The 110,940-nt window shown below is 67.1% G+C and carries 111 protein-coding genes and 1 pseudogene (1 of these 112 only partly in view); 62 read left to right on the forward strand and 50 right to left on the reverse strand.

Annotated features, from left to right (window positions below; translation table 11 throughout):
- Positions 1-16: 16 nt before the first annotated feature.
- The 11 genes from HPA01S_RS09760 to HPA01S_RS09810 form a co-directional block, all read right to left on the reverse strand.
- A complete protein-coding gene (locus HPA01S_RS09760; RefSeq protein WP_066269392.1) occupies positions 17-850 on the reverse strand; it encodes an urease accessory protein UreD in 834 nt (277 codons plus the stop codon).
- Between the two features lie 49 nt (positions 851-899).
- Positions 900-1,376 (reverse strand): nucleoside deaminase, encoded by a 477-nt coding sequence (locus HPA01S_RS09765; RefSeq protein ID WP_066269394.1) that lies wholly within the window; start codon positions 1,374-1,376, stop codon positions 900-902.
- Positions 1,377-1,476: 100 nt separating this feature from the next.
- Positions 1,477-2,241, reverse strand: coding sequence for an ABC transporter permease (locus HPA01S_RS09770; protein WP_066269396.1), 765 nt, complete (start codon positions 2,239-2,241; stop codon positions 1,477-1,479).
- 18 nt (positions 2,242-2,259) lie between these two features.
- Positions 2,260-3,117 carry an ABC transporter ATP-binding protein gene (locus tag HPA01S_RS09775; protein WP_066269397.1) on the reverse strand — a complete coding sequence of 286 codons (858 nt, stop codon included), beginning with the start codon at positions 3,115-3,117 and terminating at the stop codon, positions 2,260-2,262.
- Between the two features lie 72 nt (positions 3,118-3,189).
- Positions 3,190-4,224, reverse strand: coding sequence for an ABC transporter substrate-binding protein (locus HPA01S_RS09780; protein WP_066269401.1), 1,035 nt, complete (start codon positions 4,222-4,224; stop codon positions 3,190-3,192).
- 277 nt (positions 4,225-4,501) lie between these two features.
- On the reverse strand, positions 4,502-5,983 hold the full coding sequence (locus HPA01S_RS09785) for a nucleobase:cation symporter-2 family protein (RefSeq protein ID WP_066269403.1): 1,482 nt from the start codon (positions 5,981-5,983) through the stop codon (positions 4,502-4,504).
- A 230-nt stretch (positions 5,984-6,213) separates the two neighbouring features.
- Positions 6,214-8,502 carry an NADP-dependent malic enzyme gene (locus tag HPA01S_RS09790; protein WP_066269404.1) on the reverse strand — a complete coding sequence of 763 codons (2,289 nt, stop codon included), beginning with the start codon at positions 8,500-8,502 and terminating at the stop codon, positions 6,214-6,216.
- A 104-nt stretch (positions 8,503-8,606) separates the two neighbouring features.
- Positions 8,607-9,857, reverse strand: coding sequence for a M20 family metallopeptidase (locus tag HPA01S_RS09795; protein WP_066269405.1), 1,251 nt, complete (start codon positions 9,855-9,857; stop codon positions 8,607-8,609).
- A 7-nt stretch (positions 9,858-9,864) separates the two neighbouring features.
- Positions 9,865-11,649 carry a 2-oxo-4-hydroxy-4-carboxy-5-ureidoimidazoline decarboxylase gene (gene uraD, locus HPA01S_RS09800; protein WP_066269407.1) on the reverse strand — a complete coding sequence of 595 codons (1,785 nt, stop codon included), beginning with the start codon at positions 11,647-11,649 and terminating at the stop codon, positions 9,865-9,867.
- A gap of 8 nt (positions 11,650-11,657) precedes the next feature.
- On the reverse strand, positions 11,658-12,611 hold the full coding sequence (puuE, locus tag HPA01S_RS09805) for an allantoinase PuuE (protein WP_066269409.1): 954 nt from the start codon (positions 12,609-12,611) through the stop codon (positions 11,658-11,660).
- A 122-nt stretch (positions 12,612-12,733) separates the two neighbouring features.
- Positions 12,734-13,399, reverse strand: a complete 666-nt coding sequence (locus HPA01S_RS09810) for a GntR family transcriptional regulator (protein ID WP_066269411.1) — start codon at positions 13,397-13,399, stop codon at positions 12,734-12,736.
- Between the two features lie 74 nt (positions 13,400-13,473).
- Here HPA01S_RS09810 and uraH point away from each other — a divergent pair, with 74 nt between their 5' ends.
- Complete coding sequence (gene uraH / locus HPA01S_RS09815; RefSeq protein ID WP_066269413.1) at positions 13,474-13,827, forward strand: hydroxyisourate hydrolase; 354 nt, start codon at positions 13,474-13,476, stop codon at positions 13,825-13,827.
- Positions 13,828-13,881: 54 nt separating this feature from the next.
- Here uraH and HPA01S_RS09820 read toward each other — a convergent pair whose 3' ends face one another.
- Complete coding sequence (locus tag HPA01S_RS09820) at positions 13,882-14,439, reverse strand: hypothetical protein (RefSeq protein WP_245638613.1); 558 nt, start codon at positions 14,437-14,439, stop codon at positions 13,882-13,884.
- 176 nt (positions 14,440-14,615) lie between these two features.
- Here HPA01S_RS09820 and xdhC point away from each other — a divergent pair, with 176 nt between their 5' ends.
- The 7 genes from xdhC to HPA01S_RS09860 all read left to right on the forward strand — a co-directional run bounded on the left by xdhC (position 14,616) and on the right by HPA01S_RS09860 (position 20,958).
- Entirely contained in the window at positions 14,616-15,467 is an 852-nt protein-coding gene (gene xdhC / locus HPA01S_RS09830) for a xanthine dehydrogenase accessory protein XdhC (RefSeq protein ID WP_066269419.1), read from the forward strand.
- Between the two features lie 137 nt (positions 15,468-15,604).
- The gene (locus HPA01S_RS09835; RefSeq protein WP_066269421.1) at positions 15,605-16,801 is read left to right on the forward strand and encodes a urate hydroxylase PuuD; all 1,197 of its coding nucleotides are present in this window, start codon (positions 15,605-15,607) and stop codon (positions 16,799-16,801) included.
- 171 nt (positions 16,802-16,972) lie between these two features.
- Entirely contained in the window at positions 16,973-18,079 is a 1,107-nt protein-coding gene (locus tag HPA01S_RS09840; RefSeq protein ID WP_066269423.1) for an S-(hydroxymethyl)glutathione dehydrogenase/class III alcohol dehydrogenase, read from the forward strand.
- Positions 18,079-18,918, forward strand: coding sequence for an S-formylglutathione hydrolase (gene fghA / locus HPA01S_RS09845; protein WP_066269425.1), 840 nt, complete (start codon positions 18,079-18,081; stop codon positions 18,916-18,918). Before HPA01S_RS09840 ends, fghA begins: the two co-directional genes overlap by 1 nt.
- A gap of 11 nt (positions 18,919-18,929) precedes the next feature.
- The gene (locus HPA01S_RS09850; protein ID WP_066269427.1) at positions 18,930-19,589 is read left to right on the forward strand and encodes an HAD family hydrolase; all 660 of its coding nucleotides are present in this window, start codon (positions 18,930-18,932) and stop codon (positions 19,587-19,589) included.
- A gap of 7 nt (positions 19,590-19,596) precedes the next feature.
- A complete protein-coding gene (locus HPA01S_RS09855) occupies positions 19,597-19,977 on the forward strand; it encodes a Rieske (2Fe-2S) protein (RefSeq protein ID WP_066269429.1) in 381 nt (126 codons plus the stop codon).
- 12 nt (positions 19,978-19,989) lie between these two features.
- Positions 19,990-20,958, forward strand: coding sequence for a S49 family peptidase (locus tag HPA01S_RS09860; RefSeq protein ID WP_066269431.1), 969 nt, complete (start codon positions 19,990-19,992; stop codon positions 20,956-20,958).
- 91 nt (positions 20,959-21,049) lie between these two features.
- Here the strand turns inward: HPA01S_RS09860 and galE are convergent, their stop codons facing one another.
- The gene (gene galE / locus HPA01S_RS09865) at positions 21,050-22,081 is read right to left on the reverse strand and encodes a UDP-glucose 4-epimerase GalE (protein WP_066269630.1); all 1,032 of its coding nucleotides are present in this window, start codon (positions 22,079-22,081) and stop codon (positions 21,050-21,052) included.
- Positions 22,082-22,092: 11 nt separating this feature from the next.
- Positions 22,093-23,529 (reverse strand): mannose-1-phosphate guanylyltransferase/mannose-6-phosphate isomerase, encoded by a 1,437-nt coding sequence (locus HPA01S_RS09870; RefSeq protein WP_066269432.1) that lies wholly within the window; start codon positions 23,527-23,529, stop codon positions 22,093-22,095.
- 152 nt (positions 23,530-23,681) lie between these two features.
- On the opposite strand from HPA01S_RS09870, the gene galU reads away from it, so the two are divergent.
- Positions 23,682-24,566 carry a UTP--glucose-1-phosphate uridylyltransferase GalU gene (gene galU, locus HPA01S_RS09875; protein WP_066269632.1) on the forward strand — a complete coding sequence of 295 codons (885 nt, stop codon included), beginning with the start codon at positions 23,682-23,684 and terminating at the stop codon, positions 24,564-24,566.
- Between the two features lie 12 nt (positions 24,567-24,578).
- On the opposite strand, the gene HPA01S_RS09880 is transcribed toward galU, so the two are convergent.
- Both HPA01S_RS09880 and HPA01S_RS09885 read right to left on the reverse strand, forming a co-directional pair.
- Positions 24,579-25,379, reverse strand: a complete 801-nt coding sequence (locus tag HPA01S_RS09880) for an SAM-dependent methyltransferase (protein WP_066269433.1) — start codon at positions 25,377-25,379, stop codon at positions 24,579-24,581.
- Positions 25,376-25,990, reverse strand: coding sequence for a Maf family nucleotide pyrophosphatase (locus HPA01S_RS09885; RefSeq protein ID WP_066269435.1), 615 nt, complete (start codon positions 25,988-25,990; stop codon positions 25,376-25,378). Before HPA01S_RS09885 ends, HPA01S_RS09880 begins: the two co-directional genes overlap by 4 nt.
- A gap of 36 nt (positions 25,991-26,026) precedes the next feature.
- Here HPA01S_RS09885 and HPA01S_RS09890 point away from each other — a divergent pair, with 36 nt between their 5' ends.
- The 22 genes from HPA01S_RS09890 to nagZ all read left to right on the forward strand — a co-directional run bounded on the left by HPA01S_RS09890 (position 26,027) and on the right by nagZ (position 45,796).
- Complete coding sequence (locus tag HPA01S_RS09890; RefSeq protein WP_066269437.1) at positions 26,027-26,593, forward strand: YceD family protein; 567 nt, start codon at positions 26,027-26,029, stop codon at positions 26,591-26,593.
- Positions 26,594-26,759: 166 nt separating this feature from the next.
- Entirely contained in the window at positions 26,760-26,942 is a 183-nt protein-coding gene (gene rpmF / locus HPA01S_RS09895; protein ID WP_005794249.1) for a 50S ribosomal protein L32, read from the forward strand.
- A gap of 137 nt (positions 26,943-27,079) precedes the next feature.
- On the forward strand, positions 27,080-28,141 hold the full coding sequence (plsX, locus tag HPA01S_RS09900) for a phosphate acyltransferase PlsX (RefSeq protein WP_066269439.1): 1,062 nt from the start codon (positions 27,080-27,082) through the stop codon (positions 28,139-28,141).
- Between the two features lie 12 nt (positions 28,142-28,153).
- Positions 28,154-29,131, forward strand: coding sequence for a beta-ketoacyl-ACP synthase III (locus tag HPA01S_RS09905; protein WP_066269440.1), 978 nt, complete (start codon positions 28,154-28,156; stop codon positions 29,129-29,131).
- Positions 29,132-29,180: 49 nt separating this feature from the next.
- The gene (gene fabD, locus HPA01S_RS09910; RefSeq protein WP_066269442.1) at positions 29,181-30,131 is read left to right on the forward strand and encodes an ACP S-malonyltransferase; all 951 of its coding nucleotides are present in this window, start codon (positions 29,181-29,183) and stop codon (positions 30,129-30,131) included.
- A 15-nt stretch (positions 30,132-30,146) separates the two neighbouring features.
- Positions 30,147-30,908: a 3-oxoacyl-ACP reductase FabG gene (fabG, locus tag HPA01S_RS09915; RefSeq protein WP_066269444.1), complete on the forward strand. Its 762-nt coding sequence runs from the start codon at positions 30,147-30,149 to the stop codon at positions 30,906-30,908.
- Positions 30,909-31,029: 121 nt separating this feature from the next.
- Entirely contained in the window at positions 31,030-31,269 is a 240-nt protein-coding gene (gene acpP / locus HPA01S_RS09920; protein ID WP_066269448.1) for an acyl carrier protein, read from the forward strand.
- Between the two features lie 7 nt (positions 31,270-31,276).
- Positions 31,277-32,521: a beta-ketoacyl-ACP synthase II gene (gene fabF, locus HPA01S_RS09925; RefSeq protein WP_066269450.1), complete on the forward strand. Its 1,245-nt coding sequence runs from the start codon at positions 31,277-31,279 to the stop codon at positions 32,519-32,521.
- Between the two features lie 33 nt (positions 32,522-32,554).
- Entirely contained in the window at positions 32,555-33,013 is a 459-nt protein-coding gene (locus HPA01S_RS09930; protein WP_157084958.1) for a hypothetical protein, read from the forward strand.
- A gap of 34 nt (positions 33,014-33,047) precedes the next feature.
- Complete coding sequence (gene rpoE, locus HPA01S_RS09935; protein WP_066269456.1) at positions 33,048-33,689, forward strand: RNA polymerase sigma factor RpoE; 642 nt, start codon at positions 33,048-33,050, stop codon at positions 33,687-33,689.
- 68 nt (positions 33,690-33,757) lie between these two features.
- Positions 33,758-34,483 carry a sigma-E factor negative regulatory protein gene (locus HPA01S_RS09940; protein ID WP_066269459.1) on the forward strand — a complete coding sequence of 242 codons (726 nt, stop codon included), beginning with the start codon at positions 33,758-33,760 and terminating at the stop codon, positions 34,481-34,483.
- Between the two features lie 5 nt (positions 34,484-34,488).
- Positions 34,489-35,565, forward strand: a complete 1,077-nt coding sequence (locus HPA01S_RS09945) for a MucB/RseB C-terminal domain-containing protein (RefSeq protein ID WP_066269461.1) — start codon at positions 34,489-34,491, stop codon at positions 35,563-35,565.
- A gap of 126 nt (positions 35,566-35,691) precedes the next feature.
- Positions 35,692-37,194 carry a DegQ family serine endoprotease gene (locus tag HPA01S_RS09950; protein WP_370670987.1) on the forward strand — a complete coding sequence of 501 codons (1,503 nt, stop codon included), beginning with the start codon at positions 35,692-35,694 and terminating at the stop codon, positions 37,192-37,194.
- A 508-nt stretch (positions 37,195-37,702) separates the two neighbouring features.
- Positions 37,703-39,511 (forward strand): translation elongation factor 4, encoded by a 1,809-nt coding sequence (gene lepA, locus HPA01S_RS09955; RefSeq protein ID WP_066269466.1) that lies wholly within the window; start codon positions 37,703-37,705, stop codon positions 39,509-39,511.
- The gene (lepB, locus tag HPA01S_RS09960; protein WP_066269467.1) at positions 39,511-40,488 is read left to right on the forward strand and encodes a signal peptidase I; all 978 of its coding nucleotides are present in this window, start codon (positions 39,511-39,513) and stop codon (positions 40,486-40,488) included. Before lepA ends, lepB begins: the two co-directional genes overlap by 1 nt.
- Positions 40,489-40,513: 25 nt before the next feature.
- Positions 40,514-40,861: a DUF4845 domain-containing protein gene (locus HPA01S_RS09965; protein ID WP_066269468.1), complete on the forward strand. Its 348-nt coding sequence runs from the start codon at positions 40,514-40,516 to the stop codon at positions 40,859-40,861.
- A gap of 43 nt (positions 40,862-40,904) precedes the next feature.
- A complete protein-coding gene (gene rnc, locus HPA01S_RS09970; RefSeq protein WP_066269471.1) occupies positions 40,905-41,645 on the forward strand; it encodes a ribonuclease III in 741 nt (246 codons plus the stop codon).
- Positions 41,646-41,648: 3 nt separating this feature from the next.
- Positions 41,649-42,665 carry a GTPase Era gene (gene era, locus HPA01S_RS09975; RefSeq protein WP_066269474.1) on the forward strand — a complete coding sequence of 339 codons (1,017 nt, stop codon included), beginning with the start codon at positions 41,649-41,651 and terminating at the stop codon, positions 42,663-42,665.
- A gap of 45 nt (positions 42,666-42,710) precedes the next feature.
- Positions 42,711-43,511 (forward strand): DNA repair protein RecO, encoded by an 801-nt coding sequence (recO, locus tag HPA01S_RS09980; protein ID WP_066269477.1) that lies wholly within the window; start codon positions 42,711-42,713, stop codon positions 43,509-43,511.
- Between the two features lie 16 nt (positions 43,512-43,527).
- Positions 43,528-44,289, forward strand: a complete 762-nt coding sequence (locus HPA01S_RS09985) for a pyridoxine 5'-phosphate synthase (RefSeq protein ID WP_245638614.1) — start codon at positions 43,528-43,530, stop codon at positions 44,287-44,289.
- A complete protein-coding gene (acpS, locus tag HPA01S_RS09990; protein ID WP_066269481.1) occupies positions 44,286-44,678 on the forward strand; it encodes a holo-ACP synthase in 393 nt (130 codons plus the stop codon). The genes HPA01S_RS09985 and acpS overlap by 4 nt, the downstream gene beginning before the upstream one ends.
- A 26-nt stretch (positions 44,679-44,704) precedes the next feature.
- Complete coding sequence (gene nagZ, locus HPA01S_RS09995; protein WP_066269483.1) at positions 44,705-45,796, forward strand: beta-N-acetylhexosaminidase; 1,092 nt, start codon at positions 44,705-44,707, stop codon at positions 45,794-45,796.
- Positions 45,797-45,821: 25 nt separating this feature from the next.
- Here nagZ and HPA01S_RS10000 read toward each other — a convergent pair whose 3' ends face one another.
- From HPA01S_RS10000 to HPA01S_RS10095, 20 genes are all read right to left on the reverse strand, one after another.
- Entirely contained in the window at positions 45,822-46,502 is a 681-nt protein-coding gene (locus HPA01S_RS10000) for an LON peptidase substrate-binding domain-containing protein (protein WP_066269485.1), read from the reverse strand.
- Positions 46,499-47,377 carry an acetyl-CoA carboxylase, carboxyltransferase subunit beta gene (gene accD / locus HPA01S_RS10005; protein WP_066269486.1) on the reverse strand — a complete coding sequence of 293 codons (879 nt, stop codon included), beginning with the start codon at positions 47,375-47,377 and terminating at the stop codon, positions 46,499-46,501. The genes HPA01S_RS10000 and accD overlap by 4 nt, the downstream gene beginning before the upstream one ends.
- A 43-nt stretch (positions 47,378-47,420) precedes the next feature.
- Positions 47,421-48,230, reverse strand: a complete 810-nt coding sequence (gene trpA / locus HPA01S_RS10010; RefSeq protein ID WP_066269487.1) for a tryptophan synthase subunit alpha — start codon at positions 48,228-48,230, stop codon at positions 47,421-47,423.
- Positions 48,227-49,495 (reverse strand): tryptophan synthase subunit beta, encoded by a 1,269-nt coding sequence (gene trpB / locus HPA01S_RS10015; protein ID WP_066269489.1) that lies wholly within the window; start codon positions 49,493-49,495, stop codon positions 48,227-48,229. Before trpB ends, trpA begins: the two co-directional genes overlap by 4 nt.
- A gap of 43 nt (positions 49,496-49,538) precedes the next feature.
- Positions 49,539-50,231: a phosphoribosylanthranilate isomerase gene (locus HPA01S_RS10020; protein WP_066269492.1), complete on the reverse strand. Its 693-nt coding sequence runs from the start codon at positions 50,229-50,231 to the stop codon at positions 49,539-49,541.
- A complete protein-coding gene (truA, locus tag HPA01S_RS10025; RefSeq protein WP_245638615.1) occupies positions 50,228-51,058 on the reverse strand; it encodes a tRNA pseudouridine(38-40) synthase TruA in 831 nt (276 codons plus the stop codon). Before truA ends, HPA01S_RS10020 begins: the two co-directional genes overlap by 4 nt.
- Before the next feature lie 33 nt (positions 51,059-51,091).
- Positions 51,092-53,704 (reverse strand): FimV/HubP family polar landmark protein, encoded by a 2,613-nt coding sequence (locus HPA01S_RS10030; protein WP_066269493.1) that lies wholly within the window; start codon positions 53,702-53,704, stop codon positions 51,092-51,094.
- A 262-nt stretch (positions 53,705-53,966) separates the two neighbouring features.
- On the reverse strand, positions 53,967-55,094 hold the full coding sequence (gene asd / locus HPA01S_RS10035) for an aspartate-semialdehyde dehydrogenase (protein ID WP_066269497.1): 1,128 nt from the start codon (positions 55,092-55,094) through the stop codon (positions 53,967-53,969).
- A gap of 77 nt (positions 55,095-55,171) precedes the next feature.
- Positions 55,172-56,260 (reverse strand): 3-isopropylmalate dehydrogenase, encoded by a 1,089-nt coding sequence (leuB, locus tag HPA01S_RS10040; RefSeq protein WP_066269499.1) that lies wholly within the window; start codon positions 56,258-56,260, stop codon positions 55,172-55,174.
- A gap of 67 nt (positions 56,261-56,327) precedes the next feature.
- Positions 56,328-56,984: a 3-isopropylmalate dehydratase small subunit gene (leuD, locus tag HPA01S_RS10045; protein WP_066269501.1), complete on the reverse strand. Its 657-nt coding sequence runs from the start codon at positions 56,982-56,984 to the stop codon at positions 56,328-56,330.
- A 14-nt stretch (positions 56,985-56,998) separates the two neighbouring features.
- Positions 56,999-57,160: an entericidin EcnAB gene (locus tag HPA01S_RS10050; protein ID WP_066269503.1), complete on the reverse strand. Its 162-nt coding sequence runs from the start codon at positions 57,158-57,160 to the stop codon at positions 56,999-57,001.
- Positions 57,161-57,201: 41 nt separating this feature from the next.
- On the reverse strand, positions 57,202-58,623 hold the full coding sequence (gene leuC, locus HPA01S_RS10055) for a 3-isopropylmalate dehydratase large subunit (RefSeq protein ID WP_066269504.1): 1,422 nt from the start codon (positions 58,621-58,623) through the stop codon (positions 57,202-57,204).
- Between the two features lie 30 nt (positions 58,624-58,653).
- Complete coding sequence (locus HPA01S_RS10060) at positions 58,654-59,580, reverse strand: LysR family transcriptional regulator (protein WP_066269506.1); 927 nt, start codon at positions 59,578-59,580, stop codon at positions 58,654-58,656.
- A gap of 166 nt (positions 59,581-59,746) precedes the next feature.
- On the reverse strand, positions 59,747-61,057 hold the full coding sequence (locus tag HPA01S_RS10065; protein WP_066269510.1) for a citrate synthase: 1,311 nt from the start codon (positions 61,055-61,057) through the stop codon (positions 59,747-59,749).
- An 11-nt stretch (positions 61,058-61,068) separates the two neighbouring features.
- Entirely contained in the window at positions 61,069-61,389 is a 321-nt protein-coding gene (locus HPA01S_RS10070; RefSeq protein ID WP_066269513.1) for an FAD assembly factor SdhE, read from the reverse strand.
- 19 nt (positions 61,390-61,408) lie between these two features.
- Positions 61,409-62,113 (reverse strand): succinate dehydrogenase iron-sulfur subunit, encoded by a 705-nt coding sequence (locus tag HPA01S_RS10075; protein ID WP_066269515.1) that lies wholly within the window; start codon positions 62,111-62,113, stop codon positions 61,409-61,411.
- A gap of 40 nt (positions 62,114-62,153) precedes the next feature.
- On the reverse strand, positions 62,154-63,962 hold the full coding sequence (gene sdhA / locus HPA01S_RS10080) for a succinate dehydrogenase flavoprotein subunit (RefSeq protein ID WP_066269516.1): 1,809 nt from the start codon (positions 63,960-63,962) through the stop codon (positions 62,154-62,156).
- Positions 63,963-63,966: 4 nt separating this feature from the next.
- Positions 63,967-64,332, reverse strand: a complete 366-nt coding sequence (sdhD, locus tag HPA01S_RS10085; protein ID WP_066269517.1) for a succinate dehydrogenase, hydrophobic membrane anchor protein — start codon at positions 64,330-64,332, stop codon at positions 63,967-63,969.
- Between the two features lie 18 nt (positions 64,333-64,350).
- Positions 64,351-64,782, reverse strand: a complete 432-nt coding sequence (sdhC, locus tag HPA01S_RS10090) for a succinate dehydrogenase, cytochrome b556 subunit (RefSeq protein WP_066269519.1) — start codon at positions 64,780-64,782, stop codon at positions 64,351-64,353.
- 156 nt (positions 64,783-64,938) lie between these two features.
- Positions 64,939-65,742 carry a GntR family transcriptional regulator gene (locus tag HPA01S_RS10095; RefSeq protein WP_084360587.1) on the reverse strand — a complete coding sequence of 268 codons (804 nt, stop codon included), beginning with the start codon at positions 65,740-65,742 and terminating at the stop codon, positions 64,939-64,941.
- 215 nt (positions 65,743-65,957) lie between these two features.
- Between HPA01S_RS10095 and HPA01S_RS10100 the strand changes: the two genes are divergently transcribed.
- From HPA01S_RS10100 to acnB, 3 genes and pseudogenes are all read left to right on the forward strand, one after another.
- Entirely contained in the window at positions 65,958-66,944 is a 987-nt protein-coding gene (locus HPA01S_RS10100; protein WP_066269522.1) for a malate dehydrogenase, read from the forward strand.
- A 130-nt stretch (positions 66,945-67,074) separates the two neighbouring features.
- Positions 67,075-68,068 (forward strand): annotated as a pseudogene (locus tag HPA01S_RS10105) (HpcH/HpaI aldolase/citrate lyase family protein).
- 60 nt (positions 68,069-68,128) lie between these two features.
- Entirely contained in the window at positions 68,129-70,729 is a 2,601-nt protein-coding gene (gene acnB / locus HPA01S_RS10110) for a bifunctional aconitate hydratase 2/2-methylisocitrate dehydratase (RefSeq protein ID WP_066269524.1), read from the forward strand.
- Between the two features lie 86 nt (positions 70,730-70,815).
- On the opposite strand, the gene HPA01S_RS10115 is transcribed toward acnB, so the two are convergent.
- Positions 70,816-71,340 carry a rhodanese family protein gene (locus HPA01S_RS10115; RefSeq protein ID WP_066269526.1) on the reverse strand — a complete coding sequence of 175 codons (525 nt, stop codon included), beginning with the start codon at positions 71,338-71,340 and terminating at the stop codon, positions 70,816-70,818.
- 23 nt (positions 71,341-71,363) lie between these two features.
- Positions 71,364-71,672, reverse strand: coding sequence for an ArsR/SmtB family transcription factor (locus HPA01S_RS10120; RefSeq protein ID WP_245638616.1), 309 nt, complete (start codon positions 71,670-71,672; stop codon positions 71,364-71,366).
- A gap of 83 nt (positions 71,673-71,755) precedes the next feature.
- Between HPA01S_RS10120 and HPA01S_RS10125 the strand changes: the two genes are divergently transcribed.
- Entirely contained in the window at positions 71,756-72,625 is an 870-nt protein-coding gene (locus HPA01S_RS10125) for an MBL fold metallo-hydrolase (RefSeq protein WP_066269528.1), read from the forward strand.
- Positions 72,626-72,643: 18 nt separating this feature from the next.
- On the opposite strand, the gene HPA01S_RS10130 is transcribed toward HPA01S_RS10125, so the two are convergent.
- Positions 72,644-73,492 carry an MmyB family transcriptional regulator gene (locus tag HPA01S_RS10130; protein ID WP_066269639.1) on the reverse strand — a complete coding sequence of 283 codons (849 nt, stop codon included), beginning with the start codon at positions 73,490-73,492 and terminating at the stop codon, positions 72,644-72,646.
- A gap of 136 nt (positions 73,493-73,628) precedes the next feature.
- On the opposite strand from HPA01S_RS10130, the gene HPA01S_RS10135 reads away from it, so the two are divergent.
- The 17 genes from HPA01S_RS10135 to HPA01S_RS10210 all read left to right on the forward strand — a co-directional run bounded on the left by HPA01S_RS10135 (position 73,629) and on the right by HPA01S_RS10210 (position 91,840).
- Positions 73,629-74,042, forward strand: coding sequence for a hypothetical protein (locus tag HPA01S_RS10135; RefSeq protein WP_066269530.1), 414 nt, complete (start codon positions 73,629-73,631; stop codon positions 74,040-74,042).
- A 168-nt stretch (positions 74,043-74,210) separates the two neighbouring features.
- The gene (locus HPA01S_RS10140) at positions 74,211-77,174 is read left to right on the forward strand and encodes a monovalent cation/H+ antiporter subunit A (RefSeq protein ID WP_066269532.1); all 2,964 of its coding nucleotides are present in this window, start codon (positions 74,211-74,213) and stop codon (positions 77,172-77,174) included.
- Positions 77,174-77,518 carry a Na+/H+ antiporter subunit C gene (locus HPA01S_RS10145; protein ID WP_066269533.1) on the forward strand — a complete coding sequence of 115 codons (345 nt, stop codon included), beginning with the start codon at positions 77,174-77,176 and terminating at the stop codon, positions 77,516-77,518. Before HPA01S_RS10140 ends, HPA01S_RS10145 begins: the two co-directional genes overlap by 1 nt.
- Before the next feature lie 20 nt (positions 77,519-77,538).
- Entirely contained in the window at positions 77,539-79,239 is a 1,701-nt protein-coding gene (locus tag HPA01S_RS10150) for a monovalent cation/H+ antiporter subunit D (protein ID WP_066269534.1), read from the forward strand.
- On the forward strand, positions 79,236-79,727 hold the full coding sequence (locus tag HPA01S_RS10155) for a Na+/H+ antiporter subunit E (RefSeq protein ID WP_084360588.1): 492 nt from the start codon (positions 79,236-79,238) through the stop codon (positions 79,725-79,727). Before HPA01S_RS10150 ends, HPA01S_RS10155 begins: the two co-directional genes overlap by 4 nt.
- Entirely contained in the window at positions 79,724-80,002 is a 279-nt protein-coding gene (locus HPA01S_RS10160; protein ID WP_066269536.1) for a K+/H+ antiporter subunit F, read from the forward strand. Before HPA01S_RS10155 ends, HPA01S_RS10160 begins: the two co-directional genes overlap by 4 nt.
- A complete protein-coding gene (locus tag HPA01S_RS10165; protein ID WP_084360589.1) occupies positions 79,999-80,430 on the forward strand; it encodes a Na+/H+ antiporter subunit G in 432 nt (143 codons plus the stop codon). Before HPA01S_RS10160 ends, HPA01S_RS10165 begins: the two co-directional genes overlap by 4 nt.
- Before the next feature lie 179 nt (positions 80,431-80,609).
- Positions 80,610-80,768: a DUF3309 family protein gene (locus HPA01S_RS22680; protein ID WP_084360590.1), complete on the forward strand. Its 159-nt coding sequence runs from the start codon at positions 80,610-80,612 to the stop codon at positions 80,766-80,768.
- Positions 80,769-80,937: 169 nt separating this feature from the next.
- Positions 80,938-83,856, forward strand: a complete 2,919-nt coding sequence (locus HPA01S_RS10170) for an aconitate hydratase (RefSeq protein WP_066269538.1) — start codon at positions 80,938-80,940, stop codon at positions 83,854-83,856.
- A gap of 54 nt (positions 83,857-83,910) precedes the next feature.
- Positions 83,911-84,876 (forward strand): S1C family serine protease, encoded by a 966-nt coding sequence (locus HPA01S_RS10175; protein WP_066269539.1) that lies wholly within the window; start codon positions 83,911-83,913, stop codon positions 84,874-84,876.
- Between the two features lie 27 nt (positions 84,877-84,903).
- A complete protein-coding gene (locus HPA01S_RS10180; protein ID WP_066269542.1) occupies positions 84,904-85,905 on the forward strand; it encodes an AAA family ATPase in 1,002 nt (333 codons plus the stop codon).
- Between the two features lie 75 nt (positions 85,906-85,980).
- Positions 85,981-87,045 (forward strand): DUF58 domain-containing protein, encoded by a 1,065-nt coding sequence (locus HPA01S_RS10185; RefSeq protein WP_066269544.1) that lies wholly within the window; start codon positions 85,981-85,983, stop codon positions 87,043-87,045.
- Between the two features lie 150 nt (positions 87,046-87,195).
- A complete protein-coding gene (locus tag HPA01S_RS10190) occupies positions 87,196-88,263 on the forward strand; it encodes a VWA domain-containing protein (RefSeq protein WP_066269546.1) in 1,068 nt (355 codons plus the stop codon).
- 112 nt (positions 88,264-88,375) lie between these two features.
- Entirely contained in the window at positions 88,376-89,587 is a 1,212-nt protein-coding gene (locus HPA01S_RS10195) for an FAD-dependent monooxygenase (RefSeq protein WP_066269643.1), read from the forward strand.
- A gap of 35 nt (positions 89,588-89,622) precedes the next feature.
- Positions 89,623-90,618, forward strand: coding sequence for a Bug family tripartite tricarboxylate transporter substrate binding protein (locus tag HPA01S_RS10200; RefSeq protein WP_066269548.1), 996 nt, complete (start codon positions 89,623-89,625; stop codon positions 90,616-90,618).
- 276 nt (positions 90,619-90,894) lie between these two features.
- Entirely contained in the window at positions 90,895-91,158 is a 264-nt protein-coding gene (locus tag HPA01S_RS10205; RefSeq protein WP_066269552.1) for a hypothetical protein, read from the forward strand.
- 133 nt (positions 91,159-91,291) lie between these two features.
- The gene (locus tag HPA01S_RS10210; protein WP_084360597.1) at positions 91,292-91,840 is read left to right on the forward strand and encodes a GNAT family N-acetyltransferase; all 549 of its coding nucleotides are present in this window, start codon (positions 91,292-91,294) and stop codon (positions 91,838-91,840) included.
- A gap of 19 nt (positions 91,841-91,859) precedes the next feature.
- Here the strand turns inward: HPA01S_RS10210 and HPA01S_RS10215 are convergent, their stop codons facing one another.
- On the reverse strand, positions 91,860-92,489 hold the full coding sequence (locus HPA01S_RS10215; protein ID WP_169801517.1) for an OmpA family protein: 630 nt from the start codon (positions 92,487-92,489) through the stop codon (positions 91,860-91,862).
- A gap of 176 nt (positions 92,490-92,665) precedes the next feature.
- On the opposite strand from HPA01S_RS10215, the gene HPA01S_RS23060 reads away from it, so the two are divergent.
- Positions 92,666-92,833: a hypothetical protein gene (locus tag HPA01S_RS23060; RefSeq protein ID WP_157084959.1), complete on the forward strand. Its 168-nt coding sequence runs from the start codon at positions 92,666-92,668 to the stop codon at positions 92,831-92,833.
- A gap of 34 nt (positions 92,834-92,867) precedes the next feature.
- Positions 92,868-95,033 (forward strand): CHASE2 domain-containing protein, encoded by a 2,166-nt coding sequence (locus HPA01S_RS10220; protein WP_084360592.1) that lies wholly within the window; start codon positions 92,868-92,870, stop codon positions 95,031-95,033.
- A gap of 34 nt (positions 95,034-95,067) precedes the next feature.
- Here the strand turns inward: HPA01S_RS10220 and HPA01S_RS10225 are convergent, their stop codons facing one another.
- The 9 genes from HPA01S_RS10225 to HPA01S_RS10265 form a co-directional block, all read right to left on the reverse strand.
- Positions 95,068-95,574, reverse strand: a complete 507-nt coding sequence (locus HPA01S_RS10225; RefSeq protein WP_066269556.1) for a FecR family protein — start codon at positions 95,572-95,574, stop codon at positions 95,068-95,070.
- Between the two features lie 242 nt (positions 95,575-95,816).
- Complete coding sequence (gene kynA / locus HPA01S_RS10230) at positions 95,817-96,677, reverse strand: tryptophan 2,3-dioxygenase (protein ID WP_066269558.1); 861 nt, start codon at positions 96,675-96,677, stop codon at positions 95,817-95,819.
- A 103-nt stretch (positions 96,678-96,780) separates the two neighbouring features.
- Positions 96,781-98,076 carry a kynureninase gene (gene kynU, locus HPA01S_RS10235; protein ID WP_066269560.1) on the reverse strand — a complete coding sequence of 432 codons (1,296 nt, stop codon included), beginning with the start codon at positions 98,074-98,076 and terminating at the stop codon, positions 96,781-96,783.
- The gene (gene kynB / locus HPA01S_RS10240) at positions 98,073-98,702 is read right to left on the reverse strand and encodes an arylformamidase (protein ID WP_066269561.1); all 630 of its coding nucleotides are present in this window, start codon (positions 98,700-98,702) and stop codon (positions 98,073-98,075) included. The genes kynU and kynB overlap by 4 nt, the downstream gene beginning before the upstream one ends.
- Before the next feature lie 107 nt (positions 98,703-98,809).
- Complete coding sequence (locus HPA01S_RS10245) at positions 98,810-99,127, reverse strand: YkgJ family cysteine cluster protein (RefSeq protein WP_066269563.1); 318 nt, start codon at positions 99,125-99,127, stop codon at positions 98,810-98,812.
- Positions 99,124-100,053, reverse strand: a complete 930-nt coding sequence (locus tag HPA01S_RS10250) for a class I SAM-dependent methyltransferase (RefSeq protein ID WP_066269564.1) — start codon at positions 100,051-100,053, stop codon at positions 99,124-99,126. The genes HPA01S_RS10245 and HPA01S_RS10250 overlap by 4 nt, the downstream gene beginning before the upstream one ends.
- Positions 100,054-100,061: 8 nt before the next feature.
- The gene (locus HPA01S_RS10255) at positions 100,062-100,622 is read right to left on the reverse strand and encodes a hypothetical protein (protein WP_218005338.1); all 561 of its coding nucleotides are present in this window, start codon (positions 100,620-100,622) and stop codon (positions 100,062-100,064) included.
- Positions 100,619-101,542: an ornithine carbamoyltransferase gene (argF, locus tag HPA01S_RS10260; RefSeq protein ID WP_066269566.1), complete on the reverse strand. Its 924-nt coding sequence runs from the start codon at positions 101,540-101,542 to the stop codon at positions 100,619-100,621. The genes HPA01S_RS10255 and argF overlap by 4 nt, the downstream gene beginning before the upstream one ends.
- Before the next feature lie 8 nt (positions 101,543-101,550).
- The gene (locus tag HPA01S_RS10265) at positions 101,551-102,750 is read right to left on the reverse strand and encodes an aspartate aminotransferase family protein (protein ID WP_066269569.1); all 1,200 of its coding nucleotides are present in this window, start codon (positions 102,748-102,750) and stop codon (positions 101,551-101,553) included.
- A 280-nt stretch (positions 102,751-103,030) separates the two neighbouring features.
- On the opposite strand from HPA01S_RS10265, the gene HPA01S_RS10270 reads away from it, so the two are divergent.
- Entirely contained in the window at positions 103,031-103,351 is a 321-nt protein-coding gene (locus HPA01S_RS10270) for a DUF3579 domain-containing protein (RefSeq protein ID WP_066269571.1), read from the forward strand.
- A 142-nt stretch (positions 103,352-103,493) separates the two neighbouring features.
- On the opposite strand, the gene rpsT is transcribed toward HPA01S_RS10270, so the two are convergent.
- Positions 103,494-103,796: a 30S ribosomal protein S20 gene (gene rpsT / locus HPA01S_RS10275; protein ID WP_066269573.1), complete on the reverse strand. Its 303-nt coding sequence runs from the start codon at positions 103,794-103,796 to the stop codon at positions 103,494-103,496.
- A gap of 159 nt (positions 103,797-103,955) precedes the next feature.
- On the opposite strand from rpsT, the gene murJ reads away from it, so the two are divergent.
- From murJ to HPA01S_RS10310, 7 genes are all read left to right on the forward strand, one after another.
- A complete protein-coding gene (gene murJ / locus HPA01S_RS10280; RefSeq protein ID WP_066269575.1) occupies positions 103,956-105,515 on the forward strand; it encodes a murein biosynthesis integral membrane protein MurJ in 1,560 nt (519 codons plus the stop codon).
- Positions 105,516-105,547: 32 nt separating this feature from the next.
- The gene (locus tag HPA01S_RS10285; protein WP_066269580.1) at positions 105,548-106,405 is read left to right on the forward strand and encodes a SirB1 family protein; all 858 of its coding nucleotides are present in this window, start codon (positions 105,548-105,550) and stop codon (positions 106,403-106,405) included.
- A 113-nt stretch (positions 106,406-106,518) separates the two neighbouring features.
- The gene (locus HPA01S_RS10290) at positions 106,519-107,151 is read left to right on the forward strand and encodes a Rossmann-fold NAD(P)-binding domain-containing protein (protein WP_066269582.1); all 633 of its coding nucleotides are present in this window, start codon (positions 106,519-106,521) and stop codon (positions 107,149-107,151) included.
- 112 nt (positions 107,152-107,263) lie between these two features.
- Positions 107,264-108,922 (forward strand): FAD-dependent oxidoreductase, encoded by a 1,659-nt coding sequence (locus HPA01S_RS10295; protein WP_066269584.1) that lies wholly within the window; start codon positions 107,264-107,266, stop codon positions 108,920-108,922.
- Entirely contained in the window at positions 108,919-109,248 is a 330-nt protein-coding gene (locus HPA01S_RS10300) for a 4Fe-4S dicluster domain-containing protein (RefSeq protein WP_066269586.1), read from the forward strand. The genes HPA01S_RS10295 and HPA01S_RS10300 overlap by 4 nt, the downstream gene beginning before the upstream one ends.
- Before the next feature lie 118 nt (positions 109,249-109,366).
- A complete protein-coding gene (locus tag HPA01S_RS10305) occupies positions 109,367-110,422 on the forward strand; it encodes an ABC transporter substrate-binding protein (RefSeq protein WP_066269588.1) in 1,056 nt (351 codons plus the stop codon).
- 21 nt (positions 110,423-110,443) lie between these two features.
- On the forward strand, positions 110,444-110,940 hold the 5' portion of the coding sequence (locus HPA01S_RS10310; RefSeq protein WP_066269590.1) for an ABC transporter permease. 358 nt of this gene lie beyond the right edge of the window; the window shows 497 of its 855 coding nt (coding positions 1-497); it begins with the start codon at positions 110,444-110,446; its stop codon lies beyond the right edge, outside the window.

A 110,940-nucleotide genomic window follows, 5' to 3' on the forward strand; every position in this document is an offset into this window, starting at 1 on the left:
CAGGGGGGAGTGCCCCTCAAACCCTCCAGATGCGCGGCGGCACCGCCGGCAGGCCCCAGGCCTCGGTGCGCAGCCCGGCCCAGACGCGCTGGAACAGCGCCATCAGCGGCTCCACCAGCGGCGCCACTGCGCGCAGCACCAGCATCTGCGGGTTGGGGCAGGTGGCACCGGCCAGCACGCCTTGCAGATCACCGTCGAGCAACGCTCGCACGGTGTCCAACAGGTGTTCGCGCCGCTCGCGCGTGAGCGGTGTGCCGCAGGCCAGCCACAGCGTGCCCAGGCAGCGCTGGCCGGCCAGGCCGAGCGGCGATTCGAGCAGGCGGGTGTCGGCGGCGTCGATGTGTGAGCGCTCCAGCCACAAGCCGGGAATCTCCAGGTGCTGCGTGAGGTGGCCGCGGTCGAATGGCTGGCCGGCGGTGGGCAGGCCGAGCGCGCACACGTCCCAGCCGATCATCTCGGCGCCCTCGGCCAGCGTGGCGCTCAGCGTGTTGAGCGCATGGCAGCCGGGGTAGGCAATGGCTTCCAGTGGCAGCCATTCGAGGCGCGCCCCGGCCTCCAGCGTGAGCGCCACCTGTTGTGTGGTGGGCGGGCCTTCGGAGCGGTAGAAGCGCGTGGCGCCCGGGGTGGACAGCAGGCCGTGTGTGCCGGCGCCGGCGTGCACGCGCACGTCGAGCACGTCACCACCGACAAGCCCACCCGGCGGGTGCACCACCACGTTGTGGCAGATGCCTTGCCCTTCCGGGTACAGGCTCTTCAGGATGCGCAGTGGCCCGGTGTGGACGTGCTGCAGCACGGTGCGTTGGGCGTCGTCGCGGCGGTACCGGAGGTCGAGTTGGGCGTGCCAGGGCATGGGGGAAGTGTAGGTGCCGGCCTGCGCCCCGAGCGCGTTGGGCGGCGGCTCAGCGCGAGGTCCAGAAGCCGCGGTGCGGCGCCAGCATGTCGTCTTCGAGTTCGGCCACCGGGCCGATGACCTCGATGTTTTTCTGCCCGCGTGCCAGCACCTCGCGGCAGGGCAACGACAGGGTGGGGTTCTCTTCGTGGTTGCCGGTGAGCGCGAGCAAGGCCTCTTCGCTGGCGCCGTAGACCACGCGGCCGATGTTCGCCCAGTAGAGCGTGCCGGTGCACATGGCGCAGGGCTCGAAGGTGGTCACCAGGGTGCAGCGTGCGAGGTACTCGCCGGGCCAGTTGTCTGCCGCGTGGCGCGCCAGCGTGGACTCGGCGTGGTTCACCGTGTTGATGTTGCCCTGCTCGGCCAGCACCGTCTCGCCATCGGGCGCCACCAGCAGTGCGCCGAAAGGGTGGCGGCCCATGGCGGCCGCGCGGCGCGCCACGTCGTTGGCGCGGCGCAGGTGGCGTGTCACTTGGTCTGGGTTCATGGCAATGGAGGAGGTGCAGGTGGCTTGGTCCAGAGACACCGAGGAACCGGCTCGGCCGGTCCTCGGGTGTCGGCCCGCTTGCAGGGGGACGCGCAGGGGGTCAGTTCTGACTGCCGCGGTGCGCCCAGCCGGTGGTGTGCTTCTCGACGAAGCTGAACAGTTCGTACATCACCATGGCCATGATGCCGACCACCAGCAGGCCGCTGAAGGCCAGGCCCATCTGCATCGACGAACCGGCCGAGATCAGCAGGTAGCCGATGCCTTCGTTCGCCGCCGTCATTTCAGACACCGTGGTGCCCACGAAGGCGAGCGTGATGGCGACCTTGAGCGAGCCGAAGAAATACGGCATGGAGCGTGGCAGGCCGACCTTGGTCAACACGTCCCAGCGCTTGGCGCCCAGCACGCGCAACACGTCTTCCAGCTCGGGCTCCAGCGTGGCCAGGCCGGTGGCGATGTTCACCATGATGGGGAAGAAGGAGATGAGGAACGCGGTGAGGATGGCGGGGCCGGCACCGATGCCGAACCACACCACCAGGATCGGCACGAAGGCCGCCTTGGGCAGGGCGTTGAAGGCCGTCATGAGCGGGTAGACCGCGGCATAGGCCAGGCGCGAGCTGCCAATGAGGAAGCCCAGCAGCACGCCGACCACGATGGCGATGCCGAAGCCGGCCATGGTCACCCAGTAGGTGCGCCAGGCGTGGCCGAGGATGGTGGTCTTGTGCTCCAGCGTCTGTTCCCAGATGCGCGACGGGCTGGGGAAGATGAACTCCGAGATGCCGAAGGCACGGATGATGAATTCCCACAGCAGAATGATGGCGACCAGCAGGATCAGCGGCGACCAGCGCTCGAGGTGTTTGTTGTTCATGTTGTTGGCTCCGCTGTCTTACTGGTTGATCACCGTGCCGGTCTTGCGCATGGCACCGATGTGGCCGCGCAGCTCGTGCACGATGTCGGAGAACTCCTTGGAGTAGGTCACTTCCAGGTCGCGCGTGCGCGGGATCGGGATCTCGCGCTGCACCACGAAACGGCCCGGGCTTCGGCTCATGCAGTACACCGTGTCGGCCAGGAAGACCGATTCGCGCAGGTCGTGCGTGACCAGGATGACGTTGAAGCGCTGCGCCTCCCAGAGGTCGCGCAAGGTGCACCAGAGTTCTTCGCGCGTGAACGCGTCGAGCGCGCCGAAGGGCTCGTCGAGCAGCAGCATCTTGGGTTCGTGGATCAGCGCGCGGCAGATGCTGGCGCGCTGCTGCATGCCGCCCGAAAGCTCCCACGGAAACTTGTTCTCCATGCCGCCGAGGCCGACGCTGGCCAGCAGCTTCTTCGCCCGTTCTTCGTATTCCTTGCGCCGGTCCTTGAACTGGCTGCGGAAGGGTTCGACGATCTCCAGCGGCAGCAGCACGTTGTCCAGCGTGGTGCGCCAGGGCAGCAGCGAGGGCGCCTGGAAGGCCATGCCCGAAATCTTGAGCGGGCCGGTGACGGGCTGGCCGTCGATGCGGATCTTGCCCATGCTGGGCATCTTCAGGCCCGTGGTGAGCTTCATGAAGGTGGACTTGCCGCAACCCGAGGGGCCGACGATGGCGATGAACTCGCCGCGCTTGACCTTGAGGTTGATGTCTTCCACCGCGAAGATGTTCTGCGCCCGCAGCTCCTCGTTGTAGGCGAGCCAGACCTGGTCAAAGTCGACGAAGGCCTGGTCGCTGGTGTCTCCGGCCGGTGTCGCCGCGCTGGGGGGTGCTTGCATGTTGTCTTCCTGAAAAAAAGGCCAGCCGCCGTGGGGTGGTGGCTGGCCTGGGCCCGAGGCCGGGGTCGGTTCTTACTTCTTGGCGGGCGGCAGCACGTTGAGGTCGGCAGCGCTGGGCAGCATGGAGCCGTTCCAGATGGCGGCGGGGTCGACGCGCGTCTTGGTGCCATAAGCGTCCGAGACTTGCGACGCCATCAGGGACAGGCGCGCCGGGTTGATCTGGCCGAAGCCTTCCTTGCGCGCGTCGGGGCTGGCGACGACCGAGTCGATGGCCAGCACCAGGCGGCGGGTTTCCAGCGGCACGTTGATGATGCCGTCGCGTGCCTTCACCGTGTCGATGGTGGACGCCGGGTTGGCCATCACTTCCTTGGCGCCCTTGGCGAAGGCGGTCAGGAATGCTTTCACGGCGGCCGGGTTCTCCTTGATGAGCTTGGGCGAGGCGATGATGGCGTTGCCGTACAGCTTCACGCCGTGTTCGGCGAAAGGCAGGATCACCACGTCTTCGGTCTTCACTCCACGCGCTTCCAGGTTGAGCAGCGAGGTGAAGGAGAAGCCGGTGATGGCATCGATGTCGCCGCGCACCAGCATGGTTTCGCGCAGCGGTGGGTCCATCGAGGTCCAGGCCACGTTGCCCACGTTGTTGACCTGCTGGAAGATCGGGAAGCCTTTGCGGCCGGCGTCAAACACCGGGGCGCCGAGCTTCTTGCCGGTGAGGTCTGCGGGCTTGGTGATGCCGCTCTTTTTCAGTGCGAGCACGGCGGCAGGGGTGTTGTTGTAGCCCATCATCACCGCCACCGGCTTGTTGGGAGCGTCGGGGTTGTTGGCGTGGAACTCCATCAGCGCGGCCACATCGGCAAAGCCCATGTCGTAGGTGCCCGAAGCCACGCGGGTGACGGTGCCACCCGAGCCGTTGCCGGCGTCGATGGTCACGTCCAGGCCGGCCGCTTTGTAGTAGCCCTTGGCCGCCGATTGCAGGAACAACGCCGCAGGCCCTTCAAAACGCCAGTCGAGCTGGAACTTGATCGGCGTCTGCGCGTAGGCGCTGCTGCCGAAAGCCGCGGCGGCGAGCAAAGCTGCGGTGGTTTTGATGAAGTGGCGCTTGATCATGGATGCTCCTGTGGTGGTCGGAATTGCGGGGATTGGAGGACGCACGGGGTACGCCTGGCGTACACCGTTATCAGCAATAAAGATGCCAGCGGTACGCGTGCAGCTGAGACGGTCGCTCTACGCCTTTTGAGCACAGAATTTGTATACACGTATTCTTGTTCGACAGCGTCAATCCGGCATCAAGGGTAACCCTTAAACGGTGCATGCCCGACCGGCTCATGCACCACCACGGTGATTCTTCGGCGCTCCCCATGTCCCTGCATCGGCCGTGTAGCGCTCAGTGCGCATCGGCATGTTTGGCGGCTTCGATGGCGGCGCTGTTGTCGCCGCGGCTGCCATTGAAATACAGGTTGAGCGCGACGGCGCTGATGGACGCCAGCAGGATGCCGGACTCGATCAACGGGTGGATGGCATGCGGCATCCACTGCTTGAAGTTGGGCGCGACCAGCGGGATCATGCCGAAGCCGATCGACACCGCCACGATGAAGAGGTTGTTGCGGTTGCCCTTGTAGTCCACACCGGCCAGGATGCGGATGCCGGTGGCGGCCACCATGCCGAACATCACCAGCCCGGCACCACCCAGCACGAAGGTGGGCAGCGACTCGACCAGCGCCGCCATCTTGGGCAGCAGGCCGAGCACGATGAGGATCACGCCGCCGGCCACGCACACATAGCGGCTCTTGACGCCGGTGACGCCGACCAGGCCGACGTTCTGCGAGAAGCTGGTGTAGGGGAAGGTGTTGAAGATGCCGCCGATCAAGGTGCCCAGGCCGTCGGTGCGCAGGCCGGCCGTGAGCGCCTTCTGGTCGATCTTGCGGTCGGTCATGTCGCCCAGCGCGAGGAACATGCCGGTGGATTCGATCATGACGACGATCATCACCAGGCTCATGGTGAGGATCAGGATGGGGTCGAAGATCGGCATGGCGATCTCGAACGGCAGCACCAGATCGAACCAGTCTGCGTGGCCGACTTTCTCGAAGGTCATGAGGCCGGTGGCCGCGGCAATGACGGCGCCGACCACGATGCCCAGCAGCACCGAGATGTTGGCGATGAAACCGCGCGCGTATTTGGCGATGAGCAGGATCGCCACCAGCACGATGGCGGCGATGCCGATGTGCGCCGGCTGCGCATAGGCCGGGTTGGGCACGCCGCCCACGATGGCCAGGCCCTTGGGCATGTCGGGCACCAGGCCCTTGGCCGTGGCCTCGTTCACCGTGTGCAGCCAGGCCAGGTGTTCGGGGCTGGGGATGGAGGGGGTGGTGGGGCCGACCGGGTTGCCGAAGATCCAGTTGATGCCCACGCGCATGAGGCTGATGCCGATCACCGCGATGATGGTGCCGGTGACCACCGGCGGGAAGAAGCGCAGCATGCGGCTGACGATGGGCGCGATGAGGATGGAGACCACACCCGCGCCGATGATGGAGCCGAAGATCAGCCCCGCGCCCTGGATGCCGGGGTTGCTGTTGGCCATGGCCACCATGGGCGCGACGGAGGCGAAGGTCACGCCCATCATCACCGGCAGCTTGATGCCGAACCACTGCGTGGCGCCGAGCGCCTGGATCAGCGTGACCAGGCCGCAGCAGAACAGGTCGGCCGAGATGAGCATGGCCACCTGCTCGGGGCTGAGCTTGAGAGCGCGCCCCACGATCAGCGGCACCGCGACCGCGCCGGCGTACATCACCAGCACGTGCTGCAGGCCGAGCGCCGTGAGTTTGCCGGTGGGCAGGACTTCATCTACGGGGTGGACGGAGGTGGACATGGCGGTTCCTTGCGGCGTGGTTTGGCTTCAATGCATGCAAAACTGTATACAGATTATGTGTACTGCAAGATGGGCCCAGCCTAGGGGAAACCCGGCGTCCTGACCGGCGGTTTCACGGTTTCACCGGTGGTGTGTTGGTGGGTTCCTTGGCGAGGCACAGGCCAAAAAAAAGGACGCCGAAGCGTCCTTTTTTTGATAGCCAGAGGCGACCAGCACCCAGCCCTGAGCGCTCAGCCCTTCGACGCCACACTGGCAGCCGCCAGCGCCGTCATGTTGAGCACGCGCCGCACCGTCGCGGCCGGCGTGAGGATGTGCACCGTGCCGGCGCAGCCCATCAGGATCGGGCCGACGGTGACACCGCCGCTGGAGGTGGTCTTCATCACGTTGTAGAGGATGTTGGCCGCGTCCAGGTTGGGGCAGATCAGCAGGTTGGCCGCGCCGCTGAGCGTGCTCTCGGGCAGGTAGACGCTGCGGATCTCGGGTTGCAGCGCGGCGTCGCCGTGCAGCTCGCCGTCGCACTCGATCTCGGGGTGCGCGGCCACGAACAGGTCACGCGCCTGCGCCATCTTGCGCGCCGAGGCGCGTTTGCTGGAGCCGTAGCTGGAATGCGAGAGGAAGGCGACCTTGGGCGGCAGGCCGAAGCGCTGCACTTCCTGCGCCGCCATCCAGGCAATGTCTGCCAGTTCTTCGGCGCTTGGATCTTCGTTGACGTAGGTGTCGGCGATGAAGATCGGGCCACGGTCCGTCATCAGCGCATTGACCGCGGCGTACAGCCCGGCGCCCTGGCGGCGGCCCAGCACATGGTCGATGCGCTCCAGGTGCGTCATGTAGCTGCCCACCAGGCCGCAGATCAGCGCGTCGGCATCACCGAGCGACAGCATGAGCGAGCCGATGATGGTGTTGGAGCGCCGCACGGCGGCCTTGGCCACTTCGGGCGTGGCGCCCTGGCGGCCCATGATCTGGTGGTAGTGCTCCCAGTACTGGCGGAAGCGGGGATCGTCCTCGGGGTTGACGTTCTGCACGTCCTGCCCGAGCTTCATGCGCAGGCCGGCCTTGGCGATGCGGGCCTCGATCACGGCCGGGCGCCCGATCAGGATCGGCATCGCGATCTGGTCGTCGATCGCCAGCTGCGCCGCACGCAGCGCGCGCTCGTCTTCACCGTCGGCATAGGCCACGCGCGCCTTGTTCGTCAGGGCCTTGGCCGCGTTGAACACCGGCTGCATCAGGATGCCGGTCTGGTAGACGTAGCGGCCGAGCTGCTGGCGGTAGGCGTCCATGTCGGTGATGGGGCGCGTGGCCACACCGGAGTCGGCGGCGGCTTGTGCCACGGCCGGGGCGATGCGCAGGATCAGGCGCGAATCAAACGGCTTCGGAATGATGTACTCGGGGCCGAAGCTCAGGTCCTGGCCGGCGTAGGCGTTGGCCACTTCCTCGCTGGTCTCGCTCTTCACCAGGTCGGCGATCTGGCGCACGCAGGCCAGCTTCATCTCTTCGGTGATGCGCGTCGCGCCGCAGTCGAGTGCGCCGCGGAAGATGTACGGGAAACACAGGACGTTGTTGACCTGGTTCGGGTAGTCGCTGCGGCCGGTGGCGATGATGACGTCGGGCCGCACCGCCTTGGCCAGCTCGGGCCGGATCTCGGGTTCGGGGTTGGCCAGCGCGAGCACGATGGGCTTGTCCGCCATGGACTTCATCATGTCGGCGGTGAGCACGCCGGGCGCGGAGCAGCCCAGGAACACGTCTGCACCATTGACCGCATCGGCCAGCGTGCGCTTGTCGGTCTTTTGCGCGTAACGCGCCTTGGACTCGTCGTAACCGCCGGGCCGGCCTTCAAAAATCACGCCCTTGGAGTCGCAGACGAAGATGTTGCCGGGTGCGACGCCCAGGCCGACCATCACGTCCAGGCAGGCGATGGCCGCCGCACCGGCGCCGCTCACCGCCACCTTGACCGTGCCGATGTCCTTGCCCACCAGCTCAAGCCCGTTCAGCAGGGCGGCAGCCGAGATGATGGCGGTGCCGTGCTGGTCGTCGTGGAACACCGGAATGCCCATGCGCTCGCGCAGCTTCTTCTCGATGTAGAAACACTCCGGCGCCTTGATGTCTTCGAGGTTGATGCCGCCCAGCGTGGGTTCGAGCGCGGCAATGATCTCGACCAGCTTGTCCGGATCTTTCTCGTCGAGTTCGATGTCGAACACGTCGATGCCGGCGAACTTCTTGAACAGGCAGCCCTTGCCTTCCATCACCGGCTTGGCGGCCAGCGGGCCGATGTTGCCCAGGCCCAGCACGGCGGTGCCGTTGGTGATCACGCCGACGAGGTTGCCGCGCGAGGTGTACTCGGCCGCGGTGGCCGGGTCGGCTTCGATGGCCAGGCAGGGGTAGGCGACGCCGGGGGAGTAAGCCAGCGACAGGTCGCGCTGGTTGGACAGGGGTTTGGTGGGGGTGACGGCGATCTTGCCGCGCGAGGGCGTGCGGTGGTATTCGAACGCGGCGTCGCGCAAGGCTTGTTCTGCGGGGGTCATGGTGTCGGTCTCCGTAAGGCGTGAAAGCGCGGTCATTGTGTCACGCGAGCGACCCCGCGACGCGACGCTTCCTGCGTTGTTTCAAGGGTGATGCGGGCAGGCCTTCAGGCGGGCTGCAGCAGGTCGAGCAGCGTGCGCGCAATCACCTTGGTGGCGCGCTTGAGGTCGTCGAGTTGCAGGTGCTCGTCGGCGCGCTTGGCGTTCGATTCGCGCACCGTGCGCGGGCCGGCACCGTAGATCACGCCGGGAATGCCGCGCTCCACGTACAGGCGCACGTCGGTGTAGAGCGGCGTGCCGACGGCAGGAATGGCTTCGCCGAACACGGCCTGGCCGTGTTTCTGGATCGCCTGCACCAGCGGCTGGTTGCCGGCCAGGGGCTTCATCGCGCGCGCCAGCAGCATGCGGCGCACTTCCACCTTGAGCTCGCGGCCACCGCGCGGTGGCTGGAAGCTGGCGGCGGCCTGTTCGATGGTGCGGCGCAGGGCGGCCTCGACCTCGGCCGGGTCTTCCTCGGGAATCATGCGGCGGTCCACCTTGAGCACCACCTTGCCGGGGATCACGTTGGTGTTGGTGCCGCCGCTGATCAGGCCGACGTTGAGGTAGGGGTGGGTGATGCCTTCGACGTTCGACGTGACCTTGAGGTAGTCGGCGTTGAGCGCGTAGAGCGCGTTCAGGATGTGGGTGGCGCCCTGCAGCGCGTCGGTGCCGCTGTCGGGAATGGCGGCGTGTGCCATGTCGCCATGCACCGTCACTTCGAGCTGCAGACAGCCGTTGTGCGCCACCACCACCTGGTAGCTGAAACCGGCGGCGATCATCAGGTCGGGCTTGGTCAGGCCCTTCTTCAGCAGCCAGTCGGGGCCGACCTCACCACCGTATTCCTCGTCGTAGGTCACGTGCAGCTCCACGCCGCCCGCGAGCTTGGCGCCCAGCGATTCGAGCGCGCGGATGGCGAAGGTGAAGCTGGCGATGTCGCTCTTGCTCACCGCGGTGGCGCGGCCGTAGATCTTGCCGTCCACCACTTCGCCGCCGTAGGGGTCGTGCGTCCAGCCTTCGCCGGGCGGCACCACGTCGCCGTGGGCGTTGAGCGCAATGGTCTTGCCGCCCGGGCCGTAGGCGCGGCGCAGGATCAGGTTGGTGATGCTCTCCAGGCCGGCGGCCTGCACCTCGTCGGCGGGCACGGCGTGTTTCTCAGCGTCCAGGCCCATGGCGGCCAGCAGCTCGGCGGTGCGCTCGGCGTGCGGCGCGTTGTTGCCCGGTGGCGAGTCGGTGGGCACGCGCACGAGTTCCTGCAGGAAGCGTACTTCCTCGTCGAAGTGGGCGTCGATCCAGCTGTCCAGTTGTTGTTCGGTGCTCATGGTGTTCTCAGTGGGTGTGTTCGGTGGCGAGTTGTTCGAGCAGGTGCGAGAAGGCGTCCACGCACAGCTCCATGTCGTCGCTGGTGGTGGCTTCCAGCGGGTTGTGGCTGATGCCGCTGTTGAGACCGCGCACGAAGAGCATGGCCTGCGGCATCACCTCGTGCAGCTTCATGGCGTCGTGGCCGGCGCCGCTGGGCATGCGGTGCAGCGGCACGCCCAGGGCGTTCACCGCCTGCTCCCAGCGGGCCTGCCAGGCGGGTGCGCTCGGCGCGGCGGCGGCGCGCATGGTTTCCTCCAGCGTCAGGCCGATGCCGCGCCGTTCGCAGATGCTGCGCAGCTGGGCCAGGATGTCGCGCTCCAGCGCGTCGCGCTGCGCATTGCTGGGCGCGCGCAGGTCGAGCGAGAACAGGCAGCGGCCGGGCACCACGTTGATGGAACCGCCCGGCACCTGCAGCATGCCGATGGTGGCCACCGAATCGCCATCGGCGGCCGCGCGTTGTTCGGCATACAGCGCCAGCTCGGCCACGGCGCTGGCGGCGTCGCGCCGGCGGTCCATGGGCGTGGTGCCGGCGTGGCTGGCCATGCCGATGGCTTCGCACTGGTAACGCACGCTGGCGTTGATGGAGGTGACCACCGCCAGCGGCAGGTCCATCTCGTTGAGCACCGGGCCCTGTTCGATGTGCACCTCGACAAAACCGAGGTATTGCGCCGGGTCGCGCTGCAGCGCGGCGATGGCGTCCAGCGTGGCCGGCAGGCCGGCGTGCTGCATGGCTTCGCGCATGCCGATGCCATCGGCGTCACGCTGCTCCAGCCAGGCGGGGTTGAAATGGCCGGTGAGCGCACCCGAACCCAGGAAGGTGGCCTTGTAGCGTTGGCCTTCTTCTTCGGCAAACCCCACCACCTCGAAGGCAAAGGGCAGGCGGCGGCCGGCGGCGTGCAGGCGCTGCACGCAGGCCATGGGCACGAAGATGCCGAGCCGGCCGTCGTACTTGCCGCCGTTGCGCACGGTGTCGTAGTGGCTGCCGGTGAGCAGCGTGGGCGCGTCGGGCGTGTGGCCGAGGTAACGGCCCACCACGTTGCCGACGGCGTCAATCTGCACCGTGTCGAAGCCCACCTCGCGCATGCGCGCGGCGATGTCGGCTGCGCAGGCGCGGTGGGCGTCGGTGAGGTAGGTCACGGTGAGCTGGCCGTGTTCGGCAAAGCCCGGATCGCTGTGGCGCGCCAGGTCTTCGTGCCAGTCCCAGACCGTGTTGCCGGTGGTTGGTTCGAAGCCGAACTTGTCGTTCAGGCGGATCTCGGCGATGCGGTGGATGTTGCGCAGGCACTCGGCGCGCTCGAAGTCCACCGGGTTGTTCAGGCGGCGCTCGAAGGTGGCGATGATCTCGCGCTTGGCCAGCCCGGCACCGCGCGGGCCGCGCACCGCGAGGATGAAGGGGAAGCCGAACTTCGTGTTGTATTGCGCGTTGAGCTGCTGGATGTGCGCGAACTCTTCGGGCGTGCAGTTCGTGAGGCCGGCCTTGGTCTGCTCGTTGGTGGATTCGGCGGTGAGCGACTGGCTCACCATGGCCTTGCCCGCAAGCTCCGGGTGGGCGCGGATCAGCGCCAGCTGCGGCTCCACGCCGGCCTTGGCCAGCACCGACACCATGGCGTGCTTGAGCGCGGCCAGCGAGGCAAATGGCCGCTGTGCCAGCGCCTGTTCGGCGATCCAGGGTGAGTGTTCGTACAGGCCGTCGAGCAGTTGCGTGGCGTCGGCCAGCGGTGCCTGGTTGAGTTGTTCAAGGGTGATGGGCATGGGCGACCTCAGGCAGCGGAAAGGGGATGCGTGTCCCGCCAGTGGCGGGCGATGTCGATGCGCCGCGCCACCCACACGTGTTCGTGGTTCTGCACGTGGTCGAGGAAACGCTGCAGCGCGGTGATGCGGCCAGGGCGGCCGAGCAGCCGGCAGTGCATGCCGATGCTCATCATCTTGGGCCGGTCCAGGCCGTTCGGATCGCCTTCGGCGTAGAGCGCGTCGAAGGTGTCCTTCATGTACTGGAAGAACGGGTCGGCGTGCGAGTAGCCCTGCGGCAGCGCGAAGCGCATGTCGTTGCAGTCCAGCGTGTAGGGCACGATGAGTCGCTGCGCATCGCTGCCGTCGCTCTTGCGCACCTTCATCCAGAAGGGCAGGTCGTCGCCGTAGTAGTCGCTGTCGTATTCGAAGCCGCCGAAGTCGGCCACCAGGCGGCGCGTGTTCGGGCTGTCGCGGCCGGTGTACCAGCCCAGCGGGCGGCTGCCGGTGAGCTGTTCGATCAACTGCATGGCCTGGGCCATGTGGGCGCGCTCGGTGGCTTCGTCGACGTGCTGGTAATGAATCCACTTGAGCCCGTGGCAGGCGATGTCGTATCCCAGTTCCTGGAACGCGGCGGTCACGTCGGGGCTGCGCTGCAGGGCGGTCGCGACACCAAACACGGTGAGCGGCAGGCCCCGCCGCTCGAACTCGCGCAGGATGCGCCAGACGCCGGCGCGCGAGCCGTATTCGTAAATGCCTTCCATGCTGATGTGGCGCGCCGGGTACGCGGCCGGGTTGAACATTTCCGAGAGGAATTGTTCGGACGCGTCGTCGCCATGCAGCACGCTGTTCTCACCGCCTTCTTCGTAGTTCAGCACGAACTGCACGGCGATGCGCGCGCCTTGCGGCCAGCGGGCGTGCGGCACATCGCGGCCATAACCGGCCAGGTCGCGAGGGTAGGGGGCAGTGGAGTCGTAGAGAGACATGGGTTGCTTAGAGACGAGGGGGAGTTATCCAGAGATGCCGCGGAACCGGCTCCGCCGGGCCGCAGGCATGGCCCCCTGAGGGGGGATGCGGCTACACGCAGTGAGCAAGCAACGGGGGAGGGTCATGAAAGGGCCATGGAGATGTCGTTGGTCGGCAGCTTGCGGTCGAAGGTCAGGTTTTCTTCCACGTGCAGCAGGTGCTCGTTCATCAGGCGCACGGCAAGCTCTTCGTCGCGCGCGGCCAGTGCCTTGACGATGTCGGCGTGTTCGTCGTTCGAATGCTCCGCCGCCTGGTTGCTCTGGTACATCAGCGTGATCAGCGCGCAGCGCGAGATGAGTTCGCGCAGCAGCTCGGCCAGCACCTGGTTGCCCATCAGCTCGGCCATGCGCACGTGAAAGTCGCCCAGCAGCTCGGTGCGGCCGGGCACATCGGCATTGCTTACCGCCAGCTTTTCCTGTGCCACGTGCTCGCGCAGGGCCTTGAGCTTGGCGGGCGTCACCGAGCGCACGAAGGCGCGCGTCATTTCCACCTCCAGCATGCGGCGAACGGCAAACACCTGCTGTGCTTCCTGCACCGAGGGCGTGGCCACGAAGGCACCGCGCGCGGGCTCCAGCCGGATCAGCCGGTTCTGCGACAGCTGGAACAGCGCCTGGCGCACGAGGGTGCGCGAAACGCCGAAGTGGTCGGCCAGTTTCTGCTCTGCCAGCTTGGTGCCCGGATGCAGCCGGTGCTCCACGATGGCGCGCGTGAGGGACTCGACGATGTGCAGGGTGCTGGAGGTTTCCATGCGGCCATCATATCCAGAAAATGCAAAAAGTGTATACACTTTCGGTCGACCATCAAACACTGGAAGGACACCCCATGGGCTTGAGCACACACGTTCTGGACACGATGCACGGCTGCCCCGCCGCCGGCATGGTGGTGGAGCTGCACACCACCGAGGGCGAGCAGGCCACGCTCGTCAAACGTTTCACGCTCAATGCAGACGGCCGCAACCCAGACGGCCTGCTGTACGACCACAGCAGCCTCAAGACCGGCACCTACCGCCTGGTGTTCGACGTGAAGGGTTACTTTGCGGCCAAGGGTGTGGCCCTGCCCGAGCCCAACTTCCTCAACCGCGTGGCGCTGGACTTCGGCGTGGCGCACGCCGACCAGCACTACCACGTGCCCCTGCTGGTGAGCCCCTGGAGCTATTCCACCTACCGGGGCAGCTGAGCGCCCATGAAAAAACCCGCCGGGTGGCGGGTTTGAGTCGGGCTTCGGCGGGGGTCAGCGGTCTCGCTGGCCTTCGGTCAGCGTGTCGAGCTGGAACTTGCCGCTCTTGTCCCACAGCCAGACGTCGGTGTAGGTCACGCTGCCCATGCGCACGGGTGCCGGGAACGGGGCTGCGGCGCGTACGGTGCGTTCGATCTCGCGCATCACGTCGGGCACGTGGCTCGGTGCACGCATCCAGTTGATGGTCTGCACGTTGCCTCTGCCATCCACCTGCACCTGCAGCACGCCCACGGCGTGCATCAGCGGCGGCAGGCGGCCTTTGTAGATGCGTTCGCTGTTGCGGTCGTAAATGTGGCGCGCGCCGTCCTTGCGGTAGTCGAGCGGGGAAGCGGCGTTCGAGATGAACTGGGGCGCCGGCAGCACGCTGACCGGTGGTGGTGCGGGTACCGGTGGGGGGGGTGGCGGCGGCGGTGGCGGGGGCGGCGGCAGCGGCGCGGCGCAGGCCGCGAGCAGCGCGGCGGTGCACACGCCCAGCCAGCCCCAGGAGGAGCGGGTCCTGGTGGCGCCGTCCGCCGGAACGGCCGGGCGGGGGGAGGGGGGTATGTCTCTCATGGTGGCAAACCTGTAAATCGGGTCGGATTCTGGCGCTGGTCTTCAAGAAACCATACGACGAGGCGAATGGAGTGTATGGGCGTTTCCCATGGGCCAGGGCCGCAGTAGGGTGGATACTGATGCGCCCGCGCCTCCCATGGCGCGCTCAATCTTTTCTTTTGACCTCGGCGCAACACATGCTCGCAGAGCTTGAATTCTTTTTACAGCGCCTGGCGACAGAGCCCGCGGTTCTTGTGACAGTCGGCGCCACGCGCGGTTCGGTACCGCGCGAAACCGGTGCCTGGATGGCGGTTTTCCCGCCGGCTTCGGCCGACGGCGTGATCGGCACCATCGGCGGTGGCCACCTGGAGTGGGACGCGATGCGCGAGGCGCGCGAAGCGCTCGCGGCACCGGCCGGATCGCCCGCCACCTGGGAACGGTCGGTGACGCTCGGCCCCAGCCTCGGCCAATGCTGCGGCGGCGCGCTGGTGCTGCACTACGAACGCGTGGACGCATCGTTGCGCGGCGCATTGCGCGACCGGCTCACCGCTGGCCACCAGCCGCTGGCCTTGTTCGGCGGCGGTCATGTGGGCCGGGCCATCGTGCAGGCGCTGGCGCCGCTGCCGTTCGACGTCACCTGGATCGACAGCCGCGACGAGGTGTTTCCGAACGACGTGCCGCTGCAGGTGAACGCCGAACACTCGGACCCGGTGCAAGCCGCCGTGCCGCAGTTGCCGCCCAGCGCCAGCGTGCTGGTGATGAGCTTCTCGCACGCGGAAGACCTCGACATCGTCGCCGCCTGCCTGCAACGCCAGCGCGAGCGCGGCGACCTGCGCTTCATCGGCCTGATCGGCAGCGCGACCAAGTGGGCCACCTTCCGCAGCCGCCTGCGCCATCGCGGCTTCAGCGATGCCGAGCTGGCCCGCATCACCTGCCCGATCGGCCTGCCCGGCATCGTGGGCAAGCAGCCGGCGGTGATCGCGGCGGCGGTGGTGGCGCAGTTGTTGCTTGAAACTGCCGCATCGTCACCGAGCCCATCGGGCGCTTGAATGTTTGCAAAAACTGTATACACTTTGCCGACCGGTCGCAGCGGAGCAGGTGTCCCCCACGACACCATCGCGGCCCTCAGACGACTCAGAGCGCCCGCGGTGGTGAGTCGCAAGACCTGACCTTGCCTTGAGGTGCCATGGAAACTTATCTGCTTGACTGGGCCAATCTGCTGTTGCGCTGGCTGCACGTCATCGTCGCGATCGCCTGGATCGGTTCTTCCTTCTATTTCGTCTTTCTCGACAGCAGCCTCACCCCACCCGAGGATGAGCAGCTGAAAAAGGATGGCGTCAGCGGTGAGCTCTGGGCCTTGCATGGCGGCGGCTTCTACCACCCGGTGAAGTTCGCGGTTGCGCCGCCCAAGCTGCCCGACCACCTGCACTGGTTCTACTGGGAGAGTTACTCCACCTGGCTCTCGGGTTTTGCGCTGTTCCTGGTGTCCTACCTCTGGAGCCCGAGCGTCTACCTGATCGATCCCAATGTGTTCCAGTGGTCGCCGGCCGCTGCCATCGGCACCGCGCTGGCCTTCCTGGTGGTGTTCTGGGTCTTGTACGACGCCATCTGCCGCACCCTGGGGCAGACGAAAAACGGCGACGCCAAGGTGGGCGCGCTGGTGCTGGTGCTGGTGTGTGTGGCGGCCTGGTTGGCCACGCAGCTGTTCGCCGGGCGCGCGGCCTTCCTGCTGATGGGCGCGATGATCGCCACCGCGATGAGCGCCAACGTGTTCTTCTGGATCATCCCCGGCCAGCGCACCGTGGTGGCCGACCTCAAGGCCGGACGCCCGGTGGAGCCGATCCACGGCAAGCGCGGCAAGCAGCGCAGCGTGCACAACACCTACTTCACGCTGCCGGTGCTGTTCGCGATGCTGAGCAACCACTACAGCTTCACCTACAGCCACCCGCAGAACTGGCTGATCCTCATCGGCATGATGTTCGCCGGTGCCGCGATCCGGCAGTTCTTCGTGATGCGCCACGGCTACAAGCTCGGCCGCAACAAGCACCCCTGGCCTTACGCCGTGGCTGGTGTGGTGGCGCTGATCGCGCTGATCGTCTGGCTCAAGCCCGCACCGGTGCAGGCCGTGGCGGTGCCCGACACGGTGAGCTACGCACAGCTCAAGCCCATCATCGAGCAGCGCTGCGTGATGTGCCACGGCGAGGCGCTGCAGTCCAAGAACGTGCGCCTGGACACGCCCGATGCGCTCAAGCTGCACGCGCAGGCGGTGTACCAGCAGGCCGTGGTCACCCGCGCCATGCCGATGAACAACGCCACCGGCCTCACAGAAGAAGAGCGCGCCTTGATCGGACAGTGGTTCAAGGGCGGCGCAAAAACCGAGTGAGCGCGCACAGCGCACTGTGGCCCTTCTGACAAGGGGCAGAAACCCGCGGTCTGGCCATGCCGGATGCGCGGGTTTTTTGTTTTGCCAGGGTCTTCAGGTGCGGTGCCAAGTGCGGTGCTTGTTCTGAGGTAATCTCGTGGGCGATTTAGTAACCACCCGAGTAGACACAACATGAAAACACAAGCCGCCGTCGCCTGGAAAGCAGGCCAACCCCTGACCATCGAAACCGTCGACCTGCAAGGCCCGAAGTTCGGTGAAGTGCTGGTCGAGATCAAGGCCACCGGCATCTGCCACACCGACTACTACACGCTCTCCGGCGCCGACCCGGAAGGCATCTTCCCCGCCATCCTGGGCCACGAAGGCGCGGGCATCGTGGTGGATGTGGGCCCCGGCGTGACCACGCTCAAGAAGGGCGACCACGTCATTCCGCTCTACACGCCCGAGTGCCGCCAGTGCAAGTTCTGCCTGAGCCGCAAGACCAACCTGTGCCAGCTGATCCGCGGCACGCAGGGCAAGGGCCTGATGCCCGACGCCACCAGCCGCTTCAGCATCGACGGCAAGCCGGTCTTCCACTACATGGGCACCAGCACCTTCAGCAACTACACCGTGGCGGCTGAGATCTCGCTGGCGAAGATCCGCGAAGACGCGCCGTTCGACAAGGTCTGCTACATCGGCTGCGGCGTGACCACCGGCCTGGGCGCGGTGATCTTCTCGGCCAAGGTGGAAGCGGGCGCCAACGTGGTCGTGTTCGGCCTCGGCGGCATCGGCCTGAACGTGATCCAGGGCGCCAAGATGGTCGGTGCCGACAAGATCATCGGCGTCGATCTGAACCCCGAACGCGAAGCCATGGCACGCAAGTTCGGCATGACGCACTTCATCAACCCGAAGAACGTGGAAAACGTGGTCGACGCCATCGTGCAACTCACCGACGGTGGTGCCGACTACAGCTTCGAGTGCATCGGCAACACCAAGGTGATGCGTGACGCGCTGGAGTGCACGCACAAGGGCTGGGGCCGCAGCATCGTCATCGGCGTGGCCGAAGCCGGCGCCGAGATCAGCACCCGCCCGTTCCAGCTGGTCACCGGCCGCAAGTGGGAAGGCTCGGCCTTCGGCGGCGCACGCGGCCGCACCGACGTGCCCAAGATCGTCGACTGGTACATGGAAGGCAAGATCAACATCGACGACCTGATCACCCACAAGCTCAAGCTGGCCGACATCAACGAAGGCTTTGAACTGATGAAGCGCGGTGAGTCGATCCGCGCGGTCGTGGAGTTCTGATGGCACTGGAGACGCTCAGCGAGCACCGCTGCTTCGGCGGCGTGCAGGGCTTCTACCGCCACGCGTCGAACGAGATCGGCCTGCCGATGAAGTTCGGCGTGTTCGTGCCGCCGCAGGCGGCGCAGGGCCCGGTGCCGGTGCTGTTCTTCCTGGCCGGCCTGACCTGCACCGAAGACACCTTTGCCATCAAGGCCGGCGCCCAGCGGCTGGCGGCCGAACTCGGGCTCATGCTCGTGACGCCCGACACCAGCCCGCGCGACACCGGCATTGACGGTGCCAGCGAGGCCTGGGACTTCGGCCACGGTGCGGGCTTCTATCTGGACGCTACCGAAGCGCCCTGGGCCCGGCACTTCCGCATGGAAAGCTGGGTCACGCAGGAGCTGCGTGCGCTGGTGCTGGCGCAGTTCCCGGCCCGCGCCGACCGTGTTGGCTTGTTCGGCCATTCCATGGGCGGCCACGGCGCGCTCACGCTGGCCCTGCGCCACCCCGGCCTGTACCAGAGCGTGTCGGCGTTTGCGCCGATTGCCGCGCCCACGCAATGCCCCTGGGGTGAGAAGGCGTTCACCGGTTACCTCGGTGCCGACCGCGCGGCCTGGGCCGCGCACGACGCCACCGAGCTGGTGAAGGCCGGCGGCCGCCTGCCACCGTTGCTGATCGACCAGGGCCTGGCGGACAACTTCCTCGCCAACCAGCTGCACCCGCACCTGTTCGAGGCCGCCTGCGAGCAGGCCGGGCAGGCGCTCACGCTGCGCCGGCACGAAGGTTACGACCACGGCTACTACTTCATCCAGAGTTTCATGGAAGACCACCTGCGCCACCACGCGCAGACGCTGGCTTGAAGCGGAGCCCCATGCGAGCACGCCGGTTCGACCTCATTGCCTTTGACTGGGATGGCACCCTGTTCGATTCCACGGCCCTGATCACGCGCTGCATCCAGGCCGCCGTGACCGACGTGGGCGGCCAGCTGCCCACGCGCGAAGCCGCCAGCTACGTGATCGGCATGGGCCTGATGCAGGCGTTGGCGCATGCCGCCCCGGATGTGCCGCCCGAGAAGTATCCGCAGCTAGGTGAACGCTACCGCCACCACTACATCAAACAGCAGCATGAGCTGAGCCTGTTCGACGGGGTGCTGCCCATGCTCGCCGACCTCAAGGCGCGCCAGCATCTGCTGGCCGTGGCCACGGGCAAGAGCCGGCGCGGCCTGGACGAGGCGCTGCAGACGGTGGAGCTGCTGGGCGTGTTCGACAGTTCCCGCACCGCCGACGAAACCGCCGGCAAACCGCACCCGCTCATGCTGCTGGAGTTGATGAGCGAGTTCGGCGTGGCGCCCGAGCGCACATTGATGATCGGTGACACCACGCACGACCTGCAGATGGCCGTCAACGCCGGTTGTGCCAGCGTGGGCGTGAGCTACGGTGCGCATGAGCCGGCCGCGTTCGCGGCATTGAACCCCTTGCACGTGGCGCATTCGGTGCGCGAGCTCCACGACTGGCTCCACACCAACGCCTGAGCGAACCATGACCCCGCCCTCCGACGATCCGGTCTACCCGCTGTGCAACAGCCATGACCTGATCGACGGCGGGCGTGCGGTCTCGTTTGATGTGGTCTACGCCGGCCAGACCTGCCGCGCCTTCGCCATCCGCTACCGCGGCCTGCCGCACGCCTACCTGAACCGCTGCACCCATGTGGCGATGGAGATGGACTGGCAGCCCGACCGCTTCTTCGACGACAGCGGGCGCTGGCTGTTGTGCGCCACCCATGGCGCGGTGTACGAGCCCGACAGCGGCGCCTGCGCGGGCGGGCCGTGCCGCGGCGGGCTGGTGAAAATCGAGTTGGTGGAGCACGACGGGGTGGTGCACTGGCGGTCACAATACCACCTCAAACCCCTTGAATTCTGAGAGCTTTCCACCATGAACGACGACCCCCTGGGCCAGGCCATTCCCGGCAATGCAGACCGTGGCTGGGAACGTGCCACGATCGAAAAGCTGGTCTTTGCGACCATCCGCGAGCAGCAGGCCGCGCGGCGCTGGAAGCTGTTCACCCGGCTGCTGTGGCTGGTGCTCATCGGCGCGGTGGTCTGGTACGTCTACGCCAGCCAGCAGGCCACCTCGGTGAGCACCCCGCACACGGCGGTGGTGGACATCAAGGGCGAGATCGCCAGCGGTGCCGAGGCCAGCGCGGAGAACGTGGTGGCCTCGCTGAAATCGGCGTTTGACGACAGCGGCGCCCAGGCCGTGGTGCTGCTGATCAACTCACCCGGCGGCAGCCCGGTGCAGGCCGGCATCATCAACGACGAGATCACCCGCCTGAAGGCCTTGCACAACAAGAAGGTCTACGCGGTGGTGGAGGAAACCTGCGCATCCGCCGCCTACTACATCGCCGCGGCCGCCGACGACATCTACGTTGACAAGGCCAGCCTGGTCGGCAGCATCGGCGTGCTGATGGACGGCTTCGGTTTCACCGGTCTGATGGAAAAAATCGGCATCGAACGCCGCCTGATGACGGCCGGTGCCAACAAGGCCATGCTGGACCCGTTCAGCCCGCAGGACGAAACACAACGCGCCTACATCCAGGCCATGCTGGGCCAGATCCACACCCAGTTCATCGACGTGGTGAAGAAGGGGCGCGGCGAGCGCCTGAAGTCCGACGACACCACCTTCAGCGGCCTGGTCTGGAACGGCCAGCAGGCGGTGAGCCTGGGCCTGGCCGACGGCCTGGGCAACCTCGACTTCGTGGCGCGCGAAATCGTCAAGGCCGAGGAGATCGTGGACTACACCCAGCGCGAAAACGTCGGCCTGCGCCTGGCCAAGCGTTTTGGCGCTGCGGTGGGTGAGGGCATGTTCATCGCCGCACGATCCGCTGGCGTGAGCTTGAGATAACCCCCCGCGCCGCCTGCGGCGTCACCCCTCAAGGGGGGGCAACACCTGCGGCCTGGCAAAGCCAGTTCCGCGGTGTTTCTGGATTCTTCGCTCAGCCTCTGTAACCGTTCGGGTTGCCGCTCTGCCAGCGCCAGGCATCGGCGCACATTTCGTCCAGCGTGTGCCGGGCCTGCCAGCCGAGCAGGCGTTGCGCCAGGGCCGGGTCGGCCCAGCACTGGGCGACGTCGCCGGGCCGACGCGGCGCGATCTGGTAGGGCACCGGGCGCCCGCTGGCCTTCTCGAAGGCATGCACCACGTCGAGCACGCTGTGGCCCTTGCCGGTGCCCAGGTTCACCGTGAAGCTCTCACCCCCGCCCAGCAAGGTCTTGAGCGCGGCCACGTGGCCTGCTGCCAGGTCTTGCACATGGATGTAGTCGCGCACGCCGGTGCCGTCGGGCGTCGGGTAGTCGTTGCCGTAGACGTTGAGGTGCTCGCGCTGGCCCACCGCCACCTGGGTGACGTAGGGCATCAGGTTGTTGGGGATGCCGGCCGGGTCTTCGCCGATCAGGCCGCTCGGGTGCGCCCCGACCGGGTTGAAGTAACGCAGGGTGCCGACGCGCCAGGCCGGGTTGGCGGCGCACAGGGCGCTCAGCATGTCCTCAATCACCAGCTTGCTGTGGCCGTAGGGGTTGGTGTGGCTGCGCGGAAAGTCTTCGGTGATCGGCACGCTGGCCGGATCTCCATACACCGTGGCGCTGCTGGAGAACACCAGCGTGGGTGGAGTCGACGGGTCTTCTGCGTGCACTGTTTGCATCGCACGCAGCAGGCTGACCGCGCCACCGATGTTGTTGTGGAAGTACTTGAGCGGCAACGCCACGCTTTCGCCCACCGCCTTGTCGCCCGCGAAGTGCACCACGCCCACAGGGCGGTGTCGCCGCAGCAGGTCTTCCACCCAGTGGGTGTCGAGCACGTCACCGCGCTCCAGCGCCATGGTCTGGCCGGTGATGCGCTGCAGGCGCTCCAGCACCACCGGGTGGCTGTTGGCAAAGTTGTCCAGCACCACCGGCTCAAAGCCGGCTTCGATGAGGGCGACAGCGGTGTGGCTGCCGATGTAGCCTGCACCGCCGGTGAGCAGGATCTTCATGGCCGGTGCGCTCACTTCTTGGCGGCGTCTGGCTGGCGCCCGTAGATGTCTTCCAGGCGCACGATGTCGTCTTCACCGAGATAACTGCCCGACTGCACCTCGATCATCTCCAGCGCCATCTTGCCGGGGTTGTGCAGGCGGTGCACTTCGCCGATGGGGATGTAGGTGGACTGGTTCTCGGACAGCAGGTAGACCTCGCTGCCGCGCGTGACCTCGGCCGTGCCCTTGACGACGATCCAATGTTCGGCGCGGTGGTGGTGCTTCTGCAGGCTCAGGGAGGCGCCCGGTTTGACGCCGATGCGTTTGACCTGGAAGCGCTCGCCCATGTCCACGCTGTCGTACCAGCCCCAGGGCCGTGCCACGCGGCGGTGCATCGCTGCCTGCGAGACCTTGTGTTTTGCCAGGTGGGCGACCACGTCCTTGACCTGTTCGGCATGGTCACGCTGCGCCACCAGCAGGGCGTCGGGCGTGTCGATGATCAGCAGGTCTTGCGTGCCCAGCGCCACCACGGTGCGGCCGGGAGCATGGATGTACGTGTTGCGTGCGTTCAGCGTGTGGCCCTGGCCGGTGACCCGGTTGCCATCGCCATCGGCCGTGCTCAGGTCGGCCACCGCGTTCCAGCTACCGACGTCGCTCCACTGGCCCTGGAAGGGCACCACGGCCACGTTGTTGTGCGGCTCCATCACCGCATAGTCGATGCTCTGCGAGCGGCAGGCCAGGAAGGCCGTGGCTTCGGGACGCACGAAGTGGATCTGGCCCACGCTGTCCTGCCGCGGCTGCGCCATCGCGGCCTCGCAGGCTTGCAGGATGTCGGGCGCGTGTTGTTTCAATGCCGCAAGCAGCGCGCTGGCGCGGGTGAGGAAGATGCCGGCGTTCCACAGCACATTGCCTTGCAGCAGCAAGGCCTGCGCCGCGTCGGGTGCCGGCTTCTCGATGAAGCGCGCCACGCTGCGGCTGCTGTCGGCCCGGGCGTCGCCCTGCTGGATGTAGCCGTAGGCGCTGCTCGGAAAACTCGGCACCACACCAAAGGTGACGATGGCACCGGCTTCGGCCGCCGGCACGCCCTGGCGGATGGTGCTGGCAAAGGCCGCCGCATCGGGAATGTGGTGGTCGGACGGGCAGAACAGCAGCAGCGGGTCGGTCTGGCCGTCCGCGCGCGCCAGCAGTGCGGCCAGCGCCATGGCGGCTGCCGTGTTGCGTGCGGCCGGCTCCAGCAACACCTGGCCGGGCACGTTCTCCAGTTCGATCGCGTCGGCCACCAGGAAACGGTGGTCTTCGGACGCCACGCAGATCACCGGGTTGTCGCACCAGGCCAGCCGGTCCAGCGTCAGTTGCAGCAGGCTCTTGTCACCCACCAGCGGCACAAACTGTTTCGGAAAACTCTGACGGCTCAGGGGCCACAGGCGGGTGCCGGAGCCGCCGCACAGGATGACGGGGGTGATGCTCATACGCGTTGGGATTGGGTGGAAGCCGCGGGGCAGGGCGGGTGCCCGCCGTTGACGGTTGCAGTGTAGCCTTTCAACGGGGCGGAGCCGTGCTGACGAAACCGTTGGCGTTTAACATGTCGCCTTCTTTCACGAACGCGCAAGCGAAAGCCAAGATGACGATTCGAAAAGCTGTGTTTCCCGTAGGTGGCCTCGGCACCCGGTTTCTTCCCGCCACCAAGGCCATTCCCAAAGAAATGCTGCCGGTCGTCGACAAACCGTTGATCCAGTACGCGGTGGAAGAGGCCTATGCCGCAGGCATCCGAGAAATGATCTTTGTCACCGGTCGCCACAAGCGCGCGATCGAAGACCACTTCGACACCGCCTACGAACTCGAAATGGAACTGGAAACCGCCGGCAAATCGGCGCTGCTCCAGCTGGTGCACTCCATCAAGCCCGCCGACATGGACTGCGTGTACGTGCGCCAGCCCCGTGCGCTCGGCCTCGGCCACGCCGTGCTGTGCGCCGAGCGCCTGGTGGGCAACGAACCCTTCGCCGTGTTGCTGGCAGACGACCTGATGATGGGCCGCGACCAGGCCAATGGCGGCCCGACCGTGCTGCAGCAGATGGTGCAGGCTTACGAGTCCAGCCCGGGCACGGTGCTCGCGGTGCAGGACGTGCCGCGCGCCGACACGCGCCGTTATGGCGTGGTCGACGTGCACGGTGCGAGTTCCGACCTGGCCGAGGTGTTCGCGATGGTGGAAAAGCCCGCCCCCGACGTGGCGCCTTCCACGCTGGCCGTGGCCGGCCGTTACGTGCTCACGCCGGCGGTGTTCGAGAGCATCCGTCAGCAGCCGCGCGGCGCGGGTGGCGAGATCCAGCTCACCGACGGCATTGCAGCCCTGATCGGCAAGGAAAAAGTGCAGGCTTTCCGTTATGCGGGCCAGCGCTACGACTGCGGCAGCAAGGAAGGTTTCCTGGAAGCCACGATCGACCTTGCCCTGGCCAACGAAGAGCTCAGCGCCTCGGTGCGCGCCCACATCAAACGCCTGGGCGTCTGAGCGGGCTGGGCCTCATCGGCCCAGCAGGAACACGCAGGGTGCCGCCAGCGGCAGGCTGTCCTGCAGCCGGCGCTCACGTTTCCATTCGCCCACCAGTGCACTGCGGCAGACCTGCTGCGGCAGGCTGAGCGCGCCACACACCGCCAGCCGGGTGTGTGGGTGCAGTCCTTGCAGCAGGGCCTGCAGCAGGGCGGTGTTGCGGTAGGGCGTTTCGATCAGGATCTGCGTCTGCCCGGTCTTCAGGGCCACTGCCTCCAGCTCGCGCAGGCGTTTGGCGCGCTCGGTGGCCTCTTGCGGCACATAACCCACAAACGCAAAACTCTGCCCGTTCAGCCCGCTGGCTGCAAGCGCCAGCATGAGGGAAATCGGGCCGGTGAGCGGCACCACCCGCAGCCCCATCGCGTGCGCGGCCCGCACCACCGAGCTGCCCGGGTCGGCAATGGCAGGCATGCCGGCTTCGCTCACCAGGCCGACGTCGTGTCCGGACAGGGCCGGCGCCAGCAGCGCCCGGGCAGGGGCGTCGTTGTCGGCTTGCGGGGCGTGGTCGCCTTTCTTGTGCGCAACGCGCGGCAGCTCGGTGATGGTTTGCGCCTGCAGCGGCGCGGCCAGGCCCGCCACGGCCTCGACCCGCTTGAGGAACGCGCGGGTGCTCTTGGCGTTTTCGGTGACCCAGTGGGTGATGCGGCTGGCCGCCCCCAGCGTTTCGGCCGGCAGCCACTCGCCAGCGGGCGCCGGGCTGTCTTGTGCGATGCCGAAGTCCAGCGGCGTGGGCACCAGGTACAAGGTGCCCAATTTTTCAGAGTGGGCGCTCACAGCAGCTGAACTCCCGCGGCACGAATCATCTGGCAGGTGCGGATCAACGGCAGGCCGATCAGGGCCGTGGGGTCGTCGTTGTCGATGCGCTCCAGCAAGGCGATGCCCAGGCCCTCGCTTTTGGCGCTGCCGGCGCAGTCGTAGGGCTGCTCGGCGCGCAGGTAACGCTCGATCTCGCCGTCGTCCAGATTCCTGAACACCACACGCACCGCGGCGATGTCGCTGCGCTCGAAGCCGCTGGCCTGGCAGACCACGGCCAGGGCGGTGTGGAACACCACGGTCTGACCCCGCATGCGCTGCAGCTGGGCCACCGCACGCTCGTGGGTGCCGGGTTTGCCCAGCGGCTCGCCGTGCAGGTCTGCCACCTGGTCGCTGCCAATCACCACCGCTTCGGGATGGCGCTGCGCCACATCACGCGCCTTGGCCAGTGCCAGCCGAAGCGAGAGCGAGGCAGGGCTTTCGCCCGCTTGCGGGGTCTCGTCCACGTTTGGTGCAATCGCCTCGAAAGGCAGATTCAGGCGCGACAGCAGTTCGCGGCGGTAGCGGGAAGTGGAGCCGAGGATGAGGGCGCGGGATGCCGGGCTGGCGGGCAGGTCGGGAGCGGAGGTCATGGGGCTATTCTCCCTGCATTCTTTTACACTGCCCGGATGAAAAACAGCCCCAAGACCGTCTGGAACCCCGAGCGGCTGGACGCGCGCGCCTTTGCCCAGGCCGCGGCCAGCCTGGAGGCCACGTTGCCCCTGTCGACGTTCAAGCGCCTGCATGCGGAGGCCGCACTCGACGGCGTGGCCAGCACCGAGCCGGTGCAATGGCAGGCGCACGGCGAAATGCGCGACGCCAGTGCCGGCGGCGCACCCGCCGTCTGGCTGCACCTGCAGGCCGATACCCGCGTGCCCCTTACTTGCCAGCGTTGCCTGGGCCCGGTGCAGACGCCGTTGGCGGTGGACCGCTGGTTCCGGTTTGTCGCCGACGAGGCGGCGGCAGAGGCCGAAGACGACGATTGCGAAGAGGATTTGCTGGCGCTGGAGCCGCGTCCCAACCTGCTCGATGTGCTGGAAGACGAGCTGCTGATGGAGTTGCCTCTGGTGCCCATGCACGAGACCTGCCCGGTTCCCGTCAAACTGCACGCGGGGGATGAGGCCGGGGGCGGGGTGGCCGAGGGCGAACCCCAGCGAAAGAACCCATTTGCGGAACTCGCCCGGTTGAAAAAGTGAATTTGATAGGCCCCAAGCTTCGGGCTATAATGCTTGGCTTTGCGCTGGCACCCATTTGCACATTGTTGATATGTGCGCAGGTCAGGCGCACGACCGGTTGAGCGGGGCGGCTTCAGTGCTCCGTTTTTGCCACTCCGTTTGACCCTACCGATTTCAGGAGCCCACCATGGCTGTTCAGCAAAACAAAAAGTCCCCCTCCAAGCGCGGCATGCACCGTTCGCACAACGCCCTGAACGTGCCCGGCATCGCTGTCGAGCCCACCACCGGCGAAACCCACCTGCGTCACCACATCAGCCCGAACGGCTTCTACCGCGGCCGCCAAGTGCTGAAAAACAAGTCTGAAGCCTAAATGACGGGTTGCCTCGGGCCTCGCCGCGGTGTCGCGAACGGGGTCCGATTGGCCGTCGAGGCACAGGCCCGCATGCTGCATGCGGGCTTTTTTCGTTCTTGGGCCGCATTGAGCGCCCCATCCGGGATGTTGTTGTCATGATCACCATCGCTGTCGATTGCATGGGGGGCGATATCGGCCCTGCGGTCACCCTGCCTGCGTGCGCGGCCTTTCTGGCCAGCCATCCGCAGGCGCAGGTGCTGCTGGTCGGCAAGCCCGAGGTCTTCCAGGCCTGGCCCCAGTTGCTCAACAACGTGCGCTGCCAGGTTGTTCCGGCCGCCGAGGTGGTGGCCATGGACGATCCGGTGGAGGTGGCGCTGCGGCGCAAAAAAGACTCGTCCATGCGGGTGGCGATCAACCAGGTGAAGAGTGGTGCGGCGCAGGCCGCCGTGTCGGCTGGCAACACCGGCGCTCTGATGGCGATCGCACGCTATGTGCTGAAAACGCTGGACGGCATTGACCGGCCCGCCATCGCCACCCAGATGCCGAACGCGCGCGGCGGCGCCACCACCGTGCTGGACCTGGGCGCCAATGTCGATTGTTCGGCTGAGCACCTGCTGCAGTTCGCGGTGATGGGGTCTGCGCTGGTGGCGGCTGCCCATGGCGTCAAGGAGCCCAGCGTGGGCTTGCTCAACGTGGGCGAAGAGGTCATCAAGGGCAGCGAAGTCATCAAAAAAGCCGGTATCCTGCTCAGAAGTGCAGCCAACACCGGTGATCTGAACTTTTTTGGCAATATCGAAGGTGACGACATCTTCAAGGGCACGACCGATATCGTGGTCTGTGACGGGTTTGTCGGCAATGTGGCGCTGAAGGCCAGCGAAGGCTTGGCCACGATGATTGGTGGCTTCATTCGGGAAGAGTTTTCAAAGAGCATCTTCCGGAAAATGGCTGCCATCGTGGCTTATCCGGTGCTTAAATCATTTAAAAACCGGGTGGATCACCGTCGTTACAACGGTGCGGCGCTGTTGGGCCTGCAGGGGCTGGTTTTCAAAAGCCATGGCTCGGCAGATGTGTTTGCCTTCGAGCAGGCTCTGTGCCGCGCTTATGATGCGGCCCACAACCATTTGTTGGACAACGTGCGTGAACGCATTGCCAACGCCAAACCGCTGATCTCGCCGGAGTCCCTGCCGAGCGAGCTGACAGGCATCCCGACCCTCTGATTCCCCGACCGCATGACACGCTACGCCCGCATCACCGGCACCGGCAGTTACCTGCCGCCCCAGCGACTGACCAATGCCGACATGGTGGCCATGCTGGCGCCGCGTGGCGTGGAAACCAGCGACGACTGGATCGTTGAGCGCACCGGCATCCGGGCGCGCCACTTTGTGGCCGATGGTGTGCTGGCCAGCGACCTGGCGGTGCAGGCCTGTCAGCAGGCCATGGCCGCCGCGGGTGCTGCCCCGGCTGATATCGACTTGATCATCGTCGCCACGTCCACGCCGGACATGGTGTTTCCCTCGACCGCCTCCATCCTGCAGCACAAGCTGGGCATCACCGGCTGCCCGGTGTTCGATGTGCAGGCGGTGTGCAGCGGCTTCATTTATGCGTTGACCGTGGCCGACGCGTTGATCCGTGCCGGCAGCGCCAACAAGGCACTGGTGGTGGGGGCGGAAATTTTCAGCCGCCTGCTCGACTTCAACGACCGCACCACCTGCGTGCTGTTTGGCGACGGCGCCGGTGCTGTGGTGCTGGAGGCGTCCGACACGCCCGGCATTCTGGCCACCGACATCCATGCCGACGGCAAACACACCGGCATCCTGTGTGTGCCGGGCCATGTCTCGGGTGGGCAGATCCTGGGCGATCCCTTGCTCAAGATGGACGGCCAGGCCGTGTTCAAGCTGGCCGTGGGCGTGCTGGAAGAGACGGCGCGTGCCGTGCTGGACAAAGCCGGCAGGACCACGGCCGACATCGACTGGTTGATTCCACACCAGGCCAACATCCGCATCATGCAGAGCACGGCGCGCAAGCTCAAGCTGCCCATGGACAAGGTGGTGGTGACGGTGGACCAGCACGGCAACACGTCTGCGGCCTCGATTCCGCTGGCGCTCGACCACGCTGTGCGCCAGGGCCAGGTCAAAAAGGGCGACACCCTGATGCTGGAAGGTGTGGGCGGTGGATTCACCTGGGGCTCGGTGTTGCTGGACTTCTGAGTCCGCCCCGCTGTCCCCACTTCCCGTTCTCGTTTGAACTGAAAACCCCATGAAGACATTTGCGTTCGTATTTCCGGGCCAGGGCTCGCAGGCCGTCGGCATGCTCGACGCCTGGGCGGATCACCCGGCCGTGCAGGCTACCGTGCAGGAAGCCTCGGATGCCCTCGGTGAAGACCTGGGCAAGATGATCCACGAAGGTCCGGCCGAGGTGCTGGGCATGACCGTCAACACCCAGCCCGTGATGCTGGTGGCCGGTATTGCCGCCTGGCGCGTCTGGCTGGCCGAGGGTGGCGCCAAGCCGGCAGCGCTGGCGGGCCATTCGCTGGGTGAGTACTCGGCACTTGTGGCTGCCGGTGTGCTGACGCTGGCTCAGGCCGCGCCGCTGGTGCGTTTTCGCGCACAAGCCATGCAGGACGCGGTGCCTGCCGGCACGGGTGCCATGGCCGCCGTGCTGGGGCTCGATGCTGCCGCCGTGGTGGCCGGTTGCCAAGAGGCGCAAGCCAGCTTCGGACCGGGCAGTGCCGAGGTGGTGGAGGCGGTGAACTTCAACGATCCGGCACAGACCGTGATCGCGGGCAGCAAGGCTGCCGTGGAGAAGGCCTGCGAAGTGCTCAAGGCAAATGGCGCCAAGCGCACCTTGCCACTGCCGGTGTCGGCGCCTTTCCATTCCAGCCTGATGAAGCCGGCAGCCGAGAAGCTGCGTGCGAAGCTGGCCGAAACGGCCTTTGCCGCGCCGCAGATTCCGGTGATCAACAACATCGATGTGGTGGTCGAGTCCGACCCCGATCGCATCCGCGATGCGCTGTACCGCCAGGCTTTCGGCCCCGTGCGCTGGGTGGAGTGTGTGGGCGCGATCAAGGCGCGCGGCATCGACACCCTGGTGGAGTGCGGCCCGCGCAAGGTGCTGGCCGGCCTGGTCAAGCGCATCGACCCCACACTCACCGGCGCAGCCCTGTACGACCCCGCCACCCTGGCCGAGGTCAAGGCGCTGCTGGCCTGACATCTGGAGATATCAATGCCTGACAACCAATTTGCCGGCCAGGTCGCCCTGGTCACCGGCGCATCGCGCGGCATCGGCGCGGCCATTGCCGCTGAACTCACCGCCCGTGGCCTGATCGTGATCGGCACCGCCACCAGCGACGAGGGTGCGAGCCGCATCGGCACGGCGCTCAGCGCTGTCCCGGGTGCTGCCGCCGGCTGCCGCGGTGCCAAGCTGGACGTCAACGACGCCGCTGCGGCCGAGGCCCTGATCGACGAGGTCGTGAAAGCCCATGGCGGCCTGCAGGTGCTGGTGAACAACGCCGGCATTACACGCGACATGCTGGCCATGCGCCTGAAGGACGACGACTGGGATGCGGTGCTGGACACCAACCTCAAGGCCGTTTTCCGCATGAGCCGCGCCGTGATCCGTCCCATGATGAAGCAGCGCTACGGCCGCATCATCAGCATCACCAGCGTGGTCGGCGCGTCCGGTAACGCCGGTCAGGCCAACTACGCCGCCGCCAAGGCGGGTGTGGCCGGCATGACGCGTGCACTGGCCCGTGAGCTGGGCAGCCGCAACATCACGGTGAACTGCGTGGCACCCGGTTTTATCGAAACCGACATGACCAGCGCCCTGCCGGAAGAGCAGCAAAAAGCCCTGTTGGGCCAGATCCCGCTGGGACACCTGGGCAAGCCGGCCGACATTGCGCACGCCGTGGCCTACCTGGCCAGCCCGCAGGCCGCTTATGTCACGGGACAGGAACTGCACGTCAACGGCGGCATGTTCATGGCCTGAAGCGGGCAAGGCTCGAATCGAATTTTCCGCGCCGCGCCAGCCGCCCGGCGGGCCATCCAGGGGCATTCCCCTGGCGTGGCTAAAATGGCGGCCTGTATTTCAACCACCCTTAGAGGGACTTATGAGCGATATCGAAGCACGTGTGAAGAAAATCATTGCCGAACAACTCGGTGTGGAAGAGGGACAGGTCACGAACGAAAAGGCCTTCGTGGCCGACCTGGGCGCCGATTCGCTGGACACGGTTGAGCTGGTGATGGCTCTGGAAGACGAGTTCGGTATCGAGATCCCCGACGAAGAAGCCGAAAAGATCACCACGGTTCAAAAGGCTATCGACTACGCCTTGGCCAACCAGAAGGCCTGAAGCACCGATGAGCCGTCGCCGCGTCGTCGTGACCGGCCTGGGTTGCATCAGCCCCGTGGGCAACACGGTGGCCGATTCCTGGGCCAACCTCCTGGCCGGACAGTCCGGCATTGACTTCATCACGAAGTTCGACGCGTCGAACTTCGCCTGCAAGTTTGCAGGAGAGGTCAAGGGGTTCAAGCTGGAGGACTACATCACCGCCAAAGAAGCGCGGACGATGGACACCTTCATCCATTACGGTGTGGCCGCCTCCATGCAGGCGGTGGCGGACTCGGGTCTTCCCACCGGTGAACAACTGGGCGAGGAGCAGGCCACGCGCATCGGCTGCGTGATCGGTTCCGGCATTGGTGGCCTGCCGCTGATCGAAGACACCCACACGGAGTTGACCACGCGCGGCCCACGGCGCATCACGCCGTTTTTCGTGCCGGCGTCGATCATCAACATGATCTCCGGCCACGTGTCGATGAAGTTCGGGTTCAAGGGGCCGAACATCGCCATCGTCACGGCCTGCACCACCGGCTTGCATTGCATCGGCGAAGCCGGTCGCATGATCGAGTACGGCGATGCCGACGTGATGATTGCCGGTGGCTCCGAAGCCACCGTGTCGCCACTGGGCATCGGCGGTTTTGCCGCCATGCGTGCGCTGTCCACCCGCAACGACGATCCGAAGACCGCGTCCCGTCCCTGGGACAAGGACCGCGACGGTTTCGTGTTGGGTGAGGGCGCTGGCGTGATGGTGCTCGAAGAGTACGAACACGCCAAGGCACGCGGCGCCAAGATCTACGCCGAGCTGGCAGGTTTCGGCATGAGTGCCGACGCCGGTCACATGACCGCACCCAATATGGACGGCCCACGCCGCGCCATGCTGAGCGCACTGCGCAATGCGGGCGTCAATCCGGAGCAGGTGAACTACCTGAACGCACACGGCACTTCCACGCCGCTGGGCGACATCAACGAAACCAACGCGATCAAGGCCGCGCTGGGCGACCATGCCAAAAGCATGGTGGTCAGCTCGACCAAGTCCATGACCGGCCACTTGTTGGGCGGCGCGGGCGGCATCGAGTCGGTGTTCACCGTGATGTCCCTGCACGATCAAAAAGTGCCTCCCACCATCAACATCTTCAACCAGGATCCCGAGTGCGACCTGGACTACTGCGCCAACACCGCGCGGGACGTGAAGATCGAGGTGGCGGTGAAGAACAACTTCGGTTTTGGTGGCACCAACGGCTCGCTGGTGTTCCGGCGCGTCTGACCACAGCGATCGCGCCTATCTCTTCCCGTTCGCATGCACAACGCCCCATCGGTGATGTACCCGGTGGGGCGTTGTGCCTTGTACGCCGGCGTGCTCGCGCTGCTGGCCGTGCTGGCGGCCCTGGTGCTCGGGCTTTGGGCCTGGCGCTCGGAGACCTTCTGGCCGACGGTGGCCGGTGCCGCGGGCTGGCTGCTCTGGACCGGGCTGGCCGTTCGCAGCTGGCGGCGTTCGCCAGTGGGCTTTCTGCGCTGGCGCCCGCTGGCCCGGGACGAACCCCATGCCCGGCGCGGTGCCTGGGGCTGGTGCGACGAGCCGGAGGCCGACGGCGTGGCCCTGCAGGGGTTGGGCGTGGCGCTCGACCTCCAGGACTGGGTGTTGTTGAGCTGGCGCGATACACATGTCCACCGAACGCACTGGGCGTGGGTGGAGCGGGCGCGCGATCCCGCGCGCTGGAACGATTTGCGGCGTGCGCTGGTGGCCAGCCGCCTCTGAGTTACGCTGGGCACTGGGTTATATTTCCGCGCGCATGACATTCGAAGACCACACCGCCCCGCCACCACCCGACAGCGACGTCATGCTGGTACAGCGCACGCTCGCGGGTGAGCAAAAGGCATTCGAGATGCTGGTCGTGAAGTACCAGCGGCGGGTCGAGCGCCTGATCGGGCGCATGGTGCGCGATTCCGATCTGGTGCAGGACATCGCCCAGGAAACCTTCATCCGGGCCTACCGGGCGCTGGCCCAGTTCCGGGGCGACGCCCAGTTTTACACCTGGCTGTACCGCATTGCGGTGAACACGGCCAAAAAGCAGCTCATGGAACTCAAGCGCGATCCGCTGGTTTTCCAGTCGCAAATGAAATCCGGCGACGACGATGAAACTTCCGCACCGGAACGCGAACTAAATTCGGGAGTGGCCGATACCGAGACGCCCGAAGCGGTGCTGGCCAGCAAGGAAATCGCCCAGGCGGTCAATGCCGCCATGGATGCGCTGCCTGAAGAGCTGCGCATGGCGATCACCCTGCGCGAGATCGAGGGGATGAGCTATGAAGAGATTGCCGCCGCGCTGGAGTGCCCCATTGGCACGGTGCGCTCCCGGATCTTCCGGGCGCGTGAAGCCATTTCCGGGCGCATCAAGCCGATGCTCGAGCGCCAGACAGGCAAACGCTGGTAGGCGAGGCTAGGCGGACGGCGCACAACGCCCCCGCTGCCGCGCGAATTGGGAAGTTCAGGAAGTCCATCATGAATGCCGCACAAGTCAATTTGAATCCGCTGCCTGCGCAAGAGGCCGGCGCACTGCCGCCTACCCAGGCGCTGTCGGCGCTGGTCGACGGTGAGCTGGCGCCCGCACAGGTCCAGGGCCTGCTGACGGCCGCAGCACCCGGTGACACCGAGGTGCTGGCCCAGTGGCACAGCTACCTGGTCATCGGTGATGTGCTGCGGGGCACCGGCGACGTGACGCCAGCACAACCGGCCGGGGATTTCCTGGCCGGCGTGCGCGAGCGTCTGCGCGCGGAAGCCTTGCCCCAGTCCGGGGATCCGATTGCCACCCCCGCCCGCGCGCCTGGCTTGCTGGCGGCGGGCTCGCCCCAGACCGCCCACGTGCGTGCCCCGGCCGCAAATGACTCGCTGTTCCGCTGGAAACTGGTGGCCGGCTTTGCTTCGCTGGCCGCGGTCTCGGCGGTGAGCTGGGGTGTGCTGAGTGGCGCGCCCTCGGGTGTGGCCGATGCCAACCCCCGACTGGCCGCGGTGCCGCCGGCAGTCTCTGCCCCCGTGCCCGAAGCCACCACGGCCGCAGTGCCGGCACCGTCCACCGCCGTGGTGGTGAACACCGGCCAGGGCACCCTGATCCGCGATGCCCGCCTGGAAGAGTTGTTGGCCGAACACCGGCAAAACGCGGGCATATCGGCCCTGCAGATGCCCACCGGCTTCCTGCGCAACGCCACCTACGACGCCGCAGGACGCTGAGCCACATGACACCTGCCTTGTTGCCCTTGTTCGCTGGTGATCGCCGCACGCGCACTCGGCGATTGCCGCTGTGCGGTGTGCGCCGCTGGAGCGCTGCCGCGCTGGTCGCACTGGCCTCCGGCTTCATGGTGCCGGCCCAGGCGCAGAGCCCCGCCATGAGCACCGGCCAGGCGCGCAGCGTCAACGACTGGCTCACCCGCATGCACGAGGCCTCGCGCAACCGTGCGTACATCGGCACCCTGGTGGTGTCGGCGGGCTCGACCATGTCGGCTGCCAAGATCTGGCACGCCTGCGATGGCAAGCAGCAGATGGAACGTGTGGACACCCTCACCGGGGAGCCACGCATCACCATCCGCCGCAACAAGGAAGTCATCACCTTCGTGCCGGAGGCCAAAACCGCCTTCGTGGAAAAGCGCGATTCGCTGGGCATGTTCCCCGATTCGCTGCGCACGCCGAGCAACCTGATCCCGCAGTTCTACAGCGCACGGGAAGTGGGTGTGCAACGCGTGGCCGGCCATCTGGCCGACATGGTGGAGATCCTGCCGCAGGACGACCTGCGCTTTGGTTACCGCATCTGGTCCGAGCAACAGACCGGTCTGGTGGTGAAGCTGCAGACGCTGGGCGAGCAGGGTGCGGTGCTGGAGCAGGTTGCATTCTCCGAGCTGCAGCTCAATGCCCCGGTGAGCATGGACAAGCTTGCGCGGGTCATGAAGGACACCCGCGGCTATGACGTGCACAAGCCGAACTTGAAGAAGACCACGGCCGAGGCCGAAGGCTGGCGGCTGAAGGAGCCGGTGCCCGGCTTCACCGCCATGAGCTGCCACACGCGCGAGGTGCCCGGCGCCGCTGCGCAAAGCCCCGGCATGGCGCCCATGCAATGGGTGTTCTCCGATGGCCTGGCCTCGGTTTCGTTGTTCGTCGAGCCCTTCGACCCGCAGCGCCACACACAGGAGTCGTCGGCCACCGTGGGTGCGACACACACCGTCAACCGCCGTGTCGGTGAGCATTGGCTCACCGTGATGGGCGAAGTGCCGGCGCCCACCTTGCGCCGGTTTGCGCTCGCTCTGGAGCGCATCCGTTAAATGCGGCGTGGCCCGATGGCCCTGCCACGCGGCATGCGGCGCGGTGCCCGTGTCCCCGGTCGTCGGGGCATACTGGCGCGGCGCTGGCCTGTTCCCCTTCTCGCGTACCTGTAAAGGATCTCCAAGATGTCCCACCGCACCACACGTACCCCGCTGCTCACCTTGCTGACCACCACCGCGCTCGCTGTCGGGGGTATGGGAGGCCTGATGCTGCACACGCCGCTGGCGGCGCAGACCGTGGTGCCCACGGTGCCGCCAGCGGCCAGCGTGCGCGGCCTGCCCGACTTCACCGACCTCGTGGACCTGGTAGGCCCGGCGGTGGTGAACATCCGCACGACCGAGAAGGCGAGTGCGGCTGCATCCGGCTCGTCACCCGATGAGCAGATGCTGGAGTTCTTCAAGCGCTTCGGCATTCCCATCCCGCCCGGCATGACCCCGCGGGGCCCGCGCCAGGAGCGCGCGCCCTCCGAAGAGGCGCAGCCACGTGGTGTGGGCTCGGGTTTTGTCCTGAGTGCAGACGGTTTCGTCATGACCAACGCCCACGTGGTCGACGGCGCCGACGAGGTCATCGTCACCCTGCCGGACAAGCGCGAGTTCAAGGCCAAGATCGTGGGGGCGGACAAACGCACCGACGTGGCGGTGGTGAAGATCGAGGCCACCGGCCTGAGCGCGGTCAAGATCGGTGACGTCAACCGCCTGCGCGTGGGCGAGTGGGTGATGGCCATCGGCTCGCCGTTCGGCCTCGAGAACTCGGTCACCGCCGGCATCGTGAGCGCCAAGCAGCGCGACACCGGCGACTTCCTGCCCTTCATCCAGACCGACGTGGCGATCAACCCCGGCAACTCTGGCGGGCCGCTGATCAACATGCGCGGTGAGGTGGTCGGCATCAACAGCCAGATCTATTCCCGCTCGGGCGGCTTCCAGGGCATCTCGTTTGCGATCCCGATCGACGAGGCGGTGCGTGTGTCGGACCAGTTGCGCACCACCGGACGCGTGACGCGTGGCCGCATCGGCGTGCAGATCGATCAGGTCAGCAAGGACGTTGCCGAGTCGATCGGTCTGGGGCAACCCAAGGGTGCCCTGGTGCGTGGTGTGGAGCCCAACTCACCGGCAGCCAAGGCCGGTGTCGAGCCGGGCGACATCATCCTGAAGTTCGATGGCAAGGAGATCGAGAAGTCGGTCGACCTGCCGCGCCTGGTGGGCAATACCAAGCCGGGCAACAAGAGCAGCATGACGGTGTTCCGCCGTGGCAACCAGCGCGATCTGTCGATCATCGTTGCCGAGCTCGAGCCCGAGCAACCCACGGCCAAGGCCGCCACACCCGAACCAGGCAAGGCCCAGTCCAGCGGCGCGCTGCAAGGCCTGGGACTCAGCCTCACCGAGCTGACGGCGGCCGAGAAAAAGGAACTCAACCTCAAGGGCGGCGTGCGCATTGCATCGGCCGAAGGGCCTGCGGCACGCGCCGGTCTGCGGGAGGGTGACGTGATTGTGGCGATTGCCAACGCCGAAACCGCCAGCGTCAAGGACGTCGAGGCCGCTCTGGCCAAGCTCGAGAAGTCGCGCCCGATCAATGTGCTGTTCCGCCGCGGCGAGTGGGCTCAGTACGCGGTGATCCGCCCCCCCCGCTGAGTCCAGGCCCCTTCAATAACCCCCGCTCCCGATTGGGTTTAGGGGGTTTTTTGATCGGGTGGCCGATTCACCACACCGGGTTTTCCTGAGTCCAGATCGTCACGAATTCTTTTTTGTTAGTGACTGCTCACGACTGAAAGGGGGTTCATGACCGAATTCGCTAAAATGGCGCCTGTTCTGAACGGATTCCTGTGACGATGTGCCCCTTGTATCCACGATGTGGGAACGGTTCCAGGATGCCCCCAGCTCTTCCACAGCTGCCTCACAGGCTGTTCAGTTTTTCTGTGGAAGAGTTGTGAATAACTTGTCTGTTGCTGCGCTGCAACAAGGCGATGGAGCTGGTTTGGTGGTGTGCATTCCGGGCTTTTTGCCTACAATGAAACCCCAACTATCGCAGTTGCCATTGATTGTTGGTTATGGGCGCGTCAGCAGCTGACGCGCCCTTTTTTATGGCCGCCCGTTCCTGTGTGAACACGCGGTTTTTCCCTGTGTCCGAGCCGCTTTCCTGATGAATCACATCCGCAATTTTTCGATCATCGCGCACATCGACCATGGCAAGTCCACGCTCGCTGACCGCATCATTTCCCGTTGCGGAGGGTTGTCCGATCGCGAGATGAGCGAGCAGGTGCTGGACTCGATGGACATCGAGAAGGAACGTGGCATCACCATCAAGGCGCAGACGGCTGCGCTCCAGTACAAGGCGCGTGACGGGAAGGTCTACAACCTGAACCTGATCGACACGCCCGGACACGTCGACTTCTCTTATGAGGTCTCGCGTTCGCTGTCGGCGTGCGAAGGCGCCCTGCTGGTGGTGGATGCCAGCCAGGGCGTGGAAGCGCAGACCGTGGCCAACTGCTACACCGCACTCGACCTGGGTGTGGAAGTGGTGCCGGTGCTCAACAAGATGGATCTGCCCAACGCGGATCCGGACAACGCCAAGGCCGAGATCGAAGACGTGATCGGCATCGATGCCACTGACGCCATTCCGTGCTCGGCCAAGACCGGCATGGGTGTGGACGAAATTCTGGAGGCGGTGGTGGCGCGCATCCCCTCGCCCAAGGGCCAGACCGATGCTCCGCTGCGCGCCATGATCGTGGACAGCTGGTACGACGCCTACGTGGGCGTGGTCATGCTGGTGCGGGTGGTGGATGGTCACCTGCTCAAGGGTGAGCGCTTCAAGATGATGGCGACCAACACGGTCTACAGCGCCGACAACCTGGGCGTGTTCACGCCCGGCAACGAGCCGCGCGAGTCGCTCCAGGCGGGCGAAGTGGGTTACATCATCGCCGGCATCAAGGAGCTGCAGGCGGCCAAGGTGGGTGACACCATCACGCTGGAGAAGAAGCTGCCTAACAACAGCGGCCCGGCCAGCGAAGCCTTGCCGGGCTTCAAGGAAGTGCAGCCGCAGGTGTTCGCCGGCCTGTACCCGACCGAGGCCAACCAGTACGACGCCCTGCGCGACGCGCTGGAAAAGCTCAAGCTCAACGACGCTGCTCTGCAGTACGAACCCGAGGTGTCGCAGGCGCTGGGCTTCGGCTTCCGCTGCGGCTTCCTGGGTTTGCTGCACATGGAAATCGTGCAGGAGCGCCTGGAGCGTGAGTTCGACCAGGACCTGATCACCACCGCGCCCAGCGTGGTCTACCAGGTGGTCAAGCCCGATGGCGAAGTCATCATGGTGGAGAACCCGTCCAAGATGCCCGAGCAAGGCCGCATCGAGGAAATCCGCGAGCCCATCGTCACGGTGCACCTGTACATGCCGCAGGAATACGTCGGTGCCGTGATGACCCTGGCCAACCAGAAACGGGGCCTGCAGCTCAACATGGCCTACCACGGCAAGCAGGTCATGCTGACCTACGACATGCCGCTGGGTGAGATCGTGCTGGATTTCTTCGACAAGCTGAAGTCGGTCAGCCGGGGTTATGCCTCCATGGACTACGAGTTCAAGGAGTACCGCGCTTCCGACGTGGTGAAGGTCGACATCCTGCTCAACGGCGAAAAGGTCGACGCGCTGTCCATCATCGTGCACCGTTCGCAGTCTCAGTACCGAGGGCGTGCGGTCGCCGCCAAGATGCGTGAGATCATCAGCCGCCAGATGTTCGATGTTGCCATCCAGGCCGCGATCGGCGGCAACGTGATCGCGCGCGAGACCATCAAGGCGCTGCGCAAGAACGTGCTGGCAAAATGCTACGGCGGTGACATCTCGCGCAAACGCAAACTCCTCGAAAAACAGAAAGCAGGCAAGAAGCGCATGAAACAGATCGGCTCGGTCGAAGTGCCCCAGGAGGCCTTCCTCGCCATTTTGCAGGTGCAAGACTGATGCAGGCCTTGATGGGAACGGTCACCGCGGTGATCCTGGCGGCGTTTGCTGCCTACGCCGTCGCCTGGTACTCCGGTGCGATCGACAGCAGCTTTGCCGTCATGCTGATGCTGGCCACGGTGGTCACCGGGGTGTACTGGCTGGCAGAGAAGCTGGTGTTCCTGCCGCGCCGCCGCCGCAGTGCCCAGGTGCTGCTGGACGAGCACAACGTGCGCAAGGAAGCGCTGCTCAAGCAGGGCTTTACCCACATCGAGGGCGACGTGGACCAGGCGCACCAGAAACTGCTGGCCCAGCCCTGGTGGCTGGACTGGACCGCCGGCCTGTTCCCGGTGATTCTGGCGGTGTTCGTGCTGCGCTCCTTCATGTTCGAGCCCTTCAAGATACCGTCTGGCTCCATGATCCCCACCTTGCGCGTGGGCGACCTCATACTGGTCAACAAATTCCACTACGGAGTGCGCTTGCCCGTCTTCAACACCAAGATCATCGACAACCACGTCCCGCAGCGCGGTGACGTGATGGTCTTCCGTTACCCGCCGCAGCCCAGCCTGGACTACATCAAGCGGGTGATCGGTGTACCGGGTGACGAGGTGGCCTATCTGAACAAGCAGCTCACGGTGAACGGCCAGCCGGTGCCGCGTGTCGCCCAGCCCGAGTTCTTCGACAGCGAGACCATGCGCTACGCGCACCAGTTCCGGGAAACGCTGAACGAGCGCAGCTACAACATCCTCAATGACGAAGACCGCCCGGCCTTCATCCAGGGCACGACGGAGTTTCCTTTCTCCAATGCCTGCCGCTACACCGTCGAGGGTGTGACCTGCAAGGTGCCAGCCGGCCACTATTTCATGATGGGTGACAATCGCGACAACTCGCTCGACTCCCGCTACTGGGGCTTCGTTCCCGAGGCCAATATCGTGGGCAAGGCGTTTTTCGTCTGGATGAATTTTGGCGACCTCGGCCGCATCGGATCATTCGAGTAAGCACACAGCCACTGGAGGGGATGACATGCAATTGAAACGGCAGCAACAAGGCCTGACTTTTTTCGGTCTGCTCATCGTGGGCGTCCTGCTCGCGTACACCGGCGTGATCCTGGCGCAGGTGGCGCCCACCTACATCGAGTACATGGCGGTGCAGAAGGCGGTGACCAAGGCCGCGGCTGGCAGCACCGTGGCCGAGGTGCGCAGCATCTTTGACAAGGCATCGCAGATCGATGACATCCGCACCATCTCCGGAAAAGACCTGACGGTGGGCAAGGAAGGCGACCGCGTGGTGGTGTCCTTCGCTTACCAGCGCGAGGTTTCGCTGTTCGGACCGGCCTATCTGGTGATGAAGTACGAAGGCCGCTCCAAGTGACGCATTCCCCGGACCTGCTGCATCCCGCGGGACGCGGCGCCCTTTGAGCCCCGAACTTCTGGCGTTGCAAAAGCGCCTGCAACACACTTTTGCCAGTCCGCGCCTGCTAGAGCGTGCACTCACGCACCGCAGCTTCACGGCCGACCACAACGAACGGCTGGAGTTTCTGGGCGACTCGGTGCTCAGTCTGGCAATCTCCGGCCTGCTGTTTGAAAAGCTCAGCAAGCTGCCCGAGGGCGACTTGTCCCGCGTGCGCGCCAACCTGGTCAAGCAGGAAACCCTGTTCCAGATCGCGACCGGCCTGGGCCTGTCTGCCTGCCTGCGGCTGGGCGACGGCGAAAAAAGGTCGGGCGGGCAGAAGCGCCCCTCCATCCTGGCCGACGCGCTGGAAGCGGTGATCGGTGCGGTTTACCTCGACGCCGGCTTTGAGGTGGCAGCGGCCCTGGTGCACCGCCTGTACGGCAACATCGAGCTCAGCGCACAGATGAGCGCCATGGGCAAGGACCCGAAGACCGAATTGCAGGAGTGGCTGCAGGCGCGCAAAATGAAGTTGCCGGTCTACCGCGTGGTGGCCACGCTCGGCGAGGCGCACAAGCAGACGTTTGACGTCGAATGCACCGTCTCCGAAACCGGCCACAGCGAACGCGGCATCGGCGCTTCGCGCCGGGCGGGTGAACAGGCCGCCGCCGCCGCCATGCTGCAACACCTGACCACCGGCTCGGCGTCTTCCGCTGCGCCACTCTCTGACACCCCGGCGCTCAACGCCACCACCCAGCAACCCTGATACATGCCTGCTTCCCCCGCACCGCCGCCCGCCAACCCCGATCTGGACGCCATGCTGGCCCGCGTCCTGGGCAAGGACAACGGTCCCGCCGCGCCGGACGAAGCCGCCCCCGCCGCTGAGCCCGAGCCGGTCAACCCCGCGGACCAGCGCTGCGGCTACGTTGCCATCGTCGGCAAGCCAAACGTCGGCAAGTCCACACTGCTCAACGCCCTGGTGGGGCAGAAGGTCAGCATCACCTCGCGCAAGGCGCAGACCACGCGGCACCGCATCACCGGCATGCGCACTGTCGGGCCGTCGCAGTTCGTGTTCGTCGACACGCCGGGCTTTCAGACCCGGCACGGCAACGCGCTCAACCGCGCGCTCAACAAGACCGTGCTGGGCGCGGTGAACGACGTGGACCTGATCCTGTTCGTGGTCGAGGCCGGGCACTTCAACCTGGCCGACGCCAAGGTGCTGTCGCTGCTGCCGGCCAACGTGCCCGCCATGCTGGTGGCCAACAAGTTCGACCTGGTGCACCGCCGGGGCGACCTGGCGCCCTGGCTGCGTTCCATGCAGGAGCGCCACACCTTCGCCGAGTTCGTGCCCATGTCGGCCAAGGCGCCCAAGGACATCGACCGCTTGTTCGGCATCTGCGAGAAATACCTGCCGCAGCAACCCTGGATGCACGATCCGGACGACCTGACCGACCGCAGCGAGCGTTTCATGGCGGCCGAGATGGTGCGCGAAAAACTCTTCCGCCTGACCGGGGACGAACTGCCCTACACCTCCACGGTGATCATCGACAAGTTCGAGGAAGAGGGCGCGCTCAAGCGCATTGCCGCCACCATCGTGGTCGAACGCGAAGGCCACAAGGGTATGGTGATCGGTGAGAAGGGCGAGAAGCTCAAACGCATCGGCACCGAGGCCCGCCAGGAGCTGGAAAAACTCTGGGACTGCAAGGTGTTCCTGGAGCTGTGGGTCAAGGTGCGTTCGGGCTGGGCCGATGACGATGCGCGTGTGCGCTCGTTCGGCTACGAATAAGCCCGCACCCGCGGACCGGCACCCCTGCACGCGAGGCCAGGCGGCATGGCCCTGAAGCGCTTCTCCGACGAACCGGCCTTCGTGCTGCACCGCTACGACTGGAGCGAAACCAGTCTGGTGCTGGAGGTGTTCACGCGCCACCACGGTCGCATTGCCCTGGTGGCCAAGGGCGTGAAGCGGCCCACCTCGCAGTTCCGCCCGGTGCTGCTGCCGCTGCAACCGCTGCAGCTGTCCTGGAGCGGGGACGCCGAGGTGCGCACCCTCAAGGCTGCGCACTGGCAGGGCGGCCACGTGATGCCCACCGGCGAAGCCCTGGTCTCGGGCAGTTACCTCAACGAGTTGCTGATGCGCCTGCTCGCGCGCGACGACCCGCACGAGCGCGTGTTCGATCACTTCACCACCGCGGTGCAGTTGCTGGCCGAGAAGAGCGACGCCCAGCAGCTGATCCTGCGCGCCTTCGAATTGCTGCTGCTGCGCGATGTCGGTTTCCTGCCCGACCTCTCGCACGAAGGCAGCACCCTGGCACCCCTGGTGCCGGAACGGCGTTACCTGCTGGAGCCCGAGAGTGGCCTGGTGCCGGCGCAGGCCGATGATGCCCAGGCCCTCACCGGCGAGCAGTGGCTCGATTTGCAGGCCGCCATGGACGAACCGTCCCCGTTCGTGCCCACCTTGCGCGCCTGTGCCGCCTGCTTGCAGGCCGTGCGCCTGCCGCTGCGCAACCTGCTGCACTACCATTGCGGCGTGCGCGTGTTCAAAACGCGCCAGCTGATGCTCGACGTGCAGGCCATGACCCGCCCGCGCCCGCCCGTGAGCCCCGACCCTTCGCCCGATACCCCTCTGCCCTGACCGCACCATGACCACCGTGGCCTCCCGCTCCCCGCGTCCCCGCACCGCGCTGTCGGTGAACCTCAACAAGGTGGCTCTGGTGCGCAACACGCGCCACCTCGGCATTCCCTCGGTCACGCGCGCGGCCACGCTGTGCCTGCAGGCCGGCGCGCACGGCATCACGGTGCACCCGCGGCCCGACGAACGCCACATCCGTGCGCAGGACGTGCACGAGCTGGCCGAACTGCTCAAGGCTTGGCCGGACCGCGAGTACAACATCGAAGGCAATCCGTTCCACAACCTGATGGACTTCGTGCACGCCGTGCGGCCACAGCAGGTCACCTTCGTGCCCGACAGCGAAGGCCAGTTCACCAGCGACCACGGCTGGAACTTCCCCGCCGACGCCGAGCGCCTGCGCCCGTTGATCGCCGAAGCCCAGGCACTGGGTGCACGCGTGAGCCTGTTCATGGACGCCGAGCCCGGGCAGATGGCGGCGGCGAAAGCGGTGGGGGCCGACCGTGTCGAGCTCTACACCGAGCCCTATGCCGCGGCCTGGCACACGCCGCAGCGCGCCGCCCAGCTGGAGCGCTTCCGCGTGGCCGCGCAGGCGGCGCTCGACGCCGGCCTGGCGGTGAACGCCGGGCACGATCTGAACCGCGAGAACCTTGGCACTTTCGTGCACACATTGCCGGCGTTGAGCGAAGTCTCCATCGGCCATGCGCTGATCGCCGACGCGCTGGAGCTGGGCTACAGCGCCACCATCGCCGACTACCTGCGCTGCATCGCCGAGGCGGCATGATCCACGGCATCGGCACCGACATCTGCGACATCCGGCGCATCGAAACGGTGTACCAGCGCCAGGGCGAACGCTTCGTGCGCAAGGTGCTGAGCGACGCCGAGTTTCTGGTCTGGCAAAAACGCAGTGCGCGCTGGCCGCAGCGTGGCCTGCGTTACCTCGCCACGCGCTTCTCGGCCAAGGAGGCCTTCTCCAAGGCCATCGGCCTGGGCATCCGCATGCCCATGACCTGGCGCCGCTGCGAGATCAACAACCTGCCCAGCGGCGCGCCCGTGATCGTGCTGCATGGCGAACTGAAAACCTGGTTCGAGGCGCAAGGCCTGCGCGCCCATGTGACCGTGACCGACGAGACCGACTACGCCGCCAGCTTCGTGGTGGTCGAACGCGACTGAACCTCTTTGCGAGCCGCTGCTTTTTCATGAACCCACACGCCCCCCTGATCATCGACGTCGCCGGCCTGAGCCTGACCACCGCCGACCGCCAGCGCCTGGCCCACCCGCTGGTGGGCGGCATCATCCTGTTCGCTCGCAACTGGCAGAGCCGTGCCCAGCTCACCGCCCTGTGCCGCCAGGTCAAGGCGGTGCGGCCCGATCTGCTGATCGCGGTGGACCACGAAGGCGGGCGCGTGCAGCGCTTTCGCACCGACGGCTTCACCCACCTGCCACCCATGGCGGCGCTGGGCGCCCTGTGGCACGGCGCGGCCAAGGCCGGCGAGCCGGAGGGGGCGGCCGCCTTGCGCGCCGTCAACGCCGCCACTGCCGCAGGTTATGTGCTGGGTGCCGAGCTGCGCGCCTGTGGCGTGGACCTGAGCTTTGCACCGGTGCTCGATCTGGACTACGGCGAAAGCTCGGTGATCGGCGACCGCGCCTTTGCGCGCGATCCGCGCGTGGTCACGCTGCTGGCGCAGGGCCTGATGCACGGCCTGCTGCAAAGCGGTATGGCGCACTGCGGCAAACACTTCCCGGGCCACGGTTTCGTCAAGGCCGATTCGCATCTCGCCATGCCGGTGGACCGCCGCAGCCTCAAGGCGATCCTGGCCGAAGACGCCGCACCCTATGGCTGGCTCTCGGCCAGCCTGCAGGCGGTGATGCCGGCGCACGTGATCTATTCCAAAGTCGACAGCCGGCCGGCCGGCTTCTCGGCGCGCTGGTTGCAGGACGTGCTGCGGCACCGCCTGGGCTTCACCGGCGCGGTGTTCAGCGACGACCTGAGCATGGCCGCCGCGCGCCAGATCGATGGCCGCGAGGTGAGTTTCACCGAGGCCTCGCTGGCCGCACTCACGGCCGGGGCCGACATGGTGCTGCTGTGCAACCAGTCTGTCGTGGACGATGGCGCGCCCATCGACGATGCCATCGACGCGCTGTCGCAGGCCGTATTGCAAGGGCGCTGGCAACCGAGTGCCGCCAGCGAAGAGCGTCGCCTGGCGCTGCTGCCGGCGCGTGCCGCCATGGGCTGGGACGATCTGATGGTGAGCGAGCGCTACATGCAGGCGCTGTCGCTGCTGCCCTGAGCGGGCGCGCCGGTGGGGCGCTGCCTCAGTGCTGCAGCCCGAGCTTGTCGAGCAGATCCGACACCAGCTCCAGGCGCAGCAGCGGGTTGTCCAGCGTCATGAGGCGCTGCTTGAGTTCGGGGGGCGCGGGCAGCAGTTCGGCCCAGCGGTTGGCGACCCAGCCGCTGTCGTCCCACTGGTAGGGCGGTTGCAGCGGCAGTTGCTCAAGGTGGGTCGGGTCGCGCTCCTGCAGGTTCTGCAGCACGCGCTGCAGGCTGTCTCGGGTGTTGGCGAGGTGTTCGGGCACCGGCACCACGGGCTCGGCTTCGTCCAGCGCCACATCGGCTACCCACAGGCCGTGCGGCAGCTGCTGGCGGCGCTGCACGTGAAAGCGCTGCAGGCCGCGGCAGCGGATCACCATCAGGCCGGGTTGTGGCCGCTCCAGGCTTTCGATCTGCGCCAGTGTGCCCACCGGGTGGAACACCTCCCTGGCAAAACCGTCGCTGCCGGGGGCGGCGCCAGGGTCAAGCCGGCGCACCTCGCTGCCTTCGCTCAGGCAGACCACGCCGAAGGGCGCGCCGGCCTTGTGGCAGCGGCCGATCATGTCGAGGTAACGCACCTCGAAGATGCGCAGTGGCAGCCAGCCACCGGGGTAGAGGACCGTCTGCAGTGGAAACAGCGGCAGCTGGGACAGCGTGAGCGCCTCAGCCCCAGGGGTGGAGGTCAATCCTCGACCACCGCGTCGGCGCTCTGGCGTTGCAGCATGGCCAGGGTGTTGGCGATGGTGGCGCGCAGTTCGCGCCGGTCGCAAATGAAGTCCACCGCGCCCTTGGTCTGCAGGAACTCGGCGCGCTGGAAGCCTTCGGGCAGCTTCACGCGCACGGTGTTCTCGATCACGCGTGGGCCGGCAAAACCGATCAGCGCCTTGGGTTCGGCGATGACCACGTCGCCCAGGAAGGCAAAGCCGGCGCTCACGCCGCCCATGGTCGGGTCGGTCAGCACGCTGATGTAGGGCAGGCCCTTCTTGGCCAGGCGGGTCAGCGCCGCATTGGTCTTGGCCATCTGCATCAATGACAGCAGGCCTTCCTGCATGCGCGCGCCGCCGGTGGCGGTGTAGCAGACGAAGGGCACCTTCTGCGCGATGGCTTCTTCGACACCGCGCACGAAACGCTCGCCGACCACCGAGCCCATGGAGCCGCCCATGAAGTCGAATTCAAAACACGCCACGACCACGCTCACACCGCGCACTGCGCCGCCCATGACGATCAGCGCATCGGTCTCGCCGGTGGTTTCCAGTGCGTCTTTCAGGCGCTCGGGGTACTTGCGGCTGTCCTTGAACTTGAGCGCGTCAACCGGCAGCACTTCCTGCGCGATCTCGTAGCGGCCTTCGGCATCCAGGAACGCATTGAGCCGCGCACGCGCACCGATGCGGTGGTGGTGGCTGCAGTGCGGGCAGACGTTCTGGTTCTTTTCCAGGTCGTTCTTGTAGAGCACCGCTTCGCAGCTCGGGCACTTGATCCACAGGCCTTCGGGCACGCTGCGGCGCTCGGTCGGGTCGGTGGGGGTGATCTTGGGGGGCAGCAGTTTTTCGAGCCAGGACATGGTGTTTCTCCGTGCGGTGGCGCCAGCAGGCGCCGTGGCGGGATTATGCGTCGAGCGCTTTTCGGATGGTGCGAATGAAATGGATCGCCACGGCCACCACTTTTTCGTGCGGCTCGTTCTCCAGCAGCTGGATGATCTTGCTGCCGATCACCACTGCATCGGCGCTTTTGCTGATGGCGCGCGCGGTTTCGGCGTCGCGGATGCCGAAGCCCACACCCACTGGAACGCTCACGTGCTGGCGGATGCGCGGCAGCATGGCCTCGACCTGGCCGACGTCGAGCGTGCCGGCGCCGGTCACGCCCTTGAGCGACACGTAGTACACGTAGCCGCTGGCCACACGCCCGACCAGCTGCATGCGCTCGTCGGTCGAGGTGGGGGCCAGCAGGAAGATCAGGTCCATGCCGTGCGCGCGCAGCGCAGCGGCGAATTCTTCGCATTCTTCGGGCGGGTAATCCACCACCAGCACGCCGTCCACGCCGGCGGCGCTGGCATCGCGCACGAAAGCGCCGGCGCCGTGTTTCTGGTCGTAGCGCTCCACCGGGTTGGCGTAGCCCATGAGCACCACCGGCGTGGTGGTGTTGCGCTCGCGGAAGCTGCGCACCATGGCCAGCACCTGCACCAGGCCGATGCCCAGCGCCAATGCGCGGTCACCGGCCTTTTGCACCACCGGGCCGTCGGCCGAGGGATCGGAGAACGGGACCCCGAGTTCGATGATGTCGGCACCCGCATCGGCCATGCCGTGCATCAGCTCGGGCGTGATGTCGGCGAACGGGAAACCGGCCGTGACGTAGGGAATCAGGGCCTTGCGGTTCTGGGCCTTGAGTTGGGCCAGGGTGTTTTCGATGCGGCTCATTTGGCGGAGCCTCCTTTGACGGTGAGGCCACGCATGGAAGGCCGGTCGTAAAAATCCACACCCGAGAGGTCGGCCACGGTGCCGATGTCCTTGTCGCCGCGGCCGGAAAGGTTGACCAACACGGCCTGGTCGGGCCGCATGGTGGCGGCCAGCTTGATGGCGTAGGCCACGGCATGGCTGGATTCCAGCGCCGGGATGATGCCCTCGGTGCGGCACAGGCGGTGGAAGGCTTCGAGTGCTTCGGTGTCGGTGATGCCGACGTATTCGGCGCGGCCGATGTCCTTCAGGAAGGCGTGCTCCGGGCCGACGCCGGGGTAGTCGAGCCCGGCACTGATGCTGTGGGTTTCGGTGACCTGGCCGTTGTCGTCCTGCAGCACGTAAGTGCGGTTGCCGTGCAGCACGCCCGGGCTGCCCATTTGCAGGGAGGCCGAGTGCTTGCCGCTGTCCAGCCCTTCGCCGGCGGCTTCGACGCCGATCAGGCGCGTGTCCGCGTGCGGGATGTAGGGGTAGAAGATGCCCATGGCGTTGCTTCCACCGCCCACGCAGGCGACCACCGCATCGGGCTGCGACCGCTTGCAGCCGGCGGCCGCCAGCATCTCGGGCACCTGCACCAGGCACTCTTCACCGATCACGCTCTGGAAGTCGCGCACCATCATCGGATAGGGGTGCGGGCCGGCCACGGTGCCGATGATGTAGAAGGTGTTGTCCACGTTGGCGACCCAGTCGCGCATGGCTTCGTTGAGCGCGTCTTTCAGCGTCTTGCTGCCGCTCTCCACCGGCACCACCGTGGCGCCGAGCAGCTTCATGCGGTAGACGTTCGGGCTCTGGCGCTTCACGTCCTCGCTGCCCATGTAGACCACGCACTCCAGGCCGTAGCGCGCGCAGATGGTGGCGGTGGCCACGCCGTGCTGCCCTGCGCCGGTTTCGGCGATCACGCGCGGCTTGCCCATGCGCTTGGCCAGCATGGCCTGGCCGATGGTGTTGTTCACCTTGTGCGCGCCGGTGTGGTTGAGGTCTTCGCGCTTGAGGAAGATCTGCGCGCCGCCGGTTTCGCGGCTCAAACGCGCTGCGTGGTAGACCGGGCTGGGCCGGCCGACGAAGTGCGCCAGCTCGCTCTTGAACTCGGCCAGGAACTCGGGGTCGTGCTGGTACTTCGCGTACGCTGCCTTGAGCTCGTTGATCGCGTGGGTGAGCGTTTCGCTCACGAAGCTGCCGCCGTAGATGCCGAAGTGGCCGCGGGCGTCGGGTTGTTGGTAACTGGTCATGGGGGTCTCGGTGGGACTGCCCGCCTGACCCCATGCAACGGGGTCAGGACGGACGGGGATTCTGCTGTGCATCGGCCGCGCGCACGGCGGCCACGAAGTTGAGCATCTTGTCGGGGTCCTTGATGCCTTTGGCGGCTTCGACCCCGGAGCTCACATCAACGGCCCAGGGCCGCACCTGCGTGATGCCTCCGGCCACGTTTGCAGGCGTGAGTCCACCAGACAAAACGAGGCGAGAGCTGGCGTTTAGAAGCGGGTGTGACCAAGGGAAAGCCGTCCAGTCGAAAGATTGACCTCCACCGCCATATCCGTCGACCAGGGCATCGAGCAGGATGGCCTGGGCCGTGGCGTGGTCCGAGGCGTATTTTAGGAGATCGAAGCCGGCCCCGGCCGCGCCGGTGGGAATGCGCGCGGCGCGCAGGTAGGGGCGCCCGGCCGCCTGGCAGTCGGCCGGGCTCTCGTCGCCATGGAACTGCAGCAGGGCCTGGGGCACCGCCGCCACGCCTTCGCGGATCTGTTCGGCGCTGGCGTTGACGAACAGCAGCACGGGCGTGACGAAAGCGGGCAGGCGTCGGGCCAGCTCGCCGGCGCGCGCGGCGCTCACATGGCGTGGGCTGGCGGGGTAGAGCACGAAGCCCACCGCGTCGGCACCGGCGTGCACGGCGGCGTCCACGTCGGATTCGCGTGTCAGACCGCAGATCTTGATGCGGGTGCGGTGGTGGGCGGGCGAGGAACTCATGGCAACCAGTCGAAAGCGGGCGTGCGCTCTGGCAGGCCGAAGTCGGCATCGTAGACCGGACCGAGAAAGTACAGGCCGTCAGGGGAAAAGGTCGGCGCCGCGGCGTCGCGGCTGCGCGCCTGCAGCACCTCGGCCATCCAGGCGGGTGGGCGGTTGCCGTTGCCGATGGCGATGAGGCAACCCATGATGTTGCGGATCATGTGGTGCAGGAACGCGCTGGCCTCGAACTCGAAGCGCCAGTAGCTGGAGCGGCGCGAGATGTCCACCCGCAGCAGGTGTTTGACCGGCGAATGGGCCTGGCAGCGTGCGGCACGGAACGAGGTGAAATCGTGCTCACCGATCAGCGTCTGTGCCGCCTCTTGCATGGCTTCCAGCGAGAGCGGGCGAAACACCCAGCCCACCTGGCCGGCTTCCACGCTGGGCCGCACCGGCGATTCGTGGAGCACGTAGGCGTAACGGCGGGAGCGCGCGCTGGCCCGGGCATGGAATCTGTGCGGCACCTGGCGCGCCCACTGCACCGCGATGTCGTCGGGCAGAAAGCTGTTGGTGCCACGCACCCAGGCGTTTTCGGGGCGCTCCAGCGCGGTGTCGAAATGCACCACCTGCATCAGGCCGTGCACGCCAGCATCGGTGCGCCCGGCGCACAGCGTGTTGATGGTTTCAGGCTGGCCGCTGAAGCGGGTCAACGCCAGTTCGAGCTGGTCCTGCACCGTGCGCCCGCTCGGCTGGCTTTGCCAGCCGTCGTAGGCGCGGCCGTTGTAGCTCACGCCCAACGCGAGGCGTTGGGTGGTGGGAGCGGGAACAGGCGCCGGAGACGACAGCAACAAAAGCGAAACCGGCGAAGAAGACGTGGGCCGGCCTCAGGCCAGGTCGGCGAGGAAGGTGCCGGCCTTGGTCTTGAGCGTGCCCGAGGCTTCCGCCAGCACTTCTTCGGCCAGCGAACGCGCACCTTCGAAGTCGCCGATGGCGCGGAATTCTTCCGCCAGCGACAGCTTGGTTTCCAGCGGGTTCTCTTCCGTGAGGCGGCCGGCGGAGGTGCCGTCGTCGTCCTGCACGCCGGGCTCGTTCAGGTCGAGATTGAGGTTGTTCAGGTCGAACGACAGCATCTCGGGGGCAGCGGGCGCCGCGGCGGGCTTCTCGTCCTGCGCAGCGGGTACATCCAGATCGAGGAACGGCGCGTCGTCGAAGGACAGCGGAGCCGAGTCGGCTGCGTCGCTGATCGGGTCGGACGTGGACAGCGGGGCAGGGCTCGAGGGGAAGTCGAGGTCAAAGTCCATCGACATCGACGAGGGCACGCCGTCCTTGTCGTCGCTGCTGGCAGTCAGCGCTTCGGTGCTCTGCAGATCGTCCATGCCGGACATGGGTGAGGCTGCAGCCACGGCGGGCGCTTGTGCCACTGGTGGATCGGCCGGCAGGTCGGAAGGCTGGGCGTCGTCAAACGAGAAGTCCAGATCCAGGTCGAGGTCGGGCGCGTTGGCGCCGGGTGCGCGGCTGGAGTCCGACAGCGTGCTGGCGCCGAAGGGCATGGTGTTCATGGCACCGCCGGCCACGCCAACGGCTGCCGCCACCTTGACCACGGGGCTGCCACCCGGTTGGTACAGGGGGTTGGATGGATCGAGTTCCTTGCCGAGTTCGCAGGCGTGTTCCCATTCCGCGCCCTGGCCCTGGGTGAGGCCATAGGCTTCGGTGGCCACGACTTCAAAAGCGCGCGCGTCGCGGCGTTTGGCGTAGATCTCGAGCAGCTTGTTGTGGATGGCCACACGCGTGGGCGTGCTGCGCATCGCTTCCTTCAGGATTTCTTCGGCCTGCAGGTCGCGGCCGTAGGCCAGGTACACGTCGGCTTCGGCCACCGGGTCCACGTCACCGGCCGCATCGAGCTGGCTCGGCGAATACACCATGGACGAGCCCGACGCTGCCGATTCGGCGGTGTCGATGCGCTGGCCGCCGCTGGAGCCGAAGAACGAATCGGGCTGCAGCCGGCTTTCCAGGAAGGAGCTGTCGACGTTGGCGTTGTTGCGGCGCTGGCGCATGCGGTAGATGCCCAGACCGGCCAGCAGGGCCAGCAGGCCACCCACCACAGGCAGGGTTAGCGGGTTGTCGCGCAACTGGTCGATGAAGGACGGTTCATCGGGCAGCGGGGTGGGCACCGGCAGCGGCGGTTTCACTGGTGCCGGGGTGGTGGACGTGTCGGGGGCGGCGGCTTCGGGAGCCGGTGCGTCTGCGGCCTCCTGTGCTGCGGGGGCGTCCGGCGCAGCAGCGGTTTCGGCCGGTGCGGGCGCGGTCGGCACGGTGATCGCAGGCGTCGCCGGTGCTTCGGGCGTTGCCGCGGCCGGGGCCGCGGGTGCCGCCGGCGCAGCGGGAGCCGCAGGCGTGTTGAGTTTGGCGAGCTCTTCGATGTTGCGCGACAGCTCGGCCACGCGCGTGGACGATTCCTGTGCCTGGCGTTCGCGGGCAATGCGCTCTTCGTTGGCGGCCTGGCCAGCCGCTTCCTTGGACAGGGTCAGCTTGTCGGCCGCGGGAGCTGCGGGCGCTGCATCCTTGACCTGGGCCTGCACCTGGCCACTGGCCTGGCGGTCGGCTGCGGCCACGGCGGCCTGGGGCGCTCCACCTGCGAGGCGGCGGCGGTATTCGTTGAAGTCGCGGCTTTGCGCGGCGATGGTCTGGCGTGCTTCGGCCGGCGCGATGGCGCTGGCTTGGGCGGCGCTCGGCAGTTCGAGCACCACGCCCGACTTCATGCGGTTCACGTTGCCGCTGATGAAGGCGTTCGGGTTCTGCTGCAGCATCGCCAACAGCATCTGGTCGAGCGACACATTGGCCGGGCGGTTGGACGCCGCAATGGCGCCTGCGGTGTCGCCAGCGCGCACGCGCACCTGCCCGCCGTCGGCAGACGTGGGGGCTGCTGCCGGCGCGGGACGCTGGGCCACCGGAGCCGGTGCTGGCGAGGCTGCCGGGCTGGTGGCAGCCGGACGCGCCGGCTGCACCTGGGGCAGGGCGGCGCTGGGCGCAGGAGCAGCAGGGCGCGGGGCTTGCGCCGCGGAGACGCCGGGTGCGACTGGTGCCGGCTGGGTCTGGGCGCGCAGGTTGGGTGGGTCGAACAGCAGCGTGTAGTCGCGCACCACACGGCCTGACGACCAGTTGGCTTCCACGATCAGGTCGACAAAGGGTTCGGTCACCGGGCGCGCGCTGGTCAGGCGCAGGTAGGCGCGGCCATCGGCACGGCGTTGCAGGCTGATCTGCAACGTGGAGAGAGAGGGATTGATCTCGATGCCGGCGGCACGGAAGGTGTCGCCGCTGGCCAGGCCGACACGCAGGCTGGCCGCTTCTTCGGCGTTGATGTCGGGCACATCGATTTCGGCCCGCAGCGGTTCACCGAGCGCCGACTGCACGACCACACGGCCCAGTGCCAGTGCCTGTGCGTCGTTGTGTTGCGTCAGACCTGCGCACAACAGTGCCGCCGCTGCGACCACCTGCATCCGCGCGAGACCTCGAATACCAGTACTTTGTTGCACTTGACGGGGCTTTGGCGAAGGGGTTGGACGGGAGTTGGATGGCACTTTGACCTCGACATAAAAAACCGAGAATTGACCTTAACATCAACGCATTACAGTGACAAGCTGAGAATCCGCTTGAGTTTCCAAGCCGACCTTCTGTCGCTGTTCGGGGCCGAGTTTACGTTGTGGTAACGCAACGTAAACAGCGGCCCCTCCGATCCCGCCCTTGAAAACCGCCTGGGCTTCAGTCTTCGAGCAGGATGCGCAGCATGCGGCGCAGCGGTTCGGCCGCGCCCCACAGCAGCTGGTCACCGATGGTGAAAGCGCCGACGTACTCGGGGCCCATCGCCAGCTTGCGCACACGGCCCACGGGGATGGTCATGGTGCCGGTCACGGCCACTGGCGTGAGGTCTTGCACCGTCGCTTCGCGCGTGTTCGGCACCACTTTCACCCAGGCGTTGTCGGCGGCGATCATGGCTTCGATATCGGCCACGGGCACATCCTTCTTGAGCTTGAAGGTCAGGGCCTGGCTGTGGCAGCGCATGGCGCCCACGCGCACGCAGAAGCCGTCGACCGGGATGGCCGGCGCACTGAAGCCTTCGCCCATGCCGAGGATCTTGTTGGTCTCGGCCATGCCCTTCCACTCTTCCTTGGACATGCCGTTGCCCAGGTCCTTGTCGATCCAGGGGATCAGCGAGCCACCCAGCGGCACGCCGAAGTTGGCGGTTTCGGCGCCGGAGAGCGAACGCTGCTTGTTGATCACCTTGCGGTCGATCTCGAGGATGGCGCTCTTGGGGTCGTCGAGCAGCGACTTGACTTCGGCGTTGAGCGCGCCGTACTGCGTCAGCAGTTCGCGCATGTGCTGGGCACCACCACCGGACGCGGCCTGGTAGGTCTGCGTGCTCATCCACTCGACCAGTCCGGCCTTGTAGAGCGCGCCCACGCCCATCAGCATGCAGCTGACAGTGCAGTTGCCGCCGATCCAGTCGCGGCCGCCATGGGCGAGCGAGTTCTGGATCACCGGCAGGTTGACCGGGTCGAGCACGATGACGGCGTTCTTGTCCATGCGCAGGGTGGACGCGGCATCGATCCAGTGGCCGTTCCAGCCGGCGGCGCGCAGCTTGGGGTAGACCTCGCTGGTGTAGTCACCGCCCTGGGCGGTGATCACGATGTCGCAGCGCTTCAGGGCGGCGATGTCGTGCGCGTCCTGCAGTGTGGTTTCGTTCTTCGCCATGGCAGGGGCTTTGCCGCCTGCGTTGGAGGTGGAGAAGAACAGCGGTTCGATCAGGTCAAAGTCGCTTTCCGCGACCATGCGGTCCATCAGCACGGAACCGACCATGCCGCGCCAGCCAACGAGTCCTACGAGTTTCATGTCAACGCCCTTCAGTTAAAAAACCGTTTTGCCCCGGCTCGTCTGGCCGGGTAGGGGCGTGACGAACCGGAGCTGTATCAGCCCTTGGTAATGGTTTTGGTGATGGCGGCCACAACGGCATCGCCCATGCCGCGGGTGCTCACCTTGGTCGTGCCTTCGGACCAGATATCGCCCGTGCGCAAGCCAGACGCGAGCACGCTGCTGACCGCAGTTTCAATGCGGTCGGCGGCTTCGGTCTGGTTGAACGTGAATCTGAGCATCATGGCAGCGGACAGTATTGTAGCGAGCGGATTGGCCAGGTTCTTGCCGGCGATGTCCGGCGCGCTGCCGTGGCTGGGCTCGTACAGGCCCTGGTTCTTCGTGTTCAGCGAGGCCGACGGCAGCATGCCGATGGAGCCGGTGAGCATGGAGGCCTCGTCGGACAGGATGTCGCCGAACATGTTGCCGGTGACGACGACGTCGAATTTCTTCGGCGCGCGCACCAGCTGCATGGCCGCGTTGTCCACGTACATGTGCTCCAGCTCCACGTCGGGGTACTGGGCGTGCACCTCGGTCACGACGTCCTTCCAGAACTGGAAGGTTTCGAGCACGTTGGCCTTGTCGACGCTGGTCACCTTCTTGTTGCGCTTGCGTGCGGCCTGGAAGGCCACGTGGGCGATGCGCTCGATCTCCGGCTTGCTGTAGCGCATGGTGTCGAAGGCTTCTTCGGCACCTGGGAAGTGGCCATCGGTGGCGATGCGGCGGCCGCGTGGCTGGCCGAAGTAGATGTCGCCGGTGAGCTCGCGGATGATCAGGATGTCCAGACCCGCGATCAGTTCGGGCTTGAGGCTGGAGGCGCCCACCAGTTCGGGGTAGCAGATGGCGGGGCGGAAGTTGGCGAACAGGCCCATGTGCTTGCGCAGGCCGAGGATAGCCTGCTCGGGGCGCAGCGGGCGGTCCAGCGTGTCGTACTTCCAGTCACCGACGGCGCCGAACAGCACGGCATCGGCTTCCATGGCCAACTTGAGCGTGGCTTCGGGCAGCGGATGGCCATGGGCGTCGTAAGCGGCGCCGCCCACCAGGGCTGATTCCATTTCGATGGGCAACTCGAGTGCGTGGAGCACGCGGACCGCTTCGGCGACGATTTCGGTGCCGATGCCGTCACCGGGGAGAACTGCGATTTTCATGTGATGCGAGGTTGGAACCCCGGTGCGGCACCGGGGTGGACTCAGGAAAAGGCGGGCAGGTGGGCGCTCAGGCGCCGGCGGTCATCGTGTGTGCCAGCCAGGGCTTGGTCGCCAGGCGTTCGGCTTCGAAGGCTGCGATCTTGTCCTTGTAGCGCAAGGTCAGGCCGATGTCGTCCAGGCCGTTGAGCAGGCAGTACTTGCGGAAGGCCTGCACGTCGAACGGCAGCTCTTCACCTTGCGGCTTGATGACCACCTGGCGCTCCAGGTCGATGGTCAGCTCGTAGCCCGGGAAGGCCGCGACCTCGTCGAACAACTGCGCCACCTGGGCTTCGGACAACTGGATCGGCAGCAGGCCGTTCTTGAAGCAGTTGTTGAAGAAGATGTCGGCATAGGTAGGCGCGATGATGGCGCGGAAGCCGTACTGGTCGATGGCCCAGGGCGCGTGCTCGCGGCTGGAGCCGCAGCCGAAGTTTTTGCGCGCCAGCAGCACCGACGCACCGGCGTAGCGCGGCTGGTTGAGCACGAAGTCCGGGTTGGGTTTGCGGCTGGCAGGGTCCTGGCCGGGCTCGCCCTTGTCGAGGTAGCGCCACTCGTCAAACAGGTTTGGGCCGAAGCCGGTCTTGCGGATCGACTTCAGGAACTGCTTGGGAATGATCGCGTCGGTGTCGACGTTCTCGCGGTCCATCGGGGCCACCAGGCCCTTGTGGAGGGTGAATTTCTGCATGGGATGTGTGCGTGTTATTTGGCGATTTCCTGGACTTTTTCGCCGGCTTTCTCGATGCCCTTGCCTGCGGCCTGGCCCACGTCCTTGGCGTCTTGCTTGACGCCCGACCAGGTGTTGCAGGCGGTCAGGGTCAGCGAGAGGGTGAAAGCGGTGACGATGAAGGCGATGCGTTTCATGGTGGTCTCCTGGAGTGGGGTTGGAACGGAGGGAGGCGGAATCAGGCGATGGTGCGCACGTCGATGAAGTGGCCGTGCACCGCAGCGGCCGCGGCCATCGCTGGCGACACCAGGTGGGTGCGGCCACCCGCGCCCTGACGGCCTTCAAAGTTGCGGTTGCTGGTGGAGGCGCAGCGCTCGCCCGGCTCGAGCCGGTCGGCGTTCATCGCCAGGCACATGGAGCAACCCGGCTCGCGCCACTCGAAACCGGCGGCCTTGAAGATTTCGTGCAGGCCTTCGCGCTCGGCCTGGGCCTTGACCAGGCCGGAGCCTGGCACGACCAGCGCGAGCTTGACGTTCTTGGCCACTTTCTGGCCCAGCTTCTTCACCACCGCAGCGGCTTCGCGCATGTCTTCAATGCGGCTGTTGGTGCAGGAGCCGATGAACACCTTGTCGACGAAGATGTCGTTGAGCGGTTTGCCCGGTGACAGGTCCATGTAGGTCAGCGCGCGTTCGATGGCACCGCGCTTGTTGCTGTCCTTTTCGCGGTCGGGATCGGGCACCGTGCCGTCGATGCCCAGCACCATTTCGGGCGACGTGCCCCAGGTGACCTGCGGCACGATCTGCGACGCGTCGAGTTCCACCACCGCGTCGAAGTGGGCACCGGGGTCGGACTGCAGCGTTTTCCAGTAGGCCACTGCCTGGTCCCACTCCACGCCCTTGGGCGAGAGCGGCCGGCCCTTGACGTATTCGATGGTCTTGTCGTCCACCGCCACCAGGCCGGCGCGCGCGCCGCCTTCGATGGCCATGTTGCAGACCGTCATGCGGCCTTCGACGCTCAGCGCACGGATCGCCGAACCACCGAACTCGATGGTGTAGCCGGTGCCGCCCGCGGTGCCGATCTTGCCGATGATGGCCAGCACGATGTCCTTGGCGGTGCACCCCTTGGGCAACTGGCCGTCCACGCGCACCAGCATGTTCTTGGCCTTCTTGGCCAGCAGGGTCTGCGTGGCCAATACGTGCTCGACCTCGCTGGTGCCGATGCCGTGCGCCAGCGCACCGAACGCGCCGTGGGTGGAGGTGTGGCTGTCGCCGCAGACCACGGTCATGCCCGGCAGCGTGGCGCCGTTCTCCGGGCCGATCACGTGCACGATGCCCTGGCGCTGCGACATGAAGGGGAAGAACGCGGCGGCGCCGAACTCGGCGATGTTGCTGTCCAGCGTGGTGATCTGTTCCTTGCTGATCGGGTCGGTGATGCCGTCGTAACCCATCTCCCAGCCGGTGGTGGGCGTGTTGTGGTCGGCGGTGGCCACCACCGAGCTCACGCGCCAGACCTTGCGGCCGGCCTGGCGCAGGCCTTCGAAGGCCTGCGGGCTGGTCACTTCGTGCACCAGATGGCGGTCGATGTAGAGAACGGACGTGCCGTCTTCTTCGGTGTGGACGACGTGTTCGTCCCAGATCTTGTCGTAGAGCGTGCGTGGCATGGCAAGGGGCTTTTTCGTGGAGGGTTGATTCTAGGCCGCGTGGCGGTGCTCGGCGGCGCTGAGGTGATCGACCAGCAGGCGCGCCGTGGTCGGCAGGCTGGAGAAGTCGCGCGCCACCAGCACCAGCTGGCGCTGCGCCCATGCGTTGGTCAGCGGCAGGGCCACCAGGGCATCGCCGCTGTGCTGCAGCTCGAAGGCCCGCGCGGGCATCACGCCCACGCCCAGGCCATTGGCGATCATGCGGCACATGGCGTCCAGCCCGGTCACGCGGATGCGCACCCGCACCGCGGCGCCGGCCTGGGTCGCGGCCTGGTGCGTGGCGAGGTGGATCGAGCTGTTGGCGTGCAGGCCGACGTGGTCGAACGGCAGGCTGGCCTCGAAGGCCACCGGCCCGCTGTCAGCCAGCGGGTGGCCGCGTGGCACCACCAGCACCAGGCTGTCGCGCCGGTAGGGCAGGCTTTGCAGGCCGCTCACGCCCATGGCGCCGTTGCACAGGCCGAGGTCGGTCGCGCCTTCCTGCACCGCGCGCAGCACCTCGGGGCTGAGGTGTTCCTCAAGGTCGATCTTGACCTGTGGATGCTGGCGCGCAAAGGCACCCAGGTCTTCCGGCAGGAACTGCACGATGGCCGAGATGCTGGCGTGCACGCGCACATGGCCGCGCACGCCATCGGCGTATTCGGACAGCTCGACCTGCATCTGCTCCAGCCCGTACAGCACGGCACGTGCGTGGTGCAGCAGGCCTTCGCCGGCCGGCGTCAGGCGCACGCCGCGCGTGTGGCGTTGCAGCAGCGTGGCGCCGAGGATGGCCTCCAGGTCCGACAGGCGCTTGCTGATGGCCGAGGCGGCGATGAACTCACGCTCCGCCGCGCGCCCGATGCTGCCCAGCTCGCACACCGCAACGAAGAGTTGCAGCGAGGTGAGGTCGATCTGGCGGGCGAAGTTGCGTTCGGAAAGCATGGCGTGGTGGCTTCTCGGTTCGAGATGCTGAGCCCGTATTTTCGGCCTTTTGCGTGCGTTTGACATCTCGAAGCACGATGGCTGGGCTGCCATGCTGCGAACACGGGGACGAAAAAAAGCCCGGCATGCCGGGCTTTTTGGAGGGCAGGGCGGTGTGCCCGGGCGGTCAGCGGCCGTTGGACGACACGATGTCGCGGCGTGGCGAGCCGGTGAACAGCTGGCGCGGGCGGCCGATCTTGTACTCAGGGTCGCTGATCATTTCGTTCAGCTGGGCGATCCAGCCGACCGTGCGGGCCAGCGCGAAGATGCCGGTGAACAGGTTGACCGGGATGCCGATGGCGCGCTGCACGATGCCGGAGTAGAAGTCCACGTTCGGGTACAGCTTGCGCGAGACGAAGTACTCGTCTTCCAGGGCGATCTTCTCGAGTTCCTTGGCCAGCTTGAACAGGGGGTCGTTTTCCAGGCCCAGTTCCTGCAGCACTTCATTGCAGGTTTCCTGCATGAGCTTGGCGCGCGGGTCGTAGTTCTTGTACACGCGGTGGCCAAAGCCCATCAGCTTGACGCCGGAGTTCTTGTCCTTGACCTTCTCCATGAACTCGCCGACCTTGGACACGCCGCCCTGGCGCTGGATGTCTTCCAGCATGTTCAGGCAGGCTTCGTTGGCGCCGCCGTGTGCCGGGCCCCAGAGGCAGGCGACACCGGCGGCGATGGCCGCGAACGGGTTGGTGCCCGACGAACCGCACAGGCGCACGGTGGAAGTGGAGGCGTTCTGCTCGTGGTCGGCGTGCAGGATGAAGATGCGGTCCAGTGCGCGTTCGAGCACCGGGTTGACCACGTACTCCTCGCACGGCGTGCCGAACATCATGCGCAGGAAGTTGCCGGCGTAGCTCAGGTCGTTCTTCGGGTACATGTAGGGCTGGCCGATGCCGTACTTGTAGGCCATGGCGACCAGCGTCGGCATCTTGGCGATCAGGCGGATGGCGGCGATCTCGCGGTGCTTCGGATTGTTGATGTCCGTGCTGTCGTGATAGAAGGCCGACAGGCCGCCGACCAGGCCGGTCAGCACGGCCATGGGGTGGGCGTCACGGCGGAAGCCGCGCAGGAAGAACTGCATCTGCTCGTTGACCATGGTGTGGTTGGTCACGAGTTTGTGGAAGTCGTCGCGCTGGGCGCCGTCGGGCAGCTCGCCATTGAGCAGCAGGTAGCAGGTGTCGAGGTAGTCGCACTGGGTGGCCAGCTGCTCGATCGGGTAGCCGCGGTACAGCAGCTCGCCCTTGTCACCGTCGATGTAGGTGATGGCCGACTGGCACGATGCCGTGGACAGGAAGCCCGGGTCGTAGGTGAACATGCCGGTTTGGGCGTAGAGCTTGCGGATGTCGATCACGTCCGGACCGATGTTGCCGGCGTACACCGGCATGTCTACGCTCGGGCTGCCGTTGGAGAACGACAGGGTGGCCTTGTTGTCTACGAGTTTCATGCGGATTCCTTTTAAGACTGACTCAAAGCGGTGACTGGGAGGTCGGTGGCTGGCTGGGCGGTGCGGAGCAGGGCCAAGACGTGTGTGACGTCTTCACGCGCCAGCTCACCCTCGGGCGATTTTCGGCCCAACAGCAGATCCAGCAGATCGTTGTCGGACAGATCCATCAAAGCTCCCAGGGCATCGGCCTGACGAACCGTCAAGCCAGATTCGTGCCTGGCAAAAAAACGCTCGATGAACAGATCGTTCTCGAGCAATCCTCGGCGGCACCGCCACCGCAGCTTGCTCAGAGCACGCTCGTCCAGCAGGGTATCGGTGGTGGTGACGTCCATGGGATGCGGGGCAGCACGCTCAGATCGAGCGCATCACCATCATTTCCTTGATCTTGCCGATCGCCTTCGTCGGGTTCAGGCCCTTCGGGCAGACGTCGACGCAGTTCATGATGGTGTGGCAGCGGAACAGGCGGTACGGGTCTTCCAGGTTGTCCAGGCGCTCGCTGGTGGCCTGGTCGCGGCTGTCGGCGATGAAGCGGTAGGCCTGCAGCAGACCGGCGGGGCCGACGAACTTGTCGGGGTTCCACCAGAAGCTCGGGCAGCTCGTGGAGCAGCTGGCGCACAGGATGCACTCGTACAGGCCGTTGAGCTCTTCACGCTCTTCCGGGCTCTGCAGGCGTTCCTTCTCGGGCAGCACTTCGTCGTTGATCAGGTAGGGCTTGATGCTGTTGTACTGCTTGAAGAACAGCGTCATGTCCACGATCAGGTCGCGCACCACCGGCAGGCCGGGCAGCGGCTTCAACACGATGTCGCCCTTGAGCGTGTTCATGTTGGTCAGGCAGGCCAGACCGTTCTTGCCGTTGATGTTCATTGCGTCCGAACCGCAGACGCCTTCGCGGCAGGAGCGACGGAAGGAAATCGAAGGGTCCACCGCCTTGAGCTTCATCAGCGCGTCGAGCAGCATGCGCTCGTGGCCGTCCAGCTCGACCTCGATGGTCTGCATGTAGGGCTTGGCGTCCTTCTCGGGGTCGTAGCGGTAGATCTTGAATGTGCGTTTGGCCATGGTGTTTTTCTCCGTGCTTCGTGGGTGCGTGCGGGCGGGCTCAGAAGGTGCGGACCTTCGGCGGCACCGATTCCACGGTCAGCGGCTTGAGGTTGACGGGCTTGTATGTCAGGCTGTTGTCGGCGCTGTGCCACAGCGTGTGCTTCATCCAGTCGGCGTCGTTGCGGCCCAGTGGGTACTGGGCGTCGTCGGCGGGGCGCTCGTAGTCGTTGACGGTGTGGGCACCGCGGCACTCGCGGCGTGCGGCCGCAGAGGTCATGGTGGCCTGGGCCACTTCCATCAGGTTTTCCACTTCCAGCGCTTCGATGCGCGCGGTGTTGAACACCTTGGACTTGTCCTTCAGCGCGATGTTGCCCACGCGCTCGCGCAGGGCGTTGATGCGCTCGACGCCTTCGTCCATCACCGCCTGGGTGCGGAACACGCCGGCGTGCTGCTGCATGATGGCGCGCATGTCGTTGGCCACGTCCTGGGCGTACTCGCCGTCGGTCGACTGGTCCAGGCGCGCCAGGCGGGCCAGGGTCTTGTCGGCGGCATCGGCCGGCAGCGGCTTGTGCGCCTGGCTCTTGTCGTTGGCTTGCACGATGTGGTTGCCGGCGGCCTTGCCGAAGACCAGCAGGTCGAGCAGCGAGTTGGTGCCCAGGCGGTTGGCGCCGTGCACGCTGACGCAGGCGCATTCGCCCACCGCGTACAGGCCGTTGACCACCTTCTGGGTGCTGCCATCGCCGTCGGGCGAGACCACCTGGCCGTGGATGTTGGTCGGGATGCCGCCCATCTGGTAGTGGATGGTGGGCACGACCGGAATCGGCTCGCGCGTGATGTCCACGTTGGCGAAGTTCACGCCGATCTCGTACACCGAGGGCAGGCGCTTGTGGATGGTCTCGGCGCCCAGATGGTCCATCTTGAGCAGCACGTAGTCCTTGTTCGGGCCGCAGCCACGGCCTTCCTTGATTTCCTGGTCCATGCAGCGGCTGACGAAGTCGCGCGGGGCCAGGTCTTTCAGCGTCGGCGCATAACGCTCCATGAAGCGCTCGCCTTCGCTGTTGAGCAGGATCGCGCCTTCGCCACGGCAACCTTCGGTCAGCAGCACGCCCGCGCCGGCCACGCCGGTGGGGTGGAACTGCCAGAACTCCATGTCCTGCAGCGGAATGCCGGCGCGTGCCGCCATGCCCAGGCCGTCACCGGTGTTGATGAAGGCGTTGGTGGAGGCGGCGAAGATGCGGCCTGCGCCACCGGTGGCCAGCAGGGTGCTCTTGGCTTCGAGGATGTAGGTCTCGCCGGTTTCCATTTCCAGCGCGGTCACGCCCAGCACGTCGCCGTTGGCGTCGCGGATCAGGTCCAGCGCCATCCATTCGACGAAGAAGGTGGTGCGGGCCTGCACGTTCTGCTGGTACAGCGTGTGCAGCATGGCGTGGCCGGTGCGGTCGGCGGCGGCGCAGGCGCGTTGCACCGGCTTCTCACCGTAGTTGGCGGTGTGGCCGCCGAACGGGCGCTGGTAGATGGTGCCGTCGGGGTTGCGGTCGAACGGCATGCCGAAGTGCTCGAGCTCGTACACGACCTTGGGGGCCTCACGGCACATGAACTCGATGGCGTCCTGGTCGCCCAGCCAGTCGGAGCCCTTGATGGTGTCGTAGAAGTGGTAGTGCCAGTTGTCCTCGTTCATGTTGCCCAGGCTGGCGCTCACGCCACCTTGGGCTGCCACGGTGTGGGAACGGGTCGGGAACACTTTGGAGAGCACGGCCACCTTGAGGCCGGCGCGCGCGAGCTGCAGCGAGGCGCGCATGCCGGAGCCGCCGGCGCCGACGATGACCACGTCGAACTGACGCTTGGGAAGGGATGCGGTTGCGGTCATGGCTTCAGAGCCTCCAGAGAACTTGAACAGCCCAGCCCAGGCAGGCGATGAGCCAGACGATGGTGAAGACGTGCAGCACGAGGCGGATGCCGACGGGCTTGACGTAGTCCATCCAGATGTCGCGCATGCCGACCCACACGTGGTAGGCCAGGGCCAGGAACACAGCGAAGGTCAGGGCCTTCATCCACTGGGCGGCGAAGATGCCGGCCCAGCTTTCGTAGCCGATGGGGCCGCTGGTGAACAGCAGCTTGGCCAGCACGATCAGCGTGAAGATGGCCATGATGGCCGCGGTGATGCGCTGGGCGAGCCAGTCGCGCAGGCCGTAGTGGGCGCCGGTGACGACGCGCTTGGAACCGTAATTAACAGTCATGGTTGTGCTCCTGGGGGCTCAGTACAGGCCGAACAGCTTGGCGCCCAGCACCAGCGTGAGGCCGATGCTCAGGACCAGCGTGACCAGGGCGGACGAGCGGCCGAACTCCTTGCTCACGGCGTGGCAGGCGTCCATGTAGAGGTGGCGCACGCCGGCGATCAGGTGGTGCAGGTAGGCCCAGATGATGGACAGCACCACCAGCTTGAACAACCAGCCCGGCACGAAGCCGATGCCCACCGAAAACGCCGCGCTGAAGCGCTCGAAGGACAGCTCGGACGACACCGAGGTGTCGAACAGCCAGACGATCAGGGGCAGCAAAAGGAACATCAGGCCGCCGCTGGCGCGGTGCAGGATCGACACCCACGCCGCCGGAGCCATGCGGTAGGTGGTCAGGTCCTTGAAGGCGTTGATGTTGCGGAACTCGGGCCGCTTTTTGGTCAACTCTGTCATGGTGGGGCTTTCTTCCGTGGGAGGAGGGAGGGCGTGAAACCCGTTGGTAACTCAGTGGTAACTCAGTGGTAACTTTTACCAAGGTGCCGCAAATTCTATTGCAATGCACCATACCGTAGCCTGGCACTGGGACGCTTTCGCCCGTGCGGCGTGACTTCAGCTCAGCTCATTGCGGTAATGGCGCGCGTCCGTGCGGTACAGGCCGCGGCGCAACTCCATGGGTTCGTCGTTGTAGGTGAATGCCAGCCGCTCCACGCTCAGCAGGGGAGAGCCAGCGCTCACCTCCAGCAGCGCGGCTGCATCCTCGTCGGCACTCACGGCCTTGATCTTTTCCACCGCGCGCACCATGCGCACGCCGAACTGGGTTTCAAACAGCGCGTACATCGGGCCCTGGTCGTCGGACAGGGTCTCGAGCGTCAGGCCCTTGAATGGACCGCCGGGCAGCCAGAGTTCTTCCACGATGGCTGGCGTGCCGCCGAAGGCCAGCACCCGCTTGACCTGCAGCACGGCGTCGCCGGTGCGCAGCGCCAGCTGGCGCGCCACCTCGGCCGGTGCGCGCAGACGGCGGCACTCGATGATCTGGCGCTCGGCGCGGCCCTGGTCTTCCAGCGTACCCAGGTCGGGCAGCAGGCGCAGGAAACGGTACTGGGTATGGGCTTCGGCATGGGTCGCCACGAAGGTGCCCTTGCCCTGCCGGCGCACCAGCAGGTTGTCGGTGGCGAGTTCGTCGATCGCCTTGCGCACCGTGCCCTGGCTGACGCGAAAGCGCGCCGCGAGGTCGAACTCGCTGGGAATCATGTCGCCCGGCTTCCATTCACCCGCCTGCAGGCTGCGCAAGATCAGTGTCTTGATCTGCTGGTACAAGGGGCTGAACGCAGGCGCCGTGTTCTCGAACACGGCCTGGGTGCCAACGTCCGGCGCAGCAGTATCAGGAGGAGGGGGAAGGGGTGATGTGGCCATGCGTTGACAGCGCCTGCAGGGCGCCGTTCGAGGGTGCAATCATATCTTATATAAGACATAAGACAAATTGACGCATGAGGGTTTGCGAGGGTACACTCAGCGCCTGACCGAGATTCCCTGGCCTGCGGTTTTGAAGCCTTGGCCACGCCTCCTGCGTCCGGGGCCTGATACCCCCGTCCCTTCTCCCTCCCAACGTCCCTTTTCGGAGTTTTCACATGAGCAAAAAGCCCGTCCGCGTTGCCGTCACTGGCGCCGCAGGTCAAATCGGTTACGCCCTTCTGTTCCGCATCGCTTCCGGCGAAATGCTCGGCAAGGACCAGCCGGTGATCCTGCAGCTGCTGGAAATCCCCGACGAAAAAGCGCAGAAGGCGCTCAAGGGCGTGATCATGGAGCTGGAAGACTGCGCCTTCCCGCTGCTGGCCGGCGTGGTGCCCACGGGTGACCCGGAAGTGGCTTTCAAGGACGCCGACTACGCCCTGCTGGTGGGTGCCCGTCCGCGCGGCCCCGGCATGGAGCGCGCCGACCTGCTGGCCGCCAACGCCCAGATCTTCACCGCCCAGGGCAAGGCCCTGGACAAGGTCGCCAGCCGCGACGTCAAGGTGCTGGTGGTCGGCAACCCCGCCAACACCAACGCCTACATCGCCATGAAGAGCGCGCCCAGCCTGCCGCGCGAGAACTTCACCGCCATGCTGCGCCTGGACCACAACCGCGCTGCCAGCCAGATCGCGGCCAAGACCGGCGGCAAGGTCGGCGAGATCGAGAAGCTGACCGTGTGGGGCAACCACTCGCCCACCATGTACGCCGACTACCGTTTCGCCACCATCGGCGGCAAATCGGTCAAGGACGCGATCAACGACCAGGTCTGGAACGCCGACGTGTTCCTGCCCACCGTGGGCAAGCGCGGCGCCGCCATCATCGACGCGCGTGGCCTGTCTTCGGCCGCTTCGGCTGCCAACGCCGCCATCGACCACATGCGCGACTGGGCGCTGGGCAGCAAGGGCCAGTGGGTCACCATGGGCGTGCCTTCCAACGGCGAGTACGGCATTCCGAAGGACGTGATCTTCGGCTTCCCGGTCACCACCGAAGGTGGCAAGTACAAGATCGTTGAAGGCCTGGAGATCGACGCTTTCTCGCAAGAGCGCATCAACAAGACCCTGGACGAGCTCAAGGGCGAGCAGGACGGTGTGAAACACCTGCTGTGATGTCTCCCTGCGCCGCTTCGCACCTTCCCCACATGGGGCGCACACCGACGGCCTGGCAAGGCCAGTGCCGTGCCGCGTGCCGGGGGCGGGCGGTGCATCCTGGTTTTGACATCTGCTTTTCCGGTCGTCCATGACAACCCATCCACGATCCATTCTTCTGGGGGCCCAGGCCGGCGCGTTTTCGCTGCCGGTCTGTGACCATTACAGCGGGGTGGAGACGCGGATGCGCAAGAGCCTGGCCCTGCAGGCCGAGCTGGCGGCCGAGTTCGGCACCTGCGTGTTCGACGTCACGCTGGATTGCGAGGACGGCGCCCCGGTGGGTGGCGAGGCGGAACACGCCGCGCTGGTGACCGAGCTGGCGCTGGCCGCCGCGCCCGCTGCGCGCGTGGCGGTGCGGGTGCACCCTGTGGACCACCCGGCCTTCGAGGCCGACGTGGCGACCATCGCGGGCCGCGCCGGTGCGCGCCTCACGCACATCATGGTGCCCAAGGTCGAGTCGGTGGCCGAGGTGCAGCGCGCCGTCGCGGCGCTGGATGCCGCCGGCGCCACTGCACTGCCGCTGCATGTGCTGATTGAATCGCCCGCTGCGGTGCACCGTGCTTTCGACATCGCCGCGGAGGCGCGCGTGCAGAGCCTGAGCTTCGGCCTGATGGATTTCGTCTCGGCCCATGGCGGTGCGATCCCCGCCGACGGCATGAGCGTGGCCGGCCAGTTCTCGCACCCGCTGGTGCTGCGCGCCAAGCTGGCGATTGCGTCGGCCTGCCATGCGCACGGCAAGGTGCCGTCGCACTGCGTGGTGACCGAGTTCAAGGACCTGGCTGCGCTGCAGCAGGCCGCGACCACGGCGGCGCGTGAACTCGGCTACACCCGCATGTGGAGCATCCATCCCGACCAGATCCGCCCCATCCTGGCCGCTTTTGCCCCGCTGCAGAGCGAGGTGCAGACGGCGGCGGCCTTGATTGAGCGCGCCATCGCCGCCGACTGGGCGCCGGTGCAGTTCGAAGGCCGACCGCGCGAGTTACCGCTATTTCTGGCAGGTGCTGGAGCGCGCGCACCAGACCGGCCTGCCTTTGCCCGACACGGTGCAAACCCATTTCAACGACGAGCCGGCGCAGCGGCATTGAGCTTGCTTGCGCCCACCCCACCTGTTTCCTACCCCACGCAAAATCCCTGGAGAGAACGCCATGTCCACCTTCCTCACCGACTACCGCGCCCACACCGCCGAACGCGCTGCGCTCGGCATTCCGCCCCTGCCCCTGGAAGCCAAACAGGTGGCCGACCTGATCGAGCTGATCAAGGCTCCGCCGGCCGGTGAAGACGCCTTCCTGCTGGACTTGCTGACGCACCGTGTGCCGCCCGGCGTGGACGACGCCGCCAAGGTCAAGGCCAGCTTCCTGGCTGCCGTGGCGCACGGCGACGTGAAGGTGGGCCTGATCTCCAAGGCCAAGGCCACCGAGCTGCTCGGCACCATGGTCGGCGGCTACAACGTGCACCCGCTGATCGAATTGCTGGACGACGCCGAAGTGGCGGGCGTGGCCGCCGAAGGCCTGAAGAAGACGCTGCTGATGTTCGACTTCTTCAACGACGTGGCCGACAAGGCCAAGGCCGGCAATGCCAAGGCCAAGGAAGTCATGCAGTCGTGGGCCGACGCCGAGTGGTTCACCACCCGCCCCGAAGTCGAGAAGAAGATCACCGTCACCGTGTTCAAGGTGCCGGGCGAAACCAACACCGACGACCTGTCGCCCGCGCCCGACGCCTGGAGCCGCCCCGACATCCCGCTGCACTACCTGGCCATGCTGAAGAACACGCGCTCGGACGCGGCCTTCAAGCCCGAAGAAGACGGCAAGCGCGGCCCGATGCAGTTCATCGAAGACCTGAAGAAGAAGGGCCACGTGGTCGCCTATGTGGGCGACGTGGTCGGCACCGGCTCCAGCCGCAAGTCGGCCACCAACAGCGTGATCTGGGCCACCGGCCAGGACATCCCCTTCGTGCCGAACAAGCGCTTCGGCGGCGTCACGCTCGGCGGCAAGATCGCGCCGATCTTCTTCAACACGCAGGAAGACTCGGGCTCGCTGCCGATCGAAGTGGACGTGAGCAAGCTGGAAATGGGCGACGTCATCGACGTGCTGCCCTACGACGGCAAGATCGTGCGCAACGGTGAAACCTTGGTCGAGTTCGCGCTCAAGAGCGACGTGCTGTTCGACGAAGTGCGCGCCGGCGGCCGCATCAACCTGATCATCGGCCGCTCGCTCACCGCCAAGGCGCGTGAGTTCCTGGGCCTGCCCGCCTCCACCGTGTTCCGCCTGCCCCAGGCACCGGCCGCCACCAACGCCGGCTTCACGCTGGCGCAGAAGATGGTCGGCCGCGCGGTTGGCCTGCCGGAAGGCCAGGGCGTGCGCCCCGGCACCTACTGCGAACCCAAGATGACCACCGTCGGTTCGCAAGACACCACCGGTCCGATGACGCGCGACGAGCTGAAAGACCTGGCCTGCCTGGGCTTCAGCGCCGACATGGTGATGCAGTCCTTCTGCCACACCGCGGCCTATCCGAAGCCCGTGGACGTGAAGACGCACCGCGAGCTGCCGGCCTTCATCAGCAACCGCGGTGGCGTGGCCCTGCGTCCGGGCGACGGCGTGATTCACAGCTGGCTCAACCGCCTGCTGCTGCCCGACACCGTGGGCACGGGCGGTGACTCGCACACCCGTTTCCCCATCGGCATCAGCTTCCCCGCCGGCTCCGGCCTGGTGGCCTTCGGTGCCGCCACCGGCGTGATGCCGCTGGACATGCCCGAATCCGTGCTGGTGCGCTTCAAGGGCCAGATGCAACCCGGCGTGACCCTGCGCGACCTGGTGCACGCAATCCCGCTGTACGCCATCAAGGCCGGTCTGCTGACGGTGGCCAAGGCCGGCAAGAAGAACATCTTCTCGGGCCGCATTCTGGAAATCGAAGGCCTGCCGGACCTCAAGGTCGAACAGGCTTTCGAGCTGAGCGACGCCTCCGCCGAACGCTCGGCCGCCGGCTGCACCATCAAGCTCAACCCCGAGCCGGTGAAGGAATACCTCACCAGCAACGTGGTGCTGATGAAGAACATGATCGCCAATGGCTACGCCGACAAGCGCACGCTGGAGCGCCGCATCGAGAAGGTGGAAGCCTGGCTGGCCAACCCCAACCTGCTCGAAGCCGACAAGGACGCCGAATACGCCGCCGTGATCGAGATCGACCTGGCCGACATCCATGAGCCCATCCTGTGCTGCCCGAACGATCCGGACGATGCCAAGACCTTGTCCGAAGTGGCCGGCACCAAGATCGACGAAGCCTTCATCGGTTCGTGCATGACCAACATCGGCCACTTCCGCGCCGCGGCCAAGCTGCTGGGCGGCCAGCGCGACATTCCGGTCAAGCTGTGGGTGGCACCGCCGACCAAGATGGACGAGAGCGAGCTGATCAAGGAAGGCCACTACTCGGCTTTCGGCACCGCCGGTGCGCGCACCGAAATGCCGGGCTGCTCGCTGTGCATGGGCAACCAGGCGCAGGTGCGCGAAGGCGCGACGGTGGTGTCCACCTCCACCCGCAACTTCCCGAACCGTCTGGGCAAGAACACCAACGTGTTCCTGGCCTCGGCCGAACTGGCGGCCATCGCGTCCAAGCTGGGCCACATCCCGACCGTGGCCGAGTACCACGAAGCCATGGGCGTGGTGAACAAGGATGGTGCGGCGATCTACAAGTACCTGAACTTCGACCAGATCGAGGAGTACGCCGACACCGCCAAGGGCGTCACCGCGTAGGCACCCCGTTGCCTGAATGAAAAAGCCGCTGCCCTGCAGCGGCTTTTTCTTTGGCGCGAACACCGGCGGGGCTGGGTGTGCCGCGCTCAGGCCAGCGCCCTCCGGTTCCAGGGCATGCGCATCAACACACGCGCCAGTCCGCAGAAGCCCGACGCGCCCGCGAACACCAGGCCCGCGCCGACGAAGCCGGAGAGGGCGTGGAACCACGGCGAGACGGTGGCACCCAGCACCGCGCCGATCACGATCAGCGAGCCGGCTGCGATCTGCACCTGCCGCTGCAGCTCCAGGGGTTGTGATGCATCGGTCACAACCGGCAGCCCGGCTTTCTTCCAGGCGTCCAGCCCACCTTCGAGCACATAGGCGTCGCACGCGGCGCATGCCGCCAGGGTGGGCGCGTTGACCTGCGTGCGGTTGCCCGAGCGGCAATGGAAGATGACCGCCGTTGCGCCGTCCACCGACAGGCCACCGCCCTGCAGGCGGTCCATCGGCACATGGCGGGCCCGCGCGATGCGTTCGCGCGCGTGCTCGTCCGCGCCGCGGATGTCGACCAGGACGGCGCCCTGGTTCAGCAGTGCCTGCGCGGCTTGGGGCGAGAGTGGCTTCAGGGACATGGCAGTGGTTCTCCGAAAAAAGATCAGGGGCAGAAGATGGACTTGAGCGTGGCGATGAGCCGGGCCACGTTCGGGTCCTCGATGCGGTAGTGCAGGGTCTGGGACTCGCGCCGGTACGCCACCAGGCCTTCCTCGCGCATGCGGGCGAGGTGCTGGGACAGGGCGGACTGGCTCAGCCCGATCTGCCCGTGCAGCGCACCCGCCGTCATCTCGCCGTGCTCGATCAGCAGGCAGAGCACGAGCAGGCGGTGTTCGTTGCCCACGGCGCGCAGCAGGGCGGCAGCCTGGGCGGCGCCTTCCTGCATAAAGCCGGCGTTGTCTTTGGATGTCATGGCGGTCATGGCCAAAGGTATTTCATATTTTTCTAATTTAGCATATTCTAATATTCAGATTGAAACTCAGAACACGACACGCCATGAACCCTTCTGCACAGATACAGGCCTTCTTCGACGAGGCCACGAACACCGTGAGTTACCTGGTGGCCGACCCGATCACGCGGCAGGCCGCGGTGATCGACCCGGTGCTCGACTACGAACACCGCAGCGGCAAGGTGTCCACCACCTCGGCCGACCGCCTGCTGGCCGCCGCCGACGAGCAGGGGCTTGCCATCGCCTGGATCCTGGAGACACATGCCCACGCCGACCACCTCAGCGCCGCGCCTTACCTCAAGGGGAAAACGGGCGCGCGGGTCGCCATCGGCGAACACATTCGCGAGGTGCAGACCCTCTTCCGACCGGTGTTCCATCTGGATGACGTGTCGGGCGACGGCAGCGAGTTCGACCACCTGCTGCGAGACGGCGAAACCTTCCGCATCGGCTCGCTGGAGGTGCAGGTCATGCACACCCCGGGCCACACGCCGGCCTGCGTGTCCTACCGCATCGGCGACGCGGTGTTCGTGGGCGACACGCTGTTCATGCCCGACTACGGCACGGCGCGCGCGGACTTTCCCGGTGGCAGTGCCCAGACGCTGTACCGCTCGATCCGGCGGCTGCTCGCGCTGCCGCCGCAGACGCGGCTCTTCATGTGCCACGACTACAAGGCGCCGGGGCGCGCCACCCATGCCTGGGAGAGCCGCGTGGCCGATCAACGTGCGCGCAACGTGCACGTTCACGACGGCGTGGACGAGGCCGCGTTCGTCGCCATGCGCCAGCAGCGCGACGCCACGCTGGCCGCACCGGCGCTGCTGTTGCCGTCGATCCAGGTCAACATCCGCGCGGGGCGTCTGCCGGTGGCCGAATCCAATGGTGTGCGTTACCTGAAGATCCCGCTGCGCCTGCCCGCGTGACGGGGCCGGCCCTGCCGGTCAGGGCGTGGTGATGTCGGCCTGAGCGGCCAGCGCGCGCAGCAGGCGGGCCGAGGCCTCATCGGCAGGGAAGAAGGTTTCCAGTGCCAGCTCCTGCAGCGTGATGTCGACCGGCGAGCCGAACACCGTGGTGGTGCTGATCAGGCGCAGCGTGCCCAGGGGCGTGTGGAACTCGAACGGCATCAGTACGCCGTGGTGCTCGCCGGGCAGGGCGCCTGCGTCCGGGCCGGCCGACTCGGGATAGGCCCTGAGTTCCGCCAGCAGGGCGGCCAGCGCGTCGTCGCCAGTGGTCTGGATCTGCTGGCGCAGGCGCTCGAACAGGTGCTCGCGCCATTGCCGCAGGTTGCGGATGCGCGGCGCCAGGCCTTCGGGGTGCAGGCTCAGGCGCAGCACGTTGACGTCGCCCTGCAAGAGAGCGGGGGACACGCCCGCCATCAGCGGCGCCACCATGCGGTTGCTCATCACCAGGTTCCAGTGCCGGTCCATGGCCAGCGCCGGCCAGGGCTCGTGGCAGTCCAGGATGCGTTGCACGGCGGCGCGCGCGCCCGCCATGTCGGGTGCGCCGAGCGCGCGTTCGCGGTACATGGGCGCGTAGCCCGCCGCCTCCAGCAGCGCATTGCGCTCGCGCAGCGGCACCTCGAGTCGGTCCACCAGGCGCAGCACCATGTCGCGGCTGGGGCTGGCGCGACCGGTCTCCACATAGCTCAGGTGGCGCGTGGACACATCGGCCACGTGCGCCAGCTCCAGCTGGCTCAGGCGCCGCCGCTGGCGCCAGTGGCGCAGGCGTTCGCCGAAGGGCGCGGGCGTGGACGGCGAAGCGGTACGGGCGGCGGGGCTGAGGGCATTCATGGGCGGCATGGTAGGGCAGCGGCCGACGCGGCGCCATGACCTGCCAGGTCATGGACGCGCGGCTGGCGCGGCACGAGCATGACCAGCGGGTTGTTCGCAGCCCGTCCTTCCTTTCATCCCATTTCAGGAGTGCTCCATGTCTTTGCTCGACACCCTCACCTCACCCGCCGGCCTGCGTCGTGTGCTGGCTTTTGATGCCATCGCCGGCGGCGCCACCGGTGTGCTGCACCTGGGGCTGGCCGGCCCGCTGTCGGGCCTGCTCGGCTTGCCGGCCGCGCTGCTGCAAGGCACGGGCGTGGCGATCTTCGCGTTCGTTTCGCTGGCCGCGTGGCTGGCCATGCAGGCCGCGCCGCCGCGCGCCGCACTCACCACACTGGCGCTGGGCAACTTCGCCTGGGTCATTGGTTGTGTCGCCGTGGGCTTCGGTGCGGCGCCGGCGATCACGCCATGGGGCATGACCTATGCGCTGATGCAGGCGGTGGTGGTGCTGGTGCTGGCCGAGCTGCAGTGGATGGCGCCGCGGCGCCAGCGGCCGGCGCTGCTGGCCTGAGTGGTTCATCGGGTTGCGCGGCGAGTGGGGCGGCCTGCAAAGGTCGCGTGCAGCGGCGTGCAGCGGCGTGCAGCATGGGTCAATGTTGCAATGCACAAGGAGAAAAAAAGCGGATGAACTTTTCGCGTCAGTCGATGGTCAGCACGGAGCCACTAAACTCGAAGGCCCATGCACGTCTCCCTGATCTTCCTTGTCGCCCTCCCATTCGTGGGCAGTTTGCTCGCCGCTTTATTGCCGGCGAACGCACGCAACACCGAATCAACACTGGCTGGCGCCATCGCGCTGTTCTGTGCGGTGCAGGCCGCGATGTACTTCCCCGAGGTGGCCGCTGGCGGCGTGATCCGGCAGGAGTTCGTCTGGCTGCCATCGCTCGGCCTGAACTTCGTATTGCGCATGGACGGCTTCGCGTGGATGTTCTCCATGCTGATCCTGGGCATCGGTTCGCTGGTGGTGCTGTACGCGCGCTACTACATGTCGGAAGACGACCCGGTACCGCGCTTCTTTTCCTTCCTGCTGGCCTTCATGGGCGCCATGAGTGGCGTGGTGCTGTCGGGCAACCTGGTGCAGCTGGTGCTGTTCTGGGAGCTCACCAGCCTGTTCTCTTTCCTGCTGATCGGGTACTGGCACCACCGGCGTGACGCACGGCGCGGCGCGCGCATGGCGCTCACCGTGACCGGCGCGGGCGGCCTGTGCCTGCTGGCCGGGGTGCTGGTGCTGGGCCACATCGTCGGCAGCTACGACCTCGACGTGGTGCTGATGGCCGGCAACGTGGTGCGCAGCCACCCGCTGTACACCACGGCACTGATCCTGATCCTGCTCGGCGCGCTGACCAAGAGCGCGCAGTTCCCGTTCCATTTCTGGCTGCCGCACGCCATGGCGGCGCCAACACCGGTCTCGGCCTACCTGCATTCGGCCACCATGGTGAAGGCCGGTGTGTTCCTGCTGGCGCGGCTGTGGCCGGTGCTGGCCGGCACCGACGAGTGGTTCTGGATCGTCACCTGCTCGGGCCTGGTCACGCTGCTGATCGGGGGCTTTGCCGCCATCTTCCAGAACGACCTCAAGGGCCTGCTCGCGTACTCGACCATCTCGCACCTGGGCCTGATCACCACCCTGCTGGGCATGAACAGCCCGCTGGCCGCGGTGGCGGCGGTGTTCCACATCATCAACCACGCCACCTTCAAGGCTTCGCTGTTCATGGCGGTGGGCATCATCGACCACGAGGCCGGCACACGCGACATCCGCAGGCTCTCGGGGCTGGCGCGCTACATGCCGGTGACCGCCACACTCACCATGGTGGCCGGCGCGGCCATGGCCGGCGTGCCGCTGCTCAACGGCTTCATCTCGAAAGAGATGTTCTTCACCGAAGCGGTGTTCGTGAGCGCCGCACCCTGGTTCCAGCGCGTGCTGCCGATCGCCGCGGTGGTGGCCGGCATGTTCAGCGTGGCCTATTCGCTGCGTTTCACCGCGCGCGTGTTCTTCGGCCCCGACACCTGCTCCAACCTGCCGCGCCTGCCGCACGAGCCGCCGCACTGGATGCGCGTGCCGATCGAGGTGCTGGTGCTGGCCTGTCTGGTGGTGGGCATCGTGCCGCAGTGGTCGATCCAGCACATCCTGGGCACCGCGGCGGCGCCGGTGGTGGGCGGCACGCTGCCCGAGTTCGATCTGGCGGTCTGGCACGGCTTCAACCTGCCGCTGTGGATGAGTTTCCTGGCGCTGGCCGGCGGCATCGTGCTCTACATGCTGCTGCGCAAGCCGCTGCAGGCCGGCCGCTTCCTGCGCGCCCCGCTGGTGGGCCTGTTCAACGGCAAGCGCATGTTCCACCACACCATGGCTCGCCTGACCGCCGGCGCGCGCAGCCTGCTGCGCCTGCTGGGCACGCGCCGCCTGCAGCCGCAGCTGTTCCTGCTGGTGCTGGTGACGGTGCTGGGTGCGTATGCCGCGTTCCGCATGGCCGCGCCCGACGCGAAGCTGACCACGGGCGACCGCGAGCAGCTCACCTTCTCGCCCATGTTCGCGCTGCTGTGGGTGGTGGGCGTGGGTGCGGCCGTGGGCGCCGTGTGGCAGGCCAAATACCACCGGCTGACCGCGCTGGCGCTGATGAGCGTCTCGGGCCTGACCACGGTGATCACCTTCGCCTGGTTCTCGGCCCCCGACCTGGCGCTCACCCAGCTGTCGGTGGAGGCGGTGACCACGGTGCTGATCCTGCTCGGCCTGCGCTGGCTGCCCAAGCGGCTGGAGGTGCAGGACCAGGCCGAGCCGCTGTGGGTGCGCGTCAAGGCCAAGGGCCGGCGTTCGCGCGACCTGGTGCTGGCGCTGGCCGCCGGCGGTGGCATGGCCGGCCTGTCGTATGCGCTGATGACGCGCGAGTTTCCGCAGAGCATCTCGCCGTTCTTCCTTGAGCGTTCGCTGCCCGAAGGCGGTGGCACCAACGTGGTCAACGTGATGCTGGTGGACTTCCGCGGCTTCGACACGCTGGGCGAGATCACCGTGCTGGGCATCGTTGCGCTCACGGTCTACGCGCTGCTGCGGCGTTTCCGCCCGGCGCCCGAGAGCGCCGACCTCACGGCCCAGCAGCGTGCGCTGCCGGCCGACCTGGACACCGACCTGATCAACCCCGGCATGGCCGAAGACACGGCCCAGGGTTACCTCATGGTGCCGGCGGTGATGGTGCGCCTGGTGCTGCCGATCGCGGCGGTGATCTCGGTGTACCTCTTCATGCGCGGCCACAACGAACCGGGTGGCGGCTTCGTGGCCGGCCTGGTGCTGTCCACCGCGTTCATCCTGCAGTACATCGTCTCGGGCACGCAGTGGGTCGAGGCCCACATGCAGCTGATGCCGCAGCGCTGGATCGCGGCCGGCCTGCTCACCGCCACGGCCACCGGCCTGGGCTCGTTCGTGTTCGGTTATCCGTTCCTGACCACGCACACCGCCCACCTGGACCTGCCGCTGCTGGGCGAGATCCACATCGCCAGCGCGCTGTTCTACGACATCGGCGTCTTCACCCTGGTGGTGGGCGCAACCCTGCTGATCCTGACCGCGCTGGGCCACCAGTCGGTGCGTGGTCACCGCCAGGCCAAGGTGGCCGAGCAGGAAGTACTGGAAGAAAAAATGGAAGCTGAGGGGGCACGCTAATGGAACTCGTCATGGCCATTGCCATCGGAGCGCTGACCGCCTGTGGCGTCTGGCTGATGCTGCGCCCGCGCACCTACCAGGTCATCATGGGCCTGTGCCTGCTCAGCTACAGCGTCAACCTGTTCATCTTCAGCATGGGCCGCCTCTCGGTCGACAGCGAGCCGGTGCTCACGCCCGGCCTGCCGGCCACGCTGCTGCAATACGACGACCCGATGCCGCAGGCGCTGGTGTTGACCGCCATCGTGATCGGCTTCGCCATGACCGCGCTGTTCCTGGTGGTGCTGCTGGCGCAGCGCGGCTTCTTCGGCAATGACCATGTGGACGGCCAGGGGGACGCAGAGTGAGCGGAGGAGGCGTCTTCGAGATGATTGCCGAGGCTTTCATGCCTCACCTGATGGTGGCCCCCATCCTGCTGCCGCTGGCCACGGCCTGCGTGCTGCTGTTCGTGGGCGACCGCCGGCGCCGCACCAAGGCTGCCATCGGCCTGAGCGCAACGGTGCTCAACCTGGTGGTGGCGGTGGCCTTGCTGCTGTGGAGCAAACGCGGCGAGGGCCCGAGCGCCTTCGGCGTCTACCTGCCGGGCAACTGGGACGTGCCCTTCGGCATCGTGCTGGTGCTCGACCGCCTCTCGGCGCTGATGGTGTTGCTGGCCGGGCTGGTGGCGCTGATGGCGCTGCTGTTCGCACTGGCGCGCTGGCACAAGGCCGGGGCGCATTTCCAGCCGCTGTTCCAGTTCCAGATCATGGGCCTGAACGGCGCCTTCCTCACCGGCGACCTGTTCAACCTGTTCGTGTTCTTCGAGGTCATGCTGGCCGCGTCCTACGGTTTGCTGTTGCACGGCTCGGGCCCGTCGCGCGTGAAGGCCGGCCTGCAGTACATCGCCATCAACCTGGCGGCGTCCTCGCTGTTCCTGGTCGGTGCGTCGATGATCTACGGCGTTTCCGGCACGCTCAACATGGCCGACCTGGCCGCGCGCATTCCCGACATCGCCAGCACCGACCGCGCGCTGCTGCACACCGCCTGCGCCATCCTGGCCGTGGCCTTCCTGGCCAAGGCGGCGATGTGGCCGCTCAACTTCTGGCTGGTGCCGGCGTACTCCAGTGCCAGTGCGCCCTCGGCCGCGATGTTCGCGTTGCTCACCAAGGTCGGCATCTACGTGCTGCTGCGCCTGTCCACGCTGCTGTTCTCGCCCGAGGCCGGTGAGTCGGCCAGCTTCGGCAGCCAGTTCCTGGCCTGGGGCGGCATGGCCACGCTGGCGTTTGGCGCCATCGGCATGCTGGCCTCGCAGCGGCCGGCGCGGCTGGCGGGTTATGCGGTCATCGTGTCGTCGGGCACGCTGCTCGCGGTGATCGGTTTTGCCCGGCCCGAGCTCACCGCCAGCGCGCTCTATTACCTGCCGACCTCCACCCTGGCGGTGGCGGCGTTCTTCCTGCTCGCCGAGCTGATGGACCGCTCGCGCACCGACCCGGCCACGCAGCGCGCACCCGAAGACGAAGAAGACCACCTGCCGTTTGCGCTGGCCGATCTGGAGATCGCCCGCACCGCCAACCTGGACGAAGACGAGGAGGTGCTGATCGGCCGCGCCATTCCGGCCTCCACCGCGCTGCTGGGCCTGGCCTTCATCAGCTGCACCGTGCTGGTGGCCGGCCTGCCGCCGCTGTCGGGCTTCATCGGCAAGTTCGCCATGTTGTCCTCGCTGCTGCCGCTGCAGAACGCATCGCCGGCGGTGAGTGCCGCGAGCTGGACGCTGATGGCGCTGGTGATCACCTCCGGCCTGTTCGCGCTGGTGGCGCTGTCGCGCACCGGCATCCGCTTCTTCTGGGCCCCGCTGGAGCGCGGCGCTCACCTGTTGCGCGTGGCCGAGTACCTGCCGATCGCCATCCTCATCACCCTCTGCGTGCTGTTCACCGTGCGCGGTGAAGCGGTGCTGCGCTACACCCAGGCCACCGCGCAGGCCCTGTACCAGCCGGGTGGCTACATCGGCGCCGTGTTCTCCGCCCGGCCCGTGCCCACCCCCACCAATGCCGAACGCCTGGGCGTGCCGGCGCCGGAGGCCCGGCCATGATGCGACGCCTGTTTCCCGCTCCCCTGTTGTCGCTGGCGCTGATCGCGCTGTGGCTGGTGCTCAACAATTCGTATGGCCTGGGCCAGTGGATCATGGCCGTGGTGCTGGGGGTGGCGGTGCCGCTGCTCACCCAGTCGCTGCGGCCCACGCCGGTGCGTTTCAGCCACCCCTGGGTGGCCTTCAAGCTGTTCATGAGCGTCGGGCGCGACGTGATCGAGTGGAACTGGCGCGTGCTGCGCGGCACGCTGGGGCGTGGCGAGCACATGCCGCATGGTGGCTTCATCACCGTGCCGCTGGACATGCGCGATCCCAACGGCCTGGCGGTGCTGGCCGCCATCATGTGCGTGATCCCGGGCACCATCTGGTCCGAGCTCTCGCTGGACCGCAGCGTGCTGCGCGTGCACATCTTCGACCTGCAGGACGCGGAGCACGAGATCCAGCTGATCAAGAACCGCTACGAGCGCCCGTTGATGGAGATCTTCGAATGACCTCATTCCTGTTTGCGGCCATCGTCTTCACGCTGGCGTGTTACGTGCTCGCCATGGCGCTGGCGCTGCTGCGCCTGTACCGCGGCCCGTCGGCGCAAGACCGCGTGCTGGCCATGGACCTGATCTACACCATCGGCATGCTGGTGCTGATGGTGCTGGCCATCCGCTACCGCAGTGCGATGTACTTCGAGGCCGCCTTGCTGATCGCGGTGTTTGGTTTCGTCAGTTCGGCCGCCATGGCCAAGTTCCTGTTGCGTGGAGAGGTGATCGAATGATGATGCCCGCAGGTGTGTCCCTCTGGGCCGAGATTGCGGTGGCCGTGTTGCTGGTGCTCAGCGGCGTGTTCACGCTCACCGCCGCCATCGGCCTGGTGCGTTTCAAGACCTTCTTCCAGCGCATGCATCCGCCGGCACTGGCGTTCAGCTTCTCGGCCTGGTGCGTCACGCTGGCCACGATCATTTATTTCTCGGCGCAGGACGGCAAGCTCTCGCTGCACGCCTGGCTGATCATCATCTTCCTGTCGCTCACCGTGCCGGTCACCACCATCCTGCTGGCGCGCACCGAGCTGTTCCGGCGCCGTATCGCCAGCGTCAAGCCGGCCGAGGAAGACATTCCGCCGGCGCTGCACTACCAGGCCGCTGCACGCCAACAGCGCGAGCAGCAGGCCGCGGCGTCGTCAACGCCGCCGTCCAACCCGGCCTGAGGCGCCTGATCGGGGAGCAGGGCCCGGCTGCGCGCCGCAGCCCGGGGTGTGCGCCAGCGTACAGATGCAGGGGGGCCGTGCGTCTACGCTGAGGCACGACCCTGTGGCCTGCAGCGGTCGTTCCAGGCAAGCGCCCGGCCAGGTCCACGGGCCGCGGGCACCTACAAAGGACGACAACCATGACAATCGGCACCATCCTCCTGATCCTTCTTGTGTTGATCCTGCTCGGCGTGATCCCGAGCTGGCCGTACAGCCGCAACTGGGGCTACGGACCCAGCGGCCTGCTGGGCATCGTGCTGGTGGTCGTCATCGTGCTCCTGCTCACAGGGCGCTTGTGACGATCGCGCCTGGCGTGAGCCCAGGCGCGCGCTGACCTGAAAAGCCCCCGGTGCCGCACCGGGGGCTTTTCAGTTTTCTGCGGTGGCGGGGCATTTCAAGGTCGTCAGCACGGAATAGCGGGCTGCTGACAGAATGGCCGAACCCACCACGACACGTCAGGAGAATCCCATGGCCACGTCCGCTGCTACCGCCGCGACTCCCTCCACCGCCGTCTCCGGGGGCTTCACCCACCCGTTTGCCGCCACCGTCAAGAGCTTCAAGACGGCCTCCGGCAAGAGCGGCAAGTTCTACTCGCTGCCGGCGCTGGCCAAACAGTACCCGTCGGTGAACCGCCTGCCGGTGTCGCTGCGCATCGTGCTCGAGAGCGTGCTGCGGCACTGCGACGGCGAGCGTGTGACGCCCGAGCACGTGGCGCAACTCGCGCAGTGGTCGCCCAACGCACCACGCACCGAAGAGATTCCCTTCACCGTGGCCCGCGTGGTGCTGCAGGACTTCACTGGCGTGCCGCTGCTGGCCGACCTGGCCGCCATGCGCAGCGTGGCCCAGCGCCTGGGTCACAACCCGAAAAAGATCGAACCCCTGGTGCCGGTGGACCTGGTGGTGGACCACTCCATCATGGTTGACCACTACGGCACCAAGAGCGCGCTCGACCTCAACATGAAGCTCGAATTCCAGCGCAACCGCGAGCGCTACGAGTTCATGAAGTGGGGCATGCAGGCCTTCGACACCTTCGGCGTGGTGCCACCCGGCTTCGGCATCGTGCACCAGGTGAACCTGGAGTACCTGGCGCGCGGCGTGCACCTGCGCGGCGGCCTGTATTACCCCGACACCCTGGTCGGCACCGACAGCCACACGACCATGATCAACGGCATCGGCGTGGTCGCCTGGGGCGTGGGCGGCATCGAGGCCGAAGCCGCCATGCTGGGCCAGCCGGTCTACCTGCTCACGCCCGACGTGGTGGGCTTCGAGCTCACCGGCCAGCTGCGCGAAGGCGTGACCGCCACCGACCTGGTGCTGACCGTGACCGAGATCCTGCGCCAGCAGAAGGTGGTGGGCAAGTTCGTCGAGTTCTACGGCGCCGGCACCGCCTCGCTCTCATTGCCCGACCGCGCCACCATCGCCAACATGGCACCCGAGTACGGCGCCACCATGGGCTTCTTCCCGGTCGATGGCAAGACGCTCGACTACTTCCGCGGCACCGGCCGCAGCAAGGCCGAGATCGAAGCCTTCGAAGCCTACTTCCGCGCCCAGGGCCTGTTCGGCGTGCCGGGTGCGGAGGGCGCTTCGCAGGCGGCGGGCGAAATCCAGTACTCGCAAGTGGTGCGCCTGGACCTCGGCCAGGTCACGCCCAGCCTGGCCGGCCCGAAGCGGCCGCAGGACCGCATCGAGCTGGGCCGGGTGGCGGCGCAGTTTGCCGACCTGTTCAGCCTGCCCAATGCGCAGAACGGCTTCAACCGCCCGGCCGAGTTGCTGCACACGCGATACCACGCCGGCCCCGCCGAGGTGGCACCCGCCGTGCCGGTGGCCCAGCCCACGCCCAACGGTGCACCGCGCTTCGAGGCCGAGATGGTGGCCAACCGCCCGGTGCGCGCCAGCGCGCCGGCCAAGGCCGCGCGCAACGACATCACGGTGGGCAACGGCGACGTGCTCATTGCCGCCATCACCAGTTGCACCAACACCAGCAACCCCGGCGTGCTGCTGGCCGCCGGCCTGCTGGCGAAGAAGGCGGTGGAGGCGGGCCTGAAGGTGCAACCGCACATCAAGACCTCGCTGGCGCCCGGTTCGCGCATCGTCACCGAATACCTCACGCAGACCGGGCTGCTGCCGTACCTGGAAAAGCTCGGCTTCTCGCTCGCCGGCTATGGCTGCACCACCTGCATCGGCAACGCGGGCGACCTCACGCCCGAGCTGAACGCCGCGATCACAGAGAACGATCTGATCTGCGCCGCGGTGCTCTCGGGCAACCGCAACTTCGAGGCCCGCATCCACCCCAACCTCAAGGCCAACTTCCTCGCCAGCCCGCCGCTGGTGGTGGCCTATGCCATCGCCGGCAACGTGATGAAAGACCTGATGACCGAGCCGCTCGGCAAGGGCAAGGGCGGCAAGCCGGTGTACCTGGGCGACGTGTGGCCGAGCAGCGACGAGATCTACGCGCTGATGAAGTTCGCCATGAACGGCAAGGCCTACCGCGACAACTACGCGCGTGTGGCCAGCGAGCCCGGCAAGCTGTGGGAGAAGATCCGCGGCGTCTCGGGTGAGGCCTACACCTGGCCCAAGAGCACCTACATCGCCGAGCCGCCGTTCTTCGACAGCTTCGAGCTGGCGCCGGCGGAAACCACCGCGCCACCGGCCGTGCGTGGTGCGCGTGTCATGGCCTTGTTCGGTGACTCCATCACCACCGACCACATCTCGCCCGCCGGCAACATCGCCGCCAACTCGCCCGCCGGCCTCTGGCTGCAGGAGCATGGTGTGCTCAAGGCCGATTTCAACAGCTACGGCGCGCGCCGCGGCCACCACGACGTGATGATGCGCGGCACCTTCGCCAACGTGCGCATCAAGAACCTCATGCTGCCGGCCGGCCCCGACGGTTCGCGCGAGGAGGGCGGCTGGACGGTCTACCAGCTTGCCGGCCCGGACAGTGGGAAGAAGATGAGCATCTTCGACGCCGCCAAGCGTTACCAGGCGGCCGGCGTGCCGACGGTGGTGTTCGCCGGTGAGGAGTACGGCACCGGCTCCAGCCGCGACTGGGCCGCCAAGGGCACTCAGCTGCTGGGCATCAAGGCGGTGGTGGCGCGCAGCTTCGAGCGCATCCACCGCTCCAACCTGGTCGGCATGGGCGTGCTGCCGCTGCAGTTCAAGCCGGGCGATTCCTGGGACAGCCTGGGCCTGACCGGCAACGAAACCATCGACGTGGTGCCCGACCCGGCGCTCACGCCGCAGAGCGAAGCGCTGCTGGTGGTCACCCGCGCCAACGGCGAACGCCGCGAGCTGCAGGTGATCCTGCGCATCGACACGCCGGTGGAGGTGAACTATTACCGCGAAGGGGGCATCCTTCCCTATGTGCTTCGGCAATTGCTGAGCGCTTGAGCCGGATGCCGCAACGCGGCATGATGTGCCGAACGATCGCCACCGGGAGTCGTCATGCGAAAACCTGCCCTGTACAGCCCCCGCGTTCGCGCCCAGGATGCCCAGGCCGGTGCGCGAGCCGCGGCACAGCGGGTGGCCGACGCGGCTGATGCCCCGGCCACCGGCACGGCTGGCGCCACTGCGGCCGCAGCGTCACCACCCGGCCGCCAGCGCCGCTGGCGCAATGCCGCCGGCCGCGCTGCGAGCAGCCCGCGTGTGATGTGGTCGGCGCTGGCGCTGCTGGCCGCCTTGCTGGCCACCAGCGTCTGGCATGGCCGTGCCAACGGCCCGGCGCCACTCACCCAGAAAGACATCGACGCCGCGGTGTTGCGCACCCTCACCACCCAGGTCATGCCCTCGCCGGCGGCACGCGCGGCCGAGAAGGTGCGTCCCGCCGTGGTGCGGGTCATGTCCTACGCCAAGGACAAGAAGGGGCAGGAGCAGGAACAGGGTGTGGGCACCGGCGTGGTGATCGTGGACAAGGGTGTCATCCTCACCAACCTGCACGTGGTGCAGGGGGCCGAGACCATCAAGCTGGTGTTTGCCGACGGCTCGGAATCGGGCGCCAGCGTCACCGGCGTGCAGGCCCACAACGACCTGGCCGTGCTGCAGGCCCACACCATCCCGGACGACCTGATCGCCGCCACCATGCGCTCCACCGGCGACCTGGTGTCGGGCGACGAGGTGGTGGCGGTGGGCTTCCCGTTCGGCATCGGCCCGTCCACTTCATCGGGCGTGATCTCCGGTTTCGGCCGCGCCTTCAAGTCGCCCGAGGGCGAGCAGGAGATCGGCAACCTGATCCAGTTCGACGCCGCCGCCAACCCGGGCAACTCGGGTGGCCCGCTGGTGACCATGGATGGTGAAGTGGTCGGCATCGTCACCGGCATCCTCAACCCCACCAGCCACCGCACCTTTGTCGGCATCGGTTTTGCCGTGCCGATCGAGAGCGCCGCCAGCGCCGCCGGCCTGCCGCCGTTCTAGTTCTCTCACCTTTCACAGGAGCACGCCATGGACCAAAGCAACGCACCCGATACCGCCCAGCTCATGGAACAGATCCTGTACGAGGTCAAGCGCGTGGTGGTCGGGCAGGACCGGTTCCTGGAGCGCGTCATGGTCGCCATGCTGGCGCAAGGCCATCTGCTGGTGGAAGGTGTGCCCGGCCTGGCCAAGACGCTCACCGTCAAGACCCTGGCCGATGTGGTGCATGGCCGCTTCAAGCGCATCCAGTTCACGCCCGATCTGGTGCCGGCCGACCTCATCGGCACGCGCATCTACAACCAGAAGACCGGCGACTTCAGCACCGCGCTCGGGCCCGTGTTCGCCAACCTGCTGCTGGCCGACGAGATCAACCGCGCACCGGCCAAGGTGCAGAGCGCCTTGCTGGAAGTGATGCAGGAGCGCCAGGTCACCATCGCCGGTGAAACCCACAAGGTGCCCAACCCCTTCCTCGTGATGGCGACGCAGAACCCGATCGAGACCGAAGGCACCTACCCCTTGCCCGAGGCGCAGGTGGACCGCTTCATGATGAAGGTGATGGTGGACTACCCCACCGATGAAGAAGAGTTCGTGATCGTCGAGCGCGTCACCGGCCCGGCGGTGCAGGTCAATGCCGTTGCCACCACCGACCAGCTCGCGGCCCTGCAGGCGCAGTGCCGGCAGGTGTATGTGGACCCGTCGCTGGTGCAGTACGCGGTGAAGCTGGTGTCGGCCACGCGCACGCCGGAGAAACACGGCATCAAGGACCTGGCGCACCTGATCACCTTCGGCGCCAGCCCGCGCGCCACCATCGGCCTGGTGGAAGGCGCACGCGCCCTGGCCATGCTGCGTGGTCGCAACTACGCGCTGCCGGAAGACATGAGCGACCTGGTGCCCGACGTGTTGCGCCACCGTGTGGTGCTGTCTTACGAAGGCCTGTCCGAAGGCCTCACCAGCGAAGCGCTGATCGGCCGCATCATGAAGCACATCCCGCCGCCGGCACGGCCGCTGGAGCACGAGCAAAAGGTGGCGTGATCATGAAGCACCCCCTGCGTCGCCTTCAGAGCCTCGCCTTCTCCGGACGGGGCCATCGCGCTCCGGGGGCCTGACATGTTCGCGCGGCTGTTCGGCAAAAAGAGCGCGGCGCAGGCCAGCACCACGGCCAGTGCATCGCCCGCCGCGCGCCGCGCCGAACAGTTGCTGCGGCGGCTGGAGTGGACCGTGCTGCGCCGGCTCGACGGCCTGCTGCAGGGCGACTACCGCACGCTGATGCGCGGCTCGGGGCTGGACCTCGCCGACCTGCGTGAGTACCAGCACCACGACGACGTGCGCCACATCGACTGGAACGTCACCGCGCGCCTGCAGACACCACACGTGCGCGTGTTCACCGAAGACCGCGAGATGGCCGCGTGGTTCCTGCTCGACCTCAGCCCCTCGGTCGATTTCGGTTCGGGCGACCAGCGCAAGAGCGAGGTGCTGCTCGACTTCACCGCCGTGCTGGCGCGCCTGATCGGGCGCCATGGCAACCGCGTCGGTGCGGTGCTCTACGGCGCGCGCGGTGAGCCGGTGGTGGACGCGGTGCTGCCCGCACGCGGCGGCCGCACGCAGGTGCTGCGCCTGATGCAGATGGTGCTGCAGCCACCGCGGCACACCGAGGGCGAACGCCGCAACGGCGTGACGCAACTCAGCGACCTGCTGCGCGCCGCGGTGCACACCGTGCGCCAGCGCGCCACCGTGTTCGTGGTGTCCGACTTCATCAGCGAGCCGGGCTGGGAGAAACCGCTGGGCGAACTCGCGCGCCGGCACGACGTGGTGGCCGTGCGCCTGCTCGACCCGCTGGAACTCGAGCTGCCCGACCTTGGCCTGATCCCGATCCGCGACGCCGAAACCGGCGAACAGCTGATGGTGGACACACACGACGCCGGCTTTCGCCAACGTTTTGCGCGCATCGCCGCACAGCGCGAAGCGCAGTTGCGCGAGAGCCTGGGCCGCGCCGGCGTGGACACGCTGGAACTCTCTACCGACGACGATCTGGCCGAGGCTGTGCTGCGCTTCATCGAGTTGCGCAAGCGCCGCCAGCGCGAGACACGCAACGGCATTGGCGGACGGCCCATGCCGACCCAGTTGCCGACCCGGGATCGCCGCAGCTTCGGCACCCATCGAGAAGGAGCATGAGATGAAGTACCCCCTGCGCCGCTCCCCCTTTCTCGCCTGTGGTGGGAGGGCGGCGGCATCCGGGGCCGGCAGAGCCGGACCCTCGATGCCCCTGGATCGAAGTTGTTTGCTGCGCTGCAGGCCGCGCCCCGGCCCTGCTGGAGCCACGAGATGAACACCTTGCCCGTCACCTTCCTCTGGCCACAGCTGCTGTGGCTGCTGCTGGCGCTGCCCTTGCTGGTGCTGCTCTACCTCTGGCTGCTGGGGCGGCGCAAGCAGGCCGCGCTGCGGTTTGCCAGCCTGTCCATCGTGCGCGAGGCCATGGGCAAGGGCCCGGGCTGGCGCCGCCACGTGCCACCGGTGTTGCTGCTGCTGGCCATCGCCATCATGCTGCTGGCCGCGGCGCGACCCATGGCCAGCATCACGTTGCCCTCCAACCAGCAGACCATCATCCTGGCCATGGACGTCTCGGGCAGCATGCGCGCAGAAGACGTGCAGCCCAACCGGCTGGTGGCCTCGCAGAACGCCGCCAAGGCCTTCCTGGCCGATCTGCCGCGCCATGTGAAGGTCGGCATCGTCGCCTTCGCCGGTTCGGCGCAGGTGGTGCAACCGGTCACGCTCAGCCGCGAAGACCTGGTGGCCGCGATCGACAAGTTCCAGCTGCAGCGCGCCACTGCCATCGGCAGCGCCATCGTGGTCTCGCTCTCCGAGCTGTTTCCCGAGCAGCGCATCAACCTCGGCGACATGACCTTCAGCCGCAACGCCGACCCGTTCGCGCCCAAGGGCCGAGCGCTCGATCAGCCCAGACCGGACGACAAGACCTTCACCCCGGTCGCACCCGGCTCCTACAGCTCGGCCGCCATCATCCTGCTCACCGACGGCCAACGCACCACCGGCGTGGACACCGCCGAAGCCGCCCGGATGGCGGCCGAACGCGGCGTGCGCGTCTACACCGTGGGCGTGGGCACGGTGGATGGCGAGGTGATCGGTTTCGAGGGCTGGTCCATGCGCGTGCGGCTCGACGAGCAGAGCCTGAAGGAAGTGGCGCGCGCCACCCAGGCCGAGTACTTCTACGCCGGCACCGCCGAGAACCTGAAGAAGGTGTACGAGACCCTGAGCTCGCGCCTCACGGTGGAGAAGAAGGAAACCGAAATCTCCGGCCTGCTGGCACTCGCCGCGGCGGTGCTGGCGCTGCTGGCGGCCAGCCTGTCGGTGCTCTGGTTCAACCGCATCCTCTAGGGCCTGCCAGGCCCTGGCCACAGCCGGCGCCGCGCACCATGCCGCACGCGCGACACCCGGTCCAGGGTTTGCCTGAAGCGGTGGCCCATCGCGGCCCGGCACAATGGCCGGCATGAACCAACATGTGATCGTCGCCGGTGGTGGCATCGGCGGGCTGGCCTGTGCGCTGGCGCTGGCGCGCGCGGGCGTGCGTTCGGTGGTGCTGGAGCAGGCCCGGGCCTTTGCCGAGGTGGGCGCGGGTTTGCAGCTCGGCCCCAACGCCGTGCGCGTGCTCGCCGAATGGGGGCTGATGGACAACCTGCTGGCCTGCGCCGCGTTTCCCGCGGCCTTGCGGGTGCGCGACGCGCACGACGGCCGGCAGCTCGGCCAGCTGCGCCTGGGTGCCATGGCGCTGGCGCGACATGGGCAACACTACGCCACGCTGCACCGCGCCGACCTGCACAGCCTCTTGCTGACGGCAGTGCAGCAGCGACCGGAAGTGCAGTTGCGCCTGGGCGCGCGCCTGAGCCGTTGCGAAGAAGATGCCGCGTCGGGTGTGCGCGTGACGCTGGAAGGTGGCGACACCCTGTCGGCCGGCGCCCTGATCGGTTGCGACGGTCTGTGGAGCCGGGTGCGCGCGCAGATGCTGGGCGAACAGCCGGTGCGCGCCACCGGCCACCTGGCCTACCGCGGCCTGCTGCGCACGACCGACGTGCCACCTGCGCTGCGCGGCAACCTGGTCACCGCCTGGCTCGGGCCGCGCCTGCACGTGGTGCACTACCCGGTGAAGCAGGGCGAGCGCTTCAACCTGGTGGCGGTGGTGCATGGCCAGTTGCCATCCACCGACGACCCCCAGGCTTGGACCCATGCCGCACACGCCACCGACCTGCGGCGCGCGCTCGGCCCGGCGTGCGAGGAACTGATGTCCATGGTCAACGCCGTGCCCGACTGGACCCTCTGGCCCCTCAACGACCGGCCGGCCCTGCGCGGTCCGCACGAGCAGGCGCAGGGCAGGGTGGCCTTGCTGGGCGATGCCGCGCACCCGATGCGGCCGTATTTCGCGCAGGGTGCGGCGATGGCCATTGAAGACGCCTGGACACTTGGCCGCCTGGCACAAGATCCCGCGGCCGGCGACGACTGGCCGGCCCGCCTGGCGCTGTACGCGCAGACCCGCTGGCGGCGCAACGCGCGCGTGCAGCAGCTGTCGCAACGCAACGGCGTGGTGTTCCATGCCAGCGGCCTGCTGCGCTGGGGCCGCAACACCGCCATGGCCTTGCTGGGCGAACGTTTGCTGGACAATACGTGGCTCTACGAAGGGCCACCAGAGCCGCGCACATCCCACTGAAACATCCACTCCCAACAACCAACAACGAGGCAGACATGAGCTTTGACAAGACCCCCGTGACCCGCCGCCACGCGCTGGCAACCGGCGCCGCCCTGGCCGCCGCCACCGCCATGCCCACCGCCGTGCAGGCCCAGGCCCAGTGGCCGAGCCGGCCGCTGAAGATCGTGGTCGGTTTCCCCGGCGGCTCGTCACCCGACCTCACCGCGCGCCTGCTCGCCGAACCCTTGCAGCAGGCGCTGGGCCAGCCGGTGGTGATCGAGAACCGGCCCGGCGCCGGCGGCAACATCGCTGCCGCGCAGGTGGCGCGCGCCGACGACGATCACACCATCGGGCTGATGATCAACAACAACATGACGATCGCCAAGATCCTCAACCCCGAAACGCCCTACGACCCGATCAAGGACCTGATGCCGGTGTCGCTGATCGCGGTCGCACCGCTGGTGCTCTGCGTGCCGGTCAACGTGGCGGAAAGCGGCGCAGCCTACATGGCGGCGGCGCGCGCGGCCGGCGACAAGTGGAACTACGGCACACCCGGCGTCGGCACCGTGGCGCATCTGGGCATGGAACTGCTCAAGAGCCGCGCCGGCATCGCGCCGGTGCATGTGCCGTACCCGGGCAACCCGCAGGTGATCACCGCCTTGCTCGGCGGCCAGTTGCAGATGTCCTTGTTGCCACCGGGCCTGGCCATGGTGCAGGTGCGTGCCGGCAAGCTCAAGGCCATTGGCGTCACCTCGGCCGGCCGCAGCAGCCTGGTGCCCGAGGTGCCAAGCCTGACCGAAGCCGGCGTGCGCGACTTCCAGCTCGAGATCTGGAACGCCGTGGCCGCGCCCAACAGCCTGCCCAAGGCGCATGTGATGCGCCTGTCGGCCCTGCTCACCGACATCGTGCGCCGCGAAGACATCCGGCAGAAGATTTTTTCCCAGGGCTGGCAGGTTGCCGGCACCGGCCCGGAAGGCCTGGCGCGCCGCATCCAGAGCGACACCAGCACCATGGCCGACGTGATCCGCCGCAACAAGATCCACCCGGACTGACGCCGGACACGGCGGCGCTCGACCGCGTGCGACCGAGGGGCTACGGCCCCTTTTTCGCGTCTGTTCGCCGGCTCGTGAGAAGCGGGGCACGCATCGACATGCACGGCGCAGCGTGCCGAACGAGCTCGGTGAATTCTTGACAGGCTTGCGACCATGAGCACGCCGCACGCCGCACGCCGCACGCCGCATGCCGCATGCCGCATGCCGGAGGCGTGTGGCGCGAGCAGGACTGGTGCGGCATCGGTCCGCAAGGAGCCGACCTCAGCGGCAGCCCCGATGAGCAGCTTCGAACAACTGCTCGCGGCCGTGCCCACAGTGCCGGCCAGCCGCGCCGACGCGGCCCAAGCACGCGCCTGGCTGGACGAGGTGCAGCAACTGGTGCCGGCGCTGCAGACCGGCCGCGCACCGGGCGACGCAGGTGCTGCGTTGGCCCGCCGCAGGCACTGCTCAACCGCGTGTTACCAGGCCGGCTGGCGCACGTTGGAAAGGGCGACTGGATGGCGTTGGCCGACGCCGTGCGGTGACATGCCGCCGCATTGAGGCAACGCATTTCAGGCCCATGGCTCGTGCACACTGCGGGCATGAGCCACTTCCATGTCGACAGCCACGAATGCACAGGCATCCCCTGCCTTGAACCCCGCGTGTCGGCGCAGCCCGCGCCAGAGGTGCCGTGATGTCCACCAACACCGATGCCCGCCCTGGCGAGACGCCAACCACGGTGCGCGCCTTCCTTGCCAGCGAATGGCCGGTCTACCGCGCCCTGCGCCTGCAGGCGCTGCAGGACACACCCGATGCCTTCGGCAGCACCTGGGCGGAAGAAGCAGCGCGGCCGGTGGACGCGTGGCAGGAGCGCCTGCGGGCCGGCGTCGAGTCCGGCGCGGACCTGCCGCTGCTCGCGCTCGCCGCCGGTATGCCGGCCGGCCTCTGCTGGGCGAAGCAGGATGCCGGCGACACCCGCCGCGTCCACCTGTTCCAGATGTGGGTGGCGCCCGAACACCGCGGCATCGGCCTGGGGCGGCAACTGCTGCGCGGCGCGATCGACTGGGCCAGCGCGCGCGGTGCGCAAAGCCTGTGCCTGGGCGTCACGCTGGGCGACAGCAGCGCGCTGCGCCTGTACCTCGCCGCCGGTTTCGTGGCGGTGGGCGAGGCCGAGGCCTTGCGGCCGGGTTCGGCGCTGCGCTCGCAGGCGATGCGCCTGGCGCTGTGCGCACCGGCCGCCTGAAGCGGCGCAACGCCGCCGCTCAGTGCAGCGTGATCTGCACCCGCCGGTTGCGCGGTTCGTCCACACCGTCCCGGGTGGGCACGAGCGGGTTGCTCTTGCCGTGCGACTCCATCGTCAGGCTGGAGAACTTCAGGCCCGAGGCGCGCAGGCGGTCCGCCACCACCTTGGCGCGCTGCGCTGACAGCACCAGGTTGTCTTCCGCGCTGCCCACGGTGTCGGTGTGGCCGATCACCACCGCCGCCAGCACGGGCAGTGCGTCCGGGCCGCGCAAGCGGCTGACGAGGCGGCTGAACTGCGCTTCCGATTCGCGCGTCAGGCGCGTGCTGCCGCTGAAGAAATACAGCTGCACGTGTTCGGGTGGAGCGGGCAAGGCTGCCCTGGCTTCGCCAAAGACGGCGTCGATCTGCGGCGCCGGCAGTTCGGCCTTGAGCTCATGGCCGTCGATGGCCGCCACCTGGCCGGCGCGCGTGAGCACCTGCTGGCCCTTCTGCCCGCTCACGATCACCTGGCCAACCGAGCCGTCGGCATCGGGCAGCAGCACCACGTAGGAACGCGGCAGGCTGGGCGCGCAGGCCGACACCAGCAGCACCAGCGCGCCCAGCATGGCGAGCGCCAACAACCGGCGAAGGGGGTGGTGGATCTGAAACATGCGGGAACTTCCAAATGGGTCGTGTGGGGCAGGCCGCATCATGCCATTGCGAAACCCTGCCCCGTGTAGGGGCGATGCTAGTATCGGTGCGGTGAATCCCGGGCCGGCATCTCCGGTCCGTTCGAGCCCGGCACGCCCGCATGTTCTGTGTGGGGCACTCCCATCATGAGAGCGACATGACAGCTGACGACACCGGATGGCCGCGGCGCCACCACGCCCTGGCAACCCACCTCGGCGCCAATTTCCAGAACACTGGTGCGACGATGCAGCGCATTCAATCCTGCGTGCCCTGTGTTGATCTGTGCGCGGTCGTTGCCCCGGCACGCCGAGCCGGGGCCGTCTGAGCGCCACAGCCCGGCTTCACCCGAACGCGCCCGCATGAAGTACCCGCTCAAGCTGACGATGCACATGGTCGCCGTGTTGCTGAGCGTGGCAACGGCGGCGCTCGGCCTGGCCCTGGTGCTGGCCGACCCGCTGGCGCTGCGCACCTTGCGCCATCAGGGCTTTGACCAGTACCAGCGCTGGCTGCCGCGTGCCTACGAGGCGGTGCCGGTGCGCATTGTCGACATCGACGAAGAAAGCCTGGCCAAGGTGGGCCAGTGGCCGTGGCCGCGCCACAAGATGGCCCGGCTGGTGGACCAGCTCGGTGCCCAGGGTGCGGCGGCGGTGGGTTTCGACGTGGTGTTTGCCGAACCCGACCGCACCTCACCGAGCCGGGTCTCGGCCGAATGGCCGGTGTCGCCCGAACAGGCGCGCACGCTGGCCGCATTGCCCGACCACGATGTGTTGTTTGCCGAGGCCATCGCCCGCCAGCCGGTGGTGCTGGGTTTTGCGCTGCGCAGCGATCCACCCGCCGCACCTGGGCTCGGGCCCGCGGCCGCGCCCTTGCCGCACGCCCGCTACGTCTGGCTGGGTGAGCCCAGCCCGCAGGCCCTGCACGGTTTTTCGGCCGCGGTGCCGGCACTGCCACTGCTCGACGCTGCGGCGCAGGGCGGTGGCGCCTTGAGCTTCGTGCCCGATGGCGACGGTGTGGTGCGCCGCGTGCCGCTGGCGATGGCGCTGAACGGTGCCCCGGTGCCCAGCCTGATCGCCGAGCTGCTGCGCGTGGCGCAGGGCGCCGAAAACCATGTGCTGCGCCGCGCCGAGGGCGACGCGCCGGCGCTGGCGCAGGTGCGCACCGGCCAGGTGAGCGTGCCCACCAACGGCCAGGGCGAGATCTGGCTGCACTACACCGAGGCGCAGCCGCAGCGGTATGTGCCGGCCTGGCAGTTGCTGGCGGGCGAGGTGGACCGGGCGCTGCTGGAAGGCCACCTGGTGTTGGTGGGCAGTTCCGCGCAGGGCCTGATGGACCTGCGCGTCAACCCGCTGGGGCGTGTGATGCCCGGTGTCGAGGCACACGCGCAGGCGCTGGAGCAGGTGCTCTCGGGCTACTACCTGAACCGCCCCGGCTGGGCGCTGGCGGCCGAGGCGCTGGCGGTGGTGCTGGGCTGCGTGTTGCTGGTCTGGATCGGCGCCTTCGTGCCCGCGTTGTGGGCCGCGGGCCTGGCGCTGGCGCTGGTGGGCGGCGTGCTGTGGGCCGGCTGGTGGTCGTTTGCGCAACAGCGCCTGCTGCTGGACAGCTTCACGCCCGCGCTGGCCTGGGCGCTGGCCTTTGTGCTGGCCAGCCTGAGCCGGCACTTCTGGAGCGAGCGCCAGCAGCGCTGGATCAAGCAGGCGTTCTCGCGCTACGTCTCGCCCAACCGGGTCGAGTACCTGATGAACAACCCCGGCCAGCTCGAACTGGGTGGCAAGCGCCAGCACTGCAGCTTCGTCTTCACCGACCTCGAAGACTTCACGGCCCTGATGGAGTCCATCGACCCGTCCGAGGCCGTGGCCTTGCTCAACCGCTACCTGGAAGAGATGGTCTCCATCGCCTTCCGCCACCAGGGCACGCTGGACCGCATCGTCGGCGACGCGGTGGCGATCATGTTCTCTGCGCCCGTGGTGCAGGTGGACCATGCGCAGCGCGCGCTCGATTGCGCGATGGAGATGCACGCCTTCGCCACCGGCTACGCGCGTGATCTGCAGGCCCGGGGCATACCCTTCGGGCTGACGCGTTTTGGTGTGCATTCGGGCGAGGTCATCGTCGGCAACTTCGGCGGCCAGGCGCTGTTCGACTACCGCGCGCTGGGCGACACGGTCAACACCGCCGCGCGCCTGGAGAGCGTGAACAAACAGCTGGGCACCCTGATCTGCGTGTCGGACGCCACGCTCTCGGACTGCGAGCGCCCGGTGCCGGCACGGCCGGTGGGGCGCCTGGTGCTCAAGGGCAAGAAGCAGGCGCTGCTGGTGTACGAGCCACTGCCCGAACCGCTGCCGGCGGGGCATGCGCCGACCGCGCTGTACCAGGAAGCCTACGACGCCATGCGTGCGGGGGATGTGATGGCCTTGGCCTTGTTCGAGCGCCTGCACCAGCGCCACCCGGACGATCCGCTGGTGGCCTTGCACGCAGCGCGGCTGGCGCAGCAGGAGCAGGGCGACCAGATCGTGCTCAGCCGCAAGTGACCGGCTCAACAGGCACGGCAGGCCCGAAGCGTTCTTACTCTTCGTCGACCTTGAGCAGGAACTGGGTACCGCGCACGCCGATCATGCCGGTGGGCGTCTTCACGGTCACGGCCTCGGGTTGCAGCTTGGCGATCACGCCCGAGACGTAGTTCAGCGTGCCCTTGCCCATGCGCGCGCCGAGCTTGAGCTTGCCCTCGGCCGGCTCGTAGAGGTATTCGTCCACCGTGAGCACGGTGCTCGGACCGAACGACATCAGCGTGTTGTCCTTGAACACCACGCCCATGCTGGAGTCGGCGTCGGTGCGCAGTTCGCTGCCCTGGTGCAGCGGCGTGCCGGGTTCGGCCGGCACCTGCTTGCCCAGCGTGGTGACCGAGGCCGTGCCCTTGACGTTTTTCACGTAACCCACCGGCTTGTCCGTGTGCTGCTGCGCCAAGGCCAGGCCGCTGCAGCCCGCCCACACCAGGCCCGCCACCAGAGCGGACAGCGCGAGTGCACGGGCCGAGAGGGAGCGGGGGGAATGTGGGGCGGTGCGGGAAGTCACGAGGGTGGTCTTGTGCGGGTGAGGAAAAAGAGGGGGTGGTGTCGCCCGAGGTTTCCAAGCATAGGGCTTGCCTCATGCCGGAAAGCGGCCGACGAAGGGCATGATAAGCCCTCCGAGTGGAAAACCAAGCGGGTTTCTGCCCATGACCCGGTGGTGAATGTTCACCAAAGCCGCGCCATCGGTGCCGCTTTGGTCGTCTTTGGCGGGCTTTGGTGTGCTTTCTTTCCGGCGCTGGGAAGCGCTCAGAGTTCGGTGCGCAGGCTCCAGATCTCGGGGAACAGCACCACGTCCAGCATCTTGCGCAGGTAGCTCACGCCGCCGGTGCCACCGGTGCCGCGCTTGAAGCCGATCACGCGCTCCACCGTGGTCACGTGGCGGAAGCGCCAGAGGCGGAAGGCGTCTTCGATGTCGGTGAGTTTCTCGCCCAGCTGGTACAGATCCCAGTGCGCGTGCGGGTCGCGGTAGACCGTGAGCCAGGCTTCCTGCACGCCGGGGCTGGCTTCGTAGGGCTGGGTCCAGTCGCGCTGCAGCCGGTCGGCCGGCACGTCGATGCCCTCGCGCGCCATCAAGCGCAGGGCCTCGTCGTACAACGAAGGCGCGCGCCAGGCGGCTTCCACTTTGGCCAGCAGCTCGGGCTTGTGCGCGTGCGGCTTGAGCATGGCGGCGTTCTTGTTGCCCAGCGCGAATTCGATGCAGCGGTACTGCGCGCTCTGGAAGCCGCTGGAGTTGGCCAGCCAGGGCCGCATGGCGGTGTACTCGGGCGGCGTCATGGTCGACAGCACGGTCCAGGCGTTGACCAGCTGTTCCATGATGCGCGTGACACGCGCCAGCATCTTGAAGGCCTCGGGCTTGGTGTTGTCCGGGCTGGCGAGCGCGGTGATGGCGCCCTGCAGTTCGTGCAGCATGAGCTTCATCCACAGCTCGCTGGTCTGGTGCTGGATGATGAACAGCATCTCGTCGTGCGCGGGCGAGAGCGGGTGCTGTGCGTTCAGCACCTCGTCCAGGTGCAGGTAGTCGCCGTAGCTCATGTCGTGGCTGAAGTCGAGCTGGGCGCCTTCTTCGCGCACGATGTCTTCGGGCTTGTGGTGTGGATGCGTGCTCATGGCATTCCTCCAGAGCCACCGCCGGGCCGGCTTTGCAGGACGGCTGATGACGCCCCCTTGAGGGGGTAGCGCGAAGCGATGCAGGGGTGTGTTCGATTCATGTTCAGGTCACCGCGTGTTTCTGGTTGAACTCGGGCCGTTGCCACTCACCACTCACCAGCACCTGGTGCAACTGCTCGACCGCGTTCCACACGTCTTCGAAGCCGATATAGAGCGGCGTGAAGCCGAAGCGCAGGATGTCCGGGTGGCGCACGCCGTCGCCGGCGCGGAAGTCGCCCACCACGCCGCGCGCGATCAGGGCCTGCACGATGGCGTAGGCGCCTTCCTGCTTGCTCAGGCAGACCTGCGAGCCGCGTTGCGCATGCGCCAGCGGTGTGGCCAGGCCCAGGCCGTGGCCCTGGCAGCGCTGGTTCACGAGCTGGATGAAGAGGTCGGTGAGCGCGAGCGATTTGGTGCGCAGCGCGGCCATGCCGCCGAGCGCTTCGGCAGCCAGGAAACTGTCCACGCCGCATTCGAGCGCGGCCAGGCTGATCATCGGCTGGGTGCCGCACTGGTACCGCGTGATGCCCGGTGCGGGCCGGTAGTCGGGCGTGAACTCGAAGGGCGTGGCGTGGCCCCACCAGCCGGCCAGCGGTTGCCAGAAACGGTCGGTGTGGCGCGGGTGCACCCAGACGAAAGCCGGTGCGCCGGGGCCACCGTTGAGGTACTTGTAGCCGCAGCCCACGGCGTAGTCGGCGTTGGCGCCCGTGAGGTCCACCGGCACCGCGCCGGCGCTGTGCGCTAGGTCCCACAGCATGAGCGCGCCAACCGCGTGCGCCGCCTGCGTCACGGCTGCCATGTCGTGCATGGCGCCGGTGCGGTAGTTGACGTGCGTGAGCATGAGCACCGCCACCTCGGGTGTGAGCGCGGCGTTGATGCCTTCGGGCTCCACCAGCACCAGCTCGAAGCCGCGTTCCTTGCACAGCGCTTCGGCGATGTAGAGGTCGGTCGGGAAGTTGCTGCGTTCGCTGACGATGCGGCGCGCGGCCGGGCGTTCGCTGGCGGCCAGGTGCATGGCGGCCGACAGCACCTTGTAGAGGTTGATGGAGGTGCTGTCGGTGGCCACCACGGTGCCGGGGGCGGCACCGATCAGGCGCGCGATCTTGTCGCCGACTTTTTTTGGCAGGCCGAACCAGCCGTTCTTGTTCCAGCTCTGGATCAGGTCGGTGCCCCATTCGCGCGCCACCACGTCGGCCACGCGCGCGGGTGCGCTGCGCGGCATCACGCCGAGCGAGTTGCCGTCGAGGTAGACCATGCCGTCGGGGAGGTGGAACAGATCGCGCAGGCTGCGCAGCGGGTCTTGCGCGTCGCGTGCGCGGCAGTCTTCCAGGGAGATCGTGGCGGTGGTCTTTGTGGTCATGTCAGGCTTCGCAGGATGGCGCGCACCGGGCTGGCGTCGGCGGTGCTGAGTTTCAAGGGCAGGGCGATCAGCTCGTAGTCGCCTTCGGGCACGTCGTCGAGCAACAGGTTTTCCAGCACGCGCAGGCCGCGGCGGCGGGTGGTCTGGTGGCTCTCCAGCGTCTTGCTGCTGGCCGGGTCGATGCTGGCGCTGTCGATGCCGATCAACTGCACGCCAAGGTCGGCCAACTGCGCCACGGTTTCGGGCGCGAAGGCGGGCAGTGCGTCGTCGAAGCGGTCTTGCGGCTGCTGTTGGTAGACGCGCACCAGCACCCGCTGGGGCAGGTTCGTGAGCGCATGCGCAATGTGTTCGGGCCGCACCAGCGGGCCGCAGCCGATGGCGTGGATCACGCGGCAGGGGCCGATGAAGGGTTCGAGCGGCATCTCGCCGATGGCGGCGCCTTCGGCGTCGTAGTGCAGCGGTGCGTCGGCATGTGCGCCCACGTGTGGCGAGAGCGTGATCGCGCTCACGTTGACCGGGCAGCCCGGGCCGATGGTGGCGGCCCACTGTTGCGAGTAGGCCGTGTCACCCGGAAAAACGGGGGTGCGCGCGTGCACCGGCGGGGAGATGTCCCAGAGCTGTTTCATGGTGCGATGAAGGTAGCACCCTGAAAAAAACCGTGGTGTCGGTTAATCCCAACAGGCCCGCCTATTTGTTGGGGCCTGCATCAACGACCAACGCCGGGGCGGCAGGCTCAGCCGGCACCGTCCAGCGCGGGCAGGCCATGGCGCTGGCGCGCGCGTGTGCAGGCCTCGCTGCCTTCTTCGAACTCGCGGCAGGGCGAGGGCCGCCACTCGTAGATGCCGCACACGGCCCGCACACCCACCTTGCCGCTGAGTGCGGCGCAGCGTGGTGGTGAATGGTCGGTGCCGCGCATGCGCGCGATGCTGTGATTGACCTCCACCGCCAGGCCGCCCGGCACCGTGCCGCCCAGGTCTTCGGTCTCGTGCACCGAGAAGTCGACACGGAAGCAGGCGCAGCAGGCGCCGCAGCTGGTGCAGGTGTTGCTCATGCGTCGCGGGGCGGCAGCGCGGGTGCGCGGTACAGCAGCACCTTGAGCGCGCGCTCGGGTGCCACGTCGGCAAACGAGGCGGGGTTGTCCAGCCGCCGTTCAAACTGCAGCTCGGGTGCGGCCTCCTGCATCTGCTGCTGCAGGAAGTCGGGGCCGAGCTCGGGTGCGTTGAGGCACAGCAGCAACTGGCCTTCGGGCAGCAGCAGCTCGTTCATGCGGCGCATCAGGCGCTGGTAGTCCTTGGTGGCGACGAAGCTGCCTTTCTGGAAGCTCGGCGGGTCCACGATGATCAGGCCATAGGGGCCGCTGCGCGTGATCTTGCCCCAGGTCTTGAAGATGTCGTGCGGCAGGAAACTGGCGCCCGAAGCGAGTCCGTTGAGCGGGTGGTTCTGCTGGCCGATCGCCATCGCGCCGCCACTCATGTCGACGTTGACCACCTGGCGTGCGCCGCCTTGCAGCGCCGCGATGGAGAAGGCGCAGGTGTAGGCGAACAGGTTGAGCACCTTGCGCTGCGCGGCGTGTTCGCGCACCCACTGCCGGCCCTCGGCCATGTCGAGGAACAGGCCGTGGTTCTGCCCCTTGAGCACGTGCACCAGGTAACGCGCGCCGCGCTCGGTCACCACATGCGGCTCGGGCACGGCGCCGGCCATCAGGCGGGTTTCGGTCTGGCGCTCGTGGCGGCACTGGAACACCCAGTTCAGGCTTTCGCCGGGTGCAATCTGCGCCCAGCGCGCGGCCAGCGCCGTGTGCAGGGTCTGCAGCGTGGCCTCGTCCACCGGCTGGAAGCTGGTCAGCACCCAGACCGGCGGGAAGGCGTCGAGCGCCCATTGTTCGTGGCCCGGGTGCAGGCCGCCGCGGCCATGGAACACGCGGGCGGCGTCGGTGGGCTTGTCCAGCCGGCTGATGGTGTCGAGCAGCGCTTGCACAGAGGGTCTCAGGTGGCGGCGGCCGCGATGCGTTGCAGCAAGCGGCGGCGGATCAGGCCGCTGACCGGGCGGATCAGCAGCCAATAGGGACGGAAGCGGCGCAGGCTGGCGGCGTCGGGGCAGCTCACGCGGGTGCAGGTGCTCAGCCAGGTGCTGTTGCCGTGTGGGCTGGCGCTGAAGTGCAGCACCAGCTTCGGCACTCCCTGCAGGTTGAGAAAGGCGTCGGCGTTGGCGACCGGGTGCAGGCCGTAGTCGGCTTGCCAGAAGCGGCCGGCGAGGCCAAAAGCCAGCTCGCCATCGCCCCGACGTTCGAGCAGGGTGAAATCGTCCAGGCCGAACGGGCGCGCCGGCAAGGCATTGCGGCCGCCCAGTTTTTGCCAGAGCCGTGCCGGGGCTTCGCGCAGGGCGATGGCCTTGTTCACCAGCGGGTCTGCCTGCTGCAGCACGGGCGCAACCTGATCGAGCAACTGCGCCGGCGCGGCCGCCACCTGCAGGCCATGCCGTTCGGCGAACTGGTGCACCGGCAGGTAGCGCTCCAGCAACGCCGTGGACGATGGCGGTGGCTTCAACCGAGGCGGCCCAGCAGCAGGTATTCCATCAAGGCCTTCTGCACGTGCATGCGGTTCTCGGCCTCGTCCCAGACCACCGACTGCGGGCCGTCGATGACTTCGGCGCTGACCTCTTCACCACGGTGTGCGGGCAGGCAGTGCATGAACAACGCGTCGGGCTGGGCCGCGCGCATCATGTCTTCGTCCACGCACCAGCGCTTGAAGGCCTCGCGGCGCACTTCGTTCTCGGCCTCGAAGCCCATGCTGGTCCAGACGTCGGTGGTGACCAGGTGCGCGCCCTGGCAGGCTTCGCGCGGGTCCTTGAACACCTTGTAGCAGTCGCGCTGCGTGATGCCGGCGAGCACCGGGTCCACCTCGTAGCCACCGGGCGTGCTCACGTGCACCGTGAAGCCGAGCAGCTCGGCCGCCTGCAGCCAGGTGTTGGCCATGTTGTTGCCGTCACCGACCCAGGCCACCACCTTGCCGGCGATGGAGCCACGCTGCTCGATGAAGGTGAAGATGTCGGCCAGGATCTGGCAGGGGTGGAACTCGTTCGTGAGGCCGTTGATGACGGGCACGCGCGAGTGCGCGGCGAACGCCTCGATCTTGCTCTGCTCGTAGGTGCGGATCATCACGAGGTCGACCATGCGGCTGATCACGCGCGCGCTGTCTTCGATGGGTTCGGCGCGGCCCAGCTGGCTGTCGCCGGTGGTCAGGTGCACTACCGAGCCACCCATCTGGTACATGCCGGCTTCGAAGCTCACGCGCGTGCGGGTGCTGGCCTTCTCGAAGATCATGGCCAGCGTGCGGTCGGGGTCGGCGAACGGCTGGTACTTCTCCACGGCCTTGAACTTGCGCTTGATGAAGGCCGCGCGTTCAAAGAGGTAGGCGTAGGCGCTGGCGTCGAGATCCTTGAACTGCAGGTAGTGCGAGATCGTCATGGTGCGGGTCACTCAGCGAGGAAAGCGTGGATCAGCGGCAGCAGGATGCCCGCCACCTCGTCGGCCTCGGCCGTGGTCATGATGAGCGCCGGCACCAGGCGGATCACGCTGTCGGCGGTGACCGAGATCAGCAGGCCGGCTTCGGCAGCGCGCTCGGTCAGCACGCCGCAGGGGCGGTCGAGCTCAACGCCGATCATCAGGCCCTGGCCGCGGATCTCCTTCAGGCCGGGACGTCCGGCCAGGCCCTTCTCGAGGGTGGCACGCAGGTGTTCGCCGACACGTGCCGCGTTCTCCAGCAGGCCTTCCTGCTCCATGATGCGGATGGTTTCCACCCCGGCGCGCATGGCCAGCGGGTTGCCACCGAAGGTGGTGCCGTGGTTGCCGGGCTGGAAGATGTTGGCGGCCTTCGGGCCGGCCACCACCGCGCCGATCGGCACACCCGAGCCCAGGCCCTTGGCCAGCGGCATCACGTCGGGCACGATGCCGGCCCACTGGTGGGCGAACCACTTGCCGGTGCGGCCCATGCCGCACTGCACCTCGTCGATCATCAGCAACCAGTCGTTGGCGTCGCACAGCGCACGCACTTCCTTCAGGTACTGCGCGCGCATGGCGTTCACGCCGCCTTCGCCCTGGATGGTCTCGAAGAACACCGCCACCACATTGGGGTTGCCCGCGGTGGCCTTCTTCAGCGATTCGATGTCGTTGAGCGGCACGCGGATGAAGCCTTCCACCAGCGGGCCGAAGCCGGCCTGCACCTTGGGGTTGCCGGTGGCCGACAGGGTGGCGATGGAGCGGCCGTGGAAAGCCTTGTCGTAGACCACGATCTCCGGGCGCTCGATGCCCTTGTCGTGGCCGTACTTGCGCGCCAGCTTGAGTGCGGCCTCGTTGGCTTCCAGGCCGCTGCTGCAGAAGAACACGTTGGTCAGGCCGGAGCGCTCGACCAGCATCTGGGCCAGGTTTTCCTGGTCGGTCACATGGTAGTAATTGCAGCAGTGGATCATCTTGGCCACCTGGTCCTGCAAGGCAGGCACCAGTTTGGGGTGGCCGTGGCCCAGGGTGTTGACGGCAATGCCGGCCAGCGCGTCGATGTATTCCTTGCCGTTGACGTCCCACACGCGCACGCCTCGGCCATGGGACAACGCGATCGGCAGACGGCCGTAGGTGTTCATCACGTGGGGCGAGGCGACGGGCTTGAGGGCGGCGTTCATGCAGGGACTCCGGAAATGAAGGGCAGGGGGAAGGTCAAAAAAAATAGGCCCAACGAAGGTTGAGCCGTTGAAGCGCGATTTTAGGGGCTGTGCATGGGCATCATCATTGCTAGTTGAGCATCGAAGAAATGCCGGGCGCGCACGCAGGTGCCGACCCGGGTAATCCCTTGGGTCAAGTCTTATATAAGATAGAATACCTACCGTCCATCCCAGTGAGCGATCCTCGGTCTGGCGATGGTGTTTTTCCTCCGAGCCGTCCATCCGAAGGCCCCTCTCCCGAATGGTTTCACCCACAGCCAAACAAGTGTTCATCCAGGGCGTTACGCAGGATGGCCGCACTTTTCGCCCCAGCGACTGGGCCGAACGCCTGGCCGGCGTCATGAGCTCGTTCCGCCCCGGCGGTGCCACGCCCGGCAGCCACCTGAGTTATTCCCCCTGGTGTGTGCCGAACAACATCAACGGCATCAAATGCGTGGTGGTGGACGCCGAATTGCGCGAGCACGAACCCATGGCCTGGGATTTCTGCATGAACTTCGCGCGCGACAACGGCCTGCAGGTGGCTGAGGCCTGCCTGTTGCCCGATCCCCCGGCCAAGGGCTGATTTTTTTCGCACTGCTGCCCCGAGCGGGCAACAAAAAAGCCGTCTGACGACGGCTTTTTTGCTTTTGCTGGCAGCGCACCCGTTTCAAACGGCGGGCCAGATGGCCCGGGCTGGTGGTCTGGCGGGGCCAGACCGGTGGGCTTCAGGCTGCAGCGGCTGCTGCGAGGCCCTTGACCTTGGACGACAGGCGGCTCTTGTCGCGAGCTGCCTTGTTTTTGTGGAAGATGCCCTTGTCGGCGACGATGTCGACAACCTTTTGCATCTTGGCGAACAGTTCGGTCGCCTTGTCTTTGTCACCGGCCAGAACGGCTTTTTCAACGTTCTTCACGGCGGTGCGGTATTTGGAGCGCAGCGAGGTGTTGGCTGCGTTGATCTTGACGTCCTGGCGAACGCGTTTGCGGCCAGACGCCAGGCGGGGGTTCTTTTTCTTCGGCTTGGTTGCCATGGTGAGTTTCCTTCAATGTTTGGGGATGATGCCAGCAAAGCCCGCGATTTTAGCACGGGCGTCATTGCCTGCAAGACGGGCCCGACGGGCCGGAAAGCAGCGCCTGGCCGGGCCCGACCGCCTGGAAAGGGCCACGATCCCGGTCGTTACACTCCCGGCGTGACCCTTTTCAAGTCCGCCTCCCTCGTCTCGCTGTTCACGCTGGCGTCCCGCATCACCGGCCTGGTGCGCGAGCTGCTGATGGCAGCCACCTTCGGCGCCAGCGCGCTCACCGACGCCTTCAACGTCGCCTTCCGCATCCCCAATCTGCTGCGCCGCCTGTTCGCCGAAGGTGCCTTCAGCCAGGCGTTTGTGCCGGTGCTGGCCGGCGTACGCGAAAAGGACGGCGACGACGCCACGCGCCTGCTGGTGCACCAGATCGCCACCGTGCTGGCCTGGGCCCTCACCCTAACCTGTGTGCTGGGCGTGCTGGCTGCGCCGCTGCTGGTCTGGGCCATGGCCAGTGGCCTGGAGCAGGACGGTTTTGATGCCGCCGTGGTCATGACGCGGTGGATGTTTCCTTATATCGGCTTCATGTCCTTCGTGGCCCTGTCGGCCGGCATCCTGAACACCTGGAAGCGTTTTGCGGTGTCGGCGGCCACGCCGGTGCTGCTCAACGTGGCAATGATCGCGGCGGCGGCCTGGGGTGCGCCCTGGTTCGGCACACTTGGCATTCCGCCGATCTATGCCATGGCCGGCGGGGTGTTGCTCGGCGGCATGCTGCAACTGGGCGTGCAAATTCCTGCCTTGCGCAAGATCGGCATGCTGCCGCGCGTGAGCTTGCGCTGGTCAAGCCTCACCACCGCCTGGAACCACCCCGGCACGCGGCGTGTGACCACCCTCATGCTGCCGGCCCTGCTGGGCGTGAGCGTGGCGCAGATCTCCTTGTTGATCAACACCCAGATCGCCTCCCACCTGGGTGCGGGCAGCGTGAGCTGGCTCACCTATGCCGACCGCCTGATGGAGTTCCCCACCGCCATGCTGGGCGTGGCGCTGGGTGTGGTGCTGCTGCCGCAACTGGCCGCGGCCAAGGCGGCGGAGGACACCGACCGCTACAGCGGCCTGCTCGACTGGGGCCTGCGCCTGGTGGTGTTGCTGGCCGTTCCCTGCGCGGTGGCCTTGCTCACGTTCGCCCAGCCACTGGTGGCGGTGCTGTACCACTATGGCGCCTTCACCGCCGCCGACGTGCAGCGCACCGCCGCCGCCCTGATGGGTTATGGCGCCGGCCTGATCGGGTTGATCGCCATCAAGGTGCTGGCGCCGGGCTTTTACGCGCGGCAGGACATCCGCACGCCGGTGAAGATCGCCATCGGTGTGCTGGTGCTCACGCAACTGCTCAACCTGCTGCTGGTGCCGCGCCTGGGCCATGCCGGCCTGGCGCTGGCGATCGGCATCGGCGCCATGGTGAACGCCTTGTTTCTGCTGGTTGGTCTGCTGCGCCGCGGCGCCTACCGGCCGGCGCCGGGTTGGGCCCGGTTCGGCACCCAGGTGGTGGCCGCCAGCGCCTTGCTGGCGGTGTTCCTGATGTGGGCCGCGCAGCACGTGAACTGGCTGGACTTTCAGGGCCAGGCGCTGCAGCGCGTCGGCCTGCTCACCTTGTGTGTGCTGGGCGGGGTGCTGGTGTATTTCCTCACCTTGCTGCTGGGGGGCCTGCAATTGAGGCAATTCGTCCGAAAATGACGTAATCTGTGGCCTCAGGACCCCGCCACACCATGCCCACTGTGTACGAATTTTCTGCCCCGACCCCCTTGGCGTACTTTGCTGCCCTGGTGGGGGACGACGAGGCCTTGCCGCTGTTCGAGGCGGCTGTCTCGGTGGCGCAGGACGAGTACCCCGACCTGGACGTGCAGCAGGTGCTCGGCGACGTGGACCAGATGCTCGCCCGCGTGCGGCGCCGCTGCGCCAGCGACGCCAGCCCCCTGCAGCGGTTGCGCACGCTCAACCAGTTCTTTTTTCGCGACATGGGGTTTGGCGGCAACGTCAACAACTACTACGACCCCGACAACAGCTTTCTCAACGCCGTGCTGCGCACGCGCCGCGGCATCCCGATCACGCTCGCGGTGCTCTGGCTGGAGCTGGCGCAGGGCCTGGGGCTGAAGGCGCGTGGCGTCAACTTTCCCGGCCACTTCATGGTCAAGGTCAACCTACCCAATGGCCAGGTGGTGATTGACCCCTTCACCGGCCAATCGCTCAGCCGCGAAGACCTGTCCGAACGCCTGGAACCCTACAAGCGCCGCAACGGCCTGGTGGACGACTTCGACGTGCCGGTGGGCCTGTACCTGCAGGCGGCCACGCCGCGCGACATCCTGTCGCGGCTGTTGCGCAACCTGAAGGGAATCCACAGCACGCAGGAAGACTGGCTGCGCCTGATCGCAGTGCTGGACCGGCTGCTGATCCTGCTGCCCGACGCCTGGATCGAACACCGCGACCGCGGGCTGGCCTGGGCCGAGATGGGCGACGTGCCGCTGGCCGTGGCCGACCTGGAGACTTACGTGGCCCACACCGACGACGCGCTGGACCGCGAGACCATCACCCAGCGCCTGCAGGCGCTGCGTGGCGCGCACAACTGAGCGCCGCCGGCGCTGCACGGGATGTGTCCTGGTGTAAGTCCGTTTGACGCGCCGCACGGTCGCATCGACCATGCGCGCCAACAGGTCGCCACCCCGGCGACACGACAGACAACATGAAACAACTGATGCTGGTGGGTGCCACCGGGCTGGTGGGCAGCCATGTGCTGCAGCAGGCCCTGGCCGATCCGACCATTGAACGCGTCGTGGCACCCACGCGCAAACCCCTGGTGCCGCAACCCAAGCTGCTCAATCCCCTGGTGGATTTCGAGCGCCTGCCGCATGACGCCGACTGGTGGCAGGTGGACGCGGTGATCTGCACCCTAGGCACCACCATCCGCGTGGCCGGCTCGCAGGCCGCCTTCTACAAGGTGGACCACGACCACCCTCTGGAGGTCGCCTACCTCGCGCGGCGCCACGGCGCCAGGGCCTTTGCGCTCAACTCCGCATTGGGGGCCGATGCGCGCTCGCGCGTCTTCTATTCGCGCACCAAGGGCGAGACCGAGCGCGACCTGCAGGCCGTGGGTTACCCCTCGCTCACGCTGGTGCGCCCGGGGCTGATCGCCGGCCACAGGGCCGAGCCGCGCCCGCTGGAGCGGCTGGCGGTGCAGGTCTCGCGCGTGGTGCAGCCGCTGTTGCCGCGCCGCTACCGCGTGGTGCCGGCCGAACGCATCGCCCACCACCTGCTGCAGGCCGCGCTGGCGGCCACGCCCGGTGTGCACGTGCTGCCCTCCGAAGCCCTGATCTGAGCGGCGGCCGCGCCGGGCGGCTTTTTCCGCATATCGAACCTCGGTATCCATCGTTGGAAAAGCGGTGCTGCGTTTCTAGACTGCCCTCTCTGAACACATTGGAGAGCAGACCATGGCGCAAGCCGGCATTCATTCCCCGCTGCTGAGCGACGCCGCCGGACAGCAGCAGATCCAGACCGACGTGCTGGTCATCGGCGGAGGCCCCGCAGGCACCTGGGCCGCGGTGGCGGCGGCCGCGCGTGGCGCGCGCGTCACTCTGGTAGAGAAGGGTTTTTGCGGCACCTCGGGTGCCACCGCACCGTCCGGCACCGGCCTCTGGCACGTGCCGCGCGATCGTGCCGCGCGCGAACACGCCAAGGCCAGCCGCTTCACCATGGGCGGTGAACTGGCCGAACACGCCTGGATGGACCAGGTGCTCGAGCAGACCTGGATCAACACCGAAACCCTCACCGAATGGGGCTACCCGTTTCCGACCGATGAGCACGGCCAGCTGCAGCGCACCTCGCTGCAAGGCCCCGAGTACATGCGCCTGATGCGCAAGAAGGTGAAGGAGGCGGGTGCCCGCATCCTCGACCACAGCCCGGCGCTGGAGCTGCTCACCGACGAGAACGGCGAGGTGGCCGGTGCCACCGGCATCACGCGCTCCACCGGCGAGACCTGGGTGGTGCGCGCCGGTGCGGTGGTGATCACCACCGGTGGCTGCGCCTTCCTGAGCCGCGCGCTCGGCTGCAACGTGCTCACCGGCGACGGCTACCTGATGGCGGCCGAGGTCGGTGCCGAGCTCTCGGGCATGGAGTTCTCCAACGCCTACGGCCTGGGCCCGTCGTTCTCGTCGGTCACCAAGTCGCTGTTCTACAACTGGGCCACCTTTTACGACGCCGACGGCGTGCCGATCGATGGCGCGGGTTCCTCGCGTGGCCGCGGCATCATCGCCCGCACGCTGCAGACACAGCCGGTGTTCGCCTGCCTGGACCGTGCCGATGCCGACATCCGCGCCTGGATGCGCAACGCCCAGCCCAACTTCTTCGTGTCCTTCGACCGCCAGGGCATCGACCCGTTCAGCGAGCACTTCCCGGTGGCGCTGCGGCTGGAAGGCACGGTGCGCGGCACCGGTGGCCTGCACGTGATCGGCGGCGACTGCGCCACCTCGGTGCCCGGCCTCTACGCAGCCGGCGACGCCGCCACACGTGAGCTGATCTGCGGCGCCTTCACCGGCGGCGGCAGCCACAACGCGGCCTGGGCCATGTCTTCCGGTTTCTGGGCCGGGGCCGGGGCGGCCGAGTTCAGCCGCGGCACGCGCAGCCTGGCGCGACGCACCCTGCGCCGCGCGGGCACCGCCGGCATCCAGGACGGTGGCGCATCGGCCTGGAACCCGGACGAACTGGTGCGCGCGGTGCAGGCCGAGGTGTTCCCCTACGACCGCAACTGGACGCGCCGCGCCGACCTGCTCGAAGATTCGCTGCAGCGGCTCGACGCCCAGTGGGCACGCGTGCGCCAGGCCGGCGCCCCGAGCGCGCAACACGCGGTGCGGGCCCGCGAAGCGGTGGCCATGCTGGCCACCGCGCGCTGGATGTACCGCAGCGCGCTGCAACGCACCGAAACGCGCGGCATGGCGCGCCGTGCCGACCACGCCGGCCTGGACCTGGCGCAACAGCACCGCCTGGTCAGTGGTGGTCTGGACGAGATCTGGGTGCGCACGCAGGCCGTGCGCAACACGCCCGTGCCCGCCGCCGCGTCGGCCCACACCCAACCCGAAAGGCTCGCCGCATGATCGAGATCGTCAGCCCCGAACGCTGCACCGGCTGCAACATCTGCGTCAGCGCCTGCCCGACGCAGGTGTTCGACGCCGTGCCCGGCGGCATTCCCCGCATCGCCCGCCAGGACGATTGCCAGACCTGCTTCATGTGCGAGCTGTACTGCCCGACCGATGCGCTGTACGTCGCACCGGTGGCCGACCACGCCGTCACGGTGGCCGAGCAGGGCACCGAGGTGCAGCAGTGGATCGGCAGTTACCGCCGCGCCGTCGGCTGGGGCAAGGACCGCCAACCCACTGCCGTGCTGGACGCCAGCTTCGAGCTGCTGCGCCGGGCGCATTGAGCGGCACACCCCCGCCGCGCTGCGCGCGACCCCTCAAGGGGACGGCACCTGCGGCCCGGTAGAGCCGGTTCCGCGCTGCCCTGGACCGACTTCCCTTCTTCTTCACGGAAACAGCTTCATGACTTCTTCATTCTTCAAATCGGTTTCAGCCCTGCTGCTGGCCGCTGTCACCTCGCTCGGCGTCCACGCGCAGACCCAGCCCGAGGCCATCCGCTTCGGCGGCTTCGGCCAGGGTTTTGGCCAGCCGCATGGCGTGGCCTTGCTGGCCATCGCGCAGAACAAGGGCTTCATTGCCGATGCGTTCAAGGGCACGCCGGTCAAGCTCAGCTTCGAGTACTTCACCGGCACCGGCCCGGCCATCAACGAGGCGATTGCCAACAACCGGCTGGACTTCGCGCAGTACGGCTCGTTGCCCAACATCATCGGCAAGGCCGGCGGCCTGCCGACGCGCATCCTCTCGTCTTACGGCTACACCCCCGTGTTCGCGCTCAGCCGCCAGGGCCTGGAGGTGAATTCCTTCAAGGACCTCAAGGGCCGCAAGGTGGCGGTGGCCAAGGGCACGGTGCTGCACTGGGCGCTGCTCAAGGCCTTGCAGGAAAACGGCCTCACGCTGCGTGACATCCAGCTGGTGGACCTCAAGACCGCCGACCAGCTCGCCGCGCTCACGGCCGGCAGTGTGGACGCCGCGGTGGGCTCCAGCAGCCTGCTGACCTTGCGCGACAAGGGCGTGGGCAAGGTGTTTTATTCGTCCAGGGAACTGGGCGCCAAGGGCTCGGGCTTCGGCGGCATTCTGGTGAGCGAGAGCTTCGAGAAGCAATACCCGGAGGCGACGCAACGTGTGGCCAACGCGCTAGTGAAGGCCGCGCACTGGCTGGGCCAGGAAAACAACCGCGACGAGGCCTACCGCATCTGGGTGCTCTCGGGCGTGCCCTACCAGGCCTTCAAGGACGACTTCGACGGCGTGTCGCTCAAAGAAGTGTTCAACCCGCGCGTGGACGCCTTCCTGCTCAGCCAGTACGAAGACGCCATTGCGTTCAGTAAGGAGAACAAGCTGATCCGCGCCGACATCGACGTCGCCAGGTGGGCGGCCCCAGCCTATGTCGAGAACGCGCTGCGCGCCCAGGGCCTGCAAGCCTACTGGGCTGACCGCGCCGCGGCTGTGGCCCGGCACTGACAGCACGGAGGCCACGACACCATGTCGGCACTCGAACAGTTCGCCCCCGGCGTTGGCGCCACCACCGCGCCGGCAGCGCAGGCCACGCCGGCCTGGCCATGGCGCAGCGCCGTGCCGGCACCGCTGCGGCGCCTGCTGCTGGCGCTGGCCCTGCCGGTCAGCATCGTCGTGTTGTGGCAGTGGGCGGCGGTCAACGCCTGGGTGCCGCCGCAGATCCTGCCGGCACCGGCGCTGGTGTGGGACAGCCTGCTGGAGCTCGCACGCGGCGGCGAGCTGCTGGACGGTTTTCTGATCAGCCTGCAGCGCATCGCCTCGGGCCTGGCCCTGGGCGGGCCGCTCGGCCTGGCGCTGGGCGTCTGGCTCGGCGTGTCGGCGCGCGCGCGTGCCCACCTGGAGCCGACGCTGCGCGCGCTGTTCGCGGTGCCCACGCTGGGCTGGATTCCCATCCTGATCCTGATCTTCGGCATCGACGAAGCGCTCAAGGTGATCGTGATCGCCAAGGCGGTGATGGTGCCGGT

The sequence above is a fragment of the Hydrogenophaga palleronii NBRC 102513 genome (assembly GCF_001571225.1).
GTDB lineage: Bacteria > Pseudomonadota > Gammaproteobacteria > Burkholderiales > Burkholderiaceae_C > Hydrogenophaga > Hydrogenophaga palleronii.

Excerpts from the sequence above, each read along its gene's own strand:
- rpoE (WP_066269456.1), top strand. The coding sequence starts at position 33,048 with ATGACATTCGAAGACCACACCGCCCCGCCACCACCCGACAGCGACGTC.
- HPA01S_RS10200 (WP_066269548.1), top strand. The coding sequence starts at position 89,623 with ATGAGCTTTGACAAGACCCCCGTGACCCGCCGCCACGCGCTGGCAACC.
- HPA01S_RS10075 (WP_066269515.1), bottom strand. The coding sequence starts at position 62,113 with ATGGCCAAACGCACATTCAAGATCTACCGCTACGACCCCGAGAAGGAC.
- HPA01S_RS10205 (WP_066269552.1), top strand. The coding sequence starts at position 90,895 with ATGAGCAGCTTCGAACAACTGCTCGCGGCCGTGCCCACAGTGCCGGCC.
- HPA01S_RS10155 (WP_084360588.1), top strand. The coding sequence starts at position 79,236 with ATGATGCGACGCCTGTTTCCCGCTCCCCTGTTGTCGCTGGCGCTGATC.
- HPA01S_RS10305 (WP_066269588.1), top strand. The coding sequence starts at position 109,367 with ATGACTTCTTCATTCTTCAAATCGGTTTCAGCCCTGCTGCTGGCCGCT.
- HPA01S_RS09835 (WP_066269421.1), top strand. The coding sequence starts at position 15,605 with ATGGAAACTTATCTGCTTGACTGGGCCAATCTGCTGTTGCGCTGGCTG.
- HPA01S_RS10050 (WP_066269503.1), bottom strand. The coding sequence starts at position 57,160 with ATGAAACGCATCGCCTTCATCGTCACCGCTTTCACCCTCTCGCTGACC.
- HPA01S_RS10265 (WP_066269569.1), bottom strand. The coding sequence starts at position 102,750 with ATGAACGCCGCCCTCAAGCCCGTCGCCTCGCCCCACGTGATGAACACC.
- argF (WP_066269566.1), bottom strand. The coding sequence starts at position 101,542 with ATGACGATCTCGCACTACCTGCAGTTCAAGGATCTCGACGCCAGCGCC.
- asd (WP_066269497.1), bottom strand. The coding sequence starts at position 55,094 with ATGAAACTCGTAGGACTCGTTGGCTGGCGCGGCATGGTCGGTTCCGTG.
- HPA01S_RS10095 (WP_084360587.1), bottom strand. The coding sequence starts at position 65,742 with ATGGCCACATCACCCCTTCCCCCTCCTCCTGATACTGCTGCGCCGGAC.
- HPA01S_RS10115 (WP_066269526.1), bottom strand. The coding sequence starts at position 71,340 with ATGTCCCTGAAGCCACTCTCGCCCCAAGCCGCGCAGGCACTGCTGAAC.
- recO (WP_066269477.1), top strand. The coding sequence starts at position 42,711 with ATGGCCCTGAAGCGCTTCTCCGACGAACCGGCCTTCGTGCTGCACCGC.
- uraH (WP_066269413.1), top strand. The coding sequence starts at position 13,474 with ATGGGCTTGAGCACACACGTTCTGGACACGATGCACGGCTGCCCCGCC.
- kynB (WP_066269561.1), bottom strand. The coding sequence starts at position 98,702 with ATGAAACAGCTCTGGGACATCTCCCCGCCGGTGCACGCGCGCACCCCC.
- fabG (WP_066269444.1), top strand. The coding sequence starts at position 30,147 with ATGCCTGACAACCAATTTGCCGGCCAGGTCGCCCTGGTCACCGGCGCA.
- HPA01S_RS09775 (WP_066269397.1), bottom strand. The coding sequence starts at position 3,117 with ATGCAAGCACCCCCCAGCGCGGCGACACCGGCCGGAGACACCAGCGAC.
- HPA01S_RS10210 (WP_084360597.1), top strand. The coding sequence starts at position 91,292 with ATGTCCACCAACACCGATGCCCGCCCTGGCGAGACGCCAACCACGGTG.
- HPA01S_RS10295 (WP_066269584.1), top strand. The coding sequence starts at position 107,264 with ATGGCGCAAGCCGGCATTCATTCCCCGCTGCTGAGCGACGCCGCCGGA.
- HPA01S_RS09765 (WP_066269394.1), bottom strand. The coding sequence starts at position 1,376 with ATGAACCCAGACCAAGTGACACGCCACCTGCGCCGCGCCAACGACGTG.
- uraD (WP_066269407.1), bottom strand. The coding sequence starts at position 11,649 with ATGCCCATCACCCTTGAACAACTCAACCAGGCACCGCTGGCCGACGCC.
- HPA01S_RS10195 (WP_066269643.1), top strand. The coding sequence starts at position 88,376 with ATGAACCAACATGTGATCGTCGCCGGTGGTGGCATCGGCGGGCTGGCC.
- rpsT (WP_066269573.1), bottom strand. The coding sequence starts at position 103,796 with ATGGCAACCAAGCCGAAGAAAAAGAACCCCCGCCTGGCGTCTGGCCGC.
- acnB (WP_066269524.1), top strand. The coding sequence starts at position 68,129 with ATGTCCACCTTCCTCACCGACTACCGCGCCCACACCGCCGAACGCGCT.
- HPA01S_RS09785 (WP_066269403.1), bottom strand. The coding sequence starts at position 5,983 with ATGTCCACCTCCGTCCACCCCGTAGATGAAGTCCTGCCCACCGGCAAA.
- leuB (WP_066269499.1), bottom strand. The coding sequence starts at position 56,260 with ATGAAAATCGCAGTTCTCCCCGGTGACGGCATCGGCACCGAAATCGTC.
- nagZ (WP_066269483.1), top strand. The coding sequence starts at position 44,705 with ATGAACCCACACGCCCCCCTGATCATCGACGTCGCCGGCCTGAGCCTG.
- HPA01S_RS09855 (WP_066269429.1), top strand. The coding sequence starts at position 19,597 with ATGACCCCGCCCTCCGACGATCCGGTCTACCCGCTGTGCAACAGCCAT.
- HPA01S_RS10245 (WP_066269563.1), bottom strand. The coding sequence starts at position 99,127 with ATGAGCAACACCTGCACCAGCTGCGGCGCCTGCTGCGCCTGCTTCCGT.
- HPA01S_RS09770 (WP_066269396.1), bottom strand. The coding sequence starts at position 2,241 with ATGAACAACAAACACCTCGAGCGCTGGTCGCCGCTGATCCTGCTGGTC.
- galE (WP_066269630.1), bottom strand. The coding sequence starts at position 22,081 with ATGAAGATCCTGCTCACCGGCGGTGCAGGCTACATCGGCAGCCACACC.
- HPA01S_RS09790 (WP_066269404.1), bottom strand. The coding sequence starts at position 8,502 with ATGACCCCCGCAGAACAAGCCTTGCGCGACGCCGCGTTCGAATACCAC.
- HPA01S_RS10175 (WP_066269539.1), top strand. The coding sequence starts at position 83,911 with ATGCGAAAACCTGCCCTGTACAGCCCCCGCGTTCGCGCCCAGGATGCC.
- HPA01S_RS23060 (WP_157084959.1), top strand. The coding sequence starts at position 92,666 with ATGACAGCTGACGACACCGGATGGCCGCGGCGCCACCACGCCCTGGCA.
- HPA01S_RS10070 (WP_066269513.1), bottom strand. The coding sequence starts at position 61,389 with ATGGACGTCACCACCACCGATACCCTGCTGGACGAGCGTGCTCTGAGC.
- HPA01S_RS09820 (WP_245638613.1), bottom strand. The coding sequence starts at position 14,439 with ATGAGAGACATACCCCCCTCCCCCCGCCCGGCCGTTCCGGCGGACGGC.
- leuD (WP_066269501.1), bottom strand. The coding sequence starts at position 56,984 with ATGCAGAAATTCACCCTCCACAAGGGCCTGGTGGCCCCGATGGACCGC.
- HPA01S_RS09840 (WP_066269423.1), top strand. The coding sequence starts at position 16,973 with ATGAAAACACAAGCCGCCGTCGCCTGGAAAGCAGGCCAACCCCTGACC.
- kynU (WP_066269560.1), bottom strand. The coding sequence starts at position 98,076 with ATGACCACAAAGACCACCGCCACGATCTCCCTGGAAGACTGCCGCGCA.
- rpmF (WP_005794249.1), top strand. The coding sequence starts at position 26,760 with ATGGCTGTTCAGCAAAACAAAAAGTCCCCCTCCAAGCGCGGCATGCAC.
- fabF (WP_066269450.1), top strand. The coding sequence starts at position 31,277 with ATGAGCCGTCGCCGCGTCGTCGTGACCGGCCTGGGTTGCATCAGCCCC.
- xdhC (WP_066269419.1), top strand. The coding sequence starts at position 14,616 with ATGCTCGCAGAGCTTGAATTCTTTTTACAGCGCCTGGCGACAGAGCCC.
- HPA01S_RS10300 (WP_066269586.1), top strand. The coding sequence starts at position 108,919 with ATGATCGAGATCGTCAGCCCCGAACGCTGCACCGGCTGCAACATCTGC.
- sdhC (WP_066269519.1), bottom strand. The coding sequence starts at position 64,782 with ATGACAGAGTTGACCAAAAAGCGGCCCGAGTTCCGCAACATCAACGCC.
- lepA (WP_066269466.1), top strand. The coding sequence starts at position 37,703 with ATGAATCACATCCGCAATTTTTCGATCATCGCGCACATCGACCATGGC.
- fghA (WP_066269425.1), top strand. The coding sequence starts at position 18,079 with ATGGCACTGGAGACGCTCAGCGAGCACCGCTGCTTCGGCGGCGTGCAG.
- acpP (WP_066269448.1), top strand. The coding sequence starts at position 31,030 with ATGAGCGATATCGAAGCACGTGTGAAGAAAATCATTGCCGAACAACTC.
- HPA01S_RS10140 (WP_066269532.1), top strand. The coding sequence starts at position 74,211 with ATGCACGTCTCCCTGATCTTCCTTGTCGCCCTCCCATTCGTGGGCAGT.
- HPA01S_RS09945 (WP_066269461.1), top strand. The coding sequence starts at position 34,489 with ATGACACCTGCCTTGTTGCCCTTGTTCGCTGGTGATCGCCGCACGCGC.
- HPA01S_RS10100 (WP_066269522.1), top strand. The coding sequence starts at position 65,958 with ATGAGCAAAAAGCCCGTCCGCGTTGCCGTCACTGGCGCCGCAGGTCAA.
- HPA01S_RS10030 (WP_066269493.1), bottom strand. The coding sequence starts at position 53,704 with ATGCAGGTGGTCGCAGCGGCGGCACTGTTGTGCGCAGGTCTGACGCAA.
- HPA01S_RS09940 (WP_066269459.1), top strand. The coding sequence starts at position 33,758 with ATGAATGCCGCACAAGTCAATTTGAATCCGCTGCCTGCGCAAGAGGCC.
- HPA01S_RS09885 (WP_066269435.1), bottom strand. The coding sequence starts at position 25,990 with ATGACCTCCGCTCCCGACCTGCCCGCCAGCCCGGCATCCCGCGCCCTC.
- leuC (WP_066269504.1), bottom strand. The coding sequence starts at position 58,623 with ATGCCACGCACGCTCTACGACAAGATCTGGGACGAACACGTCGTCCAC.
- HPA01S_RS10060 (WP_066269506.1), bottom strand. The coding sequence starts at position 59,580 with ATGCTTTCCGAACGCAACTTCGCCCGCCAGATCGACCTCACCTCGCTG.
- HPA01S_RS09860 (WP_066269431.1), top strand. The coding sequence starts at position 19,990 with ATGAACGACGACCCCCTGGGCCAGGCCATTCCCGGCAATGCAGACCGT.
- HPA01S_RS09905 (WP_066269440.1), top strand. The coding sequence starts at position 28,154 with ATGACACGCTACGCCCGCATCACCGGCACCGGCAGTTACCTGCCGCCC.
- HPA01S_RS09760 (WP_066269392.1), bottom strand. The coding sequence starts at position 850 with ATGCCCTGGCACGCCCAACTCGACCTCCGGTACCGCCGCGACGACGCC.
- HPA01S_RS09870 (WP_066269432.1), bottom strand. The coding sequence starts at position 23,529 with ATGAGCATCACCCCCGTCATCCTGTGCGGCGGCTCCGGCACCCGCCTG.
- HPA01S_RS10190 (WP_066269546.1), top strand. The coding sequence starts at position 87,196 with ATGAACACCTTGCCCGTCACCTTCCTCTGGCCACAGCTGCTGTGGCTG.
- HPA01S_RS10180 (WP_066269542.1), top strand. The coding sequence starts at position 84,904 with ATGGACCAAAGCAACGCACCCGATACCGCCCAGCTCATGGAACAGATC.
- accD (WP_066269486.1), bottom strand. The coding sequence starts at position 47,377 with ATGTCCTGGCTCGAAAAACTGCTGCCCCCCAAGATCACCCCCACCGAC.
- HPA01S_RS10220 (WP_084360592.1), top strand. The coding sequence starts at position 92,868 with ATGAAGTACCCGCTCAAGCTGACGATGCACATGGTCGCCGTGTTGCTG.
- HPA01S_RS10130 (WP_066269639.1), bottom strand. The coding sequence starts at position 73,492 with ATGAATGCCCTCAGCCCCGCCGCCCGTACCGCTTCGCCGTCCACGCCC.
- HPA01S_RS10120 (WP_245638616.1), bottom strand. The coding sequence starts at position 71,672 with ATGACATCCAAAGACAACGCCGGCTTTATGCAGGAAGGCGCCGCCCAG.
- HPA01S_RS09950 (WP_370670987.1), top strand. The coding sequence starts at position 35,692 with ATGTCCCACCGCACCACACGTACCCCGCTGCTCACCTTGCTGACCACC.
- HPA01S_RS09795 (WP_066269405.1), bottom strand. The coding sequence starts at position 9,857 with ATGAGCACCGAACAACAACTGGACAGCTGGATCGACGCCCACTTCGAC.
- plsX (WP_066269439.1), top strand. The coding sequence starts at position 27,080 with ATGATCACCATCGCTGTCGATTGCATGGGGGGCGATATCGGCCCTGCG.
- HPA01S_RS10185 (WP_066269544.1), top strand. The coding sequence starts at position 85,981 with ATGTTCGCGCGGCTGTTCGGCAAAAAGAGCGCGGCGCAGGCCAGCACC.
- lepB (WP_066269467.1), top strand. The coding sequence starts at position 39,511 with ATGCAGGCCTTGATGGGAACGGTCACCGCGGTGATCCTGGCGGCGTTT.
- galU (WP_066269632.1), top strand. The coding sequence starts at position 23,682 with ATGACGATTCGAAAAGCTGTGTTTCCCGTAGGTGGCCTCGGCACCCGG.
- HPA01S_RS22680 (WP_084360590.1), top strand. The coding sequence starts at position 80,610 with ATGACAATCGGCACCATCCTCCTGATCCTTCTTGTGTTGATCCTGCTC.
- HPA01S_RS10065 (WP_066269510.1), bottom strand. The coding sequence starts at position 61,057 with ATGAAACTCGTAGACAACAAGGCCACCCTGTCGTTCTCCAACGGCAGC.
- HPA01S_RS10215 (WP_169801517.1), bottom strand. The coding sequence starts at position 92,489 with ATGTTTCAGATCCACCACCCCCTTCGCCGGTTGTTGGCGCTCGCCATG.
- HPA01S_RS09965 (WP_066269468.1), top strand. The coding sequence starts at position 40,514 with ATGCAATTGAAACGGCAGCAACAAGGCCTGACTTTTTTCGGTCTGCTC.
- HPA01S_RS10270 (WP_066269571.1), top strand. The coding sequence starts at position 103,031 with ATGGTTTCACCCACAGCCAAACAAGTGTTCATCCAGGGCGTTACGCAG.
- HPA01S_RS10125 (WP_066269528.1), top strand. The coding sequence starts at position 71,756 with ATGAACCCTTCTGCACAGATACAGGCCTTCTTCGACGAGGCCACGAAC.
- HPA01S_RS10290 (WP_066269582.1), top strand. The coding sequence starts at position 106,519 with ATGAAACAACTGATGCTGGTGGGTGCCACCGGGCTGGTGGGCAGCCAT.
- HPA01S_RS10145 (WP_066269533.1), top strand. The coding sequence starts at position 77,174 with ATGGAACTCGTCATGGCCATTGCCATCGGAGCGCTGACCGCCTGTGGC.
- HPA01S_RS10285 (WP_066269580.1), top strand. The coding sequence starts at position 105,548 with ATGCCCACTGTGTACGAATTTTCTGCCCCGACCCCCTTGGCGTACTTT.
- HPA01S_RS10170 (WP_066269538.1), top strand. The coding sequence starts at position 80,938 with ATGGCCACGTCCGCTGCTACCGCCGCGACTCCCTCCACCGCCGTCTCC.
- HPA01S_RS10165 (WP_084360589.1), top strand. The coding sequence starts at position 79,999 with ATGATGATGCCCGCAGGTGTGTCCCTCTGGGCCGAGATTGCGGTGGCC.
- HPA01S_RS09850 (WP_066269427.1), top strand. The coding sequence starts at position 18,930 with ATGCGAGCACGCCGGTTCGACCTCATTGCCTTTGACTGGGATGGCACC.
- HPA01S_RS10020 (WP_066269492.1), bottom strand. The coding sequence starts at position 50,231 with ATGAGTTCCTCGCCCGCCCACCACCGCACCCGCATCAAGATCTGCGGT.
- HPA01S_RS09890 (WP_066269437.1), top strand. The coding sequence starts at position 26,027 with ATGAAAAACAGCCCCAAGACCGTCTGGAACCCCGAGCGGCTGGACGCG.
- kynA (WP_066269558.1), bottom strand. The coding sequence starts at position 96,677 with ATGAGCACGCATCCACACCACAAGCCCGAAGACATCGTGCGCGAAGAA.
- fabD (WP_066269442.1), top strand. The coding sequence starts at position 29,181 with ATGAAGACATTTGCGTTCGTATTTCCGGGCCAGGGCTCGCAGGCCGTC.
- HPA01S_RS10160 (WP_066269536.1), top strand. The coding sequence starts at position 79,724 with ATGACCTCATTCCTGTTTGCGGCCATCGTCTTCACGCTGGCGTGTTAC.
- acpS (WP_066269481.1), top strand. The coding sequence starts at position 44,286 with ATGATCCACGGCATCGGCACCGACATCTGCGACATCCGGCGCATCGAA.
- HPA01S_RS10135 (WP_066269530.1), top strand. The coding sequence starts at position 73,629 with ATGTCTTTGCTCGACACCCTCACCTCACCCGCCGGCCTGCGTCGTGTG.
- sdhD (WP_066269517.1), bottom strand. The coding sequence starts at position 64,332 with ATGACTGTTAATTACGGTTCCAAGCGCGTCGTCACCGGCGCCCACTAC.
- trpB (WP_066269489.1), bottom strand. The coding sequence starts at position 49,495 with ATGACCAGTTACCAACAACCCGACGCCCGCGGCCACTTCGGCATCTAC.
- HPA01S_RS09810 (WP_066269411.1), bottom strand. The coding sequence starts at position 13,399 with ATGGAAACCTCCAGCACCCTGCACATCGTCGAGTCCCTCACGCGCGCC.
- HPA01S_RS10150 (WP_066269534.1), top strand. The coding sequence starts at position 77,539 with ATGATTGCCGAGGCTTTCATGCCTCACCTGATGGTGGCCCCCATCCTG.
- era (WP_066269474.1), top strand. The coding sequence starts at position 41,649 with ATGCCTGCTTCCCCCGCACCGCCGCCCGCCAACCCCGATCTGGACGCC.
- trpA (WP_066269487.1), bottom strand. The coding sequence starts at position 48,230 with ATGAGCCGCATCGAAAACACCCTGGCCCAACTCAAGGCCCAGAACCGC.
- HPA01S_RS09780 (WP_066269401.1), bottom strand. The coding sequence starts at position 4,224 with ATGATCAAGCGCCACTTCATCAAAACCACCGCAGCTTTGCTCGCCGCC.
- puuE (WP_066269409.1), bottom strand. The coding sequence starts at position 12,611 with ATGTCTCTCTACGACTCCACTGCCCCCTACCCTCGCGACCTGGCCGGT.
- HPA01S_RS09930 (WP_157084958.1), top strand. The coding sequence starts at position 32,555 with ATGCACAACGCCCCATCGGTGATGTACCCGGTGGGGCGTTGTGCCTTG.
- sdhA (WP_066269516.1), bottom strand. The coding sequence starts at position 63,962 with ATGACCGCAACCGCATCCCTTCCCAAGCGTCAGTTCGACGTGGTCATC.